Genomic DNA, 95,586 nt, shown 5'->3' on the forward strand with positions numbered 1-95,586 from the left:
GCCGGCGTCGTCGCGCCGGCATCGTCTCGCCCGCCGAGCCACGGCGCGCCGTCCAGCCCGCGGGCGTAGCGTCACCGCCATGCACGTCGGCCTCCGGATCGTCCTCGATGCGCCGGTCGACGCCGTGCGCGATGCCCTGCTGTCCCCGTCCGTGATGGTGGCGGTGACGAAACCGTTCCTGGCGTACCGCTCGCGCGACCCCCGGGGCTTCCCGGAGCGCTGGGAGCCCGGGCACCCGCACCCGATCACCGCGGACGCCTTCGGGCTGGTGCCGAGCGGCGACACGCACGTCGACCTCGACCTGTACGAGGTCCGGGGAGTCCACGTGCAGCGCGACAACGGCGGCGGCACGGCCGGGTTGTTCGGGCGGATGACGATGTCGCACCGGATGGCCGTCGTCCCCGCACCGGGAGGCCGCACCCTGCTGCTCGACCGCCTGACCTACCGGATGCGACCGGCCGTCCTCGGGCTCGCCCTGTGGCCCGGCATGTGGGTCATCTGGCAGTGGCGGGCGTTCCGTATGCGCGCCCTCGCGCCCACCTGGCGGACCGACGGCGAGTGACGTGACGCGGGTCGGGCCTCCCGTCCACCGCGGAGCGGGCGTAGCCTCGACCACGTGAGCCAGACGCGCCCCCAGGAGCCGACGACCGACGACCGCGTGCGCAGCACGCTGGCGACGACGGATTGGCGGCGGATGACGTTCGACCTGTACCGCCGCGTCCGCGCCACCCCGGATCCCCAGACGGCGCACGCGCTCTGGCGCGAGACCCGGGACGCGATGTTCGCGGAGCACCCCGCGTCGCCGCTGCTCGACGAGGATGCCCGCGACTTCGAGTCCCTGCCGGTGCCGGACTACGACCCGGCGTGGCGGTTCCAGGTGCACATCGAGGCCACGGAGCCCGCCGAGTTCGACTTCGAGACCGGCACCGACGGCGTCGTCCACTTCGACCGGCTCGGCCTCGTGCGGGTCCCCGGTGTCGGCACGCTCGACGTCTGGAAGCACGGCGGCTACGCGGGCGGGGTGTTCGTCCCGGTCAAGGACGCCAGCGCCGGCAAGGCCCGCGGCACGTACGGTGGCGGACGCTACCTGCTCGACACCATCAAGGGCTCGGACCTGGGCGGCGACGACCTCGGGTCGCTCGTGCTCGACTTCAACTTCGCCTACAACCCGTCGTGCGCGTACGACCCGGCGTGGGCGTGCCCGCTCGCGCCTCCGGGCAACACCGTGCCGGTCCCGATCCCCGTCGGCGAGCAGTACGACTTCTAGGGTGGAACGCATGACAGGACTCGTCGCCCTCGACGTCGGTGGCCGCGTGCCGCCGTTCGAGCAGGTCCGATCGCAGATCGCCGCGCAGATCACCGCCGGGTACCTGGTGGACGGCGAACGACTGCCGAGCGTCCGTGGGCTGGCGGACGAGCTCGGGCTCGCCGCCGGCACCGTCGCGAAGGCCTACCAGCTGCTCGAGGAGGCCGGGCTCGTGCACACCGCACGGGGCGCCGGCACCCGGGTGGTGCGGCCGGCAGCGGTACCGGACGCGGTGGCCGAGGCCGCTCGTGCCCTGGCCGCTGCGGCACGCTCGGCGGGGCTGTCGGCGGACCAGGCGGCGACCGCGTTGCGGGAGGCCTGGCCGGCGTAGCGCCGGCCGGCGTGCGGGCGCGGGTGGCTGGCTGGCGCGGGTGACTGGCTGGCGCTTCCGGGCGTACCTGGTCGTTCCGGGCATTCCCGGTCGGAAGTTCTGACCCGGTACGCCCGATCCGACCAGGCATCGCAGGCGTTCTGGGAAGGACCGTTCCGAGCGCTCAGCAGTGCTCGTACACGTACGCGTCGTCCGTCGGGGTCACCAGGTCGCGGTCGCGCAGGATCGTCATGGCCGGGCGGCTCTCCAGCCCGCAGACCGACGCCCACGAGCCCTCGAGCGTGTCCGAGTACTCGACGTCGATGACCCGTCCGCCGTAGGCCTTCGTGTACGCGGCGCACTCCCGGTACTGCACGCACTCCTCGGCGACGACGAAGTCGAACCCGGTCTGCTTCCTGCCGGACGCCCCGAGCTGCGGGGTGTTCTTCTGCCCCACGGCCAGGCCGTGCCGGTGTCCCTCGGCGACGAGCGACTTCGCGAGCGCCAGGTTGCCGGCACGGGTCAGCCGCTTGCCGCTCCGGGTCCACGAGTCGAGGTTGTCGAACTCCACCGCGTCGAACCCGCGGTCACCGCAGCGGGCGACGGTCTTCGCGAGCACCTTCGTGATCAGGGCACGCTTCGCCGCGGTCCGGGTGTCGAGGAGCATCTCGTCCGGCCACCCCGGGTCCGAGACCGGCTTGCCCGCACGGTCACGGAGGATCGCCGACGGGTACGACTTCTTCCACGTGCTGGCGGCCTCGGGCTGCGTCTGGAACCCGTTGACGTAGCAGATGTTGTACTTGCCCTTCGCCGGGCGGTCGGTGCTGTCGCGCTCGACGATCGTCACGCCGGAGGGCGGGGTGTACCCGCCGCCGAGCTGGTAGTCCACGCGACCCGAGGTCGGCAGGTTGCGGTAGCTCCCGGCCGCGCTGGTCGTGGCGGCCTCGGCGCAGCCGGCGGTGCCGAGGACGGCCACCAGGGCCATCGCGGTGGTCAACAGGACGGATCGCGTGCGCACCCCGGAATCCTCGCACGCCACGGGCGAACGACCCCGCCCTCGCCGTTCCGGGGATGTGCACGCTATGCTGGTCGTACTCGAGGCGCCGATCGCCTCGTGCGTCGTACGGACGCCCCGAACTCCCGACCAGCTGTCTCCAGACTCCGGTCGATGATCGAGCACCTCACGAAGGTGCCCAGGCTTCTCTGCTGCGGCGACTGCGCCAGCCACATCCGTTGGCGCGCATCCCGCCCGCGCGCTGCCTCAGAGCGCGCCCACAGCCGGACTGCTCCGGCTCGAAAGGTCACCATGACCACCGAAGACATCCGTTTCTCCGACCTCGGCGTCCCCGCGCCGATGGTCTCCGTCCTCGCCGACCAGGGCAAGGACATGGCGTTCCCCATCCAGGCGGACACCCTCCCGGACTCCCTGCAGGGCAAGGACGTCCTCGGCCGCGGCCGCACCGGCTCCGGCAAGACCATCGCCTTCGCGATCCCGCTCGTCGCCCGCCTCGCCGCCAGCGGCCGCAAGCGCCGCGCCGGCCGCCCCCGCGCCCTGGTGCTCGCCCCCACCCGTGAGCTCGCGACGCAGATCGACGTCGCCCTCGCCCCGCTCGCCAAGGCCATGGGCCTCAACACCACGACCATCTTCGGTGGCGTCGGTCAGGGTCGTCAGGTCGACGCCCTGCGCGGCGGCGTCGACGTCGTGGTCGCCTGCCCGGGTCGCCTCGCCGACCTCATGCAGCAGGGCCACGTGAACCTGGGCGACATCGAGGTCACCGTCCTCGACGAGGCCGACCACATGGCCGACATGGGCTTCCTGCCCGGCGTGACCAAGATCATGCAGGCGACGCCCGAGAACGGGCAGCGACTGCTGTTCTCCGCCACGCTCGACAACGGCGTGGACAAGCTCGTCAAGAAGTTCCTGCACAACCCGGTGATGCACTCCGTCGACGAGGCGAACAGCCCCGTCGAGGCGATGACCCACCACCTGTTCGAGGTCGCCGACGCAGACGCGAAGAAGCACCTCGTGAGCGCCCTCGCCTCGGGCAACGGTCGCCGCATCCTCTTCATGCGCACGAAGCACCACGCCAAGCGCCTGGCCAAGCAGCTCAGCAGCCAGGGGATCCCGGCCGTCGACCTGCAGGGCAACCTGTCGCAGGGTGCCCGTGAGCGCAACCTCGCGAAGTTCTCCTCCGGCGAGGCGCTCGTGCTCGTCGCCACCGACGTCGCCGCCCGCGGTGTGCACGTCGACAACGTCGAGCTCGTCGTGCACGTCGACCCGCCCACCGAGCACAAGGCGTACCTGCACCGCTCGGGCCGCACGGCGCGCGCCGGTTCGTCCGGTGACGTCGTCACGGTGACGATGCCCGCCGAGCGTCGCGACGTCGCGCAGATGATGCGTGCAGCCGCGATCAAGGTCACCCCGCAGCACGTCACGGCGACCTCCCCGGCCGTCACCGCGCTCGTCGGCGAGGTCGCTCCGATCCGCCACGTGGCCGAGGAGCAGCCCACCCAGCAGCGTCAGCCCAAGCAGCGCTCGGCCGAGTCCGCCGGTGACGGCGGCGGTCGTCGCCGTGGCCGCGGCGGTCGGTCTGGAGGCGCGGCGCAGCCCGCGCGCTCCGGCTCGGCTGGCGAGTCCGCCGGTTCGGCCGGGGGCCGTCAGGGCCGTCCGGCCCGTGGCGCACGGACCGAGGGTGCCGGGCGCTCCGGTGCCGCGGCCGCCGGTTCGACCGGTGGTCGCCGCAGCGGCGGCAACCGTCGCTCGGGCAGCAGCGACGTCGTGCGCGGCGGCTCGTCGGCCGTCTGGTCGTCCGAGGGCGGCTACGCCGCGGGTCGGTCCGGCAACGAGTCGGGCGGCAACCGTCGTGGTGGCTCGCGCCGCGCCTCCCGTCCGGCCGGCGCTGCCGACCGCCACTGACCTGCGCGGCCTGACCCGCTCGGCCTGACCCACGCGGCCTGACCCGCTCGGCCTGAGCGCGTCGGTGCCCGCAAAACACCGGTGTTCACGTTTCGAACCCCCGCATCCCGCGGCGTGTTCCGTGAACACCGGTGTTTTGCGTCCGGGCTCGGACGAACCTTGGCGGGGGCTGGGGGTGGGGTACTCCGCCGGGCGTACGGTCTCACTCACCGGATGCCGCGCAAGCGGCTGACGGGGAACACGTCCGCTTCTGGAAGGAGTGCCTATGGCTGGCATCGATGACATCAAGAACGCCGCTGAGAAGGCGGCAGGCAAGGTCAAGGAAGCCGCCGGCAACGCGACCGGTAACGACCGGCTGAAGGCCGAAGGCCAGACCGACCAGGGCAAGGCCTCGGCGAAGCAGGGCGTCACCGACGTCAAGGACGCCGCGCACGGCGTCGCCGACAGCTTCAAGGACGACAAGCACTAAGCCGGCTCGCGACCGCGCTGCGAAGCCCCCGGATCCGATCGGATCCGGGGGCTTCGTCGTGCGCGGGCTTCGTCGTGCGCCGGGCGTGGACGCGCCGATCGGGCTAGTGCAGGGCGCCGACCGATGCCAGGCCGGCCCGCAGCAGTGCGCCGCGGCCGCCTTCCATCTCGTCGGCGACGGCGTCGGACGCGGCTTCCATCGGGCTCATCCACGTGAGCTCGAGGGCGTCCTGCCGGGGCTCGCACGTTCCCGTGACGGGGACGACGTACGCCAGCGAGATCGCGTGCTGCCGCTCGTCGGTGTACACCGAGGCACCGGGCAGCGGGAAGTACTCGGCCACGGTGAACGGCGTCGGGCTCGAGGGCAGCTGCGGGAACGCCATCGGCCCGAGGTCCTTCTCGAGGTGGCGGAACAGCGCGGTGCGGATCGACTCGCCGAACATCACGCGGCCGGACACCAGGGTGCGGGCGATGAGGCCGCTCGGGGAGACACGCAGGAGCACGCCGACCTCGGTCACGACGCCGAGACCGTCGGTGCGGACGGGGACCGCCTCGACGTAGCAGATCGGCAGACGACGGCGGACGTTCGCGAGCTCCTCGTCGGACAGCCAGCCGGAGTCGGGATCGGGGGTGCGCAGCGAGGACATGCACCGTGTCTACCAGGGACGGCGGCGAGTTCGGCGGAAGGCGCGGGAGTTGGGGATGGTTAGCGTTGTCCACATGATCGATGCGGACCTGGTGCAGTGGACACGGAGTGCCTCGGACCGGCGGGGCACACCCCTGCTCGTGGCGATGCACGGGGTGGGCTCGAACGAGCACGACCTGCTCGGGCTCGCCCCCGCGCTGCCGCCCGCGTGGACCGTCGCGTCGCTCCGCGCGCCGATGCCGTGGGGGCCCGGCTTCAGCTGGTACCCGCTCGGCGCGCCCGGCTCCCCAGCGCCCGAGGCGGTGGACGCCGCGACCGCCGAGGTGCTCGACTGGATCGACTCCGTCGCCGCCGACCACCCGCGGATCGGGCTGCTCGGGTTCTCGCAGGGCGGTTCGATGGCGCTCCAGCTCCTGCGAGCCCGGCCCACGGCGTTCGCGTTCGCGGTGTCGCTGTCGGGGTTCGTCGTGCCGGGCGACACGGACTCGCGCGACGAGGCCGTGTCGGCCGTGCGGCCGCGGGTGTTCCTGGGGCACGGTGACCTCGACCCGGTGATCCCGTCCGAGGCCACCGCCCGGACGCAGGCGTGGGCCGCAGCGCACACCGACGTGACCGACCGTTCCTACGCGGGCTTGCCGCACGCCGTGTCGACGGCGGAGCTGGCGGACGTGGCGGCCTTCGTCGACGCGGTGTAGGCGCACGACGACGGACAGGAGGCCCGGTGCCAGCTGGCACCGGGCCTCCTGTCCGTCATGGGTGACGTCCGTCAGTCGGCGAGGATCTGGAGCAGGTCCTTGCGGAGCTGGTCCACCTTGGCCGTGGCGGCCTTGGCCTGTTCCTCGGTCGCGGTGCTGCGGTACATCTGCAGGACGCCCATGGTCTTCCGGAGCGCCTCGAAGAACTCGCGCTGGGCGTCCGGGATGCCCGGCGCTCCGTCGAGTGCCGCAGCGATCTCGTCGGCCTTGGCCTCGGTCTCGGCCTTGCCGGCGTCGGTGAGCTCGAAGAGCGTCTTGCGGCCGTCGCCCGACGAGACCACGAGGTCTTCGTCGACGAGCTGCTGGAGCGTCGGGTAGACCGAGCCGGGGCTCGGCTTCCAGGCACCGCCGGTGCGCTCGGCGATGGTCTTGATCACGGCGTACCCGTTCTGCGGGCCCTCGGCCAGCAGACCGAGGATCGCGAGACGGACGTCACCGCGGCGACGGCGTTCGCGGCCGAAGCCGGGCCCGCCGAAACCGGGGCCGAAGCCCATGCCCGGGCCGAAACCGGGGCCGAACCCGCGACCACCGAAGCCGCGGCCGCCGTGGTCGTGGTCACCGCGGTCACGGCCGGGGAACCCGGCGCCGTGGTGCTGCCGCGCGCCGCCGAAGCGGGGGCCGCGCGGGCCGAACCCGCGCTGGTCGCGGGGGGACGTGTTGCTGTCGTCGTCATACGAGGGGCGCATGAGGAGTCCTTTCATCGTGCTGAGTCGGCTCGCGACCGGTCTGACCTGATCGTCTTCGTCGTATCGCGATGTGTTTACGATAGATCGCTAACTATCGCTCTGTCAAGGCGTACGTGCGCTCGGCCTGCTGTCGGTGGTGGCGGGCAGGATGGGACGGACCATGACGGACGTCTTCGAGCGCTTCTCCCCCGCCACCACCGAGTGGTTCCGCGGCGCCTTCGACGCACCGACGCCGGCGCAGGCCGGGGCGTGGGACGCCATCTCGACCGGGCAGCACGCACTCGTGATCGCCCCGACCGGCTCCGGCAAGACCCTGGCGTCGTTCCTGTGGTCGATCGACCGGCTCATCAGCGCGACGGACCGTCCGCCGGCGAAGCAGCGCACGCGGGTGCTCTACGTCTCGCCGCTCAAGGCCCTCGGCGTCGACGTCGAGCGCAACCTGCGGAGCCCGCTCGTCGGCATCACCCAGACCGCTCGGCGCCTCGGCACCGAACCTCCGGACGTCACGGTCGGGGTGCGCAGCGGTGACACCCCGTCGTCCGACCGCCAGAAGCTCCTGCGCCAGCCGCCGGACATCCTCATCACCACGCCCGAGTCGCTCTACCTGATGCTCACCTCGCAGGCGCGCGAGACCCTGGTGAACGTCGACACGGTCATCGTGGACGAGGTCCACGCGGTCGCCTCGACCAAGCGCGGTGCGCACCTGGCCGTGTCACTCGAGCGCCTCGACGACCTGCTCGACAAGCCCGTGCAGCGCATCGGGTTGTCCGCGACCGTCCGCCCGCCGGAAGAGGTCGCGCGGTTCCTCGGCGGCCGTGCACCGGTGACGATCATCGCGCCGCCCGCGCAGAAGACCTTCGACCTGCGGGTCGTGGTGCCCGTCGACGACATGACCGAGCTCGGGGCGCCGCCGGTCGGCGCGGACGCGTCCGAGTCGCCGACGAACGGGTCGATCTGGCCGCACGTCGAAGAACGTGTCGTCGACCTGATCGAGGAACACCGATCGACCATCGTGTTCGCGAACTCGCGGCGGCTGGCCGAACGGCTCACGGCGCGGCTCAACGAGATCCACGAGGAACGCGTGCTCGCCGCCGCCGGTGACGGCGTGCTGGTGCCGGCGGGGGCGTCCCCGGACGACGACGGGCTCCCCGCGGCGCGGGGTCGACCACAGTCACCGGCCCGCACCTCGGCGCACGCCGTCGCACCCCAGGGGGCCAAGCGACCGCCGGCGCAGCTGATCGGCGGGTCCGGGCAGACGGGTGGCGGGGGCTCGGACGCCTCCGTCCCGGTGCTCGCCCGCGCACACCACGGCTCGGTGTCGAAGGACCAGCGCGCGATCATCGAGGACGACCTGAAGTCCGGTCGGCTGCGGTGCGTCGTCGCGACGAGTTCCCTCGAGCTCGGCATCGACATGGGCGAGGTCGACCTGGTCGTCCAGGTCGAGGCGCCGCCGTCGGTCGCGAGCGGCCTGCAGCGCGTCGGTCGCGCGGGCCACCAGGTGGGTGAGATCTCCCGCGGCGTGCTGTTCCCGAAGCACCGGGCCGACCTGGTCAACAGCGCGGTCACGGTCGAGCGGATGGTCACGGGTCAGATCGAGTCGATCTCGGTGCCGGCGAACCCGCTCGACGTCCTGGCGCAGCACACCGTGGCCGCCGGGGCGATCGACACCCTCGACGTCGAGCACTGGTTCGAGCTCGTGCGGCGGAGCGCCCCGTTCAGCGGCCTGCCCCGGTCGGCGTTCGAGGCGACGCTCGACCTGGTCACGGGCCGGTACCCGAGCGACGAGTTCGCCGAGCTCCGGCCACGGCTGGTCTGGGACCGCGTACACGGCACCCTGACCGGGCGCCCCGGTGCGCAGCGACTCGCGGTGACGAGCGGCGGGACGATCCCCGACCGCGGCATGTTCGGCGTCTTCATGGTCGGCGAGAAGGCGTCCCGTGTCGGCGAGCTCGACGAGGAGATGGTCTACGAGTCGCGCGTGGGCGACGTCTTCGCCCTCGGCGCGACGAGCTGGCGGATCGAGGAGATCACCCACGACCGCGTCGTCGTGAGCCCGGCGTTCGGGCAGCCCGGACGCGTGCCGTTCTGGAAGGGCGACGGCATCGGCCGGCCCGCCGAGCTCGGCCGGGCGACCGGTGCCTTCGTGCGCGAGGTCGAGGGCGCCTCGGACGACGACGCCCGCGCCCGCGTCGCCGCCGGTGGACTCGACGAGCGCGCGATCACCAACCTGCTGACCTTCCTGCGCGACCAGCGCGCGGCCACCGGTCACGTGCCGAACGACACCACGCTCGTCATCGAGCGCTTCCGCGACGAGCTCGGGGACTGGCGGCTCATCCTGCACTCGCCCTACGGCATGCAGGTGCACGCGCCGTGGGCCCTGGCCGTCGCCGCACGGCTGCGCGAACGGCACGGCATCGACGGTGACGCGATGGCGGCCGACGACGGCATCGTCGTCCGCATCCCGGAGACCGACGCCGAGCCACCGGGTGCCGACCTGTTCGTGTTCGAGCGCGACGACCTCGAGGCCCTGGTCACCGACGAGGTCGGCGGCTCGGCGCTGTTCGCCGCGCGGTTCCGCGAGTGCGCGGCGCGCGCCCTGCTGCTGCCCCGACGGAACCCCGGGCAGCGGTCGCCGCTCTGGCAGCAGCGGCAGCGGGCCTCGCAGCTGCTCGAGGTCGCGCAGAAGTACCCGACGTTCCCGATCGTGCTCGAGACCGTGCGCGAGGTGCTGCAGGACGTCTACGACGTGCCCGCGCTGCTCGGGATCGCCGACGACATCGCCGGACGCCGGATCCGCCTGGTCGAGACGGAGACCGAGCAGCCGTCGCCGTTCGCCCGGTCGATCCTGTTCGGGTACGTCGCGGCCTTCATGTACGAGGGCGACACCCCGCTCGCCGAACGCCGGGCAGCGGCCCTGTCGCTCGACTCGACGTTGCTCGGCGAACTGCTCGGACGCGCGGAGCTGCGCGAGCTGCTCGACCCGGCGGTCATCACCTCGGTGGAGCGCGACCTGCAGCGGCTGTCGCCGGACCGTCGTGCCCGTGACGCCGAAGGACTCGTGGACGTGCTGCGGCTCGTCGGCGCGCTCGACCTCGACGAAGCGGTCGACCGGAGCTGGCTCGCCGACACCGCCGACCGTCCAGCGGCCACCGCCGAGCTGCGGAGCACGCTCCAGGTGTTGGAGCGGGACCGCCGGGTGCTCTCGTTCTCGCACGCCGGCGCGACCCGCTGGGCCGTGATCGAGGACGCCGCTCGCCTGCGCGACGCCCTCGGGGTCCCGCTGCCGATCGGTGTGCCCACGGCGTTCATCGAGCCCGTGGCCGACCCCCTCGGCGACCTGATCGGCCGCTACGCGCGGTCGCACGGGCCGTTCTCCGCGCAGGAGGCCGCCGGTCGTCTCGGGCTGGGCATCGCCGTCGTGCAGGACACCCTGCGCCGACTCGTCGCCGACCGCCGGGTGGTGGAGGGCGAGTTCCGCCCCGATCGCCAGGGTGCCGAGTGGTGCGACGCCGAGGTCCTGCGACGGATCCGCACGAAGTCCCTCGCGGCCCTGCGGCACGAGGTCGAACCGGTCTCGCCGGACACCCTCGCCCGGTTCCTGCCCGCCTGGCAGCACGTGCGGACCCCCGGGACCCGCGGTGGGCTCCGTGGCGTCGACGGCGTCCTGCAGGTGATCGACCAGCTCGCCGGGGTCGCCCTGCCCGCCAGCGCGTGGGAGACCCTGGTGCTGCCGTCGCGCGTCACCGACTACTCGACGAGCATGCTCGACGAACTCACCGCCACCGGCGAGGTCCTGTGGTCCGGCGGGGGCACCCTGCCCGGCAACGACGGCTGGGTGCGCCTGCACCTGGCCGACACCGCGGCGACGACGCTCGCCGAGCCCTCCGGGGACGAGACGACCGAGCTGCAGCGGGACGTGCTCGGCGCCCTGGCCGGCGGTGGCGCGTACTTCTTCCGGCAGCTGGGCCAGGCCGTGGGCAGCAGCGACGACCAGGCGCTCACCACCGCGCTGTGGGACCTGGTGTGGGCCGGGCAGATCACGAACGACACGTTCGCCCCGCTGCGCTCGATGCTCGGCGGCAAGGCGAAGAGCTCGAGTGCTCCGCGGGCTCGGGCCTACCGCGGCCGTCGGCGTCCGACGATGCCGACGCAGTCCGGGCCGCCGTCCGTCGGGGGCCGGTGGTCCTTGCTGCCGCTGGCCGAGTCCGACTCGACGGTGCGGGCCGCGGCGACCGCCGAACAGCTGCTCGAACGCTACGGCGTCGTCACCCGCGGCGCCGTGCAGGTCGAGGGCGTCCGGGGTGGTTTCGCCGGGGTGTACCGGGTGCTCTCGCGCTTCGAGGAGTCCGGCCGGGCTCGTCGCGGGTACTTCGTCGAGGGGCTCGGTGCCGCCCAGTTCGCCACCGGCCCGACCGTCGACCGGCTGCGCACCTACGCCCGCGAACTCGGCGACGACGAGCGCGACGATCCGGACCGGAAGCGCGAGGCGCTCACGCTCGCAGCGACCGACCCGGCGAACCCGTTCGGGGCCTCGTTGCCGTGGCCGACGGGCGACGCAGACCACGGTGTCGCAGCCGACGACGTCGAACCCGCCCCGTCGGGGACTGCGGTCGGCAGCGGCGCCAAGACCACGCGGGGCCACCGGCCCGGGCGCAAGGCGGGTGCACTGGTGACGACCGTCGACGGCAAGCTCACCGTGTACGTGGAGCGCGGCGGCAAGTCGGTGCTGACCTTCACCGACGACGCCGCCGACCTCGCTGCCGCGGCCGCCTCCATCGCCGGCATCGTCCGGACCGGGCTGCGGAAGCTCTCGGTCGAGCGGGTCGACGGGGACTTCGTGCTCGAGACGCCGCTCGGTGGCGCGCTCCGGGCCGCGGGGTTCACGGCGACCCCGCAGGGGCTGCGGCTCCGTGTGTGAGGCGAGCCGCGCCTCCCGGCAGTGCGGCGACCACGTGCCGGACGCGACCCGTGCCGTCCGGACGGGCTGCGCGCACCCGTCGGAGGTGACCCGTGCCTGAAGGCGACACCGTCTACCGGGCTGCCCGCCGCCTGCACACCGCGCTGGCGGGCAAGGTCCTGACGAAGAGCGACTTCCGGGTCCCCGCCTTCGCGACGCTCGACCTGGTCGGCCGCACCGTCGACGAGGTCGTCCCCCGCGGCAAGCACCTGCTGCACCGCATCGGCGACCTGACCGTGCACTCGCACCTGAAGATGGAGGGCCGGTGGGACGTCTACGCGCCCGGTGACCGCTGGCGACGCCCTGCGCACCAGGCCCGGGCGATCCTGGACGCCGAGGGGGTCTCCACCGTCGGTTTCGCCCTCGGGGTGCTCGAGGTCGTGCCACGCGACCAGGAGTCAGAGATCGTCGGACACCTGGGGCCCGATCTGCTCGGCCCGGACTGGGACGCCGACCTGGCGCTCGCCAACCTGACCGAGGACCCCGAGCGCCCGGTCGGGTTGGCACTGCTCGACCAGCGGGTGCTCGCCGGGCTCGGCAACGTGTACCGGAACGAACTCTGCTTCCTGCGCGGTGTGCTGCCCACGCGTCCGGTCGGGCAGGTGCCGGACCCGGCGCGGACGATCACGCTCGCCAGCCGACTGATCCTGGCGAACCGTGACCGCAGTGCCCGCGTCACCACCGGCGTCGACCGCCCGGGGCGACGCTTCTGGGTCTACGGTCGCGCCGGCAAGCCGTGTCTGCGGTGCGGGACCCCGATCCGGCACGGCGAACTCGGCGACTCGGAACTCACCCTGCGCGACACGTACTGGTGTCCGCGCTGTCAGACCTGACGCGCGGGGTGCAGGCGCGACGAGGCGGTCGCACGGACGGCGTCGGTGACCCGTTCGAGGAGCGGTGACGCCAGGTTCCAGCGCTGCCACCACAGCGCCACGTCGGCGTGCCGACCCGGGGCCAGCTCGACCAGGACACCGCGGTCGATCGCCTCGAGGCAGTGCGCCTCGGGCAGCAGCCCCCACCCGAACCCGAGCGTGACCGCACGGGCGAAGTCGGCAGAGGTCGGGACGAAGTGGCGCGGGCCTCCGGGAGCGTGGCCGAGGACCTGCCGCAGGTACCCCTGCTGCAGGTCGTCGTCGCGGTCGTAGTCGACGAGCGGGACCTCGTCGAGCCGCCGGAGCATCCGCCGCTCGGTGCCGGTGTCGCCGAGGTAGCGGGCGACGAACGCCGGGGACGCCACCGCCCGGTACCGGTCGATGCCGAGCGGCACCGACGAGCAGCCCTGCACCGGATCCGCCTCGGCCGTCACGGCACCCATCACCGTGCCGGCGCGGAGCAGTTCGGCGGTGCGGTCCTGGTCCTCGCGGTGCAGGTCGAAGACCACCTCGGTGTCGGCCCGGACGAGGGCGAGGGCGTCGAGGAACCAGGTGCCGAGCGAGTCGGCGTTCACGGCCAGCGGGATGGACGGCACCACCGACGATCCACCGCCGAGCGCTCGGGAGGTCTCCTCGTCGAGCAGCCGGACCTGCCGTGCGTGCCGGAGCACCACTGCACCGTCCGCGGTCGGGCGCACCGGGGTGGTGCGCTGGAGCAGGACCCGACCGACCTGCTGCTCCATGGACTTGATCCGCTGCGAGACCGCCGACGGGGTGATCGCCAGCGCGCGGGCCGCCGCGTCGAGCGTGCCGTGGTCGACGGCGGCGAGCAGCGTCTCGAGGTGCTCGCGCTGGAACCGGGTCATGCAGTTGAGCTTACGGCGCTGCAGGAACGTGAGCTGTACTACACCGGTGTCGGACCCTAGCGTCGGACCGTGACCACGCTCCTGCCCCTGCTCTCCGGCCTCGGCACCGGCCTCGCACTGATCGTCGCGATCGGTGTGCAGAACACCTACCTGTTGCGCCTCGCCGTGAGCGCCGGGCTCCGGGTGGTGGCCGCTGCCGTCGTGGTGTGCGCCGCTTCGGATGCGCTGCTCATCGTCGCCGGGGTGCTCGGGGTCGGCGCCGTGGTCGAACGGTTCCCCGTGGCGCTCCTGGTGGTCCGGTTCGTCGGTGCCGCGTTCCTGCTCACCTACGGGGTGCTCGCGGCGCGGCGTGCGCTGCGGCCCTCGGGGGACGCGATGCGCGTGGCCGACGAGGCGGCCGACGATGGCGTGGTGGGCGCCAGCGCGGGCGCGGGTGCGGGGGTCGACGCGACCACCGGCACGACGGTGGCGGCGGGGCGGACGCGCACCGCGCCTCCCGGCCAGGTGGTGACCATGCGGACGGCGGTGCTCACCATGCTCGTCTTCACGTGGGCGAACCCGCACGTCTACCTGGACACGCTGGTGTTCCTCGGGTCGGTGGCGAACCAGCAGGGTGCGGACGACCGGTGGCTCTGGACGATCGGTGCCGTCACGGCGAGCTGCCTGTGGTTCGGTGCGCTCGGGTTCGGCGGACGCCTGCTGCGGCCGCTGTTCGAGAGGCCGCTGACCTGGCGGGTGTTCGACGGGCTGGTCGCCGTCGTGATGCTCGCGTTCGGCGTGCTGCTGCTCGTCGGCGCGTAGCGGAGCGCCGCGCGCGGCGCGGCGCGGCGGCGGCGGCGGGCAGCAAAACACCGGTGTCCACACGTCGAACCGCGTTGTGCGGGTGTGCAACGTGCGAACACCGGTGTCTTGCGGAACCGCCCTACTGCATGCGCTGGCCGACGCGGCTGTGGCGACGGCTGTAGCCGAAGTAGATGACGAAGCCGATGACCAGCCAGACGACGAACCGGAGCCAGGTCTCGACCTCGAGGTTCAGCATCAGCCAGAAGCACAGCGCCGCCGAGATGATCGGCAGCACCGGCGACCACGGCACGCGGAAGGCCCGCGGGGCGTCGGGCCGCGACCGGCGCAGCACGACGATGCCGATCGACACCAGGACGAACGCCGACAGCGTGCCGATGTTGATCATGCCCTCGAGCTTGTCGACCGCGGTGAACCCGGCCAGCAGCGCCACGACGACACCGGCGACGACCTGCACGCGGACCGGGGTCTGCGTCTTCGGGTTGGTCTTCGAGAACCAGCGGGGCAGCAGGCCGTCGCGGCTCATCGAGAAGACGATGCGGGACAGGCCGAGCAGCAGCACCATGACGACGGTGGTCAGACCGATCAGCGAGCCGATGGCGATGATGCCGGCGGCCCACGGCAGTCCGACGATGTTGAACGCCGAGGCCAGCGACGGCGTCTTCTCCTCCGCCAGGCGCTGGTACGACACCATGCCGGTGATGACGATGCTGACGCCGACGTAGAGCAGGGTCACGATGCCGAGGCCGATGAAGATGCCGCGCGGCAGCGTCTTCTGGGGGTTCTCGGTCTCCTCCGCGCTCGTGGCGACGACGTCGAAGCCGATGAAGGCGAAGAACACCAGGGACGCCGCGGCGAGCAGGCCGAAGACGCCGTACTGGGCGGGCTCGGCACCGGTGAACCAGGACACGAGCGACTGGGTCCAGACGCTGCCCTCGGCACCCTTGGCGGGCTCGGCCGGCGGGATGAACGGGGTGAAGTTCGCGGCCTTGACGAAGAACGCACCGGCGACGATGACGAACACGACGATGGCGACCTTGATGACGGTGATGACCGCCGACACCCGCGAGGACAGGCGGGTGCCGAAGGCGAGGAGCACCGTGAAGATCCCGACGATGAGCACCGGACCCCAGGTGAACGGGATCGGACCGAGCTGGATCGTGCTCGGCAGGCCGACACCGAACACCTTGAACGCTTCGCTGAGGTAGATACCCCAGTACTTCGCGATCACGGCACTGGCCGTGAGGGTCTCGAGGATGAGGTCCCAGCCCACGATCCAGGCGAGGAGCTCACCCATCGTGGCGTAGGTGAACGTGTACGCGGAGCCGGCGACGGGGATCGTCGACGCGAACTCGGCGTAGCACATGATCGCCAGGCCGCAGGTGACGGCGGCGAGCAGGAAGGAGATGATGACGCCGGGCCCGGCGAAGTTCGCGGCGGCGTTCGCGCCGACCGAGAAGATGCCGGCGCCGACGGCGACCGCGATCCCCATCGCGGCGATGTCGAACGTCTTCAGGGAGCGTTTCAGGGACCTGCCCTGCTCCTCGGAGTCGGCCAGGGAGGCCTCGATCGACTTGATGCGGAGCTTCGTTGCCATGGGGTGGATCCCGTCATCGGCTGGCGGCGGACCTCGGAAGGGTACTGGTGTACCACTGTGTCACGCAAAGCGTCCGCCCGGACGGTGGCCGGGTCCGGCGACGGCCAGGAGGCCCGGCACCGGTCCGGCACGCACCGCTCGGTCGGCCGACGGTGGGTCCAGGGCCGCGGTCGCGGGGTGCGGTCGCGGAGTGCGGTCGCGGGGTGCGGTTGTGCTCGCGTCAGCGGCCGGCGCGCCAGTCCGCCAGGAACCGGGCGCCGGCCTCGTCGTGGATCACGCCGTCGGGGGCGGTGAGCACCGGGTACGGCGTGGCCGGCACCCCGTCGGCGGGACGGACGTCGACATGGGCGACCTCGTGGCCGTGGGCGTGCAGCCAGTCCGCCATGGCGTAGTCGCTGCGGGAGTCCCCCACGGTGCGCCAGGTGACCGGGAGCTCGCCGTCCTGCCCGAGGAGCCCGAGTGAGCGCTCGGCCCCGAGGTCCTTGCCGCTGCGGTCGGACTCGACGTCGGTCGAGATGATCGTGGGGTCGATGCGCCACTGCACGGCACCGTCGGCGTCGGGTCGGACGTCGTCGAGTCGGCGGACACCGAGCCCGCGACGCTCGAGCGCGGCCATGGCCTTCGCGTCGAACTCCGGCTGGCGGGCCAGGTAGGTGGCGTTCGGCACCTCGACGCGCTGCTCGATCGACACCATGGCGCGCTTCGTCTCGTCGAAGAACACCAGGTCGGCGTACTCGTCGCGGACCAGCTCGCGCATCTCGTCGGCGTAGTCCCGCGGCAGCGCGAGGTCCTCGGCGACCGTCAGTTCGCCCATGCCGCCGTCGTACTGCGGACCGATCGAGCACCACACCGCGCCCTTCTCGCAGACGGCGTGGACCCTGCCACCTTCGGCGAGGCCACCGGCGAGCAGCGGGCCGACGACCTCGGAGCGGATGAACGCGTCGCTGCGCCCGGTGTTGAAGACGATCGGGATGCCCTCGGCGGCGAGCGCGACGAGGTCCGCGACGATGCTCGGGATCGCGATGGTGCGGGAGACCGGGCTGGCGATGGGCCCGTCGACGTCGAGCAGGAGACCGAGGCGGGGTGCGTTCACCCGCCCATCCTCTCGCAGTCAGCTGCTGGGCGAGACGATCCGGCTCCGGACGCGGTCGATCAGGGCTCCGAGGGCTGCCGGGGCGGGGACGTGTCCCTGCCCGGGCACCTCGGTGTACTCCGAACCGGGCACCGCGTCGACGAGGGCGCGGGCAGCACGACGCATCCACTCGAGTCCGTCGCCACCGGCGCCGACGAGCACCGGCACCCCCACTGCGGCAGCGACGCGCTCGGGCACGGCGAGGCCGTTCAGCACACGGACCTCGCGGCTGAGCACGTGGGCGTCGACGACCAGGGAGCGCCAGAGCGACCCCTTGAGCCGCAGTGCCGTGACCTGGCCCATCGGGACCCCGAGCACCTGGGTCAGGAACCCGCGGACGGCCTGGGCCCGGCGGCCGGCACCGACGTGTTCGTCGAGCAGGTCGGCGAACACGACGTCGTCGGCGTGGGGGTCGACCGAGGCGCGGTACGGCGGTTCCCACAGGACTGCACCGTCGACGGGCAGTCCCGTGGCGAGCCCGTGCAGGACGACACCGGCGCCGACGCAGATGCCGACGGCGGTGGTCGGTGCGCCGATGCTCTCGACGACGGCGCGCAGGTCGTCGACCTCGCGCTCGATCGCCCACGTCGCGGAGTCACCGCTGGCACCACGGCCACGGCGGTCGTAGGTCACCACGCGGTGGGTCGAGCCGAGCTCGGCGACCACGCGGTCGAGGTACGGGGTCCCCCGGTGGTCGAAGGCACCGCCCACGACGACGACCGCCGGCCCGTCCCCCGCCTCGGAGACGGCGATGGTGGTGCCGTCGGAGGAGACGACCGTTCGGTCGACTGGAGGGAGCATGGGGTCCTTTGCGAGCTGTCGACGGCGATGCGTCGGGCCTCGGAGGGGACCGTGCGGATTACCGGTCCTCCGAGTGTCGCAGGCGTGGGAGCCCGTGTCTCCCCCCGCTTCCAGGGGCAGAACCCCACCGCTCGACACCGTGGCGGTCGCCGTGCCATGCTGTTTGAGTACACCTGTACTCACACGATCACCGCCACTGCAACGGGGAACCATGACACTCATCGCCATCGTCGCCTGCGAGATCGCCTTCTGGGTCGCGATCCTCGGCGGCCTGACCACCCGGTACCTGCTGCGACGGCCGCGGACGGGTGCGGCGATGCTCGTCGCGGCACCCGTGATCGACGTCGTGCTGCTCGCGGTCGTCACGGTCGACCTGCTCGGCGGTGGGACCGCGTCGTGGCACCACGGACTCGCGGCGATCTACATCGGCTTCTCGGTCGCGTACGGGCACCGGATGATCGCGTGGGCGGACGTCCGGTTCACGCACCGGTTCGCCGGCGGTCCGGCACCGGAACGCCTGAGTGGACAGCGGTACACGGCCCGGTGCTGGGGCGACGTGCTGCGGACCGGGCTCGCCGTGCTGATCGCCGGCGGGATCATCGGCGGACTCGTCCTCGTCGTCGGGGACCCGGAGCGCACGGACGAACTGCAGGGCACGGTCGCACTGCTCGGGGTGGTCCTGGGCGTCGAACTGCTGTGGGCGATCAGTTACACGATCTGGCCACGCCGAGTCACCACCGCAGCCGCGGACCCGGCCGGCGCGTCGAGCCAGCCGTAGGCTGACCCGGTGCCCCGCCGTGTCGACCTCGAGGAACGGGGATCCCTGGTGGCCGCGGCCTGCCTGCGGATCCTGGAGCGGGACGGCCTCAGCGCACTGTCCGTGCGGAACGTCGCGGACGAGGCCGGCATCGCCCCGGCGTCACTCCGCCGCGTGTTCCCGACGCAGGACGCCCTGCGCGAGCACTGCCTGACGATCATCGAGGAACGGGTCACCGCTCGGCTCGCCGCCCTGCGTTCGACGGGTCGTGCGCTCGCACTGGACGTCCTCGCCCAGGTGCTGCCGCTCGACGCCGAGCGCACGACCGAGATCCTGGCGCAGGTGCAGCTCGGCGTGCTCGCGCGCACCGACGAACACCTGGCCGCGAGCGCCCGACGCCTGAACGACGGGGTCAGCCGGGTGTGCACCCGGGCGCTGGAGATCCTGCGCGAGGACGACAGCTTCGATGCCGATCGCGACCTGACCGACGAGGGGGACCGGCTGCACGCGCTGATCGACGGGCTGGCGATCGAGCACACGTGGGACCCGACGGCACGTGCGCCGGAGCGGGTCCTGGCGCTCGTCGAGCTGCACGTGGACAGCCTGCGCGGCGCGATCGGCTGACGGCTGACGGCTGACGACTGACGGCTGACGGCTGCCGGCTCAGCGGTCCCGGTAGACCTCGCGCCGGTGCCCAGCGTCGACGACCACCACGACGAGCTTGCCGTCGTCGATCCGGTAGATCAGTCGGTAGTCCCCCGAGCGGACTCGCCACCCGGGCCGGTTCACGAGCTTGCGTGCGGCGGGTGGTCGGGGGTGCTCGGCGAGGATCGCGAGGAGCCCCTCGATCCGCCGCCGTCCGTCGAGCGGGAGCTTGCGGATGACGCATTGCGCGGCCGGGATGACCTCGACCGAGTACGTCACCCGAGGCCGAGTTCGCGCTTGAGGTCGTCCCACTTGACGTTCTCGCCACCGATGCGGGCACTCTCGGCGACGGCTTCGTCGTAGGCGACCAGGTCGTCCAGGTCCTCCGCCGCCTCGAGCAACCGGTCGAGGACGGCCGCGTCGACCACGGCGGCGACGCGCTTGTTGCGCCGGGTCAGGTAGACGGGTTCGTGTCGGGCGTCGTCGATGATCGACGCCAGACGGCCACGGGCTTCGGAGATCGACACTTCGCTCACCTGTACATTCTAGGGCGTTTTGTACAAATCAGACGAGTGCCGTGGTGCCGACCGACTCCCGTTCGAGCAGGGACCGCTTGACATCGAGCCCCCACGCGAAGCCCCCGAGCGTGCCGTCCGAACGCAGCACCCGGTGGCACGGGACGAAGAGCGCGGGGGCGTTCCGGGCGCACACGCTCGCCGCCGCCCGCACCGCGTCGGGCCGGCCCATCGCCGCCGCGAACCCGGTGTAGGTCAGGGTGCCGCCGGCGGGGATCCGGCGGAGCTGGCGCCACCCCTCGGTGAAGAGCTCGGTGCCGAACTGCCGGACCGGTACCTGCATGGCGTGCTCGACCTCGCCCGAGTAGAAGGCATCGACGGCCTCGGCCGAGGCGACCACGCCGTCGAGCACGCGGTCGGGCCGGTGGCGATCGGCCAGGCGGGCGAGGATCCGTTCGACGGAGTCGGTCCACCCGGAGGCGAGGACCCTGCCCTCGGCGTCCTCGAGCACGGTGAACGGCCCGTCGGGGGTGTCCAGGGTCTGGATGGTTGCGTCGGTCATCGGTCGTCCTTCCGGGGGTCCTCGGGGGCACGGGCTGCACGGGCGCCGGCGGTCGCGGTCATCGCGCGGTCGATGATCGGTCGCCAGCAGTGCATCGTGAGGTAGCTCCGCCAGGGGGCCACCTGCTCCGACCATAGGGAGAGCTCGCGCGCCGTTCCGGGCAGCCCGAGTTCCTGTGCACCGTTCCGCACGGCGAGGTCGCTGTGGAGGAAGATGTCGGGGTGGTGCCGGACCCGCAGCGCGACGTAGTCGGCGGTCCACGGCCCGATGCCCTTCACCGCGAGGAGTCCGTCGCGCAGGTCACCGAGGGACTGCCCACCGTCCACCACCAGGGACCCGTCGGCGAGCGCGGCGGCCACCCGCAGGATCGTGTCGACGCGGGCGGCCGGGCCACGCAGGACCTCGTGCCCGCGTTCGGCGATCACCGCCGCGGACGGGAAGAGCAGCCCGCCGGCCTGGATGGCGTCCGGCACCGTCGCTCCGAGTGCGGCCACGAGCCGGGTCTGCGCGGTGCGCGCCGCGGCCACCGAGACCTGCTGCCCGATCAGGGTGCGGAACACGATCTCGTGCGCGTCCACCGCGCCGGGGAGCCGGAGACCGGGCACGCGGGCGACGGGTCCGGCGAGCTCGGGCACAGCCCCGAGGACGGCGTCGACGGCGACCGGGTCGGCGTCGAGGTCGAACAGTGCCCGGACACGCGCCACGAGGGCCGGCAGGTCGGAGAGGTCGGCGACCCGCACGCGCAGGTCGATCCCGGTGCCCCGCCCGGCCACGTCGGGGACGGCGGCCGACGCGCTGAACCAGCCCGGGCCTCCAGGCAGGTCGACCAGCCGCCCGTACGACGTGACCCGACCGGCGGGGTCGGTGTCCACCTGCTCCGTGCCCGGCAGGGCGTGCAGCGCGTGCCAGTCGAGCAGGCCCTGCGCGTCGAAGGGTGCTCGGGCCGGCAGGTGCACGTGCAGTGCGCCGTCGCCGCCGTCCGTGCCACCGTCGACTCCCCCGGAGCGGCGTGCGCGGAGCTCGGTCGGGGTGACCGCGAAGACCTCGCGCACGGTGTCGTTGAACTGTCGGACGCTGGCGAACCCCGCGGCGAACGCGACGTCGGCGACGGGCAGGTCGGACGAGGTGAGCAGGGTCCGCGCGGTCTGCGCCCGGTGCGCCCGGCTGAGCGCCTTCGGCCCGGCGCCCAGCTCGGCCGTCATGATGCGGTTGAGCTGCCGCTCCGAGTACCCCACGCGCGCGGCGAGCCCGGGCACGCCGTCGCGCTCGACGACACCGTCGAGGACGAGCCGCATCGCCCGGCCGGCGACGTCCTCGCGCAGGTCCCACTCGGGGCTGCCGGGAGTCGCCTCGGGCAGGCAGCGCTTGCAGGCGCGGAAGCCGGCCAGGTGCGCTGCGGCGCTCGTTCGGTAGAAGGTGACGCCCGAGACCCTCGGCGTGCGGGCCGGGCAGCTGGGCCGGCAGTAGATGCCGGTGGAGTGCACGGCGGTGACGAACTGGCCGTCGAAGCGCGCGTCGCGCGAGGCGACGGCGCGGTGCCGTTCGGCGTGCAGCGCGTCGGGCTGCGCGTCGGTGTCCGGGCTGGTCATGGGCTCAGCCTGACATGCGCCGCCGACGTCGACTGGCGGGAATCGGACGGAGCAGCGCACGGCCGGGAGGCCCGGCTAGCGTTGGCCACGTGACTTCCGCAGACGACGTGGCCGGTCTCGACGACCTGCCGTTCCGGACCGAGGTCGAGGTCGCGCTGCTGCTCGTCTCGCCGCGGCACCGGTACGAGGGGCGCCCGGCCGACGGCGCGCTTCCGGTGGGCGCGGACGATCCGGACGAGTCACGCGACCGGATCGAGCTGCGGGCCGGGCTGGGCATCGTCGGTGACCGGTACTTCGCGGCCCGGGCGCACGTGCACGCCTCGGTCACGGTGATCGGCCTGGAGGGGCTCGAAGCCGTCGGTCAGGCGATCGGTGCCACCGTCGACCCCGCTGCGACCCGGCGGAACGTGTTCCTGCGGGGCGCCGACGTCGAGGCACTGCGGGGCGAGCCGTTCTCGCTGGAGAGCCTGACGCCGGACACGGGTGACGGACCGGTCCGGTTCCGTGGCTACCGCGCGGCGAACCCCTGCGCCTGGATGGACCACGAGGTGGCACCCGGGGCGTTCCGGGCGATGCGGGGTCGGGGCGGCGTGCGGTGCGACCCAGAGTCCGACGGTGTGCTCACCCTCGGACCCGCGGTGCTCCGCACGGCCCGCCCCGTGGCGCTCGGCTGACGCGGTCGCCGAGCGGCGAGACGCTCGTCGGCGCAGTGCTCAGGCGGTGAGGGCGCTCTCGATCGCGTCGACGAACGCCGGCAGGTCGTCCGGGGTGCGGGAGGTGATGAAGCCGCCGTCGACCTGGACCTCCTGGTCGACCCACTCGGCTCCGGCGTTGCGCAGGTCGGTCTGCAGCGACGGGAAGGACGTGACGGTCTTGCCCGACAGCACGCCCGCCTCGACGAGGGTCCACGGACCGTGGCAGATCGCCGCGACCGGCTTGCTCGCCTCGGCGAAGGCCTGCACGAGCGTCGCTGCGCGGGACTCCTGGCGCAGCGTGTCGGCGTTGATGGTGCCGCCGGGGATCACGAGGGCGTCGAAGTCCTTCGCGTCGACACCGGCGATGGTGGTGTCCGGCTCCAGCGTCTGCCCCGGGTCCTTGTCGCCGACCAGCGTCTGGATCGTGCCGGTCTCCTTCGCCGCCACGGTCACCGAGGCACCGCGCTCCCGCAGCTGTTCGGTGGGGACGACGATCTCGTCCTGCTCCACGCCGTAGTTCGTCGTGATGACGAGGATCTTCTTGCCGTCGAGGGTTGCCATGATCGCTCCTTCCGCGGCCCGGTCGTTCCGGCCGCACACCCGAGGGTCGTCGGCGTCGGCTGGGCAGGCGTGCAGGGGCGGCTCGGGGGGCCGGTCGGGCGGTCGAGCGGTCGAGCGGTCGCAACACCCCGCTCACGTCCGCCGGACGGTCGCGGACCGTCGGCTGGCGGCGGCGCAGCCGACGGTTCCTGACCACTCAGCGCAGGCAGGGCGGAGTGTCCTGACCGGCCGGCGAGGCGCCGTGGACGTGCCCACAGTCGGCCTGGAGGCCCGGTGCCGGCCCGCCACGGGCCTCCAGGCCGCCACCCGGCCGGTCGCAACACCCCGCTCACGTCCGCCGAGCGGTCACGAAGCGCCGCCTGCCGGCGGCGCAGCCGACGGTTCCTGACCACTCAGCGCAGGCAGGGCGGAGTGTCCTGACCGACGGGCGAGGCGCCGTGGACGCGCCCAGTCGGCCTGGAGGCCGCCGGGCCTCCAGGCCGCGAGGTCGGCGGGTCGCAACACCCCGCTCACGTCCGCCGAGCGGTCACGAAGCGGCGGCCGGCGGCGGCGCAGCCGACGGTTCCTGGCCACTGGGCGCAGGCCGGGCGGGGTGTCCTGACCAGCGGGCGAGGCGCCGTGGACGCGCCCACGGTCGGCCTGGAGGCACGGTGCCGGCCCACCACGGGCCTCCAGGCCGCCACCCGCCCGGTCGCAACCCCCCGCTCACGTCCGCCGGGCGGTCGTGGACCGTCGGCTGGCGGCGGCGCAGCCGACGGTTCCCGACCACTCAGCGCGGGACGGGCGGGGTGTCCTGACCAGCCGGTGGGCCAACGCGCCGGGCAGGACGGGCGCCGCGCTCAGCCGCGGATGCGGAAGGCGTCACCGTCGCGCTCGACGGTCAGACCGTCGTACCCGTGGACCCGGTGCAGGCCGGCCGTCACCGGGTGCTCGAGGGGACCGACGACGACCGTGGTCGCACCGGAGGCGATGGCGGACTCGAGTCCGGCGGGGGCGTCCTCGAACGCCACGCAGTCGGTCGGGTCGAGGCCGAGCAGGGCAGCTCCGCGCAGGTAGCCGTCGGGGTGGGGCTTGCCGTGCTCGACGTCCTCCGAGGGCACGAAGGCCTCGGGCACGGCGAACCCGGCGGCCGCCATCCGGCCCGCGGCGAGGTCACGTGGGGCGCTCGTCACGAGGGCCACCGGGACACCGAGTTCGACGAGTCGCTGCACGAAGGCGACGGCGCCGGGGATCTCGAGGATGCCCTCGGTGCTCGCGGTCTCCTCGGCGACGAGTTCCGCCGCGATCCGCTGCTGCTCGGCCAGGGGCAGGTCGGGCAGGAAGCGCCGCAGGGTGTCGATCGCCTGACGCCCGTGCGAGAACGCGAGGATCTCGTCGGGGTCGATGCCGTTCGCGTTCCCGAACCGGGTCCAGGTCGCCTCCACCACCGCGGTCGAGTCGACGAGGGTCCCGTCCATGTCGAAGAGGACCCCGGACGCCACGATGTCGATCACGCGCCCGACCCTAGCCCACGGGCCCGACCGTCCCACGGTCCTGCGGTCCGCGCGCGAGCGGCGCCAGCGCACCCGCGGCGCCAGCGCACCCGCGGCGCCAGCGCGGGCGGGGTCAGCGCGCCCGGACGTACCGCGTGAGCAGCACGCCGCCGGCGCCGAGCAACACGTGCGCCGGTCGCATCCGCCGGAGCTCCGGCGAGGATCCCCGGGCGATGCGCGGCCCCTCCCCGCCCTCGAGCGACGGGTCGATCGTCAGGGTCAGCTCGTCGACGGCGTCCGCGGCGATGAGTGCTCCGAGGAACGACGGCCCGCCCTCGCAGTGGATCGTCCCGAGGCCACGGCCCGCCAACAGCCCACGGATCCGTCCGGCGTCCACCGAGTCCGGGTCGTCGTCCGCGCTGCACGCCACGACGTCCGCGACCTCGGCGAGCGCCCGGGCCTTCGACGACGCAGCCGCCGTCGCCGAGGTCAGGACGATCGGGCGCACCGGCGCCTCGGTGAACACCCGCGACGTCGGGTCGAGCGACAGCGACCCGGTGACGATGGCGAACACGGGGTGGTCCGGCATGCCGTGGGCCCGCCGCCAGGCGACGTCGGCGTCGTGCAGGACCATGGGCCCGTAGCCCTCGTCGCGGACGGTGCCGGCGGCGACGAGCACGACGTCGGCCACCCGCCGGAGCAGGTCGAAGACGCGCAGGTCGTCGTCGCCGCCGAGCGACCCGGACACCCCGGCGGCCGAGGCCGAACCGTCCAGCGTGGCGACGAAGTTCACGCGGAGCCAGGGGTCCCCGGCGTCGGCGGTGTAGAGCTCGAGCAGGTCGTCGTCGGACAGGTCCGCGATCGACGGGGGCAGGACGTTCACGTGTTGTGCCTCGATTCCACGGGGGTGCGCCATCCGAGCGTGGCCTCGACCATGCGCATCGCGTCGACACTCTCGGCGACGTCGTGCATCCGGACGATCCGGGCGCCGAGCATCGCGCTCACGGTCGCGACGGCGAGCGATCCGGAGAGCCGTTCACCGCGGGGGCGCCCGAGCGACTCCCCCACGAAGTCCTTGTTGGACACCGCGGCGAGGACCGGGTAGCCGAGCGCGACGACCTCGGGCAGTCGACGGGTGAGCTCGAGGGTGTGCACGGTGTTCTTGTGCAGGTCGTGGCCCGGGTCGACGATGATCCGCGACTCGGGGATGCCCGCGGCGAGCGCCCGGTCGACCCGTTCGCGCAGGAACGCGACGACCTCGCCCGCGATGTCGCCGTACTGCGGCGGCGCCGGCAGGGGCCGTCGGGGCTCGGCGAGCGAGTGCGTGATGACGACGGTGGCGTCGGAGTCGGCGACCACGGCGGCCATCCGCGGGTCGGACAGGCCGGTGGTGTCGTTGACGACGGTCGCCCCGGCCGCGATCGCCGCCGCGGCGACCTCGGGACGGAAGGTGTCGACGCTGATGACGACGTCGGACTGCTGGGCGAGCTGCTCGACGACGGGCACGACACGCTCGATCTCGTCGGAGGCGGGCAGTTCCGGACCGGGGGCGAACTTCACGCCACCGATGTCGACCCAGTCGGCGCCCTGTTCGGCGGCGCGCACCGAGGCGGCGACGGCCCGGTCGAGCTCGAAGGTGGCGCCGCGGTCGTGGAACGAGTCGGGGGTGCGGTTCACGATCGCCATCACGGCGATGCGGTGGTCGAAGTCGATGGTGCGGCGGCCGAACGTCCGGACCGGGTGGCGCAGGTCCGGCACGACCCAGCCGGGTCCGGCCGTGCCGTCGGGGAGGCCCGTCATGCGTCCGCCCCGGCACTCGCGTCGTGCCCGGCGTCCGTCGCACGCCCCGCGCCGATGAGCGCGATCGCCTCGGCCCGTCCCGCGGTGTCGGCCAGCGAACCGGTCGCCGCCACCGTCACGGTCGTCGATCCGGTCTGGCGCTCCCCACGCGTCGTGACGCACTGGTGCTGCGCGTCGAGGACCACCAGGACGCCCTCGGCGCCGAGCCCCTCGGCGATGGTCGCGGCGACCTGTTCGCCGAGCCGCTCCTGCAGCTGCGGACGGGAGGCCACCGCGTCGAGCACCCGCGCCAGCGTGCCGAGCCCGATGAGGCGGTCGCCCGGCGCGTACGCCAGGTGCGCGACCCCGAGGAACGGCAGCAGGTGGTGCTCGCAGACGGAGCGGAACTTGACGTCGCGGACGATGACCAGTCGACCGCGCTCACCGTCCTCGGCGTGCACGGTGCCGTCCCGGGCGATGGCGACCGCGTCGGTGCCGATCCCGGAGAAGAACTCGGCGTACGAGTCGGCGACACGGGCGGGGGTGCGGGTGAGTTCCGGGCGGTCGGGATCCTCGCCGATGGCGAGCAGCAGCTCGCGGACGGCGGCCTCGACACGGGCGCGGTCCATGGGTGACGTCACCCGCTCATCCAACACCAGCCGTGGCCGGAGAACGCGGGCAGACGCCCAGCGCGAGGTGCGCGATCCGCGTGGAACGGGCCTCCCGGCTGTCACAACCTGTGAGACCGGTGTGACACGCCCGAAACCCAGCGTCCTTTAAACTCTCGTGGTGAGCGCCCCGCAGACCGACACCACGCCCCGGAACCGCTTCGCGACCGGCCTCGATCGATTCTTCTCCATCACGCAACGCGGATCGTCGATCCCCCGCGAGGTCCGCGGTGGCCTCGTCTCGTTCGTGACGATGGCGTACATCGTCATCCTGAACCCCCTCATCCTCGGCGGGTTCAGCGCCGACCAGGCCGCCAAGGACGTCAGCGGCGGATGGCTCGAGAACGCTCAGGTGGCCGCGGCGACCGGCCTCGTCGCCGGCGTCATGACCATCGCGATGGGCATCATCGCGAACCTGCCGTTCGGCATCGCCGCGGGGCTCGGGATCAACTCGTTCCTCGCCGTCAGCGTCGTGCACCAGGTCACCTGGGCCGAGGCGATGGGCCTGGTCGTCATCAACGGTGTGATCATCGTGATCCTCGCGTTGACCGGCATCCGGACGATGATCTTCACCGCCGTCCCGGCACAGCTGAAGGCCGCGATCACGGTCGGCATCGGCCTGTTCATCGCGTTCATCGGGCTCGTCGACTCCGGCTTCGTGCGGTCCTCCGGGCTCGCGTCGCCGCCGCTGCAGCTCGGTGAGGACGGCTCCGTCGGCGCCCTGCCGACCATCGTGTTCCTGATCGGCCTGATCATCATCGGCACGCTCATGGCCCGCCGGGTCAAGGGTGCGCTGCTCATCGGCATCGTCGCGACCACGATCATCGCGATCATCCTGCAGGCGATCTTCCAGGTGCCGACCTCGGTCGACTCGAAGACCGGCTGGAACCTCAACGCCCCCGGCCTGCCGAGCGCACTGTTCGCCGTACCGGACCTCTCGCTCGTCGGCCACGCCGACGTGTTCGGTGCCTTCACCCGCATCGGTCCGCTCGCCGCGTCGATGCTCGTCTTCACCCTGGTCTTCACGAACTTCTTCGACGCCATGGGCACCATGACCGGTCTGGCCAAGGCCGCCGGTGTCGCGAAGCCCGACGGCACGTTCCCCCGCCTGAAGTCGGCGCTCGTCGTCGAGGGCGTCGGCGCGATCGCCGGTGGTGGCGCGTCGGTGTCGTCGAACACCGTCTTCATCGACTCGGCCTCCGGCATCGGCGAGGGCGCCCGCACGGGCATGGCCTCGGTCGTCACCGGCCTGCTGTTCCTGGCGTCGATGTTCCTCACGCCGCTCACCCAGGTCGTCCCGCTCGAGGTCGCCGCCGCCGGGCTCGTCGTCGTCGGTGCGCTCATGGTCGCGCAGGTCGCGGACATCTCGTGGTCGGACTTCGGATCGGCCCTGCCGGCGTTCCTGACGATCGTCGTCATGCCGCTGACCTACTCGATCGCGAACGGCATCGGCGCCGGCTTCATCAGCTGGGTGCTCATCAAGCTGCTGTCCGGCCGTGGCCGTGAGGTCTCGTGGCTGCTCTACGTCGTCGCCGCGGGCTTCCTGCTGTACTTCGCGCGGGGGCCGCTGGAGGCGCTGCTCGGCGTCGGCTGAGGCTTTGGTCGGGCGGGGTCTGTCACAAGACGCCGTCGTGTCATCGAGACGCCGCCGATTCCGGCGGCGTCTCGACGTTTCTGGGGCGTCTCCGCAAGATGCCGGCGTCTTCCGCAGGCCGGCGTCGGCCTGGAGGCCCGTGGTCAGTCCGGCAGGTCGCTCGGCGTGGCCTCGTGGTGGCGCTGGTCCTGGGTGCGACGGTCTTCCTTCATGCCCGCCTCGAACAGGTGGCGACGGCCCTGCACGAGCTCGTCGCGCGCCGTGCGCTCGAGCTCCTTGGCGAGGGCGTAGTAGCCGTCGTCGTAGTCCTCGACGATCTGGAACGTCCAGCGGCCCGCGATGACGTTGCGGCCCACGAGTTCGGTGTCGATGCGTTCGGCGAGTTCGGTGTGCCCGGCCTTGCGCAGCTGCTCGACCGCCTCACCGAGGTTCAGGTCAGCGGTGCCGGTCAGTCGGTGGAACCCGTAGAGCAGACCGCGGGCGTGCTCGATGACCTCGACCGCGGCGGACAGGCTGCCGAGCGCCTCGACCGTGGCCTCGGACACCCCCTCGGGAACCTGGTGCTGCGCGTCGGGGCCCTGTGCGTCGTTCGTCATGGGTCCCGTCTACACGACGGCTGCTGCGTCGTTCGAGGGGTTCGCCCACGACCCGCCGGGGTCGGCCGCCGGTGGTTGCGACGTCGGAGGTCGACACTTACCATTCGAACACACGTTCGAACGAGGAGACCCGATGATGATCACCGACACGGCCGCCACGGTGTGGTGGGCCGAGGGCACGCCGACCCGGCTGGTGTGGGCCGGACGGCGCTGGCGGGTGAGCGACACCCCCACCCGGCTGACCGTGACGCGCGCTGAACTGCCCACCGCGATCACCCATGCGCCCGAACGCACCGTGGGCTGGCGGTTCCAGGCGACCAGCGACGACGACGGCGAGGCCCTGGTGGTCGACATCGTGCCGCAGGGTGCCGGCTGGGGCGTGGCCCGGACGTGGACGTGAGCGGCCCGGGCCGCTACCGTCCGGACATGGACAGGTGGGTGGCGCTGCTGCGCGGGGTCAACGTGAACGGCATCACGATCCGGAGCGCCGAGCTCGCGGAGCTCTTCCGAGGGCTCGGGTTCGACGACGTCCGCACCGTGCTCGCCTCGGGCAACGTCGTGTTCTCCGCCGACGTGCCCGCCGAGCAGCTCAAGACGTCGATCGAGCAGGGGCTGCGCGACCGGTTCGGGTACGACGCCTGGATCGTGCTCGTCCGGCACGACGCCCTCGCGGCCGTGGTCGACGGTTTCCCCTTCGCGCGTTCCGGCGAACGGCACGACTACGTCGTGTTCGGGTCCGACGACGGTGCGCTCGACGCCTTGGTCGGGGACCTCGAACTCGACGAGTCGGTCGAGCGGGTCGCCCGCGGGAACGGGGTCGTCTACTGGTCGTGTCCGAAGGGTTCGAGCACTGACACCGTGTTCGCCAAGCGGGCCGGCGCCGCACGCTTCAAGCGCACGACGACGACCCGCAACACGAACACCCTGCGGAAGCTCCTGTGACGCTCGGCACCCTGCACCACGTCGAGCTCCGCACCGCCGACCTCGACACCGCCGCCGGGTCCTGGGGCTGGCTGCTCGGCGAACTCGGCTACGAACCGTTCCAGCAGTGGGACCACGGCCGGAGCTGGCGGCTCGGCCCGTTGTACGTCGTCCTCGAATCAGCGCCACTGGACGGCGACCACGACCGGCACCGACCGGGGCTCAGCCACCTGGCGTTCCACGCCGGTACTGCCGAGACGGTGGAACGGCTCTGGGCCGATGCTCCCGGTCACGGCTGGGCACGCCTGTACGAGGACCGACACCCGTTCGCCGGTGGCCCGGAGCACCACGCGGCCTTCCTCGAGGACGCCGAGCGGTTCAAGGTGGAGCTCGTCGCCAGCTGACGGTGCCGCCAACGCCGGGTGGCTCAGGCCTGCGGCGGCTGCCCGTTGCTCGCCATGGTGCCGCCGTCCACGGGCAGGACCGCACCCGTGATGAACGAGGCCGCGTCGCTGGCCAGGAACAGGATCGCCTCGGCGACCTCGGCAGAGCGGCCCCCGCGGCCGAGGGCGATGCGCTCGGTGAACTTCGACTGCAGGGCCTCGTCCTCCGCCTGCTCCTGGGTCAGGTCGGTCCAGATGAGTCCCGGAGCGACGGCGTTCACGCGCACGCCGAACTGCCCGTTGTCGAGCGCAGCGGCCTTGGTGAAGTTCGTCACGCCACCCTTCGCCGCGTTGTAGGGGCTCATCCGCCAATCGGCGTCCTCACCGGAGACCGACGACGTGTTGACGATCGACCCCTTCGTCTCGCGCAGGAACGGCAGGGCCGCCCGGGTGCCGTAGAACACACCGGACAGATCGGTCTCGATGACCCGGCGCCACTCGTCCGTGCTGATGTCGGTGATGTCGCCCGAGCTGAAGGTCCCGGCGTTGTTCACCAGGACGTCGAGCCGGTCGAAGCGGTCGATCGCCGCCGAGACGACGGTCTCCCAGTCGTCCGGGCTCGCCACGTCGGCGTGCAGGGCGACGACCCGGTGCGTCGGCAGGGAGTCACCCACCGCGCGGACCTTCTCCTCGACGCTGTCGGTCAGCACGACCGACGCGCCCTCGTCGATGAACGCCCGCACCGTCGCCTCACCGATGCCGGACCCCGCGCCCGTGACGATCGCGACCTTGCCCTCGAACCGGTTGCCCATGATGTCTCCTCTCGTTGCACGAACCGTGCCCGGGGAGACGCCATCGACCCGAGGGGCACGGCAGACCACGGTGCCCCGGGCCGACTGGACGCGTTCGGAGGCGCCGCGAACACCCCGGGGACGCAGGTCGCCCCGGCACCGCGAGGCGGAACCGGGGCGACGTGCGACTGCGGCGCAGGGACCGGCGTCAGCCGGTCGAGTCGTCGAGGTCGAAGTCGCGCTCCAGGGAGATCGTCGGGATCGACGCGGTGATGACCGAGCCGTCCGCCCGCAGCGTGCCCTGGATGTCGCTGGTGGTCGGGGCGTGCCCGGACATGCGCGGCCCGTGGTGCGGCAGCGGCACCACGGTGGGCTCCCCGGCCTCGATGTCCCACTGCTGGTTGTGCACCCACACCGTGAAGCCCGAACCGGTCTCGACCGTGAGGGTCATGGCTTCCTGCTCCAGGTCCACCCGGACCCGCGACCCGCGCACCGTCAGGCGGTAGGACAGCCGGTCCCAGTGCTTCGGCAACCGCGGGTTGAAGGTCATCCGACCGCCGTGGTCGCGCATGCCACCGAAGCCGTTGACGAGCGCACCCCAGATGCCACCGGTCGACGCGATGTGCACGCCGTCCGAGGTGTTGCCGTGCAGGTCCGCCAGGTCGACGTAGAGCGCGGTCTGGAAGTACTGGTCGGCGAGGTCGTGGTACCCGACCTCGGCCGCCATGATCGACTGGACGACCGCGGACAGCGTCGAGTCACCGGTGGTGAGCGCGTCGTAGTAGTCGAAGTCGCGACGCTTCTCGGCCGCCGTGAACTCGTGCCCCTGCAGGAACAGCGCGAGCACGACGTCGGCCTGCTTGAGCACCTGGAACCGGTAGATCACCAGCGGGTGGTAGTGGAGCAGCAGCGGGCGCTTGGACTCCGGGGTGTTCTCGAGGTCCCAGAGTTCCTTGTCGAGGAACTGGGCGTCCTGCGGGTGGATGCCGCGGTGCGGGTCGAACGGGATCTCCATCGACTCGGCGGCGTGCTCCCACTCGACGAGCTCGTCCGGCTGCAGACCGGTCCGGCGCACCATGCGGTCGTACTCTTCGGCGTCGTCGGCGGCGAGCTCGCGGCAGGCGTTGACGGCGAACCACAGGTTCGCCCGCGCCATCACGTTCGTGTAGAGGTTGTCGTCGACGACGGTCGTGTACTCGTCCGGCCCGGTGACGCCGTCGATGTGGAACTTCTTGTCGCCGTTGGACCGCCAGAACCCGAGGTCGGCCCAGAGCCGGGCGGTCTCGACGAGCACGTCGATGGCGCCGCGCTTCAGGAACTCACGGTCGCCCGAGGCCCGGACGTACTGCATGAGCGCATGCGAGATGTCGGCATCGATGTGGTACTGCGCGGTGCCGGCGGCGTAGTACGCGCTGGACTCTTCACCGTTGATCGTCCGCCACGGGAACAGGGCACCGCGCTGGTTCAGCTCGCGGGCCCGAGCCCGTGCCGCGTCGAGCATGTTGTAGCGGAAGCGCAGGGCGTTCCGGGCGACGATCGGCGCCGTGTACGACAGGAACGGCAGGACGTAGATCTCCATGTCCCAGAAGTAGTGGCCGCCGTAGCCGGAGCCGGTGACGCCCTTCGCGGCGATGCCGTGGCCGTCGGTGCGGGCGGTGGCCTGCGCCAGCTGGAAGAGGTTCCAGCGGACGGCCTGCTGGATCGCGGGCTGACCGGCGATCTCGACGTCGCTGCGGGCCCAGTAGTCGTCGAGCCAGTCGCGCTGCTTCGCGAAGGTCTCGTCGACGTTCTCGGCGTGCGCGCGGTCGAGCGTGCGGTCGCACCGGTCGGCCAGCTCGCGCACGGGCACCCCGCGGGAGGTGTGGTAGACCACGTGCTTCACGAGCCGGATGGGCTGCCCCGCGCGGGCCTGCACCCGGTAGACGTGCTTCGCCAGGTCGTCCTCGATCGACGACGACTCGTCCCAGCTGTTCTCGGTCTCGATGTGGTGCTCGACGCCGACGCAGATCGTCATGCCGGAGCTGGACGCCTGGTACCCCAGGACCGAACGGCCGCCGGTGCTGCGCTTGAGCTTCGGCACGAGCACCCGCTCGGTGAACGACTCGGCCTTGCGCGGGTCGAAGGCGTTCGCCGCAGCCCGCATGCCGGCGTGGTACTCGTCCTGCACGTCCTGGCGGTTGAGGATCTGGCTGGACAGCAGGATCGAGGCGTCCGCGTCGAGCACGGTGACCTCGTAGTCGATGACGGCGAGGTGCCGGTCGGTGAACGACACGAGTCGACGTGCCCGGATGAGCACCCGCTTGCCGGACGGCGTCGACCACTCGGTCTCGCGGAACAGGTAGCCGCCGCGGAACTCCAGCCGACGCGTGTGCCGGAGGATGTCGGCCTCGGCCAGCACGAGCGGCTCGTCGTCGACGTAGAGGCGGATGACCTTGGCGTCCGGCGCGTTGATGATCGTCTGCCCGGTCTTCGCGAAGCCGAAGGCGTCCTCCGCGTGCCGGATCGGCCAGGTCTCGTGGAACCCGTTGATGTACGTGCCGTACTGCACGCCGCCACGGCCTTCGTCGAGGTTGCCGCGCAGGCCGAGGTACCCGTTGCCGACGGCGAAGTTCGTCTCGGCGACGCCCTGCTCGTCGGGGGTGTACTCGGTCTCGACGAGGGCCCACTCGTCGATCGGGTAGCGGACGCGGTCGAGGGGGTCCGAGGTGATGGGGTTCATGCTGCTCCGTGGGAAGGGAGGGAGATGGGTGCGTCGGTGCGGCCGGCAGGCAAGGAGTGCCCGGCCGGGTGGCCTACGTCGTGCTGGTGGCCGGTGCGGGCAGCTCGTCGATGAGTTCGGCGAGGTCGGACACCACGACGTCGGCACCGTGCTCGCGCAGGGCATCCGCCCCGGCGCCGCGGTCGACACCGACGACGAGACCGAACGAACCGTTGCGGCCGGCTTCGACCCCGCTGGTGGCGTCCTCGACCACGACGCACTCGGCGGCAGTGAGCCCGAACCGTGTCGCCGCATCGAGGTAGGTGTCGGGCGCGGGCTTGCCGGTCAGGCCGTCCTGGCGCGCGACGAGCCCGTCGACGACCACCGGGAACCGGTCGAGGATGCCCGCCGTCCGGAGCACCGAGGTGGCGTTCGCCGAGCTCGAGACGACCGCGACGGACAGTCCGGCGGCGATCGCGGCGGTCAGGAACCGCAGCGAACCCGGGTAGGGCTCGACGCCGTGCTCGTCGAGCTCGGCGGTGAACTCCGCGTTCTTCCGGTTGCCGAGCCCGCACACCGTGTCGGTGTCGGGCGCGTCGTCGGGGGTGCCCTGCGGCAGGTCGATGCCGCGCGACTCGAGCAGCGAGCGCACGCCGTCGTAGCGGGGCTTGCCGTCGATGTAGGTGAAGTAGTCCTGCTCGGTGTACGGCGCGACCCCGTGCGCTTCGAGGTACGGCGTGAACAGTCGACTCCAGGCCCGCATGTGGACGTCGGCGGTCGGGGTGAGCACGCCGTCGAGGTCGAACAGGAGCGCCCGCTGGTCACTGAGTCGAGCGGGCGTGCGGTGGTCCTGCGTCGTCATCTGCGGTCCTCCGGGGACTGGTGGTGGACGTGTGGCTCCCGACGAGTCTAGGACCGCTCCAGTCCGGACGTTCCGACGCGCCGCACCCTGTGGAGAGAGTTCCCCGACCGCTCCGCTGTGCAGGGAGGACCCCGGCCACGGCGCACCTGTGAGGCCTCTGATACACACCCCGGCACGCTGACCCGGACGAAAGGCACCACCATGACCAGCGACACCACGGCCGCACCCCACGACGGCACGCAGTCGAAGCTCCGCCAGGCGATCACCGGCCCGCTGCTGTTCCTCTTCATCCTCGGCGACGTGCTCGGCGCCGGCATCTACGCCCTGATGGGGACGCTGGCGAAGGACGTCGGCGGGGCGCTCTGGGCACCGCTGGTGCTCGCGCTCCTGCTGGCACTGCTCACGGCGGGCTCCTACGCCGAACTCGTGACGAAGTACCCGAAGGCCGGCGGTGCCGCGGTCTTCGCCGAACGCGCCTACAAGGCGCCCATCGTCTCGTTCCTGGTCGGGTTCAGCATGCTCGCCGCCGGCGTCACGAGCGCCGCCGGCCTGTCGCTCGCCTTCGCCGGCGACTACCTCGGCACGTTCGTCGACCTGCCGCCCGTGCCCACCGCGATCGTCTTCCTCGCCCTGATCGCCTGCCTGAACGCCCGCGGCATCTCCGATTCGCTCAAGAGCAACGTCGTGATGACGATCATCGAGGTCTCCGGCCTCGTCATCGTGATCGTCGTCGTGGCCGTGATGCTCGGCGGTGGCGGCGGTGACGTCTCCCGGATCGGCGCGTTCCCGTCCGAGGCCAACCCGGCCCTGGCGACCCTGAGCGCCGCGATCGTCGCCTACTACTCGTTCGTCGGCTTCGAGACGTCCGCCAACATCGCGGAGGAGGTCCGCGACCCCCGCCGCGTCTACCCGAAGGCCCTGTTCGGCGCCCTCGCCACGGCCGGCGTCGTCTACGTCCTCGTCGCCCTCGCCAGCGCGATCGCCCTGCCCGCTTCGGAGCTGTCCGAGTCCAGCGGCCCGCTGCTCGCGGTCGTCTCCGCCACCGGCGTCCCGATCCCCGACTGGGTCTTCAGCCTCATCGCCCTGGTCGCCGTCGCGAACGGCGCGCTGCTCACGATGATCATGTCGAGCCGCGTGACCTACGGCATGGCCGAGCAGCGGCTCCTGCCCGCCCTGCTCGCGAAGGTCCTGCCGAACCGGAAGACCCCGTGGACCGCCATCGTCGCCACCACGATCGTCGCGATGCTCCTGACCCTGGTGGGTGACGTGGGCGTGCTGGCCGAGACCGTCGTGCTCCTGCTGCTCTTCGTGTTCATCAGCACCAACGTCGCCGTCCTGGTGCTCCGCCGCGACCACGTCGAGCACGACCACTTCAGGGTCTGGACGTTCGTCCCGGTGCTCGGGGTGCTGTCGTGCATCCTGCTGCTGACGCAGCAGAGCGGTCAGGTCTGGCTCTACGCCGCGATCCTGCTCGCCGTCGGCGTGGTCCTGTACTTCGTCGCCCGGTTCACCGGGCGACGTTCCGGACGCGACCACGAGGCGGGCGTGATCCACTGACGGCACGTCCCACGGGCCTCCAGGCAGACCGTCTGGAGGCCCGTGGTACGTCCGCCGGTCCACCCGCGTGGTCAGCGCAGGTCGCGCACCCAGGCCTCGATCGCGTCCGAGATCTGCTGGCGGGCATCAGCACGGCTGATGGTCGCCGTGCGGTCGCCCGGCTGGTCGCCGTAGGCGCCGAAGTCGGCGTGGTTCGACCCCTGGATCTCGGTCATGGTGGCGGTCGACGGCAGCTTGTCCCGCGCGGCGTCGACCTTGGCCGGGGTCGACAGGCCGTCACGCGAACCGGAGACGCTCAGCACGTCGATGTAGGAGCGGCTGATGTCGTTCGCGCAGTAGCTGCCGAGCAGCAGCAGGCCGTCCGCGTCCTGGGCGAGCTGGCACGCGCGGACCCCGCCGAGGGAGTGCCCGCCGACCGCCCAGCGGGTGACCGAGGGTGCGTGGGCCTCGAACGTGGCGAGCGGCCGGGTGTCGAAGAACGCGAGGTTCAGCGTCGGCTTCGTGATGACCACCGTCGTACCGTTGGCGACCACCTGCCGGAACGTGGCCATGTAGGCGTACGGATCGACCTTCGCGCCGGGGATGAAGACGATCCCGACCCCGTCGGCCTGGCCGGTCGGGGTCATCACCACCGAGTCACCGGCGTCCCGGACCGCGATCCGGTCGTCGCGCCAGACCTGCAGGGCGGCACTGCGGGTGCCCTGCATCACGATGTGGGCCCAGACGAGGAACACCACCGCGATCAGCACGACGACGGCGACGATCCAGGTGGTCCAGCGCAGCGCTCGGTTCATGTGGCCACCGTACGGCGCATCCGGACGGCGGCGTTCGCTTCGTGAGCAGGAATGGTCGGGTGCGACGTGCACACCCGACCATTCCTGCTCACGAAGTCGCCCGGGAAGGGCGACCGGGACGCGCTACTTGATGGCGGCGCGGATCTCGGCGGCTGCTGCGCCGACGTCCGAGGCGCTGTAGATCGCGCTGCCGGCGACGGCGATGCGGGCACCGGCCTCCTGCACGGAGGCGACCGAGGACGCGTTCACGCCACCCGCGATCGAGAACGGGACGCCCGACTCCTTGCCGGCGTCGAGCAGCGTCGAGAACGTGAAGCCCTCTTCGGCCTGCTCGTCGAGCCCGGCGTGGACCTCGACGAACTCGGCGCCGAGTGCGACGACCTCGCGGGCACGGGCGGCCTTGTCGGAGACGCCGATCAGGTCGACGACGATGCCCTTGCCGTGCTTCTTCGCGGCCTTGACGGCGCCGACGATCGTCGAGTCGCCGGCGACACCGAGGACGGTGACCAGGTCGGCACCGGCCGAGAAGGCGATGTCGGCCTCGAGCTCACCGGCGTCCATGGTCTTGAGGTCGGCGAACACGATCTTGTCGGGGTGTGCTTCCTTGATCGCGGTGACGGCGGACAGGCCGGCGCTCTTGATCAGGGGCGTGCCGAGCTCGAGGACGTCGACGTGCGGCGCGGCCGCGGCGGCGAGCTCGAGGGCGGCTTCGGTGGTCAGGGTGTCCATGGCGAACTGGAGCTGCATGGGTGTGCCTTTCATTCGAGGTTGGCGTGACGGGGCCAGAGGTCGTCGGCGGACTGCCCGCCTCGGGCCCACAGGGCGTGGAACACGGCGTCGCCCACCAGGGCGACGGCCTGTTCGAAGAGGCCACCGGCGTACTGGGCCGAGGCGGTGCCGGAGCGGTCGGTCTTCGTCGCGGCGGGCAGCACGATCGTGACGTCCGCCAGCTCGGAGAGCGGGGAGTCGTCGGTGGTCGAGAGCGCCACGACGGATGCGCCGACCTCGTGCGCGGTGCGCGCGGCCTGCACGATGCCGGTGGTCGTACCGGAGCCGCTCGCCACGAGGAGCAGGTCACCCGGTCGGATGGCCGGGGTGGTGACCTCGCCGACGACGTGCGCGTCGAGGCCGAGGTGCATGAGGCGCATCGCGGTCATGCGGAGGGCGAGCCCGGAGCGCCCGGCGCCGTGGACGAACACCCGGTCGGCGCCCTCGATCAGGTCGAGTGCGCGCTGGGCCGGGGCGTCGTCGAGGCGGGCTGCCAGGTCGCCGACCTCGCGGACGACCAGGTCGAGCGCTGCGGAGACGGTGGTTGCTGCCATGCCCTCGATCCTTCCGTCGCGCGCCTCGGCACGCCGCTACCCGCCCCGGCAGGGACCCCATCCCATCGGGTGGGCCCGTCCGCTCGGGTAGGACGGGTACGGTCGCGTCCATGGACGCATCGGTCGACACCCTGGAGGCCCGGGGCGGCTCCGCCATCCGGCTCGCGGCCGCCGAGCACGCCCGCACGGTCGCCGAGCAGGCGGATCGGCACGCGCTGACCCTCGAGTCCGTCCTCGCCGTGCTCCGGTCGTCGCGGGTCACCGACGCGGCCGCCCGGGCCGAGGCCGTCGAGATCGCCTCGGCCGCCCTCGTCGACCTGCGCACCGTGACCGATCAGCAGCGGAGCACCCTGCTCGAACCCGTCACCGGCGCGTTCTCGCGGTTGCGCGCCGACCTGCGGCCGCTCGTGCGCTTCGGGGACCTCGACGTGCAGTTCGTCGAGCCGCCGGCCACCGGCCGTGCGCTCCCGGGTGACGTCGCCCACGCGGCCCGGGCGATCGTCCGGACCGCGGTGCTCGCCCTGGTCGACGACGGTGCGGCGAAGCGGGTGCGCATCCAGTGGGACTGCGACGGCCGGAACCTGCTCATGCAGCTCCGCGACGACGGCTCCGGCACGCTCGACGTGCACGACGACGCCATGCGGCCGATCGCGGAGCGGGTCGTCACGCTCGACGGGCGGGTGCAGGTCGCGAGCACGCCCGGCTGGGGGTCCGTGCTCGACATCTCACTGCCGCTCGACCCGCGGCCGGCCGAGGTGGACGCGGTCGACGACGGCGACCTGACCCCGCGGGAGCGCGACGTCCTGCGGCTCGTGGCGACCGGTGTCGGCAACCGGGAGATCGCCGAGGGACTCGGCATCAGCGTCAACACCGTGAAGTACCACGTGGCGAACCTGCTCCGGAAGCACGGCGCCCGGACCCGGGCCGAGCTCGCGGCGTTCAGCTCCCGGGCGTGAACCGACGGGATCGCGACGAGGCGTCCCGACGAGACCGCGACAACGGGTACCGACGGTCGAGCGCGGGCTCGACGACGGTCGCCATCAGGAACTGGGAGAGCAGCCGCCCACCCGCCCAGTAGATGGGGATGACGAAGATCGCGGCACCCGGCCAGATGCGCGAACCGATGAGCGCCAGGGTGCCGAGCGTCACGACGATGCCGACACCGGAGTACAGGTACTGCCAGCCGCGCGAAGCAGCGTCGCGCTGCGCCTGCTCGCGCTCGGCGCGCTCGTCGAGACCGCGCACCCCCGGGTCGAGCGACGCCGGCTCCTCGGTGGCGAACAGGTCGCGCACGGGGACCTCGAGGGCCGCGGCCACCGCGGACAGCGACTCGAGGCTCGCGTCGTTGCCGCTCTCCATCCGTTGCACCGTCCGCACGGCGATGCCGCTCGTCTCGGCCAGTCGTTCCTGGGTCCAGCCCCGCAGTCGTCGGAGTTCACCGATCCGCATCTCGTTCATGTCCTGAACAGTAGGGAACCGCGGAACGGCGCACCACGACAGGGACCCGCCACACACACGATAGTTCCCCGACAGCGACCCGCCAGGGTGCCGGCGGCGTCGGCTTCCTACGCTCCGGGGGCGAAGCGGTACCCCATGCCGGACTCCGTCACCAGGTAGCGCGGGTGCGCGGGGTCGGGTTCGAGCTTCCGCCGCAGCTGCGCCATGTACAGCCGCAGGTACCCGGAGTCGTTGCCGTGCGTCGGCCCCCAGACCTCGGTCAACAGCATCTCGCGGGTCATCAGGCGGTCGGGGTTCGTGACCAGGACCTCGAGCAGGCGCCACTCGGTGGGCGTCAGGCGGATCGCCGGACCCTCGGCCGGGGTGACCTGCTTCGCCACGAGGTCGACGAGCAGCGGTCCGATCGCGATCGTCGGGGTCTCCTCCGACGCCACCACCCGTCGCCGTCCGAGTGCCCGCAGCCGGGCGAGGAGCTCGTCCATCTGGAACGGCTTCGTCACGTAGTCGTCGGCACCGGCGTCGAGCGCGTCGACCTTGTCGGACGAGTCGGTGCGCCCGGAGAGCACGAGGACCGGCACCTGCGACCAGGCCCGGACGCCCTCGAGCACGCCGATGCCGTCGAGCCGGGGCATGCCGAGGTCGAGCAGCACCAGATCGGGGCGCTCGGTGATGACGGCGTCGATCGCCTCGCGCCCGTCCCGAGCCGTGACGACGTCGTACCCGCGCGCCGAGAGCGTCACCGAGAGCGCGCGGACGAGCTGCGCGTCGTCGTCAGCGATCAGGACCTTCATCGGATCTCCACTCCCACGTGCCCGGCGATCGGCAGCCGCACCACGACGGTGAGCCCACCGCCCGGGGTGTCGTCGACCTCGATCGTGCCGCCCATGCCCTCGGTGAACCCACGCGCCAGGGCCAGGCCGAGCCCGAGGCCGGTCTCGTTGTCGGTGTCACCGAGTCGCTGGAACGGCTGGAACACCTCGTCGCGGCGGTCCTCGGGGATGCCGGGACCGTGGTCGGCGACGCGGAGCTCCACCCCGCCGGCGAACGCGCTCGCGGCGACCCGGACGTGGGTGCCGTCCGGGGCGTACCGCGCCGCGTTGGCGAGCAGGTTCACGACGACGCGCTGCAGCAGGACCGGGTCGGCGAGCACCGGCGGCAGATCCGCGGGCAGGTCGAGGTCGACGTCGTCCGGGCCGAGCTCCAGCTCATCGAGCGCGGGGGCGACCACCGTCTCGAGCGCGATCGCCGCCGGGGTGACCGCGAGGACACCGGCCTGGACCCGACTGACGTCCAACAGGTCTGCCAACAGCACCGCCAGCTGACCGAGGCTCTCGTCGGCGGTCGCGAGCAGCGCCTCCCGGTCGGCCCCGGACAGGTCGATGTCGGACGCACGCAGCGTCTGCACGGCGGCGGAGGCCGCGGCGATGGGGCGGCGCACGTCGTGGCCGACGGCCGCGAGCAGCGCGCTCCGGACCCGGTCGGCGGCGGCGATGCGCTCGGCGCCGACGGCGGTGCGTGTCAGCTCGCGGTGCTCGACGGCGGCGTCGAGCTGCTGCTCGACGACCCGCAGCAGCCGGCGCTGGGTCGGGTCGTCGGGCGCGCCGGCGAACTCGAGCACGGCACCGGACGCCAGCGTCGTCGACGCGTCCGGCGTCGCACCGAACTCGCCGGAGGTCGCCGGCACCTCGTCGCCCTGGCGGATCCGGACGCCGGCGAAGCCGAACGCCTCTCGTGTGCGGTCGAGCAGTGCCTGCAGGGCGTCGTCGCCGCGGAGCACGCTGCCGGCGATGCCCATCAGGAGCCCGGACTCAGCCGAGGCCCGACGGGCAGCACGCGACCGCCGGGCGGACCGGTCGACCACGAAGCTGACCAGCACCGCACTGATCACGTACATGACCAGGGCGAACAGGTGCCACGGCTGCTGGACGGTGACCATGTAGAGGGGTTGCACGAAGAAGTAGTCGAGGCTCAGCCCGGACAGCACGGCCGTGAAGACCGCCGGCCACATCCCGCCCACGAGCGCCACGACCAGGACGAGCAGCTGGTACGCCAGCACGTCCACCGTGATGGCGTCCGGGTCGCTGCCGATCGACAGCACCCAGGTGAGCAGCGGCCCGACCAGGACCGACAGCACGAACGCGGCGACCACCCGGCCGCGGGACAGGCTGCCGCCGAGCTTGGGCAGGGTGATCCCGCCGCCGGCGCGCTCGTGCGTGACGACGTGCACGTCGATGTCGCCGGACTCGCGGATCACGGTGTTGCCGATCCCCGGACCGGTCATGGCGGCCGCGAGCCGGCTGCGGCGGCTGACCCCGATCACGATCTGGGTGGCGTCGATCGACCGCGCGAACCGCACCAGCGTGCTCGGCACGTCGTCGCCGACGACCTGGTGGTACGTGCCACCGAGCTGCTCGAGCAGGGTCCGCTGCTTGCCGAGCGCGCCGGGGTGCCGGACGCGCAGGCCGTCGTTCGTCGTGACGTGCACGGCGGCGAGTTCCCCACCGGCGCTGCGGGCGGCGATGCGGGCGCCGCGGCGCAGCAGGGTCTCGCCCTCGGGGCCACCGGTCAGGGCGACGAGCACGCGCTCCCGGGTCTCCCACCGGTGCTCGATGCCGTGCTCGGCGCGGTAGGCCTTGAGCGCGTCGTCGACCTCGTCGGCGAGCCAGAGCAGGGCGATCTCGCGCAGTGCGGTGAGGTTGCCGAGGCGGAAGTAGTTCGACAGCGCGGCGTCGATCCGGGCCGCCGGGTAGACGAGCCCGTCGGAGAGCCGTTCGCGCAGCGCTGCCGGGGCCAGGTCGACGACCTCGATCTGGTCGGCCGCACGCACCACGGCGTCGGGGACGGTCTCGCGCTGCACGGTGCCGGTGATCTCGCGGACCACGTCGCCGAGGGACTGCATGTGCTGCACGTTGACGGTCGAGATGACGTCGATGCCGGCGTCCCGCAGCGCTTCGACGTCCTGCCAGCGCTTCTCGTTCGGACTCCCCGGGGCGTTCGTGTGCGCGAGTTCGTCGACCAGCGCGACCTCGGGTGCCCGGGCGATGACGGCGTCGAGATCGAGGTCGTCGAGGTCGACGCCCCGGTGCGAGACGGTGCGGCGGGGCACGACCTCGAGCCCGTTCACCAGTGCTGCGGTGGCGGCGCGCTCGTGCGTCTCGACGACGGCGACGACCACGTCGCGACCCTCGTCGAGCAACCGACGCCCCTCTTCGAGCATCGTGTAGGTCTTGCCGACACCGGGCGCCGCACCGAGCAGGACCCGCAGCTTCCCGCGCTTCACGTGCTCATCCTCTCGCGTGCGGGGGTCGGCGCGGGGGCTGCGCACAACCAAAGTGACCTCGCGCCGCGCGATTCCGCGGTTCCGCGGTTCCGCGCGAGTTCGGTTGTGCGCAGCGCACTCGCGCCGGGCCACCCACGCTCAGGACGCCTTCGCCAGCGCCAGGTTCAGCGCGAGCACGTTCACCACGGGCTCACCGAGGAACCCGAGCTGCCGCGACTCGGTGTGCGACGCCACCAGCTGCCGCACGGTGTCCGCTGACAGGCCGCGCGCCGAGGCCACACGGGCCACCTGCTGCGACGCGTAGGCGGGGCTGATGTCCGGGTCGAGCCCCGAACCGGAAGCGGTCACGGCGTCGGCGGGCACCTGCGCGGCGGAGACCCCGTCGGCCTTCGCCAGCGCCGCACGACGCTCCTCGACGGCCTTGAGCAGGTCGGCGTTGTTCGGCCCGAGGTTCGAGCCGGAGGACGCTCCCGCGTCGTAGCCGTCCCCGGCGGCGGACGGCCGCGACTGGAACCAGCGATCGGCCTGTTTGCCCGTGAACGACTGCCCGATCAACGAGGAACCGACGACCTTGCCGGACGAGTCCGTGACCATCGAGCCGTTGGCCTGGTCGTGGAACGCCGCCTGGCCGACGCCCCAGACGGCGAGCGGGTACCCGACGCCCAGGACGACGGTGGCGACGAGGGTGAGGCGGATGGCCACACCGGCGGAACGGAAGGTGGAACGTGCAGATGCCATGACTAGAACCCCGGGATGAGACCGACCACGAGGTCGATCAGTTTGATGCCGATGAAGGGGACGACCACTCCGCCCAGCCCGTAGACGAGCAGGTTGCGGCCGAGGATCGACGACGCTGCGGCTGCGCGGTACTTGACGCCACGCAGGGACAGCGGGATGAGCGCCACGATGACCAGCGCGTTGAAGATGACCGCCGACAGGATCGCGGACGACGGGCTGTGCAGCCCCATGATGTTGAGCGCAGCGAGCCCCGGGAACGCCGCCTGGAACATCGCCGGGATGATCGCGAAGTACTTCGCGACGTCGTTGGCGATGGAGAAGGTGGTCAGGGCACCGCGGGTGATGAGCAGCTGCTTGCCGATGCGGACGACGTCGATGAGCTTGGTCGGGTCGGAGTCGAGGTCGACCATGTTGCCCGCCTCCTTCGCCGCCGTCGTGCCGGTGTTCATCGCGACGCCGACGTCCGCCTGCGCCAGGGCCGGGGCGTCGTTGGTGCCGTCACCGGTCATGGCGACGAGGTTGCCGCCCTCCTGCTCGCGCTTGATGTACGCGAGCTTGTCCTCCGGGGTGGCCTCGGCGAGGAAGTCGTCGACGCCGGCCTCGTGGGCGATGGCGGCCGCGGTGCGCGGGTTGTCGCCCGTGATCATCACCGTGCGGATGCCCATCGACCGGAGCTCGGCGAACCGCGACGCCATGCCGTCCTTGACGACGTCCTTCAGGTGCACGACACCGAGCAACGTGACCGCGCCCGTCGACGAGCGGCGACCGACGACGAGCGGGGTGCCGCCCTGGTCGGAGATCTCCGCGACGGTCGCATCGATGGCCGACACGACACCGGCTTCGGTGGTGTCCGCCCAGGCGAGCACTGCCGCAGCGGCACCCTTCCGGATCTGCGAGCCGTCGGGCAGGTCGAGACCCGACATGCGCGTCTGCGCCGTGAACGGCACCTCGACGGCGCCGTCCGGCAGGCCGACGGCGGCGCCGTCCTCGCGCGCCAGGTCGACGATCGAGCGCCCCTCAGGGGTCGAGTCCGCAGCACTCGACAGGGCTGCCGCTTCCATCAGCGAGGCCTCACTCACACCCGGCACCGGCACCACGCGGGATGCCCGACGGTTGCCGTAGGTGATCGTGCCGGTCTTGTCGAGCAGCAGCGTCGTGATGTCACCGGCGGCCTCGACCGCGCGGCCCGACATCGCCAGCACGTTGTGCTGCACGAGCCGGTCCATGCCGGCGATGCCGATCGCGGAGAGCAGGGCTCCGATGGTGGTCGGGATGAGGCAGACGAGCAGGGCGATGAGCACCGGCACGCTGACCGTCGCACCGACGAGCCCCGCGATGGGCTGCATCGTCAGGCAGACGATCACGAAGACGATCGACAACGAGGCAAGCAGGATGTTCAGCGCGATCTCGTTCGGCGTCTTCTGCCGTGCCGCCCCCTCGACCAGGCGGATCATCCGGTCGATGAAGGTCTCGCCCGGCGTCGAGGTGATGCGCACGACGATCCGGTCCGACAGCACCCGGGTGCCGCCGGTGACGGCGCTGCGGTCACCGCCGGACTCGCGGATGACCGGTGCGGACTCACCCGTGACGGCCGACTCGTCGACCGACGCGATGCCGTCGATGACGTCGCCGTCGCCCGGGATGACCTCACCGGCGACGACCACGACCACGTCGCCCTTGGCCAGGTCGACGGACGCGACCTCCTCGGTTTCGTTGCCGGTCGCGGCCGCGTCGGTCGTCGCGTACCCGAGCACCCGGCGGGCGCTCGTGGTCGAACGGGTCTTCCGCAGGGTGTCGGCCTGCGCCTTGCCGCGACCCTCGGCCACCGACTCCGCCAGGTTGGCGAAGACGACGGTCAGCCAGAGCCAGACGGCGATGGCGATCGTGAACGCGGACGGCTCGACGACGGCGGCCGCCGTCGTCAGCGCTGCGCCGACCTCGACGATGAACATGACGGGGTTCCGCCACATGAGTCGCGGATCGAGTTTCCGCAGGGCGCCCGGGAGGCCCGCCACCAGTTGGCGGGGTCCGAATGCGGACGAGCGGGTGGCCGGTTCCACGGCGGTGCGCGGTTCCGACTCCGTGGTCACGGGGGTGGTCATGACAGTCCTTCTGCGAGCGGACCCAGTGCGAGCACCGGGAAGTAGGTGAGTGCGGTGACGATGACGGCGACGCCGCCGAGCAGCCCGATGAACAGCGGGCGGTGGGTGGGCAGCGTGCCGGCGGTCTCCGGCACCCGGTCCTGCGCGGCGAGGGACCCGGCGAGCGCCAGGACGAACACCATCGGCACGAAGCGGCCGAGCAGCATCACGACGCCGAGCGAGGAGTTCATCCACGTGGTGTTCGCGGTGAGCCCGCCGAAGGCCGAGCCGTTGTTGTTCGCACCCGAGGTGAAGGCGTAGAGCAGCTCGGTCAGCCCGTGGTTGCCGGGGTTGAAGATCGACGTCCCGAGCACCTGTTCGCGGACCCCGGGGATCACGAGCGAGAGCCCGGTGGCCAGGAGCACGAGCGTCGGCGTGACGAGGATGTACAGCGCCGCGAAGGTCATCTCCTTGGCGCGGATCTTCTTGCCGAGGTACTCCGGGGTGCGACCGACGAGCAGTCCGCCGATGAACACCGTGATGACGGCGAGCACGAGCATGCCGTACAGGCCGGATCCGACGCCGCCGGGGGTGACCTCGCCGAGCATCATGTTGACGAGCGCCATCATCCCGCCGATCGGGGTGTAGCTGTCGTGCATCGCGTTGACCGCACCGGTGGACGTCGAGGTGGTCGCGGTCGAGAAGAGCGTCGAACCGAGGATGCCGAAGCGGCTCTCCTTGCCCTCCATCGCGGCCCCGGCAGCGTGTGTGGCGACGCCGCCGCCGCCGAGCTCGGCGATCGACATGACCGACAGCGACACGAGGAAGATCGCACCCATCACGGCGAGGATCGCGTACCCCTGGCGGTCGTCGCCGACCAGTCGCCCGAACGTGCGCGGGAGCGAGAACGGGATGACGAGCATCAGGAAGATCTCGACGAGGTTCGTCCACGCCTGCGGGTTCTCGAACGGGTGCGCCGAGTTGGCGTTGAAGTAGCCGCCACCGTTCGTGCCGAGTTCCTTGATCGCCTCCTGCGAGGCGACGAACCCGTCGGGGATGTGCTGCGTGCCACCGATGAGCGTGGTGACGTCGGTACCGCTCCCCCACGACTGGACGACCCCGCCGGCGACGAGGATGATCGCGAAGACGAACGCGCCGGGCAGCAGCAGACGGCCGAGGCCGCGCACGATGTCCACCCACACGTTGCCGAGGGTGCCGGACTTGCGACGGGCGAACCCACGCACCAGGGCCACGGCGACCGAGAGACCGACGGCCGCGGACAGGAAGTTCTGCACCGCGAGGCCGGCCATCTGCACCGTGTAGCCGACGGTGGCCTCGGGCGAGTAGGACTGCCAGTTCGTGTTCGCGACGAACGACGCCGCAGTGTTGAACGCGAGCGAGGGTCCGACGGCGGGCAGTCCGAGGTCGCCGGGCAGGACGACCTGGATGCGCTGCAGCAGGTAGACGAGCAGGAGCCCGGCGACGCTGAACAGCAGCACGCCGCGCAGGTAGACGGGCCAGGACTGCTCGGCATCCGGGTCGACCCCGATCAGCCGGTAGACCCCGCGCTCGACCCGGTTGTGCCGGACGGGCGTGAAGACCTTCGCCATCCAGTCACCGAGCGGGCGGTACGCGACGACGAGCAGCAGGACGAGGGTGGCGACCTGGGCGATGCCCGCCCAGACGTCCGCGGCGCCCACTAGAAGCGCTCCGGACGCACGAGCGCCCAGACGAGGTACACGACTGCGGCGATGCCGAGGACGGCGGCCGCGATGGTGATGCCGATCACAGCCGTTCCACCCCCTTGGCGATCAGTGCCACCACGCCGAACACGGCGAGGACACCGGCGACGACGAACACGTCGAACACGAGGGACTCCAGAAGATCTGCGGTGTCCGCGCCGGGTGACGCGGACGGCACCACTTGTGGTGCCGAGACCGATGCTGGGTCCTGCGCCGGGCCTCCAGACCGCTCCTAACGGATCCCTGACGCCGCCCTGGCGGACGCATGCACGCTCCTAACGCGCGTGACCGAGGTGGCTCAGTCGGCCGCGGTCGCGAGTCGAGTCGACAGGTCACGAACGGCTCGGCGCAGCGCGTCCGGCCCCTCGACCCGGATCGGCGCGGCCAGCCCGGCGATGACTCCGGCGAGCCCGTCCCACGACCACGATCCGAGGGTGACGCGGGTCCGGTCGTCCTCGAGCTGCTCGACCAGGGCGTCCTCGGGCAGGTACGGCGCGATCCGCCGCGCATCGTCCGCCGTCGTGGTCACCGAACCGGTGCACGGCCACACGTCGTCGACCGCGGACCCCTTGAACCGCGCGGACACGAACGCGGCCGCGTCGCCACCGGGGATCGGTCGCGGCGTGAAGGGGACGCGGGTGCGCATCCGGGGCGTGATCCGGTCGATGCGGTGGGTGCGCCAGTCGTCGCGGTCGACATCCCGGTCGAGCAGGTACCAGCGACCGTTCCGGGCGACGACGGCGTGCGGTTCCACCCGGCGCGGGGTCACGTCCTCGCCGTAGCCGAAGCGGAACACCTCCTGCAGGTGGACGGCCTCGCTCACCGCCACCAGGACGTCAGGGTCGGTCGTGGTCCGGCTCGTCGCGGTCACGGCCTGCACGGCGTCGACCCGGGACCGCAGCCGCGCGGGCATCACCTGCCGAACGGTCGCGAGGGCACGAGCCGCCGACTCGGCGACGTCCGCCCCCGAGGCCGGCGCCACGGCGAGCGCCAGGGCGATCGCCACCGCCTGGTCGTCGTCGAAGAGCAGCGGGGGCAGGTCGGATCCCGCCTCGAGCCGGTAGCCGCCGGCCGGTCCGCGGAGCGCCTCGACCCGGTACCCGAGCCCGCGGAGCCGATCGACGTCGCGGCGGACGGTGCGGGGACTGACGTCGAGCCGCCCGGCGAGCTCGTCCCCCGGCCAGTCGCGGTGCACCTGGAGCAGGGAGAGCAGCGCGAGCATCCGTGCGGAGGGTCCGGCCATGGCGTCCATCTTCGTCCGAGAAGCGGACACGATCTGACCGCATTGCCCGACATCCTCGTCCCATGAGCATCGAGACGACAACCCACCTCAACTTCGACGGCGACGCCCGCGCGGCGCTCGACTTCTACGCATCGGTCTTCGGCGGCGAGGTCACCGCCGCCACCTACGGCCAGATGGGCGCCCTGGACGACCCGGCCTGGGCGGACCGGATCGTCTTCGGTCAGGTCGCCACGGCCGCCGGCTTCCGCGTCATGGCCTTCGACGTCTGGCCCGGGCAGCCCTACGACCAGGGATCGAACGCCTTCTACGTGTTCGTGCACGGCGACGACACGGCCGAGATCCAGCGGTACTGGGCCGCACTGTCCGACGGCGCCGAGATCCGGCAGCCCCTGGAACCCTCGGCCTGGGCACCGTTGGCCGGGCAGCTGCGCGACCGCTTCGGCGTGGTCTGGCAGCTCGACGTCGCCCCGGCTGGCGACTAGTCGGTCCTCACGGTCGCGGTCAGCGCGTCGGCGTCCACGTCGACACGGTGACCGCGGCCGTCACCGTCGCCGGCTCGAACACGGTGTCCGCCGCGACGTGGTGGTGACTCGGCCCCATGTGCACGACGTCGTGGACGTCCTCCGCCGACAGCTCCATGGTCCACGTCAGGTCCTCGGAGGACCGCAGCGCGAACGACGGCGTCAGGGAGTCGTGCAGCCGGCGTTCCTTCTCCGGGTCCACGCTGATCGTCGCCTCGGCGAGCTCCGCCAGGTGGCCGGCCCGCGGGGTCACCACCGCGAGCACGCCGTCGGCGTGCAGGACGCGGGCGTACTCGGTCTGGTTGCGGGGTGCGAAGACGTCGAGCAGGACGGCGGCAGCCCCGTCGACGACCGGGAGGCGCTCGGTCACGTCCCCGACGACGGCCCCCGCGCGCTCGTGGGCGCGTGTCGCACGCCGGATCGCGACGGCCGACAAGTCCAACGCGACCCCGAGACGTGGACCCGGCCGACTGCCGGCCGGAGCAGACGCGTCCGGCGCGGCCACGGGCCTCCCGTCCGGGGCGTTCGCAGCGTCCAGCGCGTGCGCCAGGTAGGTCCCCGGACCGGAACCGACGTCGAGCACGATGCCGGGCGCGGTGGCGTCCGCGACGATCGCGGCGAGCGCCCGCTCGACGGGCGCGTAGTGCCCACGCCCCAGGAACCGCAGCCGCGCGTCCACCATCTCCGGGGTGTCCGCGGTGAGTGCGCGGCGCTTCGCGGGCAGGAGGGTCAGGTGGCCCTGCTTCGCCTCGTCGAACCGGTGCCCGTTCGGGCAGCCGACCTGGCCGCCGTCGACGCGGCCGAGCGGCTCGGCGCACACGGGGCAGGCGAGCATCGGCAGCAGGTCGTCACGCACCGGCCCAGCGTACGGGCCTCGGTAGCCTGACCGGATGTCGCTGCAGCAGCTCTTCGGCCTCGACGGCCGCACCGCACTCGTGACGGGAGGCAGCTCCGGCATCGGCCGAGCGATCGCCACCGCACTCGCCGACGCGGGTGCCCACGTCCTCGTCGCCGCCCGGACGCCCGCGACCATCGACGCCACCGTCGCCGGCATCCGCCAGGCGGGCCGCTCGGCCGACGGCATCGTCGCGGACCTTTCCTGCCGCGCTGGAGCCCACGCACTCGCGGACTCCGCTGGCGACGTGGACGTGCTGGTGAACTCCGCCGGGATCAACCTGCGGCCGCCGATGCCCGAACTCGACGAGGCCACCTGGGACGCCACGATGGCCGTCAACCTCGACGCGCCGTTCGTGCTCGGGCAGCGGCTCGCACCCGGCATGGCGGCCCGCGGGTACGGGCGGATCGTGTCGATCAGTTCGCAGCAGGCCCACCGCCCCTTCGCCGCCAGCGGCGCGTACGGGGTCTCCAAGGCCGGCCTGGAGGCGCTGGCCCGGTCCCAGGCAGAGGCCTGGTCCGCGCAGGGGGTCACCTCCAACGTCCTCGTCCCCGGTTTCGTGCGCACCCCGCTCAACGAGCGGCTCGGTTCTGACCCGGCGACGGTGGCGGCCCTCGCCGCACGGACGCTGGTCGGCCGGAACGGGCTGGCGTCGGACTTCGCCGCGGCGGCGGTGTTCCTCGCCGGGCCCGGGTCGGCCTACGTCACCGGGCAGTCCATCGCGGTGGACGGCGGGTTCTCCGTCCACTGACCTCGAGGTGCGCCGACGGCAGTGTGCTGCGCGGCAGTACGGTCAGGACATGGCAGTCATCGAGCAGGCAACGCTCCGCCCCTCCAAGGCCCAGGCGCTCGCCGCCTGGCTCCCTGACCAGGCGTGGAGCGGCGTCGTCGCGGGATCGCCGCTCCAGGTCGTCGGGCAGTTCCGGTTCGACGACCCCGCTGGCGAGGTCGGCATCGAGGTGCTCCTCGTCCGCACCGACGACGGCCGGGTCCTGCAGGCGCCACTGACCTACCGGGATGCACCACTGCCCGGCGCCGACGCGTTCCTGGTCACCGAGATGGACCACTCCGTGCTCGGGCGACGGTGGGTGTACGACGCCGTGGGCGATCCCGTCCACGCCGACGTCCTGCGCCGGGCGATCGTCACCGGTGGGCACGAAGCCTCGCTCGAGTTGGCCAACGGTGCCGGACAGCGGCCGAAGGACGCCTGGGCCCGCGGGAGTGGCTCCGCATCCGACTCCCCCAGTGTCACCTCGGTGCGAGCGACCGCTGCGGACGCCCTGACGTCGATCGCGACCGACCACGGCACGATCGTCATCGCTCGGGTCGTCGGCACCGCCCTGCCCGAGGGCGAGACGCTGACCGGGACGTGGACGGACGGCTCCGAGGTGCTCGCCGTCCTGCTGCCCGAACGCGCCTGAGGTACTGGCAGGGCCTGCCTGCACCGGGGACCGACTGGCAGGATCGAGGGCGTGAAGACACTGGAGTTGCCACAGACAGACCTCACCGCTTCCGACGTCGTCGTCGGACTGATGCGGATCAACGACATGAGCGACGGGGCCATCCGTTCGCTCTACAGCGCCTCGCGCGATGCGGGCGTGAACATGTTCGACCACGCCGCGGTGTACGGCGAATGGCACGGCTGCGAGCAGCGGTTCGGCGCGGCGGTCACGCTGTCGCCCGCGGAACGCGCCGAGATCGTGCTGCAGACCAAGGTCGGCATCCGACCGACGCCGATGGGCGCCTACTTCGACTTCTCGTACGAGCACATCCTCGAGTCCGTGCACGAGTCGCTCGAGGCGCTGCAGACCGAGTACGTCGACGTCCTGCTGCTGCACCGCCCCGACGCCCTGGTCGAGCCGGAAGAGGTCGCGAAGGCCTTCGACGAGCTGCACGCCGCCGGCAAGGTGCACCACTTCGGCGTCTCGAACCACACCCCCGGCCAGGTCGACCTGCTCAAGAAGCACGTCCGCCAGCCGCTCGCGTTCAACCAGGTGCAGCTCAGCATCACGCACGCCAACGTGATCTCGCAGGGTCTGACAGCGAACATGGGTGGCCTCGAGCAGTCGGTCGATCGCGACAACGACATCCTCAACTACTCACGCATCAACGACATCACGCTCCAGGCCTGGTCGCCGTTCCAGAAGGGCTTCTTCGACGGCGTCTTCCTGGGTGACCGTGAGCAGTACGCCGAGCTGAACGACGTGCTCGAGGAGGTCGCAGCGGCGCACGGTGTCACCCCGACCGGCATCGCGGTCGCGTGGATCACCCGCCACCCCGCGCACTTCCAGGTCGTCCTCGGCACGACGAACCCGCAGCGTGTGCGGGACTCGGCCGCCGGCTCGGACGTCGAGCTGTCGCGCGAGGAGTGGTACCGGATCTTCACCGCGGCCGGACACACCGTTCCCTGAGCGGGAACGCCCCGGTCGGGTCGGGCAGGGTGGGGTCGTGCTCCACGACCTCGCTCTGCCCGTCCGCCTGACCACACGCTCCGGCGAGGTGACGCTGCGGAACGCCACGGAAGCGGACCTCGACGCACTCATGACGCTGTTGTCCGACGACCCGATCAGCGCCGCGCGTGGAGACGTCGCCGCACCGGCGGACCGCCCGCAGTACGCCGAGGCACTCCGGTCGATCGTGGACGACCCGGCGAACGCGCTGCTCGTCGCCGAGGACCCCGACGGGCAGCTCGTCGGGACGCTGCAGCTCACCCGGATCCCCGGCATGGCTCGTCGTGGAGCCACCCGACTGCTCGTCGAGGCGGTGCGGGTCAGCAGTGCTCTGCGATCCGGCGGCATCGGGAGTGCCCTGATGCGCTGGGTGACCGACGTCGCGGCGCCAGCCCTCGGGACCCCGCTCGTGCAGCTCACGTCCGACGCTGCACGGACCGAAGCGCACCGGTTCTACGAACGCCTCGGCTTCACCGGCTCGCACGTCGGGTTCAAGTACCGGGTCTCCGACCGTTCCGCGCGCTGAGGTTCCTTCCCAGAACGCGTGCGATGCAAGGTGCTTTCGGGCGTACCTGGTCAGAAGTTCCGACCAGGTACGCCCGATTCGACCAGGTACGCCCGATTCGACCGGGCGCGCGCTAGTCGTCGGAGTCGGCGCCAGCAGACCTCGGCGTCGGCACGTTCACGTCGACCGGGGACACCCCGGCGGGATCGGCCGAGGCGCCACCCACGACGTCGAACGAGATCCCGAGCATCGCCGGGTCCTCGTCGAGTTCGAGCCCGTCCTGACGGACCTGGTCCTCCGGGATTGCACGGCCACCGGACGGGTCCCACGAGTTCGCGATCGACATGCGCACGAGCATGCCCGAGCCGCTTGGCAATCGCCCAAGAAACCCCGGAGGAACCCCGGAACGGTCAGAGGTCGTCCGGGTGCAGCCGCTCACCGGCCTGCGGACGCCGGAACACCGGGCCGCCGCCGGCCTCGTCCTCGTCGTGGTGGCTGACGGGCGAGACGCTCGGGTCGACGGAGTCGTCGCTGACGTCGGCGCCGCGGTCCTCCTCCATCTCGAGCTCAGACTCGTCACTGCCGTCCACGGGGATGGACCGGCCCTGCTGTTCGGGATCGAACGGTGCGCTCATCGACATGGGGCGAGCATGCTCCCGCTCGGTGAACGCCGGGTCAACGCTGTCCGTCGGTCGCGATGAGTTCGAGCTGCGTCAGTGCCAGGTCGGTGCCGGCGGTGAACGTGAACGACGAAGCCCCGCCGAGGATCCGGAACACCCGGGTCTGGCCGGCCCACGTGAACTCCGCGCCGTCGACCGCGGAGACGGCGTCGTCGAGGCCGACCTGCCACGAGTAGGACCCCGGCGATGCCACCGTCACCGTGTACAACGAGGCAGCGGGGCACGACACGTCGAAGGACACGGACTCCCCCGCGGCGAGCGCCGTGACGGTGCGGCCGGTGTCGTCGGTGAGCGCCGAGACCCCGACGGGCAGGACGTCCACCGGGGCGTCCCGGTAGCCGTGCACGTCGGAGGCCGAGACGGGGCGGGTGTCCGACGCCCATCCCTGCGGTTCGTCGGACAGTGTGAACTCGATCCGCGACGCGGCCACGACCACGCTGTGCGGGATGGTGACCGAGGTCCAGGGCGAGCCGTCGACCGTCACCGACGCCACGTACGCGCCTGCGGAGCCGGCGGCGATCTCGATGACGGTAGGCGATCCTCCAGGCTGCCGCAGCACCGTCCTGCGGACCGACGGCGGCACGAGCACGTAGGTGCCGGTCGACGGCGCCAGCGGGTACAGGCCGATGGTCGCGAAGACGTACCAGGCGCTCATCTCACCGTTGTCCTCGTCGCCGGGGTAGCCCTGGCCGAGGTCGGACCCGACGAACAGGCGCTCGAGCGATTCGCGGACGATGCGGTGCGCGTCGTCGTGCCGCCCGGTGAACATCGGGAAGAAGGGGATGTGGTGCGCGGGCTGGTTCGACAGCCCGAGCATGCCCATCCGGACGTCGCGGGCCTCGGTCATCTCGTGGATCGGGAAGCCGTACGAGCCGGAGCGCGCCAGGGCCCCGGTCTCGGGGGTCGCGAAGAACGCGTCGAGAGCGGCGTCGAAGCGCTCGGGCCCGCCGTGCAGGTCGACGACGCCGGCACCGTCGTGCGGCGCCGTGAACGCGGTGCCCCACGCGTTCGTCTCGGTGTAGTCGTCGCCCCAGTCGCGCGGGTCGAACTCGGTGCCGACCCGCCACGAGCCGTCCGGGTCGCGGCCGATGAAGAACCCGCGCTCGGAGTCGAAGACGTGCCGGTACTGCAGCGACCGGCGGGCGAACCACTCGGCCTCGGCCTCGTAGCGGGACAGGTCGGCGGGCGTCCGCGCCCGTGACGCGAGCAGGCCCGCCATGACGGCCAGACCCCAGTCGTTGATGGCCGCGTCCAGGGTCCACGACATCCCCTCGTGGGTCGCCGTGTCGACGTGGCCGCGGAAGGCTCCCGGGAGGCTCCCCTTGCGTCCGACGCGCTCGTCACGCGGCGGGACGGTCGCGTTCCGCACCGCGCTCCGGTACGCCTCGGCCAGGTCGAAGCCGCGCACGCCCTTCACGGCCAGGTCGGCGAAGACGGTGTCGCTCGTGGTGCCGGTCATGCAGTCCTCGGCACCGGGGGCACTCCAGCGGGGCGTCCACCCGCCGTCATGGTGGTGTTCGACGAAGCCCTGCGCGAGTTCGCCAGCGGTCTCGGGGGTCAGGAGTCCGAGGAGCGGCCAGGCCGTGCGGTAGGTGTCCCAGAAGCCGTTCGTGGTGGTGAACGGGCCCTCGACGATCTCCGGCCCGGGCTCGTCGCGGATCGGGTCCGCCAGCACGTCGCCGTACGGGGAGCGGTGCCGCGGGGTGCCGGTCAGGGCGGTCTCCCCGGCACGGTTCGGGTAGAGGAACAGCCGGTACAGGCCGGAGTACAGGCTCGTCAGCTGGTCGGGGCTCGCGCCGTCGAAGGACAGCGTCGCGAGCTTCTCGGTCCACAGCGCCTCGGCACGGGAGCACATGGCGTCGAACGAGCCGGCATCGTCGAGGTTCGCGCGGGCGTCCTCGATCGAGACGGTCGAGATGCCGAGCAGGACGTCGACCGGGCCGCCGGTGCCCCCGGGTTCCCCCACGGACAGCCAGCCGCGCAGCTCGTGCTCGCCGACCGTCGTGTGGTCGGCGGTGACCCCAGGGACCCGCAGGTGCACGTGGTGCGGCGGGGTGCCGGGGCGGTCGTCGAGGACGGCCTCGACCACGGCCGTGCCGTCGGTGATCGTCACGGAGACGTCGGACACCCGGCCGTGGTGGTCGAGCACGACGCTGCGGGTGCCGGTGAACCGGAACCCGAGGGCGAACTCCCCCGCGGTCAGCTCGGCCGTCACATCGTGGTCGAGGGCGACACGGTAGCGGTGCGGGCCGTCCTGCTCGTCCTCGTGGTCGAACCCGAGCGCGCGGGCGGACCGGTCGACGTCGGGGGTGTCGAGTGGCGAGGGCATCACCTGGAACACCCCGCGGTCGCCCATCCACGGCGACGGGATGTGACTCGTCGCGAAGGCCTGGATCGCCGGGCGGAGCCGCGCCTGGTCGTCGAGCCGGTCGTGCTCCTGGTACGCGTACGGCCAGCGGTTGCTCGAGGCGTCCGTCATCGGCAGGCCGAACACCCCACCGTGCGGGACACCGACCAGCGGGGCGTTGTTGCCGCGGGAGAACCGGGAGGATGCCTGGGTACCCCGGGTCGTCCGGACGTGGCCGAGCGGGGTCGTCGGGGTCGGACGCGCAGGACCGATCCGGACGGCGTCGAGCCAGCCGCGCAGTGCGGGACGCTCACCGTCGGCGGCCGCAGCCGGTGCGTCGGAGCCGAGCCGGGCCTCCAGGCGGTCGACGACCAGCCCCGCGAACGGCGTGAGGTCGACCGCGCGACGGTTCCACTGGTCCACCCACTGCTTGCGCGCCGCGTCCTGCGCGTCCGGGGTGACCGCATCGCCGTACTGGTCGCGGACCCCGGCGTGGTCACGCAGCCGCGAGCCGTCGGTGAAGACGACGTCGACGGCGAAGGCCGTGGCGTCCCAGAAGTGCGGCAGGTCTGCTTCCGTCGGTTCCGACGCCCCGTCGGGCAGGGTCCGCTCGGGGAACCAGACCCAGGAGAGCTCGTCGCCGGTGGCGATGGTGCGTCCGGTGAAGCCGGGGACGATCGCCTCGGCCACCGACCCGCCCGCTGGTCGTTCGACGAGCCAGCCCTCCGCGGAACCGAAGCCGACACCGTTCCGAGCGGCCACGGCCGTCGTCGGACCACCGCTCCGTTGCAGTTCTCGCACGGGGCGAGCCTATTTGCTCCAGGGACTGGACGAAAACCCCGGCGTGTCAGTCCTTGTTCTGCCCGGGGGCACTGCCGGACTTGCCGGGAGCGGTGTCCGACGTGGTGTCGACCGCACCGGTGCCGTCCTGCGGCTCCTGCACCGGGTTCGAGGCCGGGGTGCTCGGCTCCGGGCCGACGGGCGGGTCCTGCGTGGGCTGCTCCGGCTGGGTCGGTTCGCTCGGCTGCTCGCTGGGTTCCTCGGCGGGCTGCGACGGCTGCTGCTCCTGTGAGGGCTGCTGCTCGGCCGGTTCGCTCGGCTGCTGCTCCTCGCCCGGGTCCTCGGACGGCTGCTGCTCGGTCGGCGCAGTCGACGTGGTGTCCGTCGGGGCCGGGGTGCCGTCGTCGTCGCCGTTGAGGGCGAACACCGCGACCCCGATGCCGATGAGCACCAGGACGATCACGATGATCGCGGCGATGAGTGGTCCGCGCTTCTTCTTCTCCGGCTGGTACTGCGGCTGGTCGCCCCGGACCGGGCGGGGCGCGACCGGCGGCGGGGTCGGCCCGCTCGGGCCCGATGCGCCGCGGTCGGTCGCCTGGGCGCCGAGGACGGTCGTCGAGACGTCGTCGGCGGGGTTCGGGCGCTGGGTGTCGAGGACGCGGGTGGCGTCGTCGCCCGGACGCGCGCCGCCGTTCGGCAGTTCGCTCGCCGGCATCGCCTGCGTCCGGTCGTCGGCGTTCGCCGCTGCGGCGGCACCGGCGCCGACCGCGACCCCCGCAGCACCGGCAGCCGCGGCCGTCACCGCACCGGGCGCGCCGGGCAGCAGCTGCGTCGCGTTCGTCGGCTCGTCGCGGCCCAGCGCACGCAGTCGCTCGGCCGCCTCGGCTGCCGTCGGTCGCTCCGCCGGGTCCTGCGCGGTCATCACGTGCAGCAGGGTCCGCCAGGCCGTGGGCAGCTGCCGGTCGATCTCGGGCGAACGGGTGAGCCGGGCGGTGGCCGACTCGACCGCACTGCCCGGGAACGGCTGACGGCCGGTCATGCACTCGAGCAGCACGAGCCCGAGCGAGTAGACGTCGGCCTTGCCGGTGATCTCCTTCGCCAGGACCTGCTCCGGGGCCAGGTACGCGGCCGTCCCCATCACGGTCCCCGTCCCCGTCACCCGAGAGGCGTCGCGGAGCAGGGCGATCCCGAAGTCGGCGAGCTTGACGTGCCGGCCGTCGCTCTCGAGCAGGACGTTCGCGGGCTTCACGTCACGGTGGACGATGCCCTGCGCGTGCACGGCGGCCAGACCGTCGGCGACCTGCGCGCCCAGGCGGGCGGCGGTCGCGGGGTCGAGCGGGCCCTCGCGCAGACGGGTCGCCAGGTCACTGCCCGGCACGAGTTCCATGACGAGGTAGGAGTCGCCGTCGACGTCGTCGAGTGCGGCGTCGTAGAGCGTGACGAGCTCGGGGGCCCGCAGCGTCGCGAGGGTCTGGATCTCCGCCTCGGCGCGGGCGCGCTCACCGCGGTCGACGGGGCCGATGCGGAACACCTTGACCGCGACCTCGCGGCCGAGTTGCTCGTCGACCGCCCGGTACACGGACGCCATGCCACCGTGTCCGAGCGTGCCCGTGACGCGGTACCTGCCGCCGAAGACCCGTTCTTCCATGCCCGGCAACCTACCGGTCGCGGCTGACGGCGCTCTGCCGTTCGGGGCGCCGGCGGCGCGGGCCCTGGCGACTTCGTGAGCAGAAGATGTCGGGTGCGGGCGAGCGACCCGACGTCTTCTGCTCACGAAGTGATGCGGTCGACGTCCGGCGCGGGCTCGGCACCGTGGTGGAGCGCCGTCAGGTACAACCGGTGCGCCGTGATCACGAGGGCGAGCCAGGCGAGTCCGAGCGCCCATGCCGCCAGGACGTCGGTCAGCCAGTGGTGCCCGAGGAACACCCGCGACGCCCCGACCGACAGCACGAACAGGGTGCCCACGACGATCGTCCACACCCGGGTGACGACCCGCGACTGCCGCAGGAGCAGCAGGTACACGATGGTGCCCACGATCACCGTGGAGTTGAGCGTGTGGCCCGACGGGAACGACGGCGACGTCTCGTACGGCGGCACCGCGTCGGTCAGCGGCGGACGGGCGCGACCGATCAGGTCCTTGCCCGCGATCGTCATGAGCAGCGAACCACCGCTCGCGGCGACCAGGAGCACCAGTGGCGTCCACGCACGGCGCTGGATCGTGAAGCCGACCAGGAACCCGAGCGCGACGATGGGCATCCCGATCGTGCCGGCGATGTCGGTCCACCAGGTGACGAGCGTGTCCGCCGTGGGTGATCGGAGTGTGAGCGCCCAGTCGAGGACGGGCCGGTCGAGCACCGCGACGTCGTCGGCTTCACGGACGGCGTCGTAGACCTCGGAGGCGATCCACGTGGCGAGGACGGCGACGCCCAGGCCGATGGCGAGGGTCAGCAGCAGGACGGGCATGGCGCCGAAGCGCTTGCCGAGCGCGGTCCACGCACAGGCGACGCTGCGGCCGGCACGGGAGCGCCAACGGGTCAGGTCGACTTCGCCGACGGTGCGGTCGGCGGCGTCCCCGTGTTCGGTGTGCATCCGTCCACACTGCCCGAAGCCGCCGGGAGCCGCCCCGGCCGCCTCAGTCCTTCGCCTCCGAGTACGCGCCGACCACCCCGACCGACAGCGGGAACGTCACCGGGAAGTCCTGGAACAACAGCCGTCCGGCATCGACGGCGGCCTCCCGGATCTGCTGCGCCACCCACTCCGCGTGCTCCGCCGGGGCGTGCACCACGATCTCGTCGTGCACGAAGAACACCAGGTGCGGCCCGTCCGTGACGGCTCCGGGGAACCGCGCGAGCAACCGCGACCGCAGGGAACCCATCCACGCGAGCGCCCACTCGGCCGCGGTCCCCTGCACCACGAAGTTCCGGGTGAACCGGCCCCAGCTCCGGGCGCGGGACTCGACGGCACGCTGCATCGCCGGGGTCCCCTCGACCGTGTACGCCTGGTTCCGGGCCTCGAACCACGAGTCCTCGGGCACCGGTGACGTCCGACCGAGCAGCGTCGTCACCGGCTCGCCGCGCTCCCCCGCACGCGCGGCCCGTTCCACCATGTCGAGCGCCTGCGGGAACGCCCGGACCAGGCGTGGCACGAGCCGACCGCCCTCGCCCTGGGTCGCCCCGTACATCGCACCGAGCATCGCCACCTTGGCCTGCTGCCGGGTCTCGACCGCCCCCGACGCCACCACGCCGTCGTACAGGTCGCGCCCGTCGCCGGCCGCGGCCATCGCCCGGTCGCCGGACATCGCGGCGAGCACCCGGGGCTCCAGCTGCGCGGCGTCCGCCACGACCAGCTTCCACCCGGGGTCGGCGATGACCGCCCCGCGGATGCCCTTCGGCAACTGCATCGCTCCCCCGCCGTCGGCCGCCCAGCGCCCGGTGACGACACCACCGACGACGTACTTCGGGTGGAACCGTCCGTCGCGGATCCAGTCGTCGAGCCAGGTCCAGCCGTTGGCGGTGAGCAGTCGCGCCAGGCGCTTGTACTCGAGCAGCGGCTCGATGACGGGGTGCTCGATCTCCTGCAGCTCCCACTTCCGCGTGCTCGTGACGATCAGGCCGGCCCGGCGCAGCGACTTCAGGACGTCGGCGGGTGAGTCCGGGTTGAGCCCGGGGTCGTCGAGGCGCTCGCGCACGACGGCGGCGATCTCCTCGAGGCGTCGCGGTCGCACCCCGTAGGGCACGCGCGGCCCGAGGGCGTCCTCGAGCAGCCGCTCGTACACGTCGGCACGCCACGGCAGCCCGGCGTGCAGCATCTCGGCCGCCACGAGCGCACCGGCCGACTCCGCGGTGAGCAGCAGGCGGAGCGCACCCGGAGCGCTCGACCCCGCCACCGCGGCGAGCTGCGCCCGGAACTCCGCCACTGGGTCGACCTCGTCGTCGGGCGCAGCGGCGGTGAACAGGGCGTCGTCGAAGAGCTGGGCCTGCGTCGGCCGGACCACGCGGGGTTCCGCGACCGGAGCGTCCAGGGCGTCGGCCGGCCGAGCGGCGAGCGCGGATCCCCGTGCAGCGAGCGCAGCCCGCAGGACACGACGACCGAGACGCAGGTCGACGCAGCGTCCGACTCGCCCGCCAGCGGCGAGCACGGCCGGGTACCAGCGGGCGGTGTCGTCCCACACCCAGCGCACGCCCGGTGCATCGTGGGCCGCGACGAAGGCCGGGAGGCCCGGCTCGTCCAGGTGGATCGGCTCACCTCCGGCGGTCCCCGCGTCGGTCAGGGGCGTCGCGAGGACGCCGCCGTCGACGCGGCGGAGGACGAGGTGCACGACACGATCATGCCGTGCCCCACCGACCCCGGCGGACCAGGGCCGGAACGGGTGTCACTCGCCGGGTCGGACCGCCGCGGTGTCGGCGACGTCGATGCGGACGTCGCCGTCCTCGGCACGGGAGACCTCGACCCGCGGGTCGGCGTCGTGCTCGTCGGATCCGGACATGCGACGGAACGTGTCCTGTCGGCGTTCCTCGAACGTCATGTCGACGCCGTCGTCGAGGTGGTCGTGGTCGGGCTTCGTCATGCCGTGCACGGTACGCGGCCGCAGCTGCGGGCGGTCATGCGACCGGTGCCGTGCCGGTCCGCTCGGTCCAGTGCCCACCGCTCGCCCACCGGTCGAGCACCGCCGCGCGCAACCGACCGGACGGCGCCGCGGAGCGTGCGGTCGCCAGCGGCACCCCGAAGACGAACTTCGCGACGCTGGCGTCCCCCTCGGTCGCATCGTGCTCCCCCGGCGGGACGAGACGGAAGCGCCGGGCGAAGCGCACGAGGTTGGCATCGGGGCCGAGCGCGGCGGGCAGGCCCGGATCGAGCATCCAGGAGCGGCACTGCCACCGGTCCGCAGCGAGCTGCGGTGCGAGGCCGCGCAGGACCTCGGGTGCGCGGGCGAACGAGCGGTCGCAGACCACCGGGTCGAGCGGCCCGGTCTCCGGCACGTGCACACCCCAGGCCGGCGTGCCGTCCGCCAGGTGGTCGCCGAGTTCGAACTGGAGGCGCCCCACGGCCACCACACGCCCGGTCACCACGGCGACGAGCCACTCCACTCCGGTGCCGTGCAGCCCGTAGCGTGCGAGCTTGCGGTCGACGTCGGCGACGGATGCCTCGGCGAGCGCGCGCGGGAGCCCACGCTCCGCGAGGGCGTCGGCGGTTTCCGGCACCCTGGAGCGGAGCGCCGCCACCAGCCGCGCGTCCCGCTCCGCGGACCCGGCGTCGGCGACGGTGGCGTCCAGTGCGGCCGCCACCGTCGCGGAGTCGTCCGGTGACCCCACGGCGGCGGCGAGGACCGCGACGGACGCGGGACGGGCCTCCAGGCCGGGGGTCACGGTGGTCACTTCAGACCGGACGACGCGAGCCCGTCCATCACCCGACGCTGCAGCACGACGAACATGATGAGCACCGGTGCCATCGCCATCAGGCTGGCGGCCATCAGCACCGGGTAGTCGATCGTGCGGTCGCTCGACAGCGTCGCGAGGCCGGCGGCGAGCGGCATGTCCTCGGCGCGGGTGGAGACCACGAGCGGCCAGAGCAGCTCGTTCCACGACCACAAGACGGTCGTGATCGCGAGCACGCTGATCGAGGGTCGGGCCAGGGGAAGCATGATCCGCCAGAACGTCTGGAACGGGTTCGCACCGTCCATCCGCGCTGCCTCCTCGAGCTCGGGCGGCATGTTCAGGAACGCGGTCCGCATCAGGAACGTGCCGAAGGCGCTGAACAGCCCGGGTGCGACGATCCCCATCAGGGTGTCGAGCCAGCCGAGCCCCTGCACGATCTGGTACTGCGAGATCAGGTAGACCTGCGAGGGCACGAGCAGGATCGACAGCACGATCGCGAGCAGGGCTGCCCGACCGCGGAACCGCATCCGGGCGAAGGCGTACCCGGCGAGCGTGCACAGGACGATCTGCGCGAGCGTGCGGATGATCGTGACGTACACGGACGTGCCGAGCTGGCTGAGGAACGGCAGGCGTTCGAAGACCTGCGCGTAGTTCTGCCACTGCAGCTCCCCCGGCCAGAAGACCGGCGTGACGGACTGCACCTGCGCGTTCGTGGAGAGCGACATGATGATCTGCCACAGGAACGGGAACGCCATCGCGAACCCGCCGATGCCGAGCACGACGTGGATCCACCAGTGGCTGCCGCCGCGACGGCCGGGCCGACGCGCGGTCCGAGGCGGTGTGACGGTGGCGGTCATCCCTGCACCCACTTCCGTTGGACGCGGAACTGCACGAGCGTGACGATGCCGATGAGCAGGAAGATCACCATCGCGATCGCAGCCGCGAAGCCCTTGTCGTTGTCGATGAACCCGGCACTGTAGAAGTAGAAGACGAGCGACATCGTCTTCGGGATCACCGGGTTGGTGCTGCCGAGGATCGCGTACAGCAGGTCGAACAGCTGGAAGCTCGAGATCGTCGTGACGATCACCACGAAGAAGATGCTCGGGCTGAGCAACGGCACGGTGACCGAGCGGAACTGCCGCCACCGGCTCGCGCCGTCGAGCTCCGCGGCCTCGTAGAGCTCCGGCGGGATGTCCTTGAGCCCGGCGCCGAGGATGATCATCGAGAACCCGAGGGACGACCAGAGGCCGACCAGGCTCACCGCGATCAGCGCGAAGCCGGGGGTCGAGATCCAGTACGGGCCGTCGATGCCGAAGTTCCCGAGGAACCAGTTCACGATGCCGTAGTCGCCGTTGTACATGATGCGCCAGACCAGGGCGATCGCCGCGGGCATGGCGACGTACGGCAGGAAGAAGAGCACCCGGTAGAACTGGGCGAACCGCAGCCCCGGGGTGTTCAGCAGACTGGCGAGCCACACCGCGATCGGGATCCCGGCGAGGACGATCACGGTGTAGATCACCGTGTTGAGCAGTGACTGGTAGAGCTGCGGGTCACCGACGAGTCGGACGTAGTTGGCGACGCCGGTGAACGTGGCGCCCCCGAAGACGCCCCAGCTGGTGAACGAGTACCAGAACGTCTGGATGATCGGCCAGATGTAGAAGGTGCCGACGCCGACGAGCAACGGGAGCACGAAGAGCCACGGCCACCAGCCGTCGGTCCGTCGTGGCGCTCGGCCGCCGTCGGCGCGCGGCGCGGGGGCACCCCGCCCGGACGAACGTGTCGTCCGGGCGGGGGTGGCTGCGGCCGGGGGCCGCTCGGTGTTGATCGTCACGCGCGGGTCCTACTTTTCCTTGGCGAGGGCGGCGTCCATCTTCTGTGCGAGGTCCTCTGCCACCTGGTCGACGGGCTTCGACCCGTCGAAGGCGCTCGGCAGCAGGGTGGTCTCGAGGGTGTTCCAGGCGGCGGTGTTCTTCGACACCGGCAGCGGTTTCGCGTAGTCCACCGCGTCGAGGAACACCTGCAGGTCGGCGTCGGGCATCGTCTTCGTGAAGGCACTCTGCGTGCCCTCGTACGCCGGGATGACCGCGCCCATGTCGCCCTGCTGCTGCTGGGCCGTCTTGCCCGCGAGATAGACCTGCAGTGCCTGGGCGGCTGCCTTGTCCTTGCTCGCCTCGGACACGACGTTCGAGACACCGTGGATGACGGTCGCCTGCTCCTTGCCCTTGGGCAGCGGGTAGGCAACGACGTCCTTCTCGAGCTCGGTGCCGGTCAGCGCGGAGCGGAACCAACTGCCGCCCTGGTACATCGCGAGCTTGCCCGAGGTGAACCACTGGTCGGCCGTGGTGTCGGTGAGCTGCTTGATCGAGGGCGATGCCCCCGAGTCGATCAGGTCGGTCCAGAACTGCAGGCCGTCCTCGGAGGCCTTCGTGGCGTACTCGGACTCGGTGCCGTCCGCGTTCACGACCGATCCCCCGGCCTGCAGGATCGTGTTGTAGTACGTCGTCTGGCCGTCCATGCCACCGGCTGCGCCGTAGGCGCCCTTCGCCTGCAGCTTCTCGGACAGCTCGGCGCCGGTCCGCTGGAAGTCGTCCCAGGTCCAGTCCTTGGAGGGCAGGTCCATGCCGGCCTGCTCGAACAGCGACTTGTTCACCCAGACGCCGATGGTGTCGAAGTCCTTCGGTACGCCGTACTGGGTGTCGTCGTACGTGTACAGGTCGTTGAGTGCGCTCGAGTACTTCGACGCGTCGATGTCACCCGACTCGACCTCGCCGGTGATCGGCGCGAGCTTGCCGTTCGCCGCGTACAGCTGGAAGTTCGGGCCGTTCATCCAGAACAGGTCGGGCAGGGTGTTGCTCGAGCCCTGGGTCTGCAGCTTCGTCCAGTAGTTGGCGAACGGCGTGACGTCGACGCTCACCTTGATGTCCGGGTACTCCTCGTTGAAGCCCTTCAGGTTGGCCTTGATGGCCTTGACCTGGTTCTCGTCCCAGACGGCGTAGGTCAGGGACGCCTTGGTGTCCTTCGGCGCGGCTTCGTAGTCGCCATCGGAGCCGGACGCTCCGGACGACGAGGAGCAGCCGGCCAGGAGTGCGGCCGCGCCGAGTGCGGCGACGGCGCCGAGGAGGACGCGGCGCACGCCGGTTCCTCGGGTGGGGATGTGTGCGGTCATCGGGGTGTCCTTTCGCACGGCCGTCAGGAACCGACGGTCTGGGCGGGATGCGGGGTGGAGGGGGTGGAGCGGGTGAAGTGCGCGATGGTGTCGGCCGGCAGTGGGGGGACGTCGATGGGGACGGACCCGTTGCGGAGCGAGCGCGTGGCCAGCGCGCCGGCGGCGACCGCGGCACGGGCCGCGATGGGGGAGAGCTCCGACGGTTCGCCGAACGCGACGGACCGCAGGAACTCGGTCATGGTGAGCAGGTCGGCATCGGCGTGACCGTCCTCGACGCCGTCGATCGGGTACTCGCGGTCCCCCGCGGTGTCCCAACCCCGGCGGTGCGTCCAGACCTTCACGACGCCACCACCGGTGTCGCCGATGTTCTCGAGGCGTCCTTCGGTGCCGATGACGGTGTAGTTCCGCCAGTAGTCCGGGGTGAAGTGGCACTGCTCGTAGCTGGCCTGCACCCCGTTGTCGAGCGTCATCATCACCATCGAGACGTCCTCGACGTCGACGACGGGGTTCAGCCCGGTCTGGGCGAGCGGCGGCCAGTTGTCGTGGGAGAACCAGTCCCCCATGAGCTCGCCGCTGCGGTCGCGCCGGTCGGTGACGTCGCCGTAGACCGACAGCGACCCCATGCCGACGACCCGGGCGGTGTCACCCCCGCCGAGCGCGTGGATGACGTCGAGGTCGTGGCTCGCCTTCTGCAGCAGCAGGGAGTTCACCTTGCTGCGGTCGGCGTGCCAGTCCTTGAAGTAGTAGTCGCCCCCGTTGCCGACGAAGTGCCGGCACCAGACGGCCTTGACCTGACCGATCTCGCCGCGGTCGACGATCTCGCGCATCAGGCGGACGACGGCGGCGTGCCGGAAGTTGTGCCCGACGTACAGCGGCGTCCCGGTCTCCGCCGCGGTGTTCAGGACGGCGTCGGCGTCCTCGACCGTGATGGCCAGCGGCTTCTCGAGGTAGACGGCGATGCCCGCGCGGAGCAGGTCGATCGCGATCTCGGCGTGGGTCCAGTCCGGCGTGGTGACGATGGCCGCGTCGACGTGGCCGGTGAGGTCACGGTGGTGTTCGACCACCAGGGCGTCCGGGTACTCGTCGTGCCCGCGGTCCCGGCCGGCCGCGGTGACGTCCGCGACGGCCACGACCCGGGCCTGCAGCGACGCGTCGTCGGCCGTTGCCTCGGCCACGTGGCGCGCGATGGCGGACCGCTGGCCCATCCCGATCACCGCGACGCGGAGTCCTGCGTTGTCAGCGCCCATGCTCATCGCTCCCTTGCGTGAATGTGACGCCCATGATGCCGAATCGATCATGAATGCACAATAGGCGCTCACAGATCGCTCACGCATCCGTGCCGGGGAGGGTTTTACACGATCGAAACGTCCGGACCGTTCCGGGGTGGTCGCAGGGGGCGCTCAGTCGGCGACGACGAGCTCCACGCCTGCGCTGGCCAGGTCGGCGGCGAACGAGGCCGGCACCGGCTGGTCGGTGACCAGGACGTCGATGCGGTCGAGCGGGCAGATCCGGGCGAAGGTCGACCGTTCGATCTTGGTCGAGTCGGCGACCACGACGACCCGTCGCCCGACCGAGGCGAAGTGGCGGCTGACCTCGGCCTCGCCCTCGTGCATGGTCGTCGCGCCGTACTGGCCGGTGAGCCCGTCGACACCGAGCACCACGAGGTCGAGGGCGAACTCGTCGAGGGTGTCCCGGACGAGCGGCCCGACGAGCTCGTAGGACTGCCGCCGCGCCACACCACCGGTGACCACGATCTTCACGTTGGCGCGGACCGACAGCTCGTACCCGACGTTCAGGGCGTTCGTCACGATCGTGATGCCGAACTCGCCGTCGGCGCGGATGAACCGCTCGCTCTTGCCGAGTTCACGCGCGACCTCGGTCGTGGTGGTCCCGCCGTTGAGCCCGACGGTCTCCCCCGGCTGCACCAACCGGGCGGCCGCGCGAGCGATCGCCGTCTTCGCCTCGGCCTGCCGGGCGATCTTGTACTGCAGCGGGAGCTCGTACCCGGCCCCGAGTGCTGCCGCTCCCCCGTGCGTGCGCGTGACGAGCCGCTGGTCGGCGAGGGTCGCGAGGTCACGGCGAGCCGTCGCGGCGGAGATCCCGAGCAGCTCCCCGATCTCGGCGATCGACACGTTGCCGCGTTCACTCACCAGTTCGAGCAGGGCGTTCAGCCGCTGTTGGGGGGTCATGACGGTCATCCTACGGCGTCACCACCGTCGCTCGGTGATCGGAAATGACGTTTTGCCCTTCCCTTGCGCACGATCGCTCGCTACGCTTCCTGATCATCGATCACCCGGATCGATCCGGACCCGGAAGGCTCCCATGACCGACACCTTCGTGAGCGCTGAACTGGCCTCGCAGCCGGAGACCTGGCGTGCAGCCGCCGCGCTCCTGCCGACCTTCGCCGATGCGCTCCCTCAGCCGGGCGAACGCGTGGCCGTGATCGGCTGCGGCACGAGCTGGTTCATCGCCATGAGCTACGCCGTCGCCCGTGAGCAGGCGGGCCTCGGCGTGACCGATGCCTTCGCCGGGTCCGAGTACCCCGCGTCCCGCGAGTACGACCGCGTGCTCATGATCAGCCGCTCGGGCACGACGACCGAGATCGTCGACCTGCTGCAGGCCCTGCCGTCGCAGCGGACCGTCCTGATCACGGCCGTCGCCGACAGCCCCGCCGCGGCCGTCGCCGACCAGGTCGTCGCCCTGCCGTTCGCCGACGAGCGCTCGGTCGTCCAGACCCGCTTCGCCACCACGACGCTCGCACTGCTGCGGGCCTCCATCGGTGACGACGTCGACGCGCTCGCAGCCCAGGCCGAGACCGCACTGACGGTGCCCATCGACGACCTGCTCGACGCCGAGCAGGTCTCGTTCGTCGGTCGTGGGTCCGCCGTCGGCCTGACGTTCGAAGCCGCGCTCAAGACGCGTGAGGCCGCACAGTTCTGGGCCGAGTCCTACCCGGCGATGGACTACCGGCACGGTCCCATCGCGATCGCCCAGCCCGGACGGCTCGTCTGGTCGCTCGGTACTGCGCCCGACGGACTGGCCGACGAGGTCGCCGCCACCGGCGCCCGCTTCGTCCACCACGACCTCGACCCGATCGCGGGACTCGTCGTCGTGCACCGGTTCGCCGTCGCCCTGGCCGAGGGACGTGGGCTCGACCCGGACAACCCCCGGTCGCTCACCCGGTCGGTCATCCTCACCTGATGGGCGGCGCAGGCGCGGTGCTCGGGGTCGACGTCGGCGGCACGGGCATCAAGACCCGGCTGACGACCGCCGACGGACTCGTCCTCGACGAGACCCGGGTACCGACGCCGCGCGACGACCCGGGCGCCGAGCGCCTCGCCGCCGTCGTCGCCGGACTGGCCGCACAAGCCACGCGACGGGCGCAGCTCGGAGCCATCGGGGTGGTGACCCCCGGCGTCGTCGACGAGACCCGCGGCACCGTGGACCTGTCCGTCAACCTCGGGTGGCGCGACGTCCCGGTGCGTGACCTCGTCCGCGCCGAGCTCCTGCGGCAGGGGATCGACGTCCCGATCGCCTTCGGCCACGACGTCCGCGCCGGTGCCCTGGCCGAGGTCCGGGCCGGCGACCCGGCGCTCTCGCGGGGGTCGGTCTCGTTCGTGCCGGTCGGCACCGGGCTCGCGAGCGCCCTGGTGGTCGACGGCGCCGTCGTGTCCGGCGGTGGCTGGGCGGGGGAGATCGGACAGGTCCGGATCCAGGCCGGCCCGCACGTGGGCCACCGCGTCGAGGAGATCGCGTCCGCCGGGGGAGTCGCACGTCGTTCCGGCCTGCCGTCCGCTCACGCCGCCATGCTCCTGGTCCGCCAGGGCGACCCCGCAGCCCGTGCGGTCTGGGACGACTGCGTCGCGGTCCTGGCCGACGCACTCGCCTGGACCACCGCGGTCGCCGGGGTCCACACCATCATCGTCGGCGGGGGACTCGCGGAGTCGGGCCCGCTGCTGCTCGACCCGCTGCGCGACGCCGTCTCGGAGCGTCTGCAGGGCGTCCGTGTCCCCGTCATCGTCCCCGCCCGGCACGGTGACGCAGCCGGCGCCATCGGTGCGGGGCTCCTCGCACGCGCGCTGCTCGAGGCCGAGACCGGGGTCCTGCTGTGACCACCCTCGTCCGGGCCCATCGCATCGTCACGGCCCAGGCAGACCTGCACGACGGCTGGCTCGTCATCGGTGACGACGACACCGTTCTGGCGACCGGCACCGGGTCCCCGATGCGCACGGACACCGCCGTCACCGTCGACGGTGTGGTCGTGCCCGGGTTCGTCGACCTGCACGCCCACGGGGCGCTCGGGCACGACTTCGCCGGGTGCTCCGCCGAGGATGCCCGTGTCGCCGCCGGGCACCACCGGTCACGGGGCACGACCACCCTGGTCGGGTCCATCGCCACGGGCGAGCGCGCGGACACCGTGGCGGCCCTCACCCGGCTCCGGCCGCTCGTCGCGGACGGCACGCTCACCGGGCTGCACCTGGAGGGGCCGTGGCTCGCGCCCGCCCGTCGCGGGGCGCACCGCGTGGACCTGCTGCACGCCCCGGACCCCGCCGAGGTCGACGCCTACTGCGACGCCGCGGGTGGCGCCCTGCGGATCGTCACGCTCGCGCCGGAGCTCCCGGGTGCACTCGAGGCCCTCGCCCGTTTCGTCGAAGCCGGGGTCGTCGTCGCCATCGGCCACACCGACGCCACCGCCGAGCAGACACGCCGCGCGGTCGACGCCGGAGCCTCGCTCGTCACCCACCTGTTCAACGGGATGCCCCCGCTGCACCACCGTGCGCCCGGGCCGGTCGGGATTGCGCTCTCCGACGACCGTGTGCTGCTCGAGTGCATCGTCGACGGCCACCACCTCGATCCCGTGACGGTCACCCTCGTGCAGCGCAATGCTCCGGGCCGGATGGTCCTGGTCTCCGACGCCATGGCTGCGACCGGCTGCCCCGACGGCACGTACTCGGTGGCCGGATCGGCGGTGACCGTCCGCGACGGGCTCGCCGTGCTCGCCGACGGTTCGTCGCTGGCGGGCAGCACGATCACGGTCGCCGACGCCGTCCGCCGCCTGCTCGACGCCGGGACCGACCTGCCCGAGGTCGTCGCGGCGTCCGCGGGGCGTGCGGCACGCCTGCTCGGGGCTCCGGCACCACTCAGCGTGGGCGCCCCCGCCGACCTGGTCGTGCTCGACCCGGAGCGCGGCAGCGTCCGAGCCCTGCCGACGGCGGTGGTCGCATGATCCTCGTCGTCACCCCGAACCCGGCCGTCGACGTGACCTACCGGGTCTCCGAGCAGCGCATCGGCGAGACCCAGCGCGTGCTCGAGGTCCAGCGGCGCCCCGGCGGCAAGGGCCTGAACGTCGGGCGGGTCCTCGCCGCCACCGGCGTGCCGACCCACGCCGTGCTGCCCCTCGGCGGCGACGGCGGGCGCTGGATCACCCACGCCCTCGACGACCTCGGGCTCGTCCACACCGACGTCGCCGTCCGTGGTGAGACCCGCACGACCGTGACGGTGGTGGACGACCTCGCCCACCCGACGATGTTCGGCGAGCCCGGACCCGTGCTCAGCCCCGACGAGTGGGACACGGTCACCGCCGCGGTCGAGACACTGCTCGACGGCGATGCCGCCGGTGCCCCGCCCGCAGCCGCCCTGGTCGTGTCGGGCTCGCTGCCCCGCGACACCGATCCCGCGGTCGTCGCCCGCTGGGTCACCGCCGCTCGCCACCGCGGTGTGCTCTCGGTGGTCGACTGCTCGGGCACCGCGCTGCTGGCTGCCGCCTCGGCCGGCGCGACGGTCTGCAAGCCCAACCGCGAGGAACTGCTCGAGGCCACGGGCACTGACGACGAGCGGTCCGGGGCACTCCGGCTCCTCGGACTCGGTGCGACGGTCGTCGTGGTGTCCCGCGGATCCGACGGCATCGCCGCCCACACCGCCGAGCACGTGCTCGAGGTGCCGGCGGTCCCCGGGGTCTCGGGCAACCCGACCGGCGCCGGTGACGCCGCCACCGCCGGGCTCGTCGGTGTCCTCGTCGAGGTGCTCGTCGGTGCCGGTCTCCCCGCGCCCGACGGCAGCGTCCCGGCCCCCGACGACGCCACCCTGCTCCGAGCCCTGCGGTCCGCCGCCGCACACGGGGCGGCCGCCGTCCTCCAGCCGGTGGCCGGCGCGGTCGACCCGGCAGACGTCCACCGCTTCCTGTCCACCCCGCCCGCTCCCGCCCACGACCGAACGAGGACCCCCGCATGATCACCGACCTCGCCCTCACCGGCCTGCTCGACACCGCCCGCACGGCACGCCGCGGGGTCGGTGCGTTCAACGTGGTGCTGCTCGAGCACGCCGAGGCGATCGTCTCCGGCGCCGAGCTGGCCGGTCTGCCGGTGATCCTGCAGATCAGCGAGAACTGCGTCCGCTACCACGGCGGCCTCGCACCGATCACGACCGCGACCCAGGCGGTCGCACGTGCCGCCGACGTCGAGGTCCTCGTGCACCTCGACCACATCGAGGACCCTGAGCTGGTGGCGGCCGGCGTCGACCTGGGCGTCGACTCGGTCATGTACGACGGTTCGCACCTGGACTTCGCCGCCAACGTGGCAGCGACCCGCGAGCTCGCCGCGCGGTGTCACGCCGCGGGTGTCGCGATCGAGGCCGAGCTCGGCGAGGTCGGCGGCAAGGACGGCGTGCACGCGCCCGGCGTCCGCACCGATCCGACCGACGCCGCCGCGTTCGTCGCCGACACCGGGGTCGATGCCCTGGCGGTCGCGGTGGGGACCTCGCACGCGATGCAGACCCGCGAGGCCTCGGTGGACCGCGACCTGGTCGAACGCCTCCGTGCCGCGGTGCCGGTGCCGCTCGTGCTGCACGGGTCCTCGGGCCTGTCCGACGACGAACTCCGCGGCGCCGTGCACGCGGGGATGACGAAGATCAACATCTCGACGCACCTGAACGGCCTGTTCACCCGTGCGCTCCGCACCGTGCTCGACGAGCGGCCGGACGTCGTCGACCCGCGCAAGTACGTGTCGGCGGGCCGGGACGCCATCGCCGCCGAGACAGCACGACTGCTGACGCTCCTGCACGCCTGACGCGCGAGCGGACGCTCAGCAGAGCGGGACGTTCACCGCGAGCCCGCCCATCGCGGTCTCCTTGTACTTCGACGACATGTCCGCCCCGGTCTGCCGCATCGTCTCGACGACCTGGTCGAGCGACACGTGGTGCACCCCGTCGCCGCGCAGGGCCATCCGGGCGGCGTTGATCGCCTTGTTCGCCGCGATCGCGTTCCGCTCGATGCACGGGATCTGCACCAGACCGCCGATCGGGTCGCAGGTCAGCCCGAGGTTGTGCTCCATCGCGATCTCGGCGGCGTTCTCGACCTGCTCCGGCGTGCCCCCGAGGACCTCGGCGAGCCCCGCAGCCGCCATCGACGCCGCGGATCCGACCTCGCCCTGGCAGCCGACCTCGGCGCCGGAGATCGACGCCCGTTCCTTGTAGATCGACCCGATCGCCCCGGCGGTGAGCAGGAACCGCACGACGGCGTCGTCCCGTTCGGCGGCGGGGGCGTCGGCGACCGTGGGCACGTAGGTGAGCGCGTAGTACAGGACCGCGGGGATGATGCCGGCTGCGCCGTTCGTCGGGGCGGTGACGACGCGGCCTCCGGTGGCGTTCTCCTCGTTGACCGCCATGGCGACGAGGTTCACCCACTCCATCGCGAAGAGCGGGTCGTGGTCGGGGTCCTCGCGGGTGAGCTGCTCGTGCCAGGTGGCGGCGCGACGGCGGACGTCGAGCCCGCCGGGCAGGCACCCACCTCTGCGGACGGAACGGTCGACGCACGAATCCATCACGCCGTGGATGCCCAGCAGTCCGGACCGGATCTCGGCGTCGGTCCGGGTGACGGCCTCGTTCGCCAGGGCGACGCCGCTGATCGGCAGACCTGAACCGGCACACGCGGCGAGCAGCTCGGCGCCGCTCGAGAACGGGTGGGGCACGGCGTCGTCGACCGGGATCGCCGCACCGGCGACGGCAGCCGACGCGTCCGCCGCGGGCTCGGCTGCCTCGTCCCGCGCGATGAACCCGCCACCGATCGAGTAGTAGGTCTCGTCGGCCAGATCGGTCCCGGCGGCGTCACGGGCACGCAGCCGCATGGCGTTCGGGTGCCGGGGGAGCATCGTCAGGGGGTGCAGGACGATGTCGGCGAGGCGGAACGGCACGCTCGCACCGCCGTCGAGCCGCAGGACACCGTCACGTTCCAGGGCCTCGAGCGCGACGACCATGGCATCGGGGTCGACGGTCTCCGGGTGTGACCCCATGAGCCCGGCGACGACGGCACCGAGGGTGCCGTGCCCCTGCCCGGTCGACGCGAGGGACCCGTACAGGTCGACCACCACGGACGCGACGGGCAGGCCACGGACGAGGGTGGCGAACTCGGCACCGGCCCGCATCGGGCCGACGGTGTGCGAGCTCGAGGGGCCGACACCGACGCTGAACAGATCGAAGACGGAGACCGGCACGCCGCCACACTAACCCGTCCGGACGGACCGGTGCTCAGCGCGACCCCGACCCCTCAGCGCCGCCGACCACCCTCGGGTGGCATCACGAACCACAGCACGACGTACGCGATCCACAGCGGCCCGGGGAAGAAGCTCAGGATGACCCAGACCACCCGGACCAGGGTGCGGGACAGGTTGAAGCGGTCGGCGAGACCGGCGCAGACGCCGGCCAGCAGACGACCGTTGCGGGGACGGGAGAGTGTGCTCATACCGACGACGCTACGCAACGCCGCCGGTCGAGCGCATCCGGGACGCACCCCGAGCGTGGTGGGGGAAACCCCCGGACCGGCCCTGAGCGGCGCTGGGATCAGGGGATGAGGACGATCTTGCCGCGGGTGTGGCCCTGCTCGAGCTCCTCGAAGGCGTCCTGCACGCGGTCGAGCGGGTAGGTCGCGGCGACGGGCACCTCGATCGCGCCGTTCGCGACCTCGAGGGCGAGCGCCCCGAGGATCTCCGGGTCGGCGGTGTCCGCGCTGCCCGAGGCCTTCGCCCCGACCTCGGCGGCCTCGTCGAACGCGATGATCGTCTCGATGCGGTCGACCGGCACCCCGAGGGCGATGCCGAGCCGGACGTACTCGGCGCCGTGGGTGTCGATGACGGCGTCGACGCCGTTCGTCGCGAGTTCGGCGATGCGCTCCTGCAACCCGTCGCCGTACGCGACCGGCCGTGCACGCTTGGAACGGAGCCACTCGTGGTTCGCCTCGGACGCGACGGCGATGACGTCGATGCCCTCGTTCGCGAGCAGCTGGGTGACGAAGCCGCCGACCCCGCCGGCGGCACCGGACACCACGACGGTCTCGCCCGGACGCGGGTCGACCGCACGGACGGCTGCGGCCGCGGTGGTCGCGATGACGTCGAGGCCACCCGCCACGGTCCAGTCGAGCAGGCGTGGCTTCTGGACGACCTGGACGGCCGGCACGGAGACGTACTCAGCCTGGCTCGCGCGGTCCCACGACCAGCCGATGACCTCTTCGCCCTCGTCGACGCCGTCGACCTCGGCCCCGACGGCCACCACGATGCCGGCGAAGTCGGTGCCCTGCCCGGACGGCAGGTCGCCGCCGAACGCACCCTGGCGGATGGCGGACTCACCGGGGTTGATGCCCGCGGCGCGGACGCGGACGAGCACCCGCCCGGGCGTCACCTCGGGAACGGGCACCTCGGCGACGTGCAGGACCGATCGGTCACCCCACTCGTCGAAGCGGACAGCGCGCATGGTCTCCGGGATCTCAGTCATCGGCACCGACGCTACCCCGGCGCGCGGTACCCGGTCTGCGTGGACCGCTCCATCCCTGCGAGGACGCGAAAGCGAGAGGGTGCGAGACTGGGGGCATGCCCATCCTGAACAAGGACATGCAGGTCTGCATGTCGCTGGCCGCGCGACCGAGCAACATCGGCACCCGGTTCCACAACTACCTGTACGACGAGCTCGGCCTCAACTTCCTGTACAAGGCGTTCACCACGACCGACCTGCCCGGCGCCGTCGCCGGCATCCGTGCGCTCGGGATCCGCGGTTGCTCCGTGTCGATGCCCTTCAAGGAGGCGATCATCCCGCTGGTCGACCACATCGAGGACTCCGCCGCCGCGATCCAGTCGGTCAACACGGTCGTGAACGACGACGGCGTGCTCACCGCGTCGAACACCGACTACGAGGCGATCGCCGCCCTGCTCGGGTCCCACGAGGTCGACCCGGCTTCGCGCGTGCTGCTCCGCGGCTCGGGCGGCATGGCCAAGGCCGTCACGGCGGCGTTCCGCGGTGCCGGCTTCGACCGGTTGACGGTCGTCGCCCGCAACGAGCAGACCGGCCCGGCCCTCGCGTCGCAGTACGGCTACGACTGGGTGGCCGACGAGCATGAGGCGGGGGAGACCGACCTGGTCGTCAACGTCACCCCGCTCGGCATGCGCGGCGACCAGCAGGACGCACTCGCCTTCGCGCCGGAACGGATCGAGGCGGCGCACACCGTCTTCGACGTGGTCGCGTTCCCGTCGGAGACCCCGCTCGTGCGGGCAGGCCGGGACACCGGCAAGCACGTCATCACCGGCGCCGAGGTCATCGCCCTGCAGGCGGCGCGCCAGTTCGAGCGGTACACGGGCGTCGCCCTGACCGACGACCAGGTGGCGCGGGCCAGCGAGTTCTCGCGCGTCGAGTAGTCGACGCACCCACAGGGCGGACGGGAGGCACGTGGCGGCGCCGCCACGGGCCTCCCGTCCGTCTCGGGGGACGTCTCAGGCGTTGGCCGCGCGCCCGACGGCCACCCACTCGAGGCGGCGGAGCGTCTCGCGGTTGCGGATCCAGATGAGCGGCTGCATGAGGAAGTCGGGCACGTACGAACCCGGCCCGGCCACCGCGTTCTCGGTGATCGTGACCTTGCTGCCGTGCCGGTGCGGTTCGACCGTCAGTTCGACGCGGGCCTCGCCGATGGGCCAGCCCTTCGGCTGGATGACCATGCGGTGCGGCGGCTCCCACACCAGCGACGTCGTGACGTCGTTGATGACGATCGGCCACGCGCCGAACGAGTGGTGCAGGTGGGTACCGACCTGCGGCCAGTCGGACTCCTCCTGGCGCATGCGCGAGGCCCCGACCACCCAGGTCGTGTAGAGCCACCCGTCGCCGAGCACGTCGAAGACGGCTTCGGGACGGCAGTGCAGGATGCGGACGTTCTTCGCCATGGTGATCAGCCTTCCGGGGTGAGGTCGACGTCCTCCGGCAGGCCGAAGGTGTGCCGGAGTGCGCTCTTCGCCGCGTGCCACCCGGCCATCCCGTGCACGCCGGGGCCGGGCGCGGAGGACTCGGAGCACAGGTACATGCCGCCGCCCATCCGCCACGGGTTGCTGGACAGGACGGGGCGCTTGACGAGCTGCCAGAAGCTCGCGGCACCGGCGGCGATGTCGCCACCGACGTAGTTCGGGTTGTACTCGCCCATCTGCACGGCGGTGCGAGAGCTCGACGACAGGATCGTGTCGCGGAACCCCGGCGCGAACCGCTCGATCTGGCGGGTGACGGCCTCGGTCGGGTCGACGTCCGACCCCGCGGGGACGTGCGCGTAGGCCCAGAAGACGTGCTTACCGGCCGGTGCCCGGGTCGGGTCCACCACGGTCGGCTCCGCCCCGAGCACGTACGGGCGCTCGGCGTGCTGCCCGTGCGCCACCGCCCGTTCCGCCGCCGCGATCTCCTGGCGGGTCCCGCCGATGTGGACGGTCCCGGCCTTCCGCAGCGACTCGTTGGTCCACGGCACCGGGTCGGACAGCGCGAAGTCGACCTTCGCCGCCGCGTTGCCGAACCGGAAGCGACGCAGCGCCCCGCGCTTCGGCGTCGGGATCTGCTTGCCCGCGATCCGGAGCATGCCCGGCACGCTCGTGTCGAACAGCACCGCCTTCGCCGGGGTGAGGTCACCGAGCGACCGGACCTCCTGCCCGGTGACGATGCGGCCGCCGTGCGCGACGAGGTCGGCGGCGAGCGCGTCGACGATCGCCTGGCTGCCGCCGATCGGCACCGGCCAACCGCGGGCGTGCGCGTACGAGCCGAGCGACAGTGCCGCCGCCGCGGTGGACAGGGACGGCAGGTGCTGGATCGAGTGCGCGGCGACGCCGGACACCATCGCCGGGGCGGCCTCACCGCGGAAGCGCAGGTTCCACGCGGCGGTGCCCTGCTCGAGCGCCCGCAGGCCGAAGCGCAGGACGGTCAGGGGGTGCCGCGGCACGTGCAGCAGCGCGTCGGTCGCGAAGTCGGCGACCTGGCCGGCGTTCTCCGCCAGCGGGGCCATCAGCTGCTTGAAGGCCGGACCGTCGGCCCCGAGCTCGGCGGCGGTGCGGTCGAGGTCCTGGTAGGCGATGCCGGCGCGGCCGCCGTCGAGCGGGTGGCCATACTGCACCTCGGGCAGGCGGAGTTCGATGCGCTCTTCCATCCGGAAGAGCCGGAAGAACTCCGACTGCAGGGCCATCGGGTGCACGGCGGAGCAGACGTCGTGCAGGAAGCCGGGAAGGGTGAGCTCGGCCGTGCGGGCGCCGCCGCCGATCGTGTCGTTCCGTTCGACGACCTCGACCGACAGTCCGGCGCGTGCGAGCGTCACCGCTGCCGCGAGCCCGTTCGGTCCCGCTCCGACGACCACCGCATCAACCATGCACCGAGCCTAGGGACTCGTGACTGCGTGTGGTGTCGGTCAGATCACCGAAGCGCCTGTCGACACCGCCATCCGCTTCCGAGCCAGCACGTCGTCGATACGGTGCGCACCGGTGATGAAGGCCGCTGCGTCGGGATCGATCGCTCCGGCGATCGCGACGATGTCGTCGCGGATGGCCGCCAACGGCGCGTTGTGGATCGGTTCGTGGTGGGCGAGCCGGTTCCGGAACCTGCGCACCGCATCGAGTCGCCGGTGCAGCTGCTTGCGTCGGACCGCTCCCAGGCCGGGGAACGCGTGTACGAGCCGCGGCTGCCAGAGCGTCGTCTCGTAGCTCCAGATCGGGTCTCGGGGGACGCCCGCATCGGTGAGGCCGACCCAGAAACCGAAGCTCGTCGCGGCGACCACCGGATCCGGTTCGGGATCGGCGAAGCCCCGTCGACGCAGGGTCCGAGTGGCGTCATCGACCGCTCGGCGTTCGCGTTCCAGCAGGTGGACTGCGGCGTCGTTCCACCAGTCGTCACGACGCCCCCGGCGGAGTTCGTCGTGGAGCGCGTTCCGGACGAACACTTCGAGGCAACCGACGGGACCCCAGAACGCCGACGCGATCTCTGAGTTCCAGGCGTAGAGCCGGGCAGCGAGGTCGGTACGGCCGTCGTAGCGGGCCGCGTACCGGTCGAAACGCGCTGCGCTGAGCAGCCTCGGGAGTGCCTGCAGCGTGGCTGGATCGATCATCGCGCCCCTCGTCGCACTCCTCTGAGACAGCAATCGCCTCTGAGACAGCAATCGCCCCAGGAGTCCGGCGAGCCGAATGGTCCTGGGGCGTTACTCGATGAGCATATCGAAGTCGAGGCGGTATATCAAGTACCGGTCAGGTGCGCGAGGTGTCGGGATCAGCGGGGTCCGACTCGTCCTGGTCACCGTCGGCGTCGTCGGGCTCGTCGGCGTCGACCGGGGTCGATCCGACGGGGTGCTCGGCGAGCAACTCGGCGAAGTCCTCGTCGAGCATCTGCTGCAGCCGGTCGTCGCGGCCGATCTCGTAGTCGTCCGCCGGGCGCTGCGCCCAACCGAGGCGTCCGACGACGGTGGTGCCGATGTCGTCCCAGGCGCGGGCCCGCGCGGCGAGCACGATGCCGTCGACGAAGTGCTGGTCGTCGCGCCGCTTGTCGAGCATGGTGGCGAGCTGCTCGTAGGTGGCCTCGCGCATCCGGAGCTTCAGGTCGTCGCCCCGCCGGTAGTCGTGCTGGTGGCGGGAACGGCCCTTCTGCTTGCTCGAGGTGGAGCGGATCTCCCGCATGCGTGCGGCGTCGCCCCGCTGTTCCTCGGCCATGCGGTGGAGTTCCTCGCGCGTGGCCTCGGCGATGAGCGCGTGGTCGAAGTACCCCTGGTCACGGAGGGCGTTCGTGATGATGCGGTTGGCCACCGCGATGGTGACGGCGGCCTTCGCGATGAGGAAGCCCTCGTCGACCGCCCGCTTCAGTTCGACCTGGCTGATGGGTCGATCGCGCACGTCGGGGTTGCGTCGTCCGAACAAAGCCATGCTCCGACGATACCGGCGACCGGTGTCGGTCGGCCTGCACGACGGTCGCGCGGGCACCCGGTGCCGACGCGCCGCGCACAACCGAAGTGCCGTCGAACCGGCGGTCGGCGCGGTTCGGATGGGCTTTGGTTGTGCGGCGCTGCGGCACACCGGGAGCGCGGCCAGCGGCCAGCGGCCGTCGGCCGCGGCCGGCGGCCTGCACGACGGCGACGGGCGTCAGAGCAGCAGGCCGTACACGGCGACGTCAACACGCTCGGGGCCGAGGGGCAGCGCGCCTCGCAGGGTGCCCTCATGCGCGAAGCCGAGCCGCTCGGCGAGCCCCCGGCTCCGCGCGTTGTCGACCGCCGTCCGGATCTCCATCCGTGCGGACCCGCGCGCCCGGGCGACCCCGATCAGCACGGTGGCGGCCCGCCGGACGACACCACGGCCCTCCTGTCCGGCGTCCACCCAGTAGCCGAGCGATGCCTGGCCCAGGTACGGATCGAACGTCAGCGAGGCCACCCCGACGATGCGGTCGTCCGCCCGGATGACGCAGGGCAGCGCGCGGTCCATCGCGAACTGACCGAGCAGCCGCTCGGTGTGCAGGGCGATGGCCTCGCGGGTCTGGGGGTCCCACGCCCAGGGCTCGGCGGCCCGCAGACGATCGGTGTTGGCGTGCACGAGTGCGAGCACCGGGTCGACCGTCGTCAGGTCGCGCAGCGTCAGCGTGTAGCCGTCACCGAGGTCGCGTCCGAACGTCGTCACCGTCCAGACACTAGGCACCCCTGCCTGTCACTCGTACCGGAGCGCCTCGATCGGGTTCTGCCGTGCCGCTCGTCGTGCCGGCAGGGTGCCCGCCAGGAACGCGATGAACATCACGACGAGGATGATCGTGGCGACGGAGCCCGGCGCGAACTGCATGATCTGCAGCCCCGGCAGGTCCTTGAGGAGCGTGCCGGCCAGGACGTTCGAGATCCCGGTGCCGAGCAGGATCGCGACCCCGGCGCCGATGGCACTGCCGAGGAACCCGATGAACACCGCCTCGAGCGAGAACAGCGTGTAGACCTTGCCACCACCCATGCCCATCGCCTTCATCAGGCCGATCTCGCGGGTGCGCTCCTGCACGCTCATGAGCAGGGTGTTGATGATGCCGAAGCCGGCGGCGACGAGCGCGATCACGGCGAAGGCGTTCAGGACCCCGACGATGCCGCTGATGACGGTCTGGAACTGACCGAGCTGGTCCTGGATGGTCTGACCGAGGAACCCGTCGTCGGCCAGGGACTTCTTGACCGTGGTGACGGAGGCGTCGGTGTCGAGCGTCGCGGTGGCGCTGGCGTAGGACGTCGCTATCGAGTCGGGCTTGCCGATCTCCTGCGCGGCCTGCATGGCGTCGGTCAGTGCGGCGTTCGCCCCGGCACCGCTGCCGAACAGCGACTCGTTCTGCACCCCGACGACTGTGGCGGTGAGCGTGTGCGGCTTGCCCTGGTAGTCGTCGACGGCGATCGTGAGCTCCTTGCCGACGGCGGCCGAAGCGCTGCCGAGGCCCATGTTCTTCAGGTAGTCCGTCGGCAGCATCACCTGGTTGGCGTCGGTCTCGTCGTCGAGCTGCTTGCCGCTCGCCAGGTCGGCGTCGAGCTCGCCGGCGTTGGCCGTGAGCGACACGACGTACTTGCCCTTTTCCCCGTACTCGGCGTACTTCGGTGCGAGGGCGACCGCGGGGCGGAGGCTCTTGATGCCGTCCGTCTTCTTGATCGCGTCGACGTCGGACTGCGACAGGTACGAGAACGACGCCGGGCCGCGGTCGACGCTCTGGCCGGACTCGTCCGGGTCGTACTTCGCCGGGCCGCTGTCGGTCGAGGTGCTGTCGACCGCCTTCGTGATGGTCAGCGAACCGGTGTCGCCGATCGAGGAGACCTGGCTGTCGATGTAGTTGCTGACGCCCGTGCCGATCGCCGACGTGAGCGTGATCGTGAAGGCGCCGATGAAGATCGCGATGACGGTCAGGGTCGTGCGCAGCTTCGAGCGGAAGGTGTTCGAGACCGCGGTGCGCAGGAGGTCGAGGAAGTTCATGCGGAGTGCCTTCCGTGCGTGGCAGACGCGTCGACCACGTCGTCGGGTCCGCCGACGATCAGGCCGTCGCGGACGTTCACGCTGCGGTCGCAGCGCGCGGCGAGCTCTTCGTCGTGCGTGACCACGACGAGCGTGATCCCCCGCTCGCGCTGCAGCCCGAACAGCATGTCCTCGACCACCTGTCCGGTGTTCGTGTCGAGGTTGCCGGTCGGCTCGTCGGCGAAGATCACGCTCGGCTCACCGACCAGCGCCCGGGCGATGACCACGCGCTGCTTCTGGCCGCCGGACAGGTCGTTGGCGTCGTTCTTCGCCTTGTCGGCCAACCCGAGCGCATCGAGGGCCGCCATGCCCCGGCGCTTCCGCTCGGCTCCGGAGACACCGGCGATCTTGAGCGGGAGCACGACGTTGTCGAGCACCGAGGTCTTCGGCGTGAGGAAGAACTGCTGGAACACGAACCCGAAGGTGCTGTTCCGGGTTCGGTTGACCTGCCGCGCACCGAGCGTCGCCGCGTCGGTGCCGTCGAGCAGCACCTGTCCGGCCGACGGCTTGTCGAGCAGTGCGAGCAGGTGCATCAGCGTCGACTTGCCGGAGCCCGACTTTCCGACGATCGCCAGGCTCTCGCCCTGGTGCACCGCCAGCGACACCCCCTTGAGCGCGTCGAACCGCGTCGCGCCGCGGCCGTAGGTTCTGGCGAGGTCACGGGCCTCGAGCACGGGAGTGGTCATGGGTTCACCGTAGTGTCCGATGCACGACTGCAAGTTTGCGTTTGCTGTAGATCATGTGACGTTCCGGTTACAGTCGGGCTCATGCCCGACTCCGCGACGCCGTCAGAACTCGGTCTCCGTGACCGCAAGCGCATCGAGACCCGCAACCGCATCGCCGAGGCGGCTCGGTCCCTGGCCCTCGAGCAGGGCGTCGACGGCACCACGATCGAGCAGATCGCCGCGCGGGCCGACGTCTCCCCGCGGACGTTCTTCAACTACTTCGAGAGCAAGGAGGACGCGGTCCTCGGGCACACCGAGCTCGACCTCGAACCCGCCACCCTCGAGGCGCACCTGGCGACCGTCGCGGGGGAGCCTGCAGCGCAGGCCGTCGTCGACCTGGCGTTCCTGGTGTTCGGGTCGTCGTTCGGCGACGAGCACGAGCGCGTCGAGCGCAAGGCCGTGATCGTGCGGTTCCCGCAGCTGATGCGTCGGCAGGTCGCGCGGATGACCACCGTTGCCGAGGCGATGACCGGCGCCGTGCGCACGATCCTCGAGCGCGACCCGGCCTGGGGCCCCGAGGCGGCGACCCCGCAGGCGGCCGAGATGCTGCTCGGCATGTGCATGACGGGCCTCCGCAGTGCCGCTCGGCACGAGGGTTCCGACCCGGAGCAGGTGCGGGCTGCGGTGGTCGCGTCGATCCGCGACACGGCTGCGCGCATCGCCGCGGCCTGAGACGCGACCCTGAACGCAGGGGAGGCGCGGTGCCAGCTGGCACCGCGCCTCCCGTCCGTCGGTGGGTGCGTCGAGAACGGTCAGGGCTTCGTGATGAAGCCCTCCTTGACCATCCAGTCGAAGGCGACGTCGGCCGGCTCACGCCCCTCGACGTCGACCTGACGGTTGAGTTCCTGCAGCACGGCGTCCGTGAGCTTCGGCGAGATCTGGTCGTAGATCCCCTCGAGCTGCGGGTACTCCTTGAGCGTCTTCGAGTCGATGACGGGCGCGACGTTGTACGCCGGGAAGAAGCCCTTGTCGTCCTCGAGCACCGTCAGCCCGAGCGACTTGATGCGGCCGTCGGTGGTGAAGACCTCACCGAAGTTGCACTTGCCGCGGTCGGTGGCCGTGTAGACCGTGCCGGTGTCGAGGATGCTCACGTTGCTGCTCGGCACCCCGTTCGACCCCGAACCGCCGAGCTCCAAGCCGTACTTCTTGAGCATCGGCTTGAAGCCGTCGGCACGGGAGTTGAACTCCGACTCCACGCAGAACGTGCGCTGGTCGACCGGCAGCTTGGTGATGTCGGAGAGCGTCTTGACGTCCCCGAGCTCCTTGACGGCCTCGTTGCGGACGGCGAACGCGTAGGTGTTGTTCATCGGCGCCGGTTCGAGCCACGTCAGCCCGTTGCCGGCGTCCTCCTTCTTCACCGCCGTCCACTGCTCGGTCTTGTCCGGGATCCCCTTCGTGTGACCCATGAAGGTCAGCCAGGCGGTGCCGGTGTACTCGTACGTGAAGTCGGCCGCGTGCGAGGTCATCAGCTCACGGACCGCGACGCTGCCGGGCACGTTCGTCTCGTCGGTGACGTCGAACCCGGCGGCCTTGGCGGCGAGCACGGCGATCTTGCCGAGCACGAGCTGCTCGGTGAAGTTCTTCGACGTCACGGTGATGTGGGCGCCGGCCGGCAGGTCGTCGATGCGCTGGATGGAGCCGGCGCCGGCCTCGGGCACGAACGACGTCGCGGGCTGCAGACCGCACCCGGTCAGGACGAGGGCGGTGGCACCGGCGACGAACGCGGCGGCTCCGACCCGGGTGCGGGTGCGGGTGGTGCTGCGGGTGCGGCGGGTCATCGGAGTCCCTTCGGTCGTGCGACCGTCTCGACCACGCGGCCGAGCCAGTCGATGGAGAGGGCGAGCAGGGCGACGAGCAGGGCCCCCGAGACGAGCACCTTCGGCAGGAACAGCGTCACGCCCGTCGTGATGAGCAGACCGAGTCCGCCCGCACCGACGAAGGTCGCGAGGCTCGCCGTGCCGACGAGCAGCACGAGGGCGGTCCGGATGCCCGAGAGCATCACGGGCACCGCGAGCGGCAGTTCGACCCGCATCAGCACGCTGAAGGCGCTCATCCCCATGCCGCGACCGGCCTCGACCAGTCGGGCGTCGACGCTCTGCACGCCGATCATGGTGTTCCGGAGCACCGGCAGGATCGCGTAGAGCACGAGCGCGATGACGGCGGACGAGCTGTTCAGGCCGAGCCAGGCGGCGAGCAGCACGATGAGGCCGACGGCCGGGGCCGCCTGCCCGAAGTTCGCGACGGCGAGCACGTACGGGCTCGCCCGGCGCAGCGGCCCGCGGGTGAGCACGACGCCCAGCGGGATGCCGATCACGAGCACCAGGACCGTCGACTGCAGGGTCAGCACGAGGTGCTGGCCGGTCAGGGCCAGGATGTCCGCCGGGTTGAGCGTCGTGCGCTCCGTCGGGGTCAGGTCCGCCGTCGCGAGCCACACCGCGAAGCCGGCCAGGACGACCAGGATCGCGATAGGCTGGAACAGCAGGCCCTTCCACGAGGTGCTCGCACCGGTGGCGGGGCCGGCAGTGGCGACTGCGCTCACAGGTCTTCTCCGGTGGGCATCGCCGACACCGGTGACGACGGCATGGTCTCGATCGGGTTCGTGTTCGTGCCGACCGGCGTGTAGGCCTGGTCGCCTGCGGCGGTCGCGCGGGAGCGGGTGATCGCCTCCATCACGGTCTCGACGGTGATGACCCCGCGGAACGCGTCACGACGACCGGTGACGAGCGCGGCGCCGGCGCTCGAGACGAGCATGGTGTCGAGCGCGTCGTTGAGGGTCGCGGCCTCGCCCACGACCGGCAGGCCGGGCTCGACGCCGTCCGGGATGCGGTCGAGACGCTCGAGCTGGCGGCGCGACGGCCACCCGATCGGGCGCTGGCGGTGGTCGACGACGACGGCGTGCTGGTGCCCGCCGGCCTCGTTCATCCGCTGCAGCACGGCCTTGACCTCTTCGCCGGGGGAGCACGTCACGGCCGACTCGACCTCGACGTCGCGCACGCGGTTCAGCGTGAGCTGCTTCAGGCCCGCACCGGAACCGATGAAGTTCTCGACGAACTCGTTCGCCGGCTCGGCCAGGATCCGCTCAGGGGTGTCGTACTGCACGATGTGCGCGCCCTCGGTGAAGATGACGATCCAGTCGCCGAGCTTCACGGCCTCGTCGAAGTCGTGCGTGACGATGACGATCGTCTTGTGCAGTTCCTCCTGGATCCGCAGGAGCTCGTCCTGCAGGCGCTGGCGGGTGATCGGGTCGACCGCACCGAACGGCTCGTCCATGAGCAGGACGGGCGGGTCCGCCGCGAGCGCACGGGCCACGCCGACGCGCTGCTGCTGGCCACCGGAGAGTTCGCGGGGGAATCGGTCGCGGTAGGTGTCGGGGTCGAGCGAGACCAGGTCGAGCAGCTCGTCGACGCGCGCCGCGATCTTCTCCTTCGACCAGCCGAGCATCTTCGGCACGATCGCGATGTTCGCCGCGACCGTCATGTGCGGGAAGAGACCGCCGGCCTGGATCACGTAGCCCATGCGGCGGCGGAGCTCGTCACCGTCGATGCCCGTGACGTCGTCGTCGCCGACGACGATCCGGCCCTGCGTGGGCTCGATCAGGCGGTTGATCATCTTGAGGGTCGTCGTCTTGCCGCAGCCGGACGGGCCGACGAGCATGACGATCTTGCCGGCCGGGATCTCGAGCGTGATGCCGTCGACGGCGGGCTTCGACTGCCCGGGGTACCGCTTGGTGACCTCGTCGAGCAGGATGCTGCGCCCGGTGACGTCCCCGTCGGGCGCGGTGGTGGTGGCGGAGTCAGTGCTGGACACGGATACCTCTCGAGATGGTCAGGCGGCCGAGGCCGATGAGGAGCAGGTCGAGGACCAGGGCGAGCAGGACGACGCCGACCACCCCGACCACGACGGAGAACAGGGCGTTGGCGCCGCCGAGGCGGGACAGCCCGGAGAAGATGAAGCCACCGAGCCCGGGACCGAGGGCGTAGGCGGCGATGGCGGCGATGCCCATCACCATCTGCGCGGCCACGCGGACGCCGCTCAGGATGATCGGCCACGCCATCGGCAGTTCGACCTGCAGCAGGGTGCGGAACCGGCTCATGCCGATGCCGCGCGCCGACTCGACGACGGCGGGCGGGATCTCAGCGAGACCGACGACCGCGTTGCGCAGGATCGGCAGCGCGGCGAAGAAGACGACCGTCACGACCGACGGCAGGACGCCGAACCCGAGCGGGACGATGAGCAGGCCGATGACGGCGAAGGACGGCAGGGTGAGGCCGATGGCCGACACCCCGTTCGCGAACGCGGTCAGGCGCGGGCTGCGGTAGACGAGTGTGGCGAGCACCACGGCGATGACCGTGGCGAGGACGACGCACTGGACGACCAGTGAGAAGTGCTGCCACGATGCGAACCAGATCTGGTTCCATCGCTCCACGACGTACTGGAACACGGGTGGGCGCTCCCCTTCCGGTCGGCTGAACTGCCCACAGATCGGGGCACGAGCTCGGCCAAAGCTATGCAACAGCCGGACCGGTTGTACAACGCAGCCCCGCCTGTACGACGGTTTCCCTTGCGGTTGCGAGGAGGACAACCCCTGGTCAGCGGGGGTTTACCAGGGTGAGCCTGGGAGAACGGTAACGATCGGTCTGCCTGCTCGGCTATGCGTCGAGGTCACGCAACCCGGCTCGCTCCGCGATGTCGACGAGCTGCTCACGCCACCGGACCCATTCCTCCGGGGACTTGTCGGCCAGGTTGCCGTCGCCGTCGCCGGCCAGGCCGTCGAGCATCTCGCGCACGATGTCGGCGTGACCCGCGTGCCGGGCGGTCTCGTACGCCATGTGCACCAGGATCCGGTGCAGGGTGACGTCCCGGTGCCCCTCCGGCCACCACGGCACGGTCCCGGTGGCGGTGAGGTCGAGCGCTTCGATCGTGGCGTCGGCGTGGGCGGCACTCCGGTGGTGGAAGGCCACGATGTCGGCCATGGTCTCGTCGAGCGAGGCGTACATGTCCTCGCCGTCCTCCGACTCGAGCCAGGCGGGCTGGTCCGGCAACGGCCGCCCGAACACCTCGCCGAAGTAGCCGGCCTGCACCCCGGCGACGTGCTTCACCAGCCCGAGGACGTTCGTGCCCGTCGGCGTCACCGGCCAGCGGGCCTGCCGCTCCGCGAGCCCGTCGAGCTTGGCCAGCAGGGCCGCGCGGTGCTTCTGCAGGTACCGGTGCAGCGTCCGCTTCACCGCGGCGTCGGCGGCAGCGGCGTCGGCGACCGCGCCGTCCGCGGCCGTCGCGCCGTCGGGGTTCCGCGTGGACCCTTCGTCCGACAGCAGGGCGTTGCCGCTCGCGGCCAGGGTGCTGGTGCTCGCGGGGTGCACCTCGGGGACCGCTTCGACGTCGCTCATGCCCCCGATCGTGCCACCCGGAGCTCCTGCAGGCGCGTCGACTCCTGCACGGCGACCCGTTCGGCCGTCAGCAGCAGCCCGGCGACCTCGGCGCCGGTGCGTGCCGGGGCGTCGTTCCAGCTCGTCAGGTCACGCACCCGGCCCATCCGGATGTCCGGCGCGGGGCACCACAGCACGGGCGCACCCTCGTCGCGGGCGAGGGCGTGCCACACGACGTCGAGCGCGTGCTGCACCCGCGGCGCGTGGACCGCGTGCGGCCCGCCGGCGGCGGCCACGACCGCGCCGACCAGGCAGGCACCGACGAGCGGCCGGCCCTGCACGTCCATCGCGGCGGCACTGGAGGCCTTGCGCTCACGGCCGTGCTCGTCGAGGTAGGCGAACCAGGCGTGCTGGACCCACCCGCGTTCGACGACGGCGCGGGCGTCGGAGAGCAGGTGGACGAGTTCCCCGAGTTCGCGCACCCGGTCGTCGACCCGTCGCGCGCGGGCGGCGGCGCGGCGGTCGGACAGACGGTCGAGCAGGCCGCGGAGACCGCGTCGCTCGGGTCGGACGGGGGCGGGGGAGGCGTCGGTGGCGACGTCGTGCTGGACGCGGAGCTCGAGGGTCATGGCGGCCCCTCCGATCGGCTGTGCACGGATGGTGCGGTCACGATAGCCCCGCGGGGACTCAGTCGTCCAGCACCGCGTCGATGCTCCGTCGCGCGACGCTCCGGAAGGCGCGTTCGTCGGCGGTCGCCAGCGCGGACGCGAGCGCGACCACCCACCCGCGTGCGCGCAGCCAGGTGGCCTCCGGGGCCGCGACGCGCGCGCGGAACGCGCGCCGCCCCGGCGGGTCGAGCGTCAGCCAGGCGGTGGCCAGGTCGACGGCCGGGTCGCCCGCGGTGACGTCCCCGAAGTCGATCACGGCCGACAGACGGTCGACACCGTCCGACGGGTCGACGAGCAGGTTGAAGGGGTGCAGGTCGCCGTGCACCCAGACGGGAGGCCCGGCGTGCGTGGGCACGGCCGCTGCGGTCCGCCACAGCGTGGCCAGCTCTCCGGCCCGGTGCACGCCGTGGTCGTCGAGTCGCGCCAGCACGGCCTCGCTCCGCGACGCGAGCGGCACCGCACGGAACGGATTCGCCGGGGCCTCGTCCGGGGCGGGGACGTGCAGGAGTCCGACGAACGCGGCGAGCGCCTCGGCGACGGGGACCCCGGCCGCCCGTTCACCGATCGCGGTGCCGGGCAGCCACGGCACGATGCTCCACGACCACGGGTACCCGAGGGCGGGGCGGCCGGTACGCACCGGGGCCGGCACCGGGACGACCGATCCGACCCGGGCGGCGATGTCCGGCAACCAGCGCTGTTCGTGCTCGACGAGGCGTGCGGCCAGCTCCCGACGGGGGACCCGGACGGCCAGGTCGTCACCCAGGCGCAGCACCACGTTGTCCCAGCCGTTCGCGACGACCTGGAGCCCGAGCCCGGCCAGGTCTGGGTGCTGGTCGCGCAGCAGGGCCCGGACGAGCGGGACGTCGACGTCGACCTCGGCAGCGGGTGTGGGCACGGCGTCAGGCTAGTGGGCCGCCGGACACACGCCCGCGAACTGGGGCCGGTGGCGCGACACCCTTCTCGCTAGTCTCAGAGGCGAGGTGACGTGGGTGTTTCCCTGGGGGGACCCGCGTCACTCCGGAGCGATGAGCGCGACGAGCCGCGGGATCTCCGGACGCAGCCGTTCGGTGACGAACGCGTCCAGCAGGACCGTCCAGAGTTCCCGCAGGCCCGCGAACAGGTCGGCCCGGCGGGTCATCACGTCCGAGACGGTCTGCACGCCGGTGTAGGCGCGGACGACGACCCGGCCGACCAGGTCCGGGTCCCACCGCTGGTCGAGCTCGCCCACCTCGACGGCCTGCCGTGCGAACCCAGCGACCACCGTGGTCCAGTCGGTGTACGGGTCCTGCCGCGCGACGTCGCTCGCGGCCACGTCGGTCGACAGCCGCACCCCGGCGCTCACGACGACCTCGGACGTCATCTGGACCGCGAGCCCCTGGCACAGCCACATGATCGACTCGAGCGGGGTGGTGCCCCGGGCCACCGCGGCCTCGCCGTACCGGCGGGAGATCGCGTGCTGCTCGGCGACGACGGCCCCGGCCATGTCGGCCTTCGACGTGAAGTGGAAGTACAGCGCACCCTTGGTCATCCCGATGCGTTCGGCGATGCCGTCCATCGAGGCACCGACGTACCCGCGTTCGTCGAACTCCGCGGCCGCGCCCTCGATGATCGCCGTGCGGGTCGCGAGCGACCGCTGTTGCCGGGTCGGTCGGTCCTGCGTCATGGGGTCCGATCGTAGTCAGCGCACACTGCCGCCGGGGTCCACTGGCCGCATTCGGCAGGCGTTCGGCCGGGTGCCCTACGGTCGGTCGCCATGGACGGATGGCGGAACCCTGCGCGCTGGGCACGGACGGGACGGTGGCTGCTGCTGCCGATCGCGGTGCTGGACTGGGTCGCGCTCGCGCCGCAGACCATCGTGGTGCTCGCGTTCCTGCTCGCCGTCGTCGGGCTCGCCGGCATGGGTGCGGCTCTCGTGGTGCACATGCTCCGCCGGTCCCGTGGGGCGATGGCCGGCCTCGGGGTCGTCCTGCTGCTCGGTGGCCTCGTCGTGTTCGGCCTCGATCCGTTCCCCGGCTCGTTCCCGCTCATCGAGTCGTGGTGGCCGGAGTCGATCACGCAGCCGCAGCACGTCGGCAGCGCGTACTGGCAGCTCGCCGGCCTGGGCATCGAGCTCGCCGGGTTCGCCCTGCTCGCCACGCTGCTCGTGGTCGCGCTGACCGGAACCCCGCGCCCGCGGCCGGACCGCTTCCGCTCCTGATCCACCGCGGGCGGCGGATCTCGCTCAGTGCCGTGTGAGCACCACCAGCGTGACGTCGACCGCGGCGTCCGTCGGGATCGCCGTGCGCACCCGTTCGACCGCCGTGGCGCCGTCCGGAGCCGAGCGCACCAGCGCGGCGAGGTCGTCCAGGTGCCGGAGCCCGTCCAGCGTCAGGACGCCCTGGGTGCAGATCGCCAGCCGGTCTCCGGGTTCCAGGTCGAGCGCCCCGGGCGACCGCGGGATCGACTCCGGCTGCAGCCCGAGCGGCAGGTCGAGCGGGTGCAGGACGCGAGCCGGACCGTCGGCGGGGACGAGCACCGCCAGGCCGTGGCCGGCGTCGCCGAAGTCGACGTGACCCGACGTCGGGTCGAGCCGCAGGTGGAAGAGCGAGCCGACGGCGGCCGCAGCCGACAGGTCGGCGGTGACCTGCGCCTCCAGGCCGACGATCGCGTCCGACATGGCCGAACCGGTCCGTGCCGCCACGGCACCGCGGACCGCCGCGGCGAGCAGGCCCGACGCCGGGCCGGCCGCGCTCACCCGGCCGACGGTGACGTGCAGGGCACCGTCCGGTGCGACGCGCCAGTCGGCGACGTCACCCCCGCCGTCGTCGTGCTGGGCCACCAGGACGTCGAGGTCCCACCCCGGCACCGCGACCGGGTCCGGCACCAGGCCGTCGAGCACCCGACGGACCCGTCCGCGGTCGATGGCGACGCCGAGCTCGCGCTCCGCCCACCGTGCCAGGTCACCCAGCAGGGCGACGTCGTCCGGCGAGAACGTGCGCGGCACCGCGTCCATCAGGCACAGCGTGCCCACCCGGGTGCCGTCGACCATGGTCAACGGTGCGCCCGCGTAGAACCGGATGCCGTGCTCCGCCACCGCCGCCGTGTGCGCGAACCGGGCGTCGAGCGACGCGTCCGGGATCACCATCGGTTCGCGGGTGAGTACGGTCGACGCGCAGAACTGCTCGCTGGCGGGGACACTCGATCCCTGGTGCCAGCCGAAGGTCGACTGCGTGGTGACGAGGTCGTGGTGGACGAGGTTGAGGAAGGTCAACGGGACGTCGAACGCCTCGTGGGCCATGCGGGTGATGCGGTCGAAGCGCTCCTCGGGTCCTGATCCCAAGATGGCGAGCGCCTCGATCACCGCGGTGCGCCTGTGCGCACCGTCGAGATGGTTGGTCACCCGACCTGTCTACCCCCATCGTCCGACAGGAACCAGTCCCGCGGGTGGGGGTCGGCGGTCAGTTCGCGGCGCTCGGACACCGGGGCTGCCCACCCGGCGGCGTTCGACAGCACGCGCTGGATGTCCGGGTGGTGGTACACGGGGTACTCCTGGTCGCCCGGCGAGAAGTAGAAGACCTTGCCGAGCCCCCGGCGGTACGCGACGCCGGAGCGGAAGACCTCGCCACCGGCGAAGGTCGACAGGAACACCTCTTCATCGGGGCGCGGGATGTCGAAGTACTCGCCGTACATCTCCTGCCGGTCGATGACGATCGGGTGCGCGACCCCGGCGGCGATCGGGTGCTCGGGCGCGACGGTCCAGACGAGTTCGCGCTCGCCGTCGTTCCGCCACTTCAGCGAGCAGGTCGTGCCCATCAGGCGCTTGAACGGCTTGGAGTAGTGGCCGGAGTGCAGCACCACCAGGCCCATGCCGGCGTGCACGGCGTCGACGACCAGGTCGACGACGGCGTCGCTCACCTCGTCGTGGGCGGCGTGGCCCCACCAGAACAGCACGTCCGTGGTGGCCAGCCGTTCGGCGGTGATGCCGTGGTCGGGTTCCTGCAGGGTGGCGGTGGAGACGTCGGCCCCGGGCTGCAGCTGCCGGAGCGCCTCGGCGATCACGGTGTGCATGCCGTCGGGGTAGTGCCCGATGACCGTCGCGTCACCGCGGGTCTCGTGCACGTTCTCGTTCCAGACGACGATGTTCAGGGGACGGTTCTCGGTCGACGGCGACATGCAGGCAACGCTACCCGTGCTCGGTTCGCGCATGCACTGGCGTTTTCTGATCGTTTGGCCTACCTTCAGATCACATTCGCGCAGGACGGCAGCGCCAGGGGGCGCCGATCACCGTCCGCGCCGAGGACAGGGGCTCGTCCGATGCAGCACCGCACCATCACCACCGTCGCACTCGCGGCGGCACTCGCACTCGCCGTACCGACCACCGCGTGGGCGTCGTCGCCCACCGGCCACCACCCGACACGGACCGCGACCACCTCGACCGTGACCTACACGGCGAGCGACGCGGTCATCCCGAACCCCTCGCGCGGGTTCGACCACACCACCGAGACGCACTACCGCGCCGACGGCACCGGGTACACGCCGCTCGACGCCGCGACGCTCCGCGGCTACCGCGCCGAGGGGGTCACCCAGGTCGTCCGGGTGTTCTACATGGAGGCGTTCGTCCAGCAGCGGCAACTCAGCCCGGCCTGGCTGGGGCTCGTGCAGCGCGACTACGACACCGCACGTGCGGCCGGGGTGGGCGTGATCACCCGGTTCGCGTACGTGCAGGGCGGCGCGTACCCGTACTCGGCGCCCTACGGCGACGCCGACCTGCCGACCGTGCTCGCGCACATCCAGCAGCTCACCCCGACGCTCCGCCGGAACGCCGACGTCATCCCGACCCTGCAGCAGGGGTTCATCGGGCTCTGGGGCGAGGGCTACTACACCGACCACTTCGCCAGCGACCCGGCGAACCCGGGCGTGCTGACCGAGGCCGACAAGGACGCCCGACGGCAGGTCCTGCAGGCCGAACTCGCGGCCCTGCCGTCCAGCCGCTCGGTCCAGGTCCGCACGATGCAGATGAAGCAGGACGCACTCCGCACACCGTCCGGCACGGCCGGGGCACTCACCCCGGCGCAGGCGCACGACGGGTCGGCAGCGTCTCGGATCGGGCACCACAACGACTGCTTCCTCGCTTCGCCGGACGACTTCGGCACGTTCCTGAGCGACCCGCTCTCACTCGACCAGGACTACCTGGCCGCCGAGTCGCGGTACGTCCCCGTCGGTGGCGAGACCTGCGCCGTGAACGCGCCGCGGTCCGAGTACCCGTCCGCCTCGGCCGAGATGGCGAAGTACCACTACAGCTACCTCAACCTCGACTACAACAAGGACGTCCTGGCGACCTGGGGCGCGGACGGCATGACCGACGCCGCGAAGAAGCTCGGCTACCGCTTCACGATGACCTCGAGCACCGTCACCACCGGTCGCACGCCGTCGGTCGCGGTGTCGGTGCGGAACGACGGCTGGGCGGCGCCGTACAACAGCCGCCCGGTGCAGCTCGTCCTGACCGACGGGCACCGCCGGGTCACCGTGCCGGTGCGCGCCGACGCGTCGTCCTGGCAGCCGGGACGGACCGTGACCGTCCGGGCGTCGCTCGCACACCTGCCGAAGGGCCGCTGGGACGTCGCCCTCGCCCTGCCGGCACCCGAGCGCTCGGTCGCGTCGAACCCGGCCTTCGCGATCCAGACCGCGAACACCGGCACGTGGGACGCGCGCGCTGGCGTGAACCGCCTGGGCCAGACGGTGGTCGTGCGGCGCTGACCCGACAGCAGAGGACGCCCCGGGTCGATCGGTCCGGGGCGTCCTGCTGTCCGTGGGGTGCCCCGCAGGTCGGGCGTCCTGCTCTCTGTCAACCGGGTCCGCCACCATGGAGGCCATGACTCCGCGCTCCCTGTTCCGCGCCGCCGCGGTCGCCGAACTCGTGACCTGGACCCTGCTCATCCTCGGGATGGTGCTCAAGTACGGCTTGGACGCCGGCGACTGGGGTGTCCGCATCGGCGGTGGGGTGCACGGCTTCGTGTTCCTGGCGTACCTGGTGGTCACGACGGTCGTGGCGGTGAACCAGCGGTGGTCGTTCGGGGCGCTCGTGCTCGGCTGGGCCAGTGCCGTCGTGCCGTACGCCACGGTGCCGTTCGAGGTCGCGGTCGCCCGCCGCGGCATGCTCGAGGGCTCCTGGCGCCGCTCGCCGGACGCCCACTCGGGCTTCTGGGACCGTCTGCTGTTCTTCGTGGTGCGTCGGCCCGCCGTGGCCGCGGGCATCGGGGTCGTGGCCGTCGCCCTGGTCTTCACCGGGCTGCTGGCCGCCGGCCCACCCGTGCCGTCCCGCGGCTGACGCCCCGCGCGTCCCCTGTCACTTCGTGAGCGGGAATGGTCGGGTTCGTGGTGCGGACGCGACCATTGCTGCTCACGAAGCGCGGCCGTGGTCGCGACCACGGACGGACGGGAGGC

The 95,586-nt window shown here is 72.0% G+C and carries 99 protein-coding genes; 33 read left to right on the plus strand and 66 right to left on the minus strand.

The window, feature by feature from the left end:
- Positions 1-79: 79 nt before the first annotated feature.
- The 3 genes from BIU89_RS07510 (at position 80) to BIU89_RS07520 (ending at position 1,637) form a co-directional block, all read left to right on the plus strand.
- Complete coding sequence (locus BIU89_RS07510) at positions 80-562, plus strand: hypothetical protein (protein ID WP_071245536.1); 483 nt, start codon at positions 80-82, stop codon at positions 560-562.
- Between the two features lie 132 nt (positions 563-694).
- A complete protein-coding gene (locus BIU89_RS07515; protein ID WP_071245686.1) occupies positions 695-1,267 on the plus strand; it encodes a DUF1684 domain-containing protein in 573 nt (190 codons plus the stop codon).
- 10 nt (positions 1,268-1,277) lie between these two features.
- A complete protein-coding gene (locus BIU89_RS07520) occupies positions 1,278-1,637 on the plus strand; it encodes a GntR family transcriptional regulator (RefSeq protein WP_035809483.1) in 360 nt (119 codons plus the stop codon).
- 163 nt (positions 1,638-1,800) lie between these two features.
- Here the strand turns inward: BIU89_RS07520 and BIU89_RS07525 are convergent, their stop codons facing one another.
- Positions 1,801-2,634, minus strand: coding sequence for an endo alpha-1,4 polygalactosaminidase (locus BIU89_RS07525; RefSeq protein WP_071245538.1), 834 nt, complete (start codon positions 2,632-2,634; stop codon positions 1,801-1,803).
- A 288-nt stretch (positions 2,635-2,922) separates the two neighbouring features.
- On the opposite strand from BIU89_RS07525, the gene BIU89_RS07530 reads away from it, so the two are divergent.
- Both BIU89_RS07530 and BIU89_RS07535 read left to right on the plus strand, forming a co-directional pair.
- Complete coding sequence (locus BIU89_RS07530; RefSeq protein WP_027466761.1) at positions 2,923-4,533, plus strand: DEAD/DEAH box helicase; 1,611 nt, start codon at positions 2,923-2,925, stop codon at positions 4,531-4,533.
- A 265-nt stretch (positions 4,534-4,798) separates the two neighbouring features.
- A complete protein-coding gene (locus tag BIU89_RS07535; RefSeq protein WP_027466762.1) occupies positions 4,799-5,002 on the plus strand; it encodes a CsbD family protein in 204 nt (67 codons plus the stop codon).
- A gap of 103 nt (positions 5,003-5,105) precedes the next feature.
- On the opposite strand, the gene BIU89_RS07540 is transcribed toward BIU89_RS07535, so the two are convergent.
- Entirely contained in the window at positions 5,106-5,648 is a 543-nt protein-coding gene (locus tag BIU89_RS07540) for an NUDIX hydrolase family protein (RefSeq protein ID WP_027466763.1), read from the minus strand.
- Positions 5,649-5,721: 73 nt separating this feature from the next.
- Here BIU89_RS07540 and BIU89_RS07545 point away from each other — a divergent pair, with 73 nt between their 5' ends.
- The gene (locus BIU89_RS07545; RefSeq protein WP_083404236.1) at positions 5,722-6,342 is read left to right on the plus strand and encodes an alpha/beta hydrolase; all 621 of its coding nucleotides are present in this window, start codon (positions 5,722-5,724) and stop codon (positions 6,340-6,342) included.
- Positions 6,343-6,413: 71 nt separating this feature from the next.
- On the opposite strand, the gene BIU89_RS07550 is transcribed toward BIU89_RS07545, so the two are convergent.
- Positions 6,414-7,088 carry a PadR family transcriptional regulator gene (locus BIU89_RS07550; protein WP_027466765.1) on the minus strand — a complete coding sequence of 225 codons (675 nt, stop codon included), beginning with the start codon at positions 7,086-7,088 and terminating at the stop codon, positions 6,414-6,416.
- Between the two features lie 160 nt (positions 7,089-7,248).
- Here BIU89_RS07550 and BIU89_RS07555 point away from each other — a divergent pair, with 160 nt between their 5' ends.
- Together BIU89_RS07555 and BIU89_RS07560 are read left to right on the plus strand one after the other, a co-directional pair.
- Entirely contained in the window at positions 7,249-12,006 is a 4,758-nt protein-coding gene (locus BIU89_RS07555; protein WP_071245542.1) for an Lhr family ATP-dependent helicase, read from the plus strand.
- Positions 12,007-12,098: 92 nt separating this feature from the next.
- Positions 12,099-12,878, plus strand: coding sequence for an Fpg/Nei family DNA glycosylase (locus tag BIU89_RS07560; RefSeq protein WP_071245544.1), 780 nt, complete (start codon positions 12,099-12,101; stop codon positions 12,876-12,878).
- On the opposite strand, the gene BIU89_RS07565 is transcribed toward BIU89_RS07560, so the two are convergent.
- Positions 12,869-13,783, minus strand: a complete 915-nt coding sequence (locus BIU89_RS07565; RefSeq protein WP_071245546.1) for a LysR family transcriptional regulator ArgP — start codon at positions 13,781-13,783, stop codon at positions 12,869-12,871. The two genes, BIU89_RS07560 and BIU89_RS07565, sit on opposite strands and share 10 nt — an antisense overlap.
- Positions 13,784-13,852: 69 nt before the next feature.
- Here BIU89_RS07565 and BIU89_RS07570 point away from each other — a divergent pair, with 69 nt between their 5' ends.
- Complete coding sequence (locus BIU89_RS07570) at positions 13,853-14,584, plus strand: LysE/ArgO family amino acid transporter (RefSeq protein WP_071245548.1); 732 nt, start codon at positions 13,853-13,855, stop codon at positions 14,582-14,584.
- A 121-nt stretch (positions 14,585-14,705) separates the two neighbouring features.
- On the opposite strand, the gene BIU89_RS07575 is transcribed toward BIU89_RS07570, so the two are convergent.
- The 3 genes from BIU89_RS07575 to BIU89_RS07585 form a co-directional block, all read right to left on the minus strand.
- A complete protein-coding gene (locus tag BIU89_RS07575) occupies positions 14,706-16,181 on the minus strand; it encodes an APC family permease (RefSeq protein WP_071245550.1) in 1,476 nt (491 codons plus the stop codon).
- 220 nt (positions 16,182-16,401) lie between these two features.
- The gene (locus BIU89_RS07580) at positions 16,402-17,274 is read right to left on the minus strand and encodes a hypothetical protein (protein ID WP_083404237.1); all 873 of its coding nucleotides are present in this window, start codon (positions 17,272-17,274) and stop codon (positions 16,402-16,404) included.
- 18 nt (positions 17,275-17,292) lie between these two features.
- Entirely contained in the window at positions 17,293-18,114 is an 822-nt protein-coding gene (locus BIU89_RS07585; protein WP_051597007.1) for an alpha/beta fold hydrolase, read from the minus strand.
- Between the two features lie 211 nt (positions 18,115-18,325).
- On the opposite strand from BIU89_RS07585, the gene BIU89_RS07590 reads away from it, so the two are divergent.
- Together BIU89_RS07590 and BIU89_RS07595 are read left to right on the plus strand one after the other, a co-directional pair.
- A complete protein-coding gene (locus tag BIU89_RS07590) occupies positions 18,326-18,892 on the plus strand; it encodes a hypothetical protein (RefSeq protein ID WP_071245554.1) in 567 nt (188 codons plus the stop codon).
- A gap of 9 nt (positions 18,893-18,901) precedes the next feature.
- Positions 18,902-19,495: a TetR/AcrR family transcriptional regulator gene (locus BIU89_RS07595; protein ID WP_071245556.1), complete on the plus strand. Its 594-nt coding sequence runs from the start codon at positions 18,902-18,904 to the stop codon at positions 19,493-19,495.
- 39 nt (positions 19,496-19,534) lie between these two features.
- Here BIU89_RS07595 and BIU89_RS07600 read toward each other — a convergent pair whose 3' ends face one another.
- Genes BIU89_RS07600 through BIU89_RS07615 form a run of 4 tightly spaced genes read right to left on the minus strand, consistent with a single transcriptional unit; the run spans position 19,535 to position 22,182 of the window.
- Positions 19,535-19,795: a type II toxin-antitoxin system RelE family toxin gene (locus tag BIU89_RS07600; protein WP_071245558.1), complete on the minus strand. Its 261-nt coding sequence runs from the start codon at positions 19,793-19,795 to the stop codon at positions 19,535-19,537.
- Positions 19,792-20,052: a type II toxin-antitoxin system Phd/YefM family antitoxin gene (locus BIU89_RS07605; protein ID WP_027466775.1), complete on the minus strand. Its 261-nt coding sequence runs from the start codon at positions 20,050-20,052 to the stop codon at positions 19,792-19,794. The genes BIU89_RS07600 and BIU89_RS07605 overlap by 4 nt, the downstream gene beginning before the upstream one ends.
- Before the next feature lie 28 nt (positions 20,053-20,080).
- A complete protein-coding gene (locus BIU89_RS07610) occupies positions 20,081-20,593 on the minus strand; it encodes a methylated-DNA--[protein]-cysteine S-methyltransferase (RefSeq protein ID WP_071245560.1) in 513 nt (170 codons plus the stop codon).
- Entirely contained in the window at positions 20,590-22,182 is a 1,593-nt protein-coding gene (locus BIU89_RS07615) for an AlkA N-terminal domain-containing protein (protein ID WP_071245562.1), read from the minus strand. The genes BIU89_RS07610 and BIU89_RS07615 overlap by 4 nt, the downstream gene beginning before the upstream one ends.
- A gap of 89 nt (positions 22,183-22,271) precedes the next feature.
- Between BIU89_RS07615 and BIU89_RS07620 the strand changes: the two genes are divergently transcribed.
- The gene (locus BIU89_RS07620; RefSeq protein ID WP_254791526.1) at positions 22,272-22,856 is read left to right on the plus strand and encodes a molybdenum cofactor biosysynthesis protein; all 585 of its coding nucleotides are present in this window, start codon (positions 22,272-22,274) and stop codon (positions 22,854-22,856) included.
- Positions 22,857-22,895: 39 nt separating this feature from the next.
- On the opposite strand, the gene BIU89_RS07625 is transcribed toward BIU89_RS07620, so the two are convergent.
- From BIU89_RS07625 to folE, 5 genes are all read right to left on the minus strand, one after another.
- Positions 22,896-23,438 (minus strand): type 1 glutamine amidotransferase domain-containing protein, encoded by a 543-nt coding sequence (locus tag BIU89_RS07625; protein ID WP_071245566.1) that lies wholly within the window; start codon positions 23,436-23,438, stop codon positions 22,896-22,898.
- An 839-nt stretch (positions 23,439-24,277) separates the two neighbouring features.
- Positions 24,278-24,931, minus strand: a complete 654-nt coding sequence (locus tag BIU89_RS07630) for an HAD-IA family hydrolase (protein WP_071245568.1) — start codon at positions 24,929-24,931, stop codon at positions 24,278-24,280.
- A 112-nt stretch (positions 24,932-25,043) separates the two neighbouring features.
- Positions 25,044-25,793, minus strand: a complete 750-nt coding sequence (locus BIU89_RS07635) for a pyrimidine reductase family protein (protein WP_254791528.1) — start codon at positions 25,791-25,793, stop codon at positions 25,044-25,046.
- On the minus strand, positions 25,790-26,710 hold the full coding sequence (gene folP, locus BIU89_RS07640) for a dihydropteroate synthase (protein ID WP_071245572.1): 921 nt from the start codon (positions 26,708-26,710) through the stop codon (positions 25,790-25,792). Before folP ends, BIU89_RS07635 begins: the two co-directional genes overlap by 4 nt.
- Complete coding sequence (folE, locus tag BIU89_RS07645) at positions 26,707-27,318, minus strand: GTP cyclohydrolase I (protein WP_027466782.1); 612 nt, start codon at positions 27,316-27,318, stop codon at positions 26,707-26,709. Before folE ends, folP begins: the two co-directional genes overlap by 4 nt.
- 157 nt (positions 27,319-27,475) lie before the next feature.
- Between folE and BIU89_RS07650 the strand changes: the two genes are divergently transcribed.
- Positions 27,476-28,951: an NCS2 family permease gene (locus BIU89_RS07650; protein ID WP_027466783.1), complete on the plus strand. Its 1,476-nt coding sequence runs from the start codon at positions 27,476-27,478 to the stop codon at positions 28,949-28,951.
- Positions 28,952-29,094: 143 nt separating this feature from the next.
- Here BIU89_RS07650 and BIU89_RS07655 read toward each other — a convergent pair whose 3' ends face one another.
- Positions 29,095-29,547: a hypothetical protein gene (locus BIU89_RS07655; protein WP_017887957.1), complete on the minus strand. Its 453-nt coding sequence runs from the start codon at positions 29,545-29,547 to the stop codon at positions 29,095-29,097.
- 133 nt (positions 29,548-29,680) lie between these two features.
- Here BIU89_RS07655 and BIU89_RS07660 point away from each other — a divergent pair, with 133 nt between their 5' ends.
- Genes BIU89_RS07660 through BIU89_RS07670 form a run of 3 tightly spaced genes read left to right on the plus strand, consistent with a single transcriptional unit; the run spans position 29,681 to position 30,872 of the window.
- Positions 29,681-29,947, plus strand: coding sequence for a hypothetical protein (locus BIU89_RS07660; protein WP_035809269.1), 267 nt, complete (start codon positions 29,681-29,683; stop codon positions 29,945-29,947).
- Positions 29,948-29,973: 26 nt separating this feature from the next.
- A complete protein-coding gene (locus tag BIU89_RS07665; RefSeq protein WP_071245687.1) occupies positions 29,974-30,489 on the plus strand; it encodes a DUF1697 domain-containing protein in 516 nt (171 codons plus the stop codon).
- Entirely contained in the window at positions 30,486-30,872 is a 387-nt protein-coding gene (locus BIU89_RS07670) for a VOC family protein (protein WP_071245574.1), read from the plus strand. The genes BIU89_RS07665 and BIU89_RS07670 overlap by 4 nt, the downstream gene beginning before the upstream one ends.
- A 23-nt stretch (positions 30,873-30,895) precedes the next feature.
- On the opposite strand, the gene BIU89_RS07675 is transcribed toward BIU89_RS07670, so the two are convergent.
- From BIU89_RS07675 to BIU89_RS07685, 3 genes are all read right to left on the minus strand, one after another.
- Positions 30,896-31,663: an SDR family NAD(P)-dependent oxidoreductase gene (locus BIU89_RS07675; RefSeq protein WP_071245576.1), complete on the minus strand. Its 768-nt coding sequence runs from the start codon at positions 31,661-31,663 to the stop codon at positions 30,896-30,898.
- A 187-nt stretch (positions 31,664-31,850) separates the two neighbouring features.
- The gene (locus BIU89_RS07680) at positions 31,851-34,361 is read right to left on the minus strand and encodes a glycoside hydrolase family 65 protein (protein WP_027466788.1); all 2,511 of its coding nucleotides are present in this window, start codon (positions 34,359-34,361) and stop codon (positions 31,851-31,853) included.
- A 73-nt stretch (positions 34,362-34,434) separates the two neighbouring features.
- The gene (locus BIU89_RS07685; RefSeq protein WP_027466789.1) at positions 34,435-35,202 is read right to left on the minus strand and encodes an HAD family hydrolase; all 768 of its coding nucleotides are present in this window, start codon (positions 35,200-35,202) and stop codon (positions 34,435-34,437) included.
- Between the two features lie 201 nt (positions 35,203-35,403).
- On the opposite strand from BIU89_RS07685, the gene BIU89_RS07690 reads away from it, so the two are divergent.
- Positions 35,404-36,759: an APC family permease gene (locus BIU89_RS07690; protein ID WP_035809271.1), complete on the plus strand. Its 1,356-nt coding sequence runs from the start codon at positions 35,404-35,406 to the stop codon at positions 36,757-36,759.
- A 71-nt stretch (positions 36,760-36,830) separates the two neighbouring features.
- Here BIU89_RS07690 and BIU89_RS07695 read toward each other — a convergent pair whose 3' ends face one another.
- The 3 genes from BIU89_RS07695 to hxlB form a co-directional block, all read right to left on the minus strand.
- Positions 36,831-37,553: an alpha/beta hydrolase gene (locus BIU89_RS07695; RefSeq protein ID WP_027466790.1), complete on the minus strand. Its 723-nt coding sequence runs from the start codon at positions 37,551-37,553 to the stop codon at positions 36,831-36,833.
- 123 nt (positions 37,554-37,676) lie between these two features.
- Positions 37,677-38,300 carry a 3-hexulose-6-phosphate synthase gene (gene hxlA, locus BIU89_RS07700; RefSeq protein WP_027466791.1) on the minus strand — a complete coding sequence of 208 codons (624 nt, stop codon included), beginning with the start codon at positions 38,298-38,300 and terminating at the stop codon, positions 37,677-37,679.
- Positions 38,301-38,311: 11 nt separating this feature from the next.
- Positions 38,312-38,875 carry a 6-phospho-3-hexuloisomerase gene (gene hxlB / locus BIU89_RS07705; protein WP_027466792.1) on the minus strand — a complete coding sequence of 188 codons (564 nt, stop codon included), beginning with the start codon at positions 38,873-38,875 and terminating at the stop codon, positions 38,312-38,314.
- Between the two features lie 110 nt (positions 38,876-38,985).
- On the opposite strand from hxlB, the gene BIU89_RS07710 reads away from it, so the two are divergent.
- Positions 38,986-39,831: a helix-turn-helix transcriptional regulator gene (locus BIU89_RS07710; RefSeq protein ID WP_027466793.1), complete on the plus strand. Its 846-nt coding sequence runs from the start codon at positions 38,986-38,988 to the stop codon at positions 39,829-39,831.
- Here BIU89_RS07710 and BIU89_RS07715 read toward each other — a convergent pair.
- From BIU89_RS07715 to BIU89_RS07750, 9 genes are all read right to left on the minus strand, one after another.
- Positions 39,815-40,333, minus strand: coding sequence for a helix-turn-helix domain-containing protein (locus tag BIU89_RS07715; RefSeq protein ID WP_071245578.1), 519 nt, complete (start codon positions 40,331-40,333; stop codon positions 39,815-39,817). The two genes, BIU89_RS07710 and BIU89_RS07715, sit on opposite strands and share 17 nt — an antisense overlap.
- A gap of 107 nt (positions 40,334-40,440) precedes the next feature.
- Positions 40,441-41,124, minus strand: a complete 684-nt coding sequence (locus BIU89_RS07720) for a response regulator (protein WP_027466795.1) — start codon at positions 41,122-41,124, stop codon at positions 40,441-40,443.
- Positions 41,121-43,613, minus strand: a complete 2,493-nt coding sequence (locus BIU89_RS07725) for an ATP-binding protein (protein WP_027466796.1) — start codon at positions 43,611-43,613, stop codon at positions 41,121-41,123. The genes BIU89_RS07720 and BIU89_RS07725 overlap by 4 nt, the downstream gene beginning before the upstream one ends.
- A gap of 138 nt (positions 43,614-43,751) precedes the next feature.
- On the minus strand, positions 43,752-44,351 hold the full coding sequence (gene kdpC, locus BIU89_RS07730) for a K(+)-transporting ATPase subunit C (protein ID WP_027466797.1): 600 nt from the start codon (positions 44,349-44,351) through the stop codon (positions 43,752-43,754).
- A gap of 2 nt (positions 44,352-44,353) precedes the next feature.
- Positions 44,354-46,453: a potassium-transporting ATPase subunit KdpB gene (gene kdpB / locus BIU89_RS07735; RefSeq protein ID WP_071245581.1), complete on the minus strand. Its 2,100-nt coding sequence runs from the start codon at positions 46,451-46,453 to the stop codon at positions 44,354-44,356.
- A complete protein-coding gene (gene kdpA / locus BIU89_RS07740; RefSeq protein WP_071245583.1) occupies positions 46,450-48,132 on the minus strand; it encodes a potassium-transporting ATPase subunit KdpA in 1,683 nt (560 codons plus the stop codon). The genes kdpB and kdpA overlap by 4 nt, the downstream gene beginning before the upstream one ends.
- Entirely contained in the window at positions 48,132-48,221 is a 90-nt protein-coding gene (locus BIU89_RS07745; protein ID WP_017887940.1) for a potassium-transporting ATPase subunit F, read from the minus strand. Before BIU89_RS07745 ends, kdpA begins: the two co-directional genes overlap by 1 nt.
- A complete protein-coding gene (locus BIU89_RS19035; RefSeq protein WP_302847409.1) occupies positions 48,218-48,352 on the minus strand; it encodes a hypothetical protein in 135 nt (44 codons plus the stop codon). The genes BIU89_RS07745 and BIU89_RS19035 overlap by 4 nt, the downstream gene beginning before the upstream one ends.
- A 120-nt stretch (positions 48,353-48,472) precedes the next feature.
- Positions 48,473-49,417, minus strand: coding sequence for a helix-turn-helix transcriptional regulator (locus BIU89_RS07750; RefSeq protein ID WP_071245689.1), 945 nt, complete (start codon positions 49,415-49,417; stop codon positions 48,473-48,475).
- A gap of 62 nt (positions 49,418-49,479) precedes the next feature.
- On the opposite strand from BIU89_RS07750, the gene BIU89_RS07755 reads away from it, so the two are divergent.
- A complete protein-coding gene (locus BIU89_RS07755) occupies positions 49,480-49,899 on the plus strand; it encodes a VOC family protein (RefSeq protein WP_071245585.1) in 420 nt (139 codons plus the stop codon).
- Positions 49,900-49,918: 19 nt separating this feature from the next.
- Here the strand turns inward: BIU89_RS07755 and BIU89_RS07760 are convergent, their stop codons facing one another.
- Positions 49,919-50,794 carry a putative RNA methyltransferase gene (locus tag BIU89_RS07760; RefSeq protein WP_139178866.1) on the minus strand — a complete coding sequence of 292 codons (876 nt, stop codon included), beginning with the start codon at positions 50,792-50,794 and terminating at the stop codon, positions 49,919-49,921.
- 34 nt (positions 50,795-50,828) lie between these two features.
- Here BIU89_RS07760 and BIU89_RS07765 point away from each other — a divergent pair, with 34 nt between their 5' ends.
- Genes BIU89_RS07765 through BIU89_RS07780 form a run of 4 tightly spaced genes read left to right on the plus strand, consistent with a single transcriptional unit; the run spans position 50,829 to position 53,809 of the window.
- Positions 50,829-51,584: an SDR family NAD(P)-dependent oxidoreductase gene (locus BIU89_RS07765; protein ID WP_071245587.1), complete on the plus strand. Its 756-nt coding sequence runs from the start codon at positions 50,829-50,831 to the stop codon at positions 51,582-51,584.
- A 49-nt stretch (positions 51,585-51,633) separates the two neighbouring features.
- On the plus strand, positions 51,634-52,254 hold the full coding sequence (locus tag BIU89_RS07770; protein ID WP_071245589.1) for a CG0192-related protein: 621 nt from the start codon (positions 51,634-51,636) through the stop codon (positions 52,252-52,254).
- 51 nt (positions 52,255-52,305) lie between these two features.
- Positions 52,306-53,244: an aldo/keto reductase gene (locus BIU89_RS07775; protein ID WP_139178868.1), complete on the plus strand. Its 939-nt coding sequence runs from the start codon at positions 52,306-52,308 to the stop codon at positions 53,242-53,244.
- Positions 53,245-53,281: 37 nt separating this feature from the next.
- On the plus strand, positions 53,282-53,809 hold the full coding sequence (locus BIU89_RS07780) for a GNAT family N-acetyltransferase (protein ID WP_071245591.1): 528 nt from the start codon (positions 53,282-53,284) through the stop codon (positions 53,807-53,809).
- Between the two features lie 112 nt (positions 53,810-53,921).
- Here the strand turns inward: BIU89_RS07780 and BIU89_RS07785 are convergent, their stop codons facing one another.
- The 13 genes from BIU89_RS07785 to BIU89_RS07845 form a co-directional block, all read right to left on the minus strand.
- Positions 53,922-54,134, minus strand: coding sequence for a hypothetical protein (locus tag BIU89_RS07785; protein ID WP_138802103.1), 213 nt, complete (start codon positions 54,132-54,134; stop codon positions 53,922-53,924).
- A gap of 64 nt (positions 54,135-54,198) precedes the next feature.
- A complete protein-coding gene (locus tag BIU89_RS07790) occupies positions 54,199-54,429 on the minus strand; it encodes a hypothetical protein (RefSeq protein WP_071245595.1) in 231 nt (76 codons plus the stop codon).
- Positions 54,430-54,463: 34 nt separating this feature from the next.
- Positions 54,464-57,616: a GH92 family glycosyl hydrolase gene (locus BIU89_RS07795; RefSeq protein ID WP_254791530.1), complete on the minus strand. Its 3,153-nt coding sequence runs from the start codon at positions 57,614-57,616 to the stop codon at positions 54,464-54,466.
- Between the two features lie 46 nt (positions 57,617-57,662).
- Complete coding sequence (locus tag BIU89_RS07800; RefSeq protein WP_071245599.1) at positions 57,663-59,243, minus strand: serine/threonine-protein kinase; 1,581 nt, start codon at positions 59,241-59,243, stop codon at positions 57,663-57,665.
- A gap of 122 nt (positions 59,244-59,365) precedes the next feature.
- Positions 59,366-60,184 (minus strand): phosphatase PAP2 family protein, encoded by an 819-nt coding sequence (locus tag BIU89_RS07805; protein WP_071245601.1) that lies wholly within the window; start codon positions 60,182-60,184, stop codon positions 59,366-59,368.
- A gap of 43 nt (positions 60,185-60,227) precedes the next feature.
- Complete coding sequence (locus BIU89_RS07810) at positions 60,228-61,913, minus strand: bifunctional 3'-5' exonuclease/DNA polymerase (protein ID WP_071245603.1); 1,686 nt, start codon at positions 61,911-61,913, stop codon at positions 60,228-60,230.
- Positions 61,914-61,967: 54 nt separating this feature from the next.
- A complete protein-coding gene (locus tag BIU89_RS07815; RefSeq protein ID WP_017887924.1) occupies positions 61,968-62,162 on the minus strand; it encodes a hypothetical protein in 195 nt (64 codons plus the stop codon).
- A 34-nt stretch (positions 62,163-62,196) separates the two neighbouring features.
- Entirely contained in the window at positions 62,197-62,970 is a 774-nt protein-coding gene (locus BIU89_RS07820; protein ID WP_071245604.1) for a hypothetical protein, read from the minus strand.
- A complete protein-coding gene (locus tag BIU89_RS07825) occupies positions 62,967-63,827 on the minus strand; it encodes a carbohydrate ABC transporter permease (RefSeq protein WP_071245605.1) in 861 nt (286 codons plus the stop codon). The genes BIU89_RS07820 and BIU89_RS07825 overlap by 4 nt, the downstream gene beginning before the upstream one ends.
- Positions 63,824-64,801, minus strand: coding sequence for a carbohydrate ABC transporter permease (locus tag BIU89_RS07830; protein ID WP_027466814.1), 978 nt, complete (start codon positions 64,799-64,801; stop codon positions 63,824-63,826). The genes BIU89_RS07825 and BIU89_RS07830 overlap by 4 nt, the downstream gene beginning before the upstream one ends.
- Positions 64,802-64,810: 9 nt before the next feature.
- Complete coding sequence (locus BIU89_RS07835; protein ID WP_083404239.1) at positions 64,811-66,136, minus strand: ABC transporter substrate-binding protein; 1,326 nt, start codon at positions 66,134-66,136, stop codon at positions 64,811-64,813.
- Between the two features lie 23 nt (positions 66,137-66,159).
- Complete coding sequence (locus BIU89_RS07840; RefSeq protein WP_071245607.1) at positions 66,160-67,389, minus strand: Gfo/Idh/MocA family protein; 1,230 nt, start codon at positions 67,387-67,389, stop codon at positions 66,160-66,162.
- 147 nt (positions 67,390-67,536) lie between these two features.
- A complete protein-coding gene (locus tag BIU89_RS07845; RefSeq protein ID WP_027466817.1) occupies positions 67,537-68,325 on the minus strand; it encodes a DeoR/GlpR family DNA-binding transcription regulator in 789 nt (262 codons plus the stop codon).
- A gap of 133 nt (positions 68,326-68,458) precedes the next feature.
- On the opposite strand from BIU89_RS07845, the gene BIU89_RS07850 reads away from it, so the two are divergent.
- From BIU89_RS07850 to BIU89_RS07870, 5 genes are read left to right on the plus strand one after another with little or no spacing between them, the layout of a single operon-like run.
- Positions 68,459-69,337: an SIS domain-containing protein gene (locus BIU89_RS07850; RefSeq protein WP_071245609.1), complete on the plus strand. Its 879-nt coding sequence runs from the start codon at positions 68,459-68,461 to the stop codon at positions 69,335-69,337.
- A complete protein-coding gene (locus tag BIU89_RS07855; protein ID WP_071245611.1) occupies positions 69,337-70,248 on the plus strand; it encodes an ROK family protein in 912 nt (303 codons plus the stop codon). Before BIU89_RS07850 ends, BIU89_RS07855 begins: the two co-directional genes overlap by 1 nt.
- Complete coding sequence (nagA, locus tag BIU89_RS07860; RefSeq protein WP_071245613.1) at positions 70,245-71,363, plus strand: N-acetylglucosamine-6-phosphate deacetylase; 1,119 nt, start codon at positions 70,245-70,247, stop codon at positions 71,361-71,363. Before BIU89_RS07855 ends, nagA begins: the two co-directional genes overlap by 4 nt.
- Positions 71,360-72,367 (plus strand): 1-phosphofructokinase family hexose kinase, encoded by a 1,008-nt coding sequence (locus tag BIU89_RS07865; protein ID WP_071245615.1) that lies wholly within the window; start codon positions 71,360-71,362, stop codon positions 72,365-72,367. The genes nagA and BIU89_RS07865 overlap by 4 nt, the downstream gene beginning before the upstream one ends.
- Positions 72,364-73,200 carry a class II fructose-bisphosphate aldolase gene (locus BIU89_RS07870; protein ID WP_083404240.1) on the plus strand — a complete coding sequence of 279 codons (837 nt, stop codon included), beginning with the start codon at positions 72,364-72,366 and terminating at the stop codon, positions 73,198-73,200. Before BIU89_RS07865 ends, BIU89_RS07870 begins: the two co-directional genes overlap by 4 nt.
- A 15-nt stretch (positions 73,201-73,215) precedes the next feature.
- Here the strand turns inward: BIU89_RS07870 and BIU89_RS07875 are convergent, their stop codons facing one another.
- From BIU89_RS07875 to BIU89_RS07885, 3 genes are all read right to left on the minus strand, one after another.
- Positions 73,216-74,622 (minus strand): L-serine ammonia-lyase, encoded by a 1,407-nt coding sequence (locus BIU89_RS07875; protein ID WP_071245617.1) that lies wholly within the window; start codon positions 74,620-74,622, stop codon positions 73,216-73,218.
- A gap of 53 nt (positions 74,623-74,675) precedes the next feature.
- Positions 74,676-74,870, minus strand: a complete 195-nt coding sequence (locus BIU89_RS07880; protein ID WP_027466823.1) for a PspC domain-containing protein — start codon at positions 74,868-74,870, stop codon at positions 74,676-74,678.
- Between the two features lie 98 nt (positions 74,871-74,968).
- Positions 74,969-75,895 (minus strand): NADP-dependent oxidoreductase, encoded by a 927-nt coding sequence (locus BIU89_RS07885; RefSeq protein ID WP_071245619.1) that lies wholly within the window; start codon positions 75,893-75,895, stop codon positions 74,969-74,971.
- A 95-nt stretch (positions 75,896-75,990) separates the two neighbouring features.
- On the opposite strand from BIU89_RS07885, the gene BIU89_RS07890 reads away from it, so the two are divergent.
- A complete protein-coding gene (locus tag BIU89_RS07890) occupies positions 75,991-76,809 on the plus strand; it encodes a shikimate 5-dehydrogenase (protein WP_071245621.1) in 819 nt (272 codons plus the stop codon).
- Between the two features lie 75 nt (positions 76,810-76,884).
- On the opposite strand, the gene BIU89_RS07895 is transcribed toward BIU89_RS07890, so the two are convergent.
- The 7 genes from BIU89_RS07895 to BIU89_RS07925 form a co-directional block, all read right to left on the minus strand.
- Positions 76,885-77,328, minus strand: a complete 444-nt coding sequence (locus BIU89_RS07895; RefSeq protein ID WP_071245623.1) for an SRPBCC family protein — start codon at positions 77,326-77,328, stop codon at positions 76,885-76,887.
- A 5-nt stretch (positions 77,329-77,333) separates the two neighbouring features.
- Positions 77,334-78,779: a phytoene desaturase family protein gene (locus BIU89_RS07900; RefSeq protein ID WP_071245625.1), complete on the minus strand. Its 1,446-nt coding sequence runs from the start codon at positions 78,777-78,779 to the stop codon at positions 77,334-77,336.
- A gap of 39 nt (positions 78,780-78,818) precedes the next feature.
- Entirely contained in the window at positions 78,819-79,511 is a 693-nt protein-coding gene (locus tag BIU89_RS07905) for a hypothetical protein (protein ID WP_071245627.1), read from the minus strand.
- A gap of 136 nt (positions 79,512-79,647) precedes the next feature.
- Positions 79,648-80,316: a hypothetical protein gene (locus BIU89_RS07910; protein WP_027466829.1), complete on the minus strand. Its 669-nt coding sequence runs from the start codon at positions 80,314-80,316 to the stop codon at positions 79,648-79,650.
- A 216-nt stretch (positions 80,317-80,532) separates the two neighbouring features.
- Positions 80,533-81,060, minus strand: a complete 528-nt coding sequence (locus tag BIU89_RS07915; protein WP_071245631.1) for a GNAT family N-acetyltransferase — start codon at positions 81,058-81,060, stop codon at positions 80,533-80,535.
- 27 nt (positions 81,061-81,087) lie between these two features.
- Positions 81,088-82,365, minus strand: a complete 1,278-nt coding sequence (locus BIU89_RS07920) for an ABC transporter permease (RefSeq protein WP_071245633.1) — start codon at positions 82,363-82,365, stop codon at positions 81,088-81,090.
- Positions 82,362-83,090, minus strand: a complete 729-nt coding sequence (locus tag BIU89_RS07925; protein WP_051597014.1) for an ABC transporter ATP-binding protein — start codon at positions 83,088-83,090, stop codon at positions 82,362-82,364. Before BIU89_RS07925 ends, BIU89_RS07920 begins: the two co-directional genes overlap by 4 nt.
- Positions 83,091-83,171: 81 nt before the next feature.
- Here BIU89_RS07925 and BIU89_RS07930 point away from each other — a divergent pair, with 81 nt between their 5' ends.
- Positions 83,172-83,801 carry a TetR/AcrR family transcriptional regulator gene (locus tag BIU89_RS07930; protein ID WP_071245635.1) on the plus strand — a complete coding sequence of 210 codons (630 nt, stop codon included), beginning with the start codon at positions 83,172-83,174 and terminating at the stop codon, positions 83,799-83,801.
- Positions 83,802-83,881: 80 nt separating this feature from the next.
- Here BIU89_RS07930 and BIU89_RS07935 read toward each other — a convergent pair whose 3' ends face one another.
- From BIU89_RS07935 to BIU89_RS07970, 8 genes are all read right to left on the minus strand, one after another.
- On the minus strand, positions 83,882-84,907 hold the full coding sequence (locus BIU89_RS07935; RefSeq protein WP_071245636.1) for a glycine betaine ABC transporter substrate-binding protein: 1,026 nt from the start codon (positions 84,905-84,907) through the stop codon (positions 83,882-83,884).
- Positions 84,904-85,668, minus strand: a complete 765-nt coding sequence (locus BIU89_RS07940) for an ABC transporter permease (RefSeq protein ID WP_027466833.1) — start codon at positions 85,666-85,668, stop codon at positions 84,904-84,906. The genes BIU89_RS07935 and BIU89_RS07940 overlap by 4 nt, the downstream gene beginning before the upstream one ends.
- Entirely contained in the window at positions 85,665-86,936 is a 1,272-nt protein-coding gene (locus BIU89_RS07945; protein ID WP_017887899.1) for an ABC transporter ATP-binding protein, read from the minus strand. The genes BIU89_RS07940 and BIU89_RS07945 overlap by 4 nt, the downstream gene beginning before the upstream one ends.
- A complete protein-coding gene (locus tag BIU89_RS07950) occupies positions 86,923-87,570 on the minus strand; it encodes an ABC transporter permease (protein ID WP_071245638.1) in 648 nt (215 codons plus the stop codon). The genes BIU89_RS07945 and BIU89_RS07950 overlap by 14 nt, the downstream gene beginning before the upstream one ends.
- Before the next feature lie 208 nt (positions 87,571-87,778).
- The gene (locus BIU89_RS07955) at positions 87,779-88,516 is read right to left on the minus strand and encodes a DinB family protein (RefSeq protein WP_083404242.1); all 738 of its coding nucleotides are present in this window, start codon (positions 88,514-88,516) and stop codon (positions 87,779-87,781) included.
- Positions 88,513-89,124, minus strand: coding sequence for a DUF6197 family protein (locus BIU89_RS07960; protein ID WP_071245640.1), 612 nt, complete (start codon positions 89,122-89,124; stop codon positions 88,513-88,515). The genes BIU89_RS07955 and BIU89_RS07960 overlap by 4 nt, the downstream gene beginning before the upstream one ends.
- Positions 89,125-89,182: 58 nt before the next feature.
- Positions 89,183-90,058 carry an aminoglycoside phosphotransferase family protein gene (locus tag BIU89_RS07965; protein WP_071245642.1) on the minus strand — a complete coding sequence of 292 codons (876 nt, stop codon included), beginning with the start codon at positions 90,056-90,058 and terminating at the stop codon, positions 89,183-89,185.
- A 117-nt stretch (positions 90,059-90,175) separates the two neighbouring features.
- Positions 90,176-90,826 carry a ScbR family autoregulator-binding transcription factor gene (locus BIU89_RS07970; RefSeq protein WP_071245644.1) on the minus strand — a complete coding sequence of 217 codons (651 nt, stop codon included), beginning with the start codon at positions 90,824-90,826 and terminating at the stop codon, positions 90,176-90,178.
- 90 nt (positions 90,827-90,916) lie between these two features.
- On the opposite strand from BIU89_RS07970, the gene BIU89_RS07975 reads away from it, so the two are divergent.
- Positions 90,917-91,360, plus strand: a complete 444-nt coding sequence (locus BIU89_RS07975; RefSeq protein WP_027466840.1) for a disulfide bond formation protein B — start codon at positions 90,917-90,919, stop codon at positions 91,358-91,360.
- Between the two features lie 24 nt (positions 91,361-91,384).
- Here the strand turns inward: BIU89_RS07975 and BIU89_RS07980 are convergent, their stop codons facing one another.
- On the minus strand, positions 91,385-92,542 hold the full coding sequence (locus BIU89_RS07980; protein ID WP_071245646.1) for a PP2C family protein-serine/threonine phosphatase: 1,158 nt from the start codon (positions 92,540-92,542) through the stop codon (positions 91,385-91,387).
- Positions 92,539-93,315 carry a ThuA domain-containing protein gene (locus BIU89_RS07985; protein ID WP_254791532.1) on the minus strand — a complete coding sequence of 259 codons (777 nt, stop codon included), beginning with the start codon at positions 93,313-93,315 and terminating at the stop codon, positions 92,539-92,541. The genes BIU89_RS07980 and BIU89_RS07985 overlap by 4 nt, the downstream gene beginning before the upstream one ends.
- Before the next feature lie 141 nt (positions 93,316-93,456).
- Between BIU89_RS07985 and BIU89_RS07990 the strand changes: the two genes are divergently transcribed.
- Together BIU89_RS07990 and BIU89_RS07995 are read left to right on the plus strand one after the other, a co-directional pair.
- Positions 93,457-94,899, plus strand: a complete 1,443-nt coding sequence (locus BIU89_RS07990) for a DUF4832 domain-containing protein (protein WP_071245648.1) — start codon at positions 93,457-93,459, stop codon at positions 94,897-94,899.
- A 115-nt stretch (positions 94,900-95,014) separates the two neighbouring features.
- On the plus strand, positions 95,015-95,470 hold the full coding sequence (locus BIU89_RS07995; protein WP_035809287.1) for a DUF3817 domain-containing protein: 456 nt from the start codon (positions 95,015-95,017) through the stop codon (positions 95,468-95,470).
- Positions 95,471-95,586 lie beyond the last annotated feature (116 nt).

It is taken from the genome of Curtobacterium sp. MCBA15_005 (assembly GCF_001864855.1).
GTDB lineage: Bacteria > Actinomycetota > Actinomycetes > Actinomycetales > Microbacteriaceae > Curtobacterium > Curtobacterium flaccumfaciens.

Bases quoted from the DNA above. Each gene is read 5' to 3' on its own strand.
- BIU89_RS07510 (WP_071245536.1), top strand. From the start codon at position 80: ATGCACGTCGGCCTCCGGATCGTCCTCGATGCGCCGGTCGACGCCGTG.
- BIU89_RS07515 (WP_071245686.1), top strand. From the start codon at position 695: ATGACGTTCGACCTGTACCGCCGCGTCCGCGCCACCCCGGATCCCCAG.
- BIU89_RS07520 (WP_035809483.1), top strand. From the start codon at position 1,278: ATGACAGGACTCGTCGCCCTCGACGTCGGTGGCCGCGTGCCGCCGTTC.
- BIU89_RS07530 (WP_027466761.1), top strand. From the start codon at position 2,923: ATGACCACCGAAGACATCCGTTTCTCCGACCTCGGCGTCCCCGCGCCG.
- BIU89_RS07535 (WP_027466762.1), top strand. From the start codon at position 4,799: ATGGCTGGCATCGATGACATCAAGAACGCCGCTGAGAAGGCGGCAGGC.
- BIU89_RS07540 (WP_027466763.1), bottom strand. From the start codon at position 5,648: ATGTCCTCGCTGCGCACCCCCGATCCCGACTCCGGCTGGCTGTCCGAC.
- BIU89_RS07545 (WP_083404236.1), top strand. From the start codon at position 5,722: ATGATCGATGCGGACCTGGTGCAGTGGACACGGAGTGCCTCGGACCGG.
- BIU89_RS07550 (WP_027466765.1), bottom strand. From the start codon at position 7,088: ATGCGCCCCTCGTATGACGACGACAGCAACACGTCCCCCCGCGACCAG.
- BIU89_RS07555 (WP_071245542.1), top strand. From the start codon at position 7,249: ATGACGGACGTCTTCGAGCGCTTCTCCCCCGCCACCACCGAGTGGTTC.
- BIU89_RS07565 (WP_071245546.1), bottom strand. From the start codon at position 13,783: ATGACCCGGTTCCAGCGCGAGCACCTCGAGACGCTGCTCGCCGCCGTC.
- BIU89_RS07575 (WP_071245550.1), bottom strand. From the start codon at position 16,181: ATGGCAACGAAGCTCCGCATCAAGTCGATCGAGGCCTCCCTGGCCGAC.
- BIU89_RS07585 (WP_051597007.1), bottom strand. From the start codon at position 18,114: ATGCTCCCTCCAGTCGACCGAACGGTCGTCTCCTCCGACGGCACCACC.
- BIU89_RS07590 (WP_071245554.1), top strand. From the start codon at position 18,326: ATGACACTCATCGCCATCGTCGCCTGCGAGATCGCCTTCTGGGTCGCG.
- BIU89_RS07610 (WP_071245560.1), bottom strand. From the start codon at position 20,593: ATGACCGACGCAACCATCCAGACCCTGGACACCCCCGACGGGCCGTTC.
- BIU89_RS07615 (WP_071245562.1), bottom strand. From the start codon at position 22,182: ATGACCAGCCCGGACACCGACGCGCAGCCCGACGCGCTGCACGCCGAA.
- BIU89_RS07625 (WP_071245566.1), bottom strand. From the start codon at position 23,438: ATGGCAACCCTCGACGGCAAGAAGATCCTCGTCATCACGACGAACTAC.
- folP (WP_071245572.1), bottom strand. From the start codon at position 26,710: ATGACGGGCCTCCCCGACGGCACGGCCGGACCCGGCTGGGTCGTGCCG.
- folE (WP_027466782.1), bottom strand. From the start codon at position 27,318: ATGGACCGCGCCCGTGTCGAGGCCGCCGTCCGCGAGCTGCTGCTCGCC.
- BIU89_RS07655 (WP_017887957.1), bottom strand. From the start codon at position 29,547: ATGACGAACGACGCACAGGGCCCCGACGCGCAGCACCAGGTTCCCGAG.
- BIU89_RS07660 (WP_035809269.1), top strand. From the start codon at position 29,681: ATGATGATCACCGACACGGCCGCCACGGTGTGGTGGGCCGAGGGCACG.
- BIU89_RS07665 (WP_071245687.1), top strand. From the start codon at position 29,974: ATGGACAGGTGGGTGGCGCTGCTGCGCGGGGTCAACGTGAACGGCATC.
- BIU89_RS07675 (WP_071245576.1), bottom strand. From the start codon at position 31,663: ATGGGCAACCGGTTCGAGGGCAAGGTCGCGATCGTCACGGGCGCGGGG.
- BIU89_RS07680 (WP_027466788.1), bottom strand. From the start codon at position 34,361: ATGAACCCCATCACCTCGGACCCCCTCGACCGCGTCCGCTACCCGATC.
- BIU89_RS07685 (WP_027466789.1), bottom strand. From the start codon at position 35,202: ATGACGACGCAGGACCACCGCACGCCCGCTCGACTCAGTGACCAGCGG.
- BIU89_RS07690 (WP_035809271.1), top strand. From the start codon at position 35,404: ATGACCAGCGACACCACGGCCGCACCCCACGACGGCACGCAGTCGAAG.
- BIU89_RS07695 (WP_027466790.1), bottom strand. From the start codon at position 37,553: ATGAACCGAGCGCTGCGCTGGACCACCTGGATCGTCGCCGTCGTCGTG.
- hxlA (WP_027466791.1), bottom strand. From the start codon at position 38,300: ATGCAGCTCCAGTTCGCCATGGACACCCTGACCACCGAAGCCGCCCTC.
- hxlB (WP_027466792.1), bottom strand. From the start codon at position 38,875: ATGGCAGCAACCACCGTCTCCGCAGCGCTCGACCTGGTCGTCCGCGAG.
- BIU89_RS07710 (WP_027466793.1), top strand. From the start codon at position 38,986: ATGGACGCATCGGTCGACACCCTGGAGGCCCGGGGCGGCTCCGCCATC.
- BIU89_RS07715 (WP_071245578.1), bottom strand. From the start codon at position 40,333: ATGAACGAGATGCGGATCGGTGAACTCCGACGACTGCGGGGCTGGACC.
- BIU89_RS07720 (WP_027466795.1), bottom strand. From the start codon at position 41,124: ATGAAGGTCCTGATCGCTGACGACGACGCGCAGCTCGTCCGCGCGCTC.
- kdpC (WP_027466797.1), bottom strand. From the start codon at position 44,351: ATGGCATCTGCACGTTCCACCTTCCGTTCCGCCGGTGTGGCCATCCGC.
- kdpB (WP_071245581.1), bottom strand. From the start codon at position 46,453: ATGACCACCCCCGTGACCACGGAGTCGGAACCGCGCACCGCCGTGGAA.
- BIU89_RS07750 (WP_071245689.1), bottom strand. From the start codon at position 49,417: ATGGCCGGACCCTCCGCACGGATGCTCGCGCTGCTCTCCCTGCTCCAG.
- BIU89_RS07755 (WP_071245585.1), top strand. From the start codon at position 49,480: ATGAGCATCGAGACGACAACCCACCTCAACTTCGACGGCGACGCCCGC.
- BIU89_RS07765 (WP_071245587.1), top strand. From the start codon at position 50,829: ATGTCGCTGCAGCAGCTCTTCGGCCTCGACGGCCGCACCGCACTCGTG.
- BIU89_RS07770 (WP_071245589.1), top strand. From the start codon at position 51,634: ATGGCAGTCATCGAGCAGGCAACGCTCCGCCCCTCCAAGGCCCAGGCG.
- BIU89_RS07785 (WP_138802103.1), bottom strand. From the start codon at position 54,134: ATGTCGATCGCGAACTCGTGGGACCCGTCCGGTGGCCGTGCAATCCCG.
- BIU89_RS07790 (WP_071245595.1), bottom strand. From the start codon at position 54,429: ATGTCGATGAGCGCACCGTTCGATCCCGAACAGCAGGGCCGGTCCATC.
- BIU89_RS07800 (WP_071245599.1), bottom strand. From the start codon at position 59,243: ATGGAAGAACGGGTCTTCGGCGGCAGGTACCGCGTCACGGGCACGCTC.
- BIU89_RS07805 (WP_071245601.1), bottom strand. From the start codon at position 60,184: ATGCACACCGAACACGGGGACGCCGCCGACCGCACCGTCGGCGAAGTC.
- BIU89_RS07815 (WP_017887924.1), bottom strand. From the start codon at position 62,162: ATGACGAAGCCCGACCACGACCACCTCGACGACGGCGTCGACATGACG.
- BIU89_RS07825 (WP_071245605.1), bottom strand. From the start codon at position 63,827: ATGACCGCCACCGTCACACCGCCTCGGACCGCGCGTCGGCCCGGCCGT.
- BIU89_RS07835 (WP_083404239.1), bottom strand. From the start codon at position 66,136: ATGACCGCACACATCCCCACCCGAGGAACCGGCGTGCGCCGCGTCCTC.
- BIU89_RS07840 (WP_071245607.1), bottom strand. From the start codon at position 67,389: ATGAGCATGGGCGCTGACAACGCAGGACTCCGCGTCGCGGTGATCGGG.
- BIU89_RS07845 (WP_027466817.1), bottom strand. From the start codon at position 68,325: ATGACCCCCCAACAGCGGCTGAACGCCCTGCTCGAACTGGTGAGTGAA.
- BIU89_RS07850 (WP_071245609.1), top strand. From the start codon at position 68,459: ATGACCGACACCTTCGTGAGCGCTGAACTGGCCTCGCAGCCGGAGACC.
- BIU89_RS07855 (WP_071245611.1), top strand. From the start codon at position 69,337: ATGGGCGGCGCAGGCGCGGTGCTCGGGGTCGACGTCGGCGGCACGGGC.
- BIU89_RS07865 (WP_071245615.1), top strand. From the start codon at position 71,360: ATGATCCTCGTCGTCACCCCGAACCCGGCCGTCGACGTGACCTACCGG.
- BIU89_RS07870 (WP_083404240.1), top strand. From the start codon at position 72,364: ATGATCACCGACCTCGCCCTCACCGGCCTGCTCGACACCGCCCGCACG.
- BIU89_RS07880 (WP_027466823.1), bottom strand. From the start codon at position 74,870: ATGAGCACACTCTCCCGTCCCCGCAACGGTCGTCTGCTGGCCGGCGTC.
- BIU89_RS07885 (WP_071245619.1), bottom strand. From the start codon at position 75,895: ATGACTGAGATCCCGGAGACCATGCGCGCTGTCCGCTTCGACGAGTGG.
- BIU89_RS07890 (WP_071245621.1), top strand. From the start codon at position 75,991: ATGCCCATCCTGAACAAGGACATGCAGGTCTGCATGTCGCTGGCCGCG.
- BIU89_RS07895 (WP_071245623.1), bottom strand. From the start codon at position 77,328: ATGGCGAAGAACGTCCGCATCCTGCACTGCCGTCCCGAAGCCGTCTTC.
- BIU89_RS07900 (WP_071245625.1), bottom strand. From the start codon at position 78,779: ATGGTTGATGCGGTGGTCGTCGGAGCGGGACCGAACGGGCTCGCGGCA.
- BIU89_RS07905 (WP_071245627.1), bottom strand. From the start codon at position 79,511: ATGATCGATCCAGCCACGCTGCAGGCACTCCCGAGGCTGCTCAGCGCA.
- BIU89_RS07910 (WP_027466829.1), bottom strand. From the start codon at position 80,316: ATGGCTTTGTTCGGACGACGCAACCCCGACGTGCGCGATCGACCCATC.
- BIU89_RS07920 (WP_071245633.1), bottom strand. From the start codon at position 82,365: ATGAACTTCCTCGACCTCCTGCGCACCGCGGTCTCGAACACCTTCCGC.
- BIU89_RS07925 (WP_051597014.1), bottom strand. From the start codon at position 83,090: ATGACCACTCCCGTGCTCGAGGCCCGTGACCTCGCCAGAACCTACGGC.
- BIU89_RS07930 (WP_071245635.1), top strand. From the start codon at position 83,172: ATGCCCGACTCCGCGACGCCGTCAGAACTCGGTCTCCGTGACCGCAAG.
- BIU89_RS07935 (WP_071245636.1), bottom strand. From the start codon at position 84,907: ATGACCCGCCGCACCCGCAGCACCACCCGCACCCGCACCCGGGTCGGA.
- BIU89_RS07955 (WP_083404242.1), bottom strand. From the start codon at position 88,516: ATGAGCGACGTCGAAGCGGTCCCCGAGGTGCACCCCGCGAGCACCAGC.
- BIU89_RS07960 (WP_071245640.1), bottom strand. From the start codon at position 89,124: ATGACCCTCGAGCTCCGCGTCCAGCACGACGTCGCCACCGACGCCTCC.
- BIU89_RS07970 (WP_071245644.1), bottom strand. From the start codon at position 90,826: ATGACGCAGGACCGACCGACCCGGCAACAGCGGTCGCTCGCGACCCGC.
- BIU89_RS07975 (WP_027466840.1), top strand. From the start codon at position 90,917: ATGGACGGATGGCGGAACCCTGCGCGCTGGGCACGGACGGGACGGTGG.
- BIU89_RS07985 (WP_254791532.1), bottom strand. From the start codon at position 93,315: ATGTCGCCGTCGACCGAGAACCGTCCCCTGAACATCGTCGTCTGGAAC.
- BIU89_RS07990 (WP_071245648.1), top strand. From the start codon at position 93,457: ATGCAGCACCGCACCATCACCACCGTCGCACTCGCGGCGGCACTCGCA.
- BIU89_RS07995 (WP_035809287.1), top strand. From the start codon at position 95,015: ATGACTCCGCGCTCCCTGTTCCGCGCCGCCGCGGTCGCCGAACTCGTG.